Raw genomic sequence first — 115,343 nt, 5'->3', positions numbered from 1 at the left:
TGTTATATTGCGCCTAAATTAGTCGGTGGTAAACAAGCGAAAACCCCAATCGGCGGTGAGGGAATTCAACAAATCGACCAAGCGGTTAAATTAAAATTGAAATCGACCGAACTCATCGGCGAAGATATTTTGTTGGATTATGAAGTTTTATGATGCTCTCTCTGGCTAAGAGCGAGTAGATATAAACAGCGGAGGAAAAAATGTTCACGGGTATTATTGAAGAAGTCGGTAAAATTGCCCAGATTCATAAACAGGGCGAATTTGCGGTAGTGACGATTAATGCGACAAAGGTATTACAAGATGTTCATTTAGGCGACAGTATTGCTGTAAACGGCGTATGTTTAACCGTAACGTCTTTTTCAAGCAATCAATTTACCGCCGATGTGATGTCTGAAACGTTAAAACGTACTTCATTAGGCGAATTAAAACCGAATAGTCCGGTTAATTTGGAACGAGCGATGGCGGCAAACGGACGTTTTGGCGGACATATTGTTTCGGGTCATATTGACGGCACAGGCGAAATTGCGGAAATCACACCGGCACATAATTCGACATGGTATCGGGTTAAAACTTCTCCAAAGTTAATGCGTTATATTATCGAGAAAGGTTCGATTACCATTGATGGTATTAGTCTGACCGTAGTGGATACCGACGATGAAAGTTTCCGCGTGTCGATCATTCCGCATACGATTAAAGAAACCAATTTAGGTTCGAAAAAAATCGGCAGTATTGTCAATTTAGAAAACGACATTGTCGGCAAATATATCGAACAGTTTTTGCTAAAAAAGCCGGCGGATGAACCGAAAAGTAATCTTAGTTTAGACTTTTTAAAGCAGGCAGGATTTTAAAATTTGTAGGGATACACACAGAGTGTCTTTACTGACAAAAATATATATTTTAGGAAAAGAAGATGACAGATTTCCAATTTTCAAAAGTAGAAGATGCGATTGAAGCGATTCGTCAAGGTAAGATCATTTTAGTGACTGACGATGAAGATCGTGAAAACGAAGGCGATTTTATTTGTGCGGCGGAATTCGCGACACCGGAAAATATCAACTTTATGGCAACTTACGGTAAAGGTTTAATTTGCACACCGGTTTCAACGGAAATTGCTAAAAAGTTAAATTTCCATCCGATGGTGGCAGTTAATGAAGATAACCATGAAACGGCGTTTACGGTATCGGTGGATCATATTGACACAGGAACGGGCATTTCTGCTTTTGAACGTTCAATTACCGCAATGAAAATTGTAGATGATAATGCGAAAGCAAGTGATTTCCGCCGCCCGGGGCATATGTTCCCATTGGTGGCAAAAGACGGTGGTGTTTTAGTACGTAACGGTCATACCGAAGCAACAGTTGATTTAGCTCGTTTAGCTGGTTTAAAACACGCCGGTTTATGTTGTGAAATTATGGCAGATGACGGCACCATGATGACCATGCCGGATCTACAAAAATTTGCCGTAGAACACAATATGCCGTTTATCACGATTCAACAATTACAAGAATATCGCCGTAAACATGATAGCTTAGTGAAACAAATTTCTGTGGTAAAAATGCCGACAAAATACGGCGAATTTATGGCGCATAGTTTTGTTGAAGTGATTTCAGGTAAAGAACACGTTGCGTTAGTCAAAGGCGATTTAACGGACGGTGAGCAGGTATTGGCACGTATTCATTCGGAATGTTTAACCGGTGATGCTTTCGGTTCTCAACGTTGTGACTGTGGTCAGCAATTTGCCGCAGCAATGACACAAATTGAAAAAGAAGGCAGAGGCGTTGTACTGTATCTACGTCAAGAAGGTCGTGGTATCGGTTTAATTAACAAGTTACGTGCTTACGAATTACAAGATAAAGGGATGGATACGGTTGAAGCGAACGTTGCTTTAGGTTTTAAAGAGGACGAACGTGAGTATTATATCGGTGCGCAAATGTTCCAGCAGTTAGGCGTGAAATCGATCCGTTTATTAACCAATAATCCGGCAAAAATTGAAGGCTTAAAAGAGCAAGGGTTAAATATTGTTGCGCGTGAGCCGATTATTGTAGAACCGAACAAAAATGACATTGATTACCTAAAAGTAAAACAGGTAAAAATGGGGCATATGTTTAACTTCTAACTTTAACAACCGTATGTAGTGTTAGGGATGCAAGCGTTGCGTCCCTACTATAAAATGATACAAGCGGTCACTTTTTTATAAAATTTTGCATATTTCAAGAGGACAAAAAAATGGCAAAGATTACAGGTAACTTAGTTGCGACAGGTTTAAAATTCGGTATCGTAACCGCACGTTTCAACGATTTTATCAACGATAAATTATTAAGCGGTGCAATTGATACGTTAGTGCGTCACGGTGCCGATGAAAATGATATTGATACGGCATGGGTTCCGGGTGCATTTGAGATTCCGTTAGTCGCAAAAAAAATGGCAACCAGCGGTAAATATGATGCGGTAATCTGCTTAGGTACAGTAATTCGTGGTTCAACAACTCACTATGATTACGTATGTAATGAAGCGGCAAAAGGTATCGGTGCAGTTGCATTAGAAACCGGTGTACCGGTAATTTTCGGTGTATTAACCACCGAAAATATTGAACAAGCGATTGAGCGTGCAGGTACTAAAGCGGGTAACAAAGGTTCAGAGTGTGCATTAGGCGCAATTGAAATGGTAAACGTATTAAAAGCGATCTAATTTTCGTTTGACGTGTAAAAACAAGCGGTCGTTTTTGACTGGAATTTTGCAAATTTCCCGTTAAAAACGACCGCTTATATTTTATGTCTAGTAAAGACCTTCTTTCTCGTACCAGATTTTGTTGATATATAGCAAGCTTTTGCCAAGTGGCGTATCCACCTTAATTTCATCATCCACTTCTTTACCGATTAACGCTCGGGCTACCGGCGAATCAATCGAGATCCAATTCTTAGCTGGATCAAATTCATCACAACCGACAATCCGATATTGCTTAGTTTCACCTTGCTCATTTTCAAGCTCAACCCAAGCGCCAAAAAACACTTTTCCTTCTTGTTTCGGATGATAATCCACGATTTGTAACACTTCTAAACGTTTGGATAAAAAACGAACTCGGCGGTCAATTTCACGTAAACGACGTTTACCATAAATATATTCGGCATTCTCGCTGCGATCACCTAAAGCCGCCGCTTCTGAAACCGCTTGTGTTACTTTCGGACGCTCATCTTTCCATAAAAATTTAAGCTCTTGATCTAAGGTTTGCCAACCGCTACGCGTAATATAATTTGATTTCGCCACAAAATATCCTTAACTTGAGAATTCTATAATACCGGATACTTTACCCGCAGTATCCAGTGCAATGAGCGAGTGGATATGAAGCTCTTTCATCATTTCTTCCGCTTTAGCCAAATAAGTCGTATCTGAAATGGTTTTCGGATTTTTAGACATAATTTGTTCAGCCTTCTTCGTGAGGCTTTCCGCACCGAATTGGGCGAGTGTACGGCGAATGTCACCATCAGTAATAATGCCATGTAAGTCTTCATTTTGCATAATCAGTGCAACCCCCATTCTGCCTTCATTTATCACACTTAAAATCGTACTGAAATCCGCATTTGGTTGTGCGATCGGCAACTTAGTTTGCATCACATCTTTCACTCGATTGAGCAATTTACGCCCTAAACTGCCACCCGGGTGGAAGCGAGCAAAATCTTCCGCTTTAAAACCACGCGCATTGATTAATGCAATCGCCAGCGCATCGCCTAACGCCATAGTTACCAGTGTTGATGTGGTTGGGGCAAGATTATTCGGGCAGGCTTCTCGTTCAACACCAATATTGAGAATTAAATTGGCGTGTTGAGCAAGAGTCGAATGCGGATTACCGGTCATCGCAATAATTTTATTACCAAAGCTTTTTAGGCTTGGTAATAATTTAATCACATCATCCGTTTCACCACTGTTAGAGATAAGAATCACCACATCAATCGGTTTTAACATCCCTAAATCGCCATGGAACGCTTCAGTCGGATGTAAATAAAAACTTGGTGTACCTGTTGAGGCAAAAGTTGCCACCATTTTTTGTCCGACTAAACCGGATTTACCGATACCGGCAACCACTACACGCCCTTCACAGTTTAAAATCATATCAACCGCTTGATTAAATGAACTGTCTAAACGCTGATTAAGCTGGCTAATCGCTTGAGTATAAAGACTGAGGGTCTCGTTTGCGCTCGCTAAGTAATTCATGTGAGTTCCTACATGGCAAAATGGAAGTGAGTTTGCAATATTATACACAAAGCAAAATAAAACCGCTTGTTTTACGCGAACTTTAGTGAAACAAGCGGTTAAATTTTCCGGAAATTTTACAAAACGTTTATCGAGATAAAAGTAGATTCGCTAGGGTTTTCATCCCTAAACCGGTTGCACCGGCTGCCCATGAATCACTTGCCGTTTTACGGAAAGTTGCAGAAGCATCAATATGTAACCAATTTTGAGCGTAATCTTTAACAAAGTACGACAAAAATGCAGTTGCGGTACTTGCACCGGCACCAACCGGTACAGAACCAATATTGGCAATATCGGCAAACGAAGATGAAATTTGTGAACGATGAAATTCTTCAAATGGTAAACGCCAGAACGGTTCGTTTTCCGCTTTTGCTGCATTAAATAAGCGAGCGGTTAATTCATCATCCATAGAAAGTACCGAATGGTAGTCATTGCCGACCGCAACTTTTGCCGCACCGGTTAAGGTTGCCGCATCAATGATAAATTTCGCATTTTGCTCACTTGCTTCAATTAGACCATCTGCTAATACTAAGCGGCCTTCCGCATCAGTATTAAGTACTTCTGCACTAACGCCGTTGCGATATTCGATAATATCGCCTAATTTAAATGCAGTACTGCTTATCATATTTTCCGCACAGCATAAGTAGAGTTTTACACGTTGTGTTAAGCCTCGACTAATCGCAAAACCTAATGCACCGGTTAATAAGGCTGCACCGCCCATATCGGTACGCATGGTACCCATTGAATCACTTGGTTTAATGCTATAACCACCGGTGTCAAAGGTAATGCCTTTACCGACTAAACAAGCAAGCACCGGTGTATTAATATCACCGCTTGGATTGAAATCCAATTTGAGCAATGCCGGTTTATTTGCCGAGCCTTTGCCTACCGTCCAAATACCGTGATAGCCTTGTTGTTTTAATGCTTCACCGCTAATAATTTCTGCGGATACCGCATTTTTACCAAGGTATCGTTCAGACTGTTTGGTAATAAACTCCGCCGCTTTTTGAGCTAAATTCTCAGGTGTAAGTGTTTCGGAAGATTCGTTAATCAAAGAACGTGTAAAGCTAGAACAGTGTACACGTGCGTCAAATTCTGCTTGTTGTTCGGCTAAGTCGGGGTAACTTACAGTTCCGGTATTGCGGACACTGATAAAACCTTGATGGAATGCCCAACACTCTTCTAAGCCCCAATCAAGACCGGTAAGCACAGCATTCAAAATGCCTTGATTTTTAATTTTACGGGCAGCACGTTGAATAGTCGTTAACGGATCTTTTTGCAGGTGAATTGTCATACCTTGTTCATTGGCAGACAGAATTGCATTTTTGCCCCACTGCTCCGGAGCGGCTTGTTGTGATAATGTGATTTGCATTGCCATAAATAAGATTCCTATTGAATGAAAGTTTTTATATCGTAGCTAAATTTAAATTAACGAGATTATAAATTACCAAGTGCATCTAGCGCATCACTTAATTTTTTAACCCCAATCACTTCCATATCTTTTATCGGTTTTTTCGGCATATTGCTAAACGGCACGATTGCACGTTTAAAACCGTGTTTTGCCGCTTCGCTAATACGTTCTTGACCACTCGGCACCGGACGAATTTCGCCGGCAAGCCCTACTTCACCAAAAATTACTAAGTCCTGTGGTAATGGACGATTTCTAAAACTTGATATCAGTGCCAAAATTAAAGCGAGATCAGCACTGGTTTCCGTTACTTTTACGCCCCCGACAACGTTAACAAAAACATCTTGGTCAGACATTTGTAGCCCACCATGGCGGTGGAGTACAGCAAGTAAGAGCGATAAGCGATTATGATCTAAACCGACAGCCACACGACGTGGATTTGCAAGCATTGAATGATCAACAAGCGCTTGAATTTCAACTAATAACGGACGAGTCCCTTCCCAAAGAACCATAACAGAACTGCCTGAAACCAATTCATCACTACGGCTTAAAAAAATAGCGGATGGATTTTTAACTTCTCGCAAACCTTGTTCAGTCATAGCAAACACACCAAGTTCATTTACCGCGCCGAATCGGTTTTTTTGGCTTCGTAATGTTCTGAAACGTGAATCAGATTCACCTTCTAGCAATAATGAGGCATCAATAGCATGTTCCAACACTTTTGGGCCGGCAAGCGTACCGTCTTTGGTGACGTGACCGACCATAATAATTGCCACTTGGCGTGTTTTGGCATAGCGGGTAAGAAATGATGCGCATTCTCGTACTTGAGCAACAGAACCCGGCGAGGATTGAATATCGGATAAATGCATCACTTGAATAGAGTCAATTACCATTAATTTAGGTTTTTCTTGGTCGGCAATATTGCAAATATGTTCGACAGATGTTTCCGAAAGCATTTTCAGATTATCAGTTGGTAGCCCTAAACGATTAGCACGCATTGCAACCTGTTGTAATGATTCTTCACCGGTGACATAGAGTGTCGGTAGCATTTTTGATAAGCCGCACATCACTTGCAGTAATAGTGTCGATTTTCCTGCACCAGGATGTCCCCCGATGAGAATAGCCGAACCGGGAACCACGCCACCGCCGAGTACACGATCAAGCTCATTAAACCCACTGCTAAAACGAGGCACTTCTTGTAAGCTGATTTCGGACAGTGTTTGTACCTTGCCTGATGTCTCTCCGGCATAACCGCTGAAGCGGTCGTTTTTATTTGATTCTTTACTAGAGATTAAGCGAACTTCACTAATCGTATTCCATGCTTTGCACTCTTTGCATTGTCCCATCCAACGAGAATATTCTGCGCCGCAATCGTTACATACGTAAGCCGTTTTAGGTGCTTTTGCCATTTTGACCTCTATCTGATTTAAACCGATAAAATCATAGCAAAAAATACTGAGTAAATAAACAGGTAAGAATTTGTTTTTGCGATCCGGATCGAGAAATTGAAGTTCGGTTATCGCATTGATTTAAAACAGCTTGCAAACTAATAGAGCGCAATAAGCGTGAATAAATAAGGAGCACATAAAATGAAATTCGTATTCAAGCCTATACAGCAGGCATTTACCCTGATTGAATTAATGATTGTAATTGCAATCATTGCTATTTTGGCAACGGTAGCCATTCCTTCTTATAACAATTACACCAAAAAGGCGGCATTATCCGAACTGTTAGCGGCATCTTCCGCTTATAAAACAGATGTGGAAATTTGTATTTATAACACTGGAGATACCAAAGGCTGTTCTAATGGAACAAATGGTATTAAGAATGGTGATGATCTTAAAAATTCTAAGTATTTGGGGACTGTCTCTGTAGTTGCTGGCGCTATAACTGTGAATGGCAAGGGCAGTGTAGCGGGATATGGCTATACGCTTACACCTGATTATGCAAATAAAACACTGACATGGAAAACGACCTGTTCAGGTGAGGATAAAAGTTTGTTCCCCGCAGCATTTTGCTCGGAATAATAGTATAAGGAGGAAATCAAATGCAGTATTCAGTTTGTGATATGAATAGTCAGCAAGTATTTGATATCTCTGAATCCTTGTGGCAGAAAAATTGTGACGAAAAACATATTTTGTTGCGTTATTTAGCCATTCCGATTCAAGAAAATGACGATACGCTATGGCTTGCAATTGATGATATGAATAATTTAAGTGCTTGTGAAATTTTTGCATTTATTGCGCATAAAACAATTGAACCTGTTTTGATTTCCTCCGATGAATTGAAGTACTTACTTAATCAACTTTCGCCGGAACAACAATCTTTATATGAAGAAACCGAGTTAAATTATCAATCGCCAGATAATTTAGAACTACTCAATCAAAATGATCCTATTATTCAGATTTTAGATAATTTATTTAAATTTTGCTTAAAGCAAAATGCTTCGGATATTCATTTTGAGCCACAAAAAGAGAAGTTACTGATTAGATTACGTATTGATGGGGTATTGCATATCTATAAAAGCTTATCGTTTAGTTTAGCCAATCGTATTATCACAAGGCTTAAACTCTTAGCTAAATTGGATATTAGTGAGACACGCTTACCACAAGACGGGCAGTTTAATTTTAAGACGGTAACAGCTGAGACATTAGATTTTCGAGTGTCCAGTTTACCGACTAGCTTCGGTGAGAAAATAGTCTTGCGCTTGCAAAAGAATAAGCCTACCCATTTTGATTTTTTGGAATTAGGTTTTTCGCCGGAACAAAAACAATTACTACTGGCAGCACTACATCAGCCACAAGGGCTAATTCTGGTGACAGGACCTACGGGTAGTGGCAAAAGTATTACTTTATATAGTGCGTTAAATTATTTAAATAATAGCGAACGGCATATTCTGACGGCAAGACCCGATTGAAATTGAGATAGAAGGGATTATCCAAACTCAAGTTAATCGTGCTATTCAATTGGATTTTAGTCAATTACTCAGAACATTTTTACGTCAGGATCCGGACATTATTATGTTAGGTGAAATCCGTGATCAGGAAAGTGCTGAAATCGCATTAAGAGCAGCGCAAACAGGACATCTTGTACTTTCTACTTTACATACGAATGATGCGCCGTCTGCGATTGAGCGTTTACTACAATTAGGGATTAAAGAGTATGAGATTAAGAATTCACTGCAACTGATTATCGCACAGCGTTTATTACGTAAACGTTGTCCGCAATGTGGCGGAAAAGGATGTGATAACTGTTATCACGGTTATAAAGGACGAACGGGAATTTATCAGTTATTGACGAAGCAAGGTAAATTTTTTGAAAAATCAACCGCTTATTTGGATTATGACAGCTTACGAGCCAGTGCCGAACAAAAGTTAGCGGCTAACATAACAACAGTAGACGAAGTAAAGCGGGTGTTAGGTGATGGTTAGTATTTTTGAATTTCACTGGAAAGCGAAGAATCGGTTCCAACAAAAACAAAGCGGTATTTTATTAGCCCAAAATCATGCTGAGGCAGAGCAAAAGCTCTTGGCAAAAGGCTATCAAGATATTCGTATTCAACGCAATTTTGCTTTTGCTCGACAGCCTAAAGCAGATGAAATTACTCAATTTATTGCGCAATTAGCATTATTGATTAACGCTTCCATTCCTTTTAAACAAGCGTTAATGATGCAGCAGGAAAATTGTACGAATATTAAATTATATCAGTGGCTACTTGCTTTGAATGCTGCTGTGACATCCGGATATAGTTTTTCTGCAAGTTTAGCGAAATTAGGGTGTTATTTTTCTAAGCAAGAAATCCAATTAATTCGTATTGGTGAACAAAGTGGTAAATTAGGTACTGTTTTGGATAATCTTGCTAAAACACGTAGCCAGTCCGAAAAATTAACGAAAAAAGTTAGAAAAATTATGTTTTATCCGCTGATTGTGTTAGTCATTTCATGTGTATTGACTCTAGGGCTGTTAGTATTCATTGTGCCTCAATTTGCCGACTTATATATGGATAAAGCACAAAGTTTACCATGGCTAACGTCATTATTGTTTTCTCTCTCTGCGTTTCTACGACAAAATGGGATATTCCTATGCTGTAGCGGTATAGTAGCGATGGGGATGTTGTTCTGTTTTGCAAAAAAATTCGGAAATTTGACCGCTTGTCAGATGCGTCTTTTGTCTTATATTCCCTTCTTTAATCAAGTTATTCGCTATATACGAATTATATTCTTTACTCAGAATTTGGCGTTAATGTTAAGTGCCCATCTGCATTTAGAGGCTGCCCTAAACGCTTTTTTATCTGAGAAAATGCACGATCGACTTTTACAGCAACAAATACGGCTTACATTATCTTTATTAAAACAGGGGTATAAATTTTCGGAAGGATTAAACCCGACTGTATTCACTTCTCAAGTAGTACAAATGATAGCAATAGGGGAGAAAAGTGCTAATTTAGCGGTGATGTGTACGCAGATTAGTGATATTTATCAGCTGAAATTAGATTATCAAATAGATTTGCTTTCACAATTACTTGAGCCGGTTTTAATGCTACTTATGGGTATCATTATTGGTACGGTTTTAATTGGGCTTTATTTGCCGATTTTTGACTTAGGGGGTCTCGTATAATGGAAGCGGTTGAATTTAATCGATTTTTTGCGACGCTGGTAGCATTTTTATTTGCATTTTGGTGTAAACGAGCCATCAAGTTATTTGCTAATCATATTAATCAACAAGTATATCAAGAATACAGTAGCTTATTGTCTCCTATACACAGTTATGATTATTTTAGTCAGCATTCAAAATTACAGCCCAAACAAAGTTATTTGGCTAATTTTTTCTTCTGGGCTTTTCCATTACTGATATTTCATATTCCTTCAACGACACTCGCATTTTTATTGATGATTTTGTTATTTTTGAGTGTGTTGGATTATTGTTACTATTTAACGGATATTCGTTATGTTATTGCGATATTCGTTTTGGCTCTGGTCTATGAACCAATGGCGGCACATATAGAAACCTTATTGGGTTGTATATTATTTTTTACCTGCCTTCATTACGGAATTTTGTGGTTCTGGAAGAAAGAAGCATTTGGTATAGGTGATAGCTTAGTGATTAGCTCAATTTCGCCTTTATTTAACATTGACGATATGTTGAAATTAATCTTACTGGCTTCTGTTTCCGGTTGTATTTATTATTTCGGCTATCAAGCCATAATGAAGCGTACTTTAGTAAAATTGCCTTTTATTCCTTTTATTAGCTTTTCGACTTTCGTACTAATTATTGATAAAATTTATGCCTAATTGTTAGTATGGGAATTAAAAATGACCTATGTAGTTGGTTTAACCGGCGGAATCGGAAGTGGTAAAACGACAGTTGCAAACTTATTTGCCGAACTCGGCGTACCATTAATTGATGCGGATATTGTTGCTCGCCAAGTGGTTGAAAAAGGTTCACCGTTATTGAGAAAAATTGCCGAGCATTTTGGCGATGAGATTTTAACTTCTCAGGGGGAATTGGATCGTGCTAAGTTACGCCAAATTATCTTTCATCAAGAACAAGAAAAAATATGGTTAAATAACTTATTACATCCTGCTATTCGTCAAGAAATGTTACGCCAAATTCAAGCGTGTTCAGCTCCTTATCTATTATTTGTGGTGCCGTTACTGATTGAAAATAACCTTACTGAATTTTGTGACCGAGTAATAGTGATTGATGTAGAGCCTACGGTTCAATTGGAACGAGCGACTAAGCGAGATCAAAGTAAGGTTGAAACGATTAAAAGCATTATGGCATCACAAGTAAGCCGAGAAGAGCGTTTACGATATGCGGACGATGTGATTGAAAATAATTTACCGCTGGAACAAGGTCTCGAAGTGATAAAAGCACGAGTCGCAATATTACACCAATCCTATTTAGATTTAGCTCAACAGAAGGAAAGCAAATGTCAGAAACTATCGTAAATTGTCCGACTTGTCATCAAGAAGTGATTTGGAAGCCGGAAAGTAAATATCGCCCGTTTTGTAGCGAACGTTGTCAATTGATCGATTTGGGTGAATGGGCAAATGAAGAAAAGCGTATTGCGGCAGTTGAAAATGATGTGATGACTTCTGATTTAGAAGGGCATTATTAACCAATAACTATGACGGAAGCTATGGCAAATTTATCATAAAATTTAACCGCTTGTAGTAGCTTCCGTTTTTATTTCTCTATTCAAAATAGGCGGAAAAGCGTTCTAATTCCAACCAAATTTCATCACTGAATTCTTGTTTTACTTTCTTTTCCAACTCAGCTAAACGCTGAATAAGTTGATACAATCTTTTATACGTTAAGCGTTGAGCTGCTGCTTGATAAAAAGGGCGACGATTTTGCCAGACCTTCAAGCGGTCAAATTCTGCACGTAAATTACCCATATATAACAGCTGATTGCTATTTTGTACTGGTTGCGGAGAGCGGGTAATTTCCAGTAGCACTAGTAGTTCTTTTTGAATAATACGTAACAAGACAACCGGCTGAACTTCCTCATTTTGTAAATGTTTTAAAATGCGTTCCGCACGGGCAATTTTTCCATCTAATAACGCATCAATCCATTGAAATGGTGAAAATTGTGCGGATTGTTCTACCACTTCTTTAGCGCGAACCAGTGAAATTTTTCCGTCGTTAAAGCGGAGTTGCAGCATTTGTAACGCTTGTTTTAGCGCTAATAAATTTCCTTCATAGCTATAACAAAGCAACTGAACTGCTTCCGGCTCAATCTGTAGTTCCATTGTTTTGGCTCGTTGTAAAAGCCAGTTTGGTAATTTTGCGATTTCTGGTGTTTGGCAATTGACTTGCACAGTTTGTGCTTCAATTTGGCTGAACCATGCTTGTTTTTCCATTGTCTTACTGAATTTTGGTAAGCAAAGGATAAGCAATAAATCCGCATGGCTAAAACGGCATAACTCCGCAACATTTTTCATTTGTGCTGCGGTTGGCGCTTCCGCCAGGTTGAGAATAATAATTTGGCGGTTAAAGAACAAACCGTTTGATTGGGCCGCCTCAAAAAGATCTTCCCATTTAGTGTCATTTGCAATGCTGACTTCTTGTTTCTCATCGAAATCGGCTAAACGAGCAGCTTGTACGATATGATCTTTACTTTCGTTCAGTAATAACAGATCGTTCCCGGTCAAGAGATAAAAAGGGGAGAGACTTTTGGATAAAACGGTAGGAAGTGCTTCAGGGAAAACTTTTTGCATATTGAAAACCACGGATTACACGGATAAACACGGATTACCTGCTTGTAAAAAAGTGCAAGATTTAACCGCTTGTTTGCGTGAAATCCGTGTTATCTGTGGTTAATGAATTACTTAGCTTGATTTAATTCTTTATGTAAACCAGCCATTTTGATAATTAATTGGCGAGAAGCTTGCTCATACATATCTTTCATAATCATTTCTTGTTCTGCCGATTTTGCCAATGCGGCACGAGAGTCATCAAAGAAAGTACGGTGAACGGAAACTTCTAACGGATATGCGCCTTTTTTCGGTACATCCACGATTGCTTGTACATTTAACGTGAGTAATTTTTCCGCTTCACGCGCTTGTTTAAACACTGAAACGACTTTACTGCCGCTTGAAGCACCAACAAGACGTAATTTAGCGACGCCTTCCGTTGCGGAAACTAATTCTACATCGTTAAGTTGTAGTTGATGACGTAAAGTACGTGACATATCGCTATGCTGATCGGCACTTTCAAATGTCAGTGTACGCAGATCTTGCGGTAGCACTTCATTGTTTTTGAAGTGCCAACCGCAAGCGGTTAAACCGAGAACGGCTAAAAGAGAGAGTTTTTTTAACATTGGGAACTCCAATCAAAATAGGGGTGTAGAGAAGTGCTACATATACCCATTTCCGTAATATTCACAATAAAGGGCGAACATAGTTCGCCCTCATTGCTATTAGGCTTTTACCGCAAAACTTAACATTTTATACGGTACATAGATTTCTTTCACGATTTCTACGCCTTCTAAGAATTTCGCTACGTTTGCATCTGCTTTCGCAATTGCTTTAACTTCATCTTCGGTTGCTGTTGCTGAAACGGTAACTTTACCACGTACTTTACCGTTTACTTGTACTACAACCAATTTTTCGTCTTCAACCATTGCTGATTCATCTGCAACCACCCATGGTGCGAAGTCAATTGTATCGTTGTTACCTAATGCTTGCCATAACTCGAAGCAGATATGTGGCGTAATTGGGTAAAGCATACGTACTACAGCACTAAGTGCTTCCGCCATTACCGCTTTATCTTGATCATTGTCGAGTGAAGCTTTTGTCAGCTTGTTCATCAATTCCATAATCGCCGCAATTGCGGTGTTGAATGTTTGACGGCGACCGATATCATCAGATACTTTCGCAATGGTTTTGTGTACGTCACGGCGAAGTTCTTTTTGTGCTTTGCTTAATGCTGCTACATCTAATGCTGCTGTCGCAGGATTTTGGCTGTATTCATACACTAAATTCCACACACGACCTAAGAAGCGTTTTGCACCTTCCACACCGGATTCTTGCCATTCAAGCGTCATTTCTGCCGGTGAAGCGAACATCATAAATAAACGTACTGTATCCGCACCGTATTTTTCCACCATTTCTTGCGGGTCGATACCGTTGTTTTTCGATTTCGACATTTTGGTCATACCGCTATGTACTAATTCACGACCTTCCGGATCAGTCGCTTTGATGATACGACCTTTCTCATCACGCTCAAGTGTTACCTGTGTTGGGCTAACCCAAATACGCTCGTTAGTCGGGCTGGTATAGTAGAACGCATCCGCAAGTACCATACCTTGGCATAAAAGTTTGGTTGCCGGTTCGTCAGAATTTAAAATGCCCGCATCACGTAATAATTTGTGGAAGAAACGGAAGTAGAGCAAGTGCATCGTTGCGTGTTCGATACCGCCGATATATTGATCGACTGGTAACCAGTAATTCGCTTCATCCGAATCTAACATACCTTCGTGATATTGTGGGCAAGTATAACGTGCATAATACCAAGACGATTCCATAAAGGTATCGAATGTATCGGTTTCTTTTAACGCAGGTTTGCCGTTGTAAGTGGTTTTCGCCCACTCAGGATCAGCTTTGATCGGGCTTTGTACGCCGTTCATTACCACATCTTCAGGCAGAATTACCGGTAAATCTTGCATCGGCACTGTTACTACTTCGCCGTCTTCGGTAGTCATCATTGGAATTGGCGCACCCCAGTAACGCTGACGAGACACACCCCAGTCACGCAGACGGAAGTTTACTTGGCGTTTACCTACTTTCATCGATTCTAATTTATCGGCAATCGCATTGAATGCACCATTGAAGTCCAAGCCGTCAAATTCCATTGAATTGATGAGCTTGCCGTGTTCGGTGTAAGCTGCTTTTGAGAAATCCCATTCAGAACCATCAAGCGGTTGAATTACTTGATTAATTTGCAAACCGTATTTTTGCGCAAATTCAAAGTCACGCTCATCGTGTGCAGGTACAGCCATTACCGCACCAGTACCGTAGTGCATTAACACAAAGTTCGCAACCCAAACCGGTACTTCTTTACCTGTTAACGGATGGATAGCAAATAAGCCTGTCGCCATCCCTTTTTTCTCCATTGTTGCTAGTTCTGCTTCAGCAACTTTGGTGTTTTTCGCTTCACGAATAAATTCTGCAAGTGCAGGGTTGTTTTCCGCTGCTAATTCCGCTAATGGATGAGCTGCGGCAATCGCAACATAGCTCACACCGAAGAATGTATCCGGACGAGTGGTGTAAACAGGTAATTCTGCGTTTGAACCGGCGATTTTGAAGGTAATTTCAACCCCTTCAGAACGACCGATCCAGTTACGTTGCATAGTTTTTACTTGATCAGGCCATTGCGGAAGATTATCTAAATGATTTAATAATTCTTCCGCGTAGTCTGTAATTTTGATAAACCATTGTGGGATTTCACGCTGTTCCACAGGCGTATCGCAACGCCAGCAACAACCTTCGTGAACTTGCTCGTTTGCAAGCACAGTTTCATCATTCGGGCACCAGTTTACAGTAGAGGTTTTTTTATACACTAAACCTTTTTTATAAAGCTCAGTGAAGAACCATTGTTCCCATTTATAGTATTCCGGTCGGCAAGTGGTTACTTCACGATCCCAGTCGTAAGAAAAGCCCAACATTTTGAGTTGACCTTTCATATATTCAATATTTTCGTATGTCCATTTTGCCGGAGCGGTATTATTTTTTACTGCCGCACCTTCCGCCGGTAAACCGAATGCGTCCCAACCCATCGGTTGTAATACGTTTTTACCGATCATTCGTTGATAACGAGAAACCACATCACCGATAGTATAGTTACGCACGTGACCCATATGTAATTTACCTGATGGATACGGCAACATTGAAAGGCAATAGTATTTCTCTTTTGTAACATCTTTAACTGCTTTAAAAACTTTATTTTCTGCCCAGAATTGCTGAACTTTAGGCTCAATTGCACTTGGGTTATATTGTTGTTGCATAAATTTTGACCTTTAAAACTTATCGAAAAAAATTGTATCTAGCATACCGTAAAAATGCCTTTTTTTGAATGGAAAGCGGTAGGTTTTTAGGGATTTTTTGCAAGTTTGTATAAAAAACAATGCCCTTTGGGAAAACCTAAAGGACATTATCTTATCGATTTTTGATTTTATTATTTTATAGCTCTGATATCACAATTCAAAATATCGAAAAGCGCAAATCTTTAGTTTGTGATCGCTAAATAAATACAATAGCCAAAGGTACTCAAAAAGAACAAATCCAAAATAATCATATTTCCTCCACTATGGTATAGCAAAAATACATTAACATTTTCTTGAGTCAGGCATAACCTAACTTTATAGAGATAAGTGCTTCTACCAGTAAATGTTAGTAGATATAACCACGCGATTAATAGCCCCTAAAAAAGGTCATTTTGTTTGACATTTGTTCGGTGTTACCCGCAATAATTTTCACAAAGGGGTTTATGCACAGATTTAGTGTTACTTACCGTACAATGAGGGGGAAGTTGTTTAGCGTGGTTACAGTGATGTGATTGATTACCGCTATGTTTATCACAGCGATGATGGTGACGTTTACTCGCAGAATCCGAGTGATTACTTCCATTTTGAGTAAATTTGGGTAGGTTTTGGTCCTGTGCTTTATTCTGTAATTTAGAATGTTGTTTATTTTCTTGGTGATGAACAGATAAATGAGAAACAGCCTGAGTATTATTAATTTTATCAAGTTGTTTAGGAGAAAAAGACGAGCGAACAGAAATATGGTGTTCAACAGCTTCCATATCTGCTTGTGGTAATGGTGTCGCTAAATTATTGCTTAAATACGCTTGCGTGGGCTTTTCTTTAATTAACGACAAGATAGAAGTTTGGGCATAAATTGTCGCCTTATGGATCGCATTTTCAGAATTTTGCTCTAATTTAACGGTACTTTGCGGCTCATTAGAAAAAAAAGTGATATATGCAATTACTAAACTAAATAATGCGCCACAAGAGTGACGAAAGAATTTATTAATTCCGCTAGCTTGTAAGGTTTTGGATACGTAATGCCAAACGAACCAAGTTGTTCCAATATACAAAATAAGCGAAAACATAATTAATTCCCTATATAAGACCAAAAAACAAACGCTAAAGACCACGAACGATTTCTATTTATATAAGGTATGTCGGGTTTTTCAGATTATAGCGTTATAGATACTAGTCATTAAAATCCTTATGGTAAGACCTCCACATTGGAAGAACTTTAAGTCTATACTGTTTTTATATTATAAATGTTGATTTAAATCAATGAAATTATGTTGTTTTACGGAACTTTTTTAATTTTGATGTTTTTGTTAAAAATGACTTATGAATGACCGCCCGCTAAATTTTCAGAAACTTTAGTAAAGTTGACAATTTATTACCGCAATAGAAATTTTGTGATACTCATCAAAAAACGATAGTTTTGTTGTAGCTTTTTCGCTATGTGGTTAGATAATACATATAAGGAAGTACCACTAATGAAGGAGAATCATATATGAAAAATATGTTATTGATGAGCGGTTCAAAATATAAAGATACAGCTTATTTAGTGCATACTTTGCCTTGGTTAGCACAATTTTTAGCTGACTATAAAGGCAAGAAAGTGGCTTTTGTGCCTTATGCAGGCGTACGCCGTTCTTTTGATGAATATGAAACGACCGTAAAAAACGCATTACAAGCTTTAGAGGTTGAAATCGTATCGGTGCATCGAGCCAAACAACATCGCAATATTATCGAACAAGCGGATGTGATTGCGATTGGTGGCGGTAATACTTTCTGCTTATTGAAGCAAATGTATGAACATAATTTACTGGATGCTATCCGAGCCAAAGTAAATAGCGGAGCGCCTTATTTCGGCTGGAGTGCCGGTGCAAATGTTGCTGGTAGTTCTATTATGACCACTAATGATATGCCGATTACTTACCCACCGTCTTTTAATGCGTTAAATCTCTTTCCACATCAAATTAATCCACATTTTATTTCCGGCAAAATGCAAGGACATAATGGCGAGAGTCGAGAAGAGCGCTTGGAAGAATTTTTGATCGTTAACCCCCAAGCTCAGGTTTATGCGCTGCCGGAAGGGACCGCATTACATATTCAAGGTGAACAAGCTACTGTAATCGGTGCGCAAGATATTCTCTGTTTTAGTGAAAAAATGCAGCTTGATACTAAAGCGGTAAATTCAACATTTAACTACTAAGGAATTTTTATGGATGAGTTAAAACCTTTTGTTGCTGTGATAGGTATCTTAGCAACGATTTATCTGCTAATTAAAAAATATGAAACCCGAACGGTATTAATTGGTATCGGTTTATTGATGTCGGTTGTGACGCTTAATCCGATGGGGGCACTAGATGCCTTTGCTAAATCAATGACTTCAAGCGGTCTTATTATGGCGATTTGTTCCAGTATGGGTTTTGCTTATGTAATGAAATACACCCAATGTGATACGCATTTAGTCCATTTACTTACTAAACCGTTAAGCGGTTTGAAATTCTTTTTGATTCCGATTGCAACGATTCTGACTTTCTTTATCAATATTGCAATTCCTTCTGCGGCAGGTTGTGCGGCCGCAGTGGGCGCAACCTTAATTCCGGTATTAAAAAGTGCGGGAGTTCGCCCGGCAACAGCTGGAGCGGCAATTTTAGCCGGAACATTCGGGTCGATGATGAGCCCGGGTTCTTCCCATTCGGCAATGATTAGTGAAATGTCAAATTTAACCATTACCGAAGTGAATTTAGCCCACGCGCCTTACACAACGATTGCCGGTGCTATTGGTGCGGTTGTTTTAACCGTGATGGCAGTTATTTTGAAAGATTACGGTGAGGAACACCGTAAAGCCTATTTAGCTGAACATCAAAATGCAGAAACTAAATTTAGCGGTGTAAATCCGCTATATGCGCTCGCACCGTTATTACCGTTAATTATTCTTGTTATCGGCGGGACGGAATTACAAAAGACACCGGGCTTAGAATGGACCCAAATGGGCGTGCCGCAAGCGATGTTAATCGGTGCGATTTATGCGATTATCGTGACACGTATTTCGCCGGTTAAAATTACCGAAGAATTTTTCAACGGTATGGGGAATTCGTATGCCAATGTATTAGGTATTATTATTGCAGCAAGTGTGTTTGTTTCAGGCTTAAAAGCAACCGGTGCGGTGGACTCTGCAATTGAATTCCTTAAACACTCAAATGAATTTGTGCGTTGGGGAGCGACTATCGGGCCATTCTTAATGGGAATTGTGACCGGCTCGGGTGATGCGGCGGCAATTGCGTTTAATACTGCAGTAACACCACACGCAGTGGAATTAGGTTATACCCATGTGAATTTAGGGATGGCGGCAGCGATTGCCGGTGCTATCGGCCGTACGATGTCACCGATTGCCGGGGTAACGATTGTTTGCGCAGGATTGGCAATGGTTAGTCCGGTCGAAATGGTAAAACGTACCGCACCGGGTATGATTTTAGCAACGTTATTTTTAGCGTTGTTTATGCTGTAATGTAACAATAAAAAAATAAGCGGTCTGAATTTGCAAAAAATTAACAAATTCAGACCGCTTGTGTTTATTTCAGTAGAGTAATTAAGCGGTAATCACTTCCACACCGCCCATATATGGACGTAATACTTCTGGAACAGTGATCGAACCGTCAGCATTTTGATAGTTTTCAAGTACTGCAACTAAAGTACGACCCACCGCTAAACCTGAACCGTTTAAGGTGTGGACTAAGCGAGTTTTCTTGTCGCCTTTCGCTTTGCAACGTGCAGACATACGGCGAGCTTGGAAATCCCACATATTTGAGCAAGAAGAAATCTCACGGTAAGTGTTTTGTGCTGGTAACCAAACTTCTAAATCGTAAGTTTTCGCCGAACCGAAGCCCATATCGCCGGTACATAGTAAAACTTTACGGTATGGTAAGCCTAAAAGTTGTAATACTTTTTCAGCGTGACCAGTTAATTCTTCTAATGCTTCCATTGATTTTTCCGGAGCAACGATTTGTACCATTTCTACTTTTTCAAATTGGTGCATACGGATTAAACCGCGTGTATCACGCCCATAAGAACCTGCTTCAGAACGGAAACACGGCGTGTGTGCCGTATAACGTAACGGTAAGCTGTCTTCATCAATAATTTCGTCACGTACTAAGTTAGTTACCGGTACTTCTGCCGTTGGAATTAAGCTGAACGGACGTTGCGTTTCATTCGGGTCTTGACCGGTTAATGGTTGAGTATGGAATAAATCTTCGCCGAATTTTGGTAATTGACCAGTACCGAACAGCGTATCGTGGTTGACTAAGAACGGTACGTTTGTTTCCACATAGCCGTGTTGTTCAGTGTGAAGATCTAACATAAATTGCGATAAGGCACGGTGTAAACGAGCAAGTTTGCCTTTCATCACTACAAAACGGCTAGCAGTTAATTTTACGCCGGCAGCAAAATCTAAACCGTTTAACGCTTCGCCTAATGCCACGTGATCTTTTACTTCAAAGTCAAATTGACGAGGTTCGCCCCAACGTGACACTTCTAAGTTTTCCGTGTCGTCTTTACCTAACGGCACTTCGTCAGCAGGTAAGTTTGGCACAGATAAGAGTAACTCACGAATTTCCGCTTGTACTTGGTCTAAAGCGGCTTTCGCTTCGTTTAATTCGTTACCCATATTATCTACTTCCGCTAATAACGCAGAAATATCTTCGCCGCGAGCTTTTGCCGCACCGATGTTTTTCGAACGGGCATTACGTTCCGCTTGTAAGGTTTCTGTTTTTACTTGAAGTGTTTTGCGTTGTTCTTCCAATGCTTTTACACGCTCTACATCAAGGGTAAAACCACGTTTAACTTTAAGTGCATTTGCAACATCGTCTAAATTAGTACGAAGAAGATTTTGGTCGATCATTTTTTATTCCTTAATTTTTAATTGTGACTACGGACGGCACAGGCAACACGGAGATGCAAAAAACGTGTCAAATTTGACCGCTTGTTCCGTGCTTGCTGTTATCCGTAGTTTTGAAATTAGCCACGATTTGCGTTTTTCATAATACGCTGTTTCGCTACTTGCCATTCACGGTCTTTAATGTCTTCACGTTTATCGTGGAGTTTTTTACCTTTTGCCACGCCGACTTTCACTTTCGCCCACGCATTTTTCCAGTAGAGCGATAATGCCACAACCGTCATGCCGTCTCGATTTACTTTACCGAATAGCGAATCTAGTTCACGTTTATTCAATAGCAATTTACGGGTGCGAGTCGGATCACAAACAATGTGAGTGGAAGCCATATTTAATGGCGTGATAGTTGCACCGAATAGAAATGCTTCGCCGTTACGAAATGTCACGTAACTGTCACCGATATTCGCCTTACCGGCACGCAGCGATTTTACTTCCCAGCCTTGTAATTCTAAGCCGGCTTCAATTTCTTCTTCGATAAAATATTCATGACGAGCACGTTTATTTAGTGCAATCGTATTCGAAGCTACTTTTGGTTTTTTTGCCATAATTTAAAAAGATTGAGAAAAATTTATAAGATTCTACCGCAAAGCCGCCTAACAGTGAACAGCAACCGTTTAAAATCAAGTAACAAGCGGTTAAATTTGCGAAAAATTTTGCAAAAATAACCGCTTGTGATTGCTATTCCAACATATCTGCCAATAAGAATTGTAATACTGCATCCATACGCAAATGCGGAATTGGTTCGCCATAGGCGAGCGGTTTAGGTTCGAATTGGTCGAACTCAAAGCGGTTAAACTGCCAATAGTTTGTATCAGGCAAACGGCTTGGTACCGTGCCGGGGTAAAGCGTCACTTGTTTTTTATCGGTTGAACGAATGCCTCGAATCGCTTTAATTTGCGTACCGTTTTGGGTAACCACCACCGGATCGGTCGCTCGAATTGCCGAAATAGCGTGATAGTCGGTTTCAATACCGTCAAAAGCGGCGTGTCGTCCGCCTTCCTGCACTAATTGACGCATCAGACTTTCCAAATTCGGCAGTTGATCGCTGGTGATATGATCCGCTTTGGTTGCGACAAATAATAGCTTATCGATATTGGACGAAAACAGGCGGTGAAATAACGAACGATTGCCATAATGAAAATGTTTAAACAATTGCTGCAAGCCGATTTTCATTTCTAAAAATGCCTCTAAGCCGTGGTTTAACGGCGTTAAACAATCGGCAAGAATCACTTGGCGGTCGAATTGTGAAAAATAGTCTTCATAAAACGGTTTAACAATCTTTTGCTGATACTGATTATAACGTTTTTTAAGCATTTGGAAGGTACTGTTTGCTGGGGCGTTCTCAAGTTTTTCCCAATCAGCTTCAGTTACATCCAGCAACGGGAAAAACTGAAAAACAGGTGCACCTTTTGAATTTTCGCTTGGCAATACAAATCGCCCCGGCTGAATATATTGCATACCGGCTTGTTTACATTCCAACAAATAAGCGGTGTAAATTTCACTTAATTCGGCAAGTTGGTTTTCGTCTGCTTTAGCAAAAAGATCTAATTTTTTGACCGCTTGTAACCAAGGCTGCGCCAGTTCTGCACGTTTTCCTTTATGCACTAATTGCTGAGCTTGCGACCATTGCTTGAAAGATTGCGAGAGTAGCGGTAAGTCTAACAGCCACTCGCCCGGATAATCGAAAATATCCAAGTAGAGCGTACCGGTTTCTTTTAAATGTTTGATTAAACCGTCTTGGCGTTGGTAACGGATCGCTAAACGAATTTCACTGATACCGGTGGTGGAAGGCGCCCATACCGGCGGATCATTTTCCAAACATTGGCGGTTTTTATCGTATTCAAAACGGGGAATAGTCAAGTCGCCCTGTTCAACTCGCTTTACCGAAAGGATTTGCCCGTTGCGAGCCGCTCCAAATAAATTGACGTGCGCATGGCTATCTTTATTGATATGCAATAGCTGATCGACAAAACTGGTAATAAAGGCGGTTTTGCCGCTGCGACTTAAACCGGTCACGGCAAGGCGAAGATGATTATCTAAACCACGTTGCACAAATTTATGCAGTTTGCTTTGGATTTTGTTAAACATTTCTCGAATACGCTGTAAATTGCTAAAATAAAACAAATTATACAACTAAATAAATGGGATACCTTAATGGAAAATGAAATCGAGCTAAAAATCATGCTAAAAGCGGAGAATGTAGAAGCATTGGCGGATTGGTTTACGCAACAAAATGTTTTATCGCAAGCGACCGATATATTAGGGAACACTTATTTTGATACGCCGGAACAGTTTTTTGCCCAGCAAAAAATGGGGTTGCGAGTGCGTAACCATAATCAAAAGTACGAGATGACTTTAAAAACGAAGGGTGAAATTGTCGATGGCTTGCATATTCGCCCTGAATATAACTTACCGTTGGAAAGTTATCAGCCGGATTTCAAGCGGTTAAATTCGCACTTTAATTTGCAAATTCAGCAAGCGGAACAGATTGCGCAGCAGCTTTCGCCAACTTTTAGTACCGATTTTACTCGCCGTAAATGGCTAATTGGGCTTAATCAATCGCAAATTGAAGTGGCTTTGGATCAAGGTATTATAAAAAATAGTTTTGGTGAGGAAGCGATTTGCGAATTAGAGCTGGAACTTAAAAGCGGCAGCTTAACTGATATATTGGCTTTACTAAAACAAATTCCACGCCAAGACGGTATGTGGTTTAGCAATTTAAGTAAAGCGCAACGAGGCTATTTAGTTGGACAAACGGTTAAATTTAAGCAACAAATTAGCAAAGCGATCGAGAATAGTTCCGGTGAGGCATTACTGCAACAATTAGCGGATTATATTCGTACCGTTAAACAAGATTTAGAAGTATTAGATTACTTTAAGCAATTAGCGGGTTTGCCACTGAACAGTTGGGCACAAGCACAGCAATATTTAACAAGCAAAACCTATTTTGAAGAAAATCTAGCAAAAATCGAACAACGTTTAGCAAAAAACTAAAAAAAACGCCACGGTATAAGTGGCGTTTTGCTTATTTATTTTACAACTTCAAATGGTTGTGGAGGGAATACTACATCGTTCACTTGAATCGTGAGACTATATTTCCCAGTTGGGTCAGTCTTTTCAAAGCCCCAACATTTGTCTAAACGTTCGTTATTTGAACTTTTTAATAATGTGGTAATGCGGTGAGTTTGTTGATCAGATGTTGAAACCACATTACCGTCTTCAGACGTTACTTTTAAGGTTGAAGGGGCTTGTAAAACTTCAATCACTTGGTTAGACGCTTTAAACGGCATATTAAATGCAACCCAACAGAGTTGGTGTTTTTTGCTGAGTGAAAGCTGATTGTTTGCTACCGGGCTTGGCACGTTACTGCTCATATCTAAAACTTGCATTCTCAGCATTGGCTGAGTGTTAACCGCCGGTTTAGTTTCTGCATAGCTTGAAATGCTTACCGCAGTAAGTGCAAGTGCAAGTGCAAATAATTTTTTCATGAATTGTTCTCCGAAGTATTTTTTTGATGTGCTTCTCTTAGACGATTAGCAATAATTTGAATTGCTTCACCACTGCTCACGCCTTGTGCCATCAGTTCTTGAATTTGTTCTACCGCAGCTTGTTGCTGTTCGTGTGTTAAAGAAAGTAATGCGTTATCCATATTTGCTCTTATCAGATTGAAAAAAAATTGGGAAGTTCCAGTTAAACGTAATAAATAAATTTTGCCATTGTTCATCAAGCGGTGCAAAAATTTCGATTTTTTGCGCTGTTTTCGGATGCGTAAATTTCAAAAAATGTGAATGTAGCATTAATCGGTCGCAACCGGTTTTCTCGGTTAGGGTACGATTTTGGTGCAAGTCACCATATTTAGTATCGCCCATAATCGGATGAAATAGATGTTTCATATGGCGGCGCAATTGGTGTTTGCGTCCGGTTTTCGGTAATAATTCAACCAAACTGTAACGTGCGGTTTGATGTTTGCCTGCCGGATAGGGCATTTCGACACTTGCAAGATTTTGGTAAAAAGTGACCGCTTGTTGGGCTTCTTTCGGTTGCGAAAACTTATCGGCAATTTTGTCTAAAATCACTTTTAGCGGATAATCGATCTCGCCTTTATCAAGCAGATAGCCTCGTACCACTGCTAAATAGCCTTTCTCCATTTGATGTTGTTCAAATTGTTCACTCATCAGGCGAGCCATTTCACTATTTAATGCAAACAATAACACGCCGGAAGTAGGTCGATCTAAGCGATGAATGGGGAAGACGTGCTGACCGATTTGATCACGTAAGGTTTGCATCGCAAATTGCGTTTCATGTTTATCCAGCCATGAGCGGTGGACTAACATTCCAGCCGGTTTGTTGATTGCAATCAGTTCATCATCACGGTATAAAATTTCAAGTTCCATTTAGTCCTTTAATAATAATTCAATCAATAACACCGGCTGATGAATCGCTTTTAAATAGCTTTCGTCTTTTAGAGCTTCTTCCAAGTAAGGCGTAATCGAAAAGTTGCGTGGTAAATCCGCACCGGCGTCTAAAAGTGCGTGCATACGGGGAATAAAAATCCATTGTAACCATTGAGTCGGGCTAAGCGTTCCAATACAAAACGGCTGATCGTTCGCTAAATCTTCCAAGCTCGGTGCAACTGCATCCCATTGTTTGTGAGTGCGCAACGCAATTTCTAAATCGGTTAAGTGTTGTCTAACTTTGGTTTTCATCATAATTGGCAATTGATAAATAAAAATAAGTACCGTATTCTACCATTATCTGTGTTATCCACCAATTCATAATAAAAAGAGAAAATATGCAAAATCAGCCAACTATTCTGCAAAAAATCGTACAAGATAAAGCCGTTTGGATAGAACAAAAACAAAAAGAATTTCCACTTTCACAATTCCAACATCAAATTGTTCATACTGACCGAGATTTTTATGCGGCATTAGCGACAGCTTCGCACCAAGTGCCTGCGTATATTTTAGAGTGTAAAAAGGCTTCACCTTCCAAAGGACTGATTCGTGCCGAGTTTGATTTGGATGCGATTGCGCAGGTCTATAAACATTACGCTTCCGTGATTTCTGTGCTGACCGACGAGCAATATTTTCAGGGCGATTTTCGTTATATTGATCAAGTTAAGCGTCAAACAACGCAACCTATTTTATGCAAAGATTTTATGATTTCGCCGTATCAGGTGTATTTGGCTCGTTATTCGAATGCGGATGCAATTTTGCTGATGCTATCGGTAGTTGATGACGAAACTTATCGCAGATTGGCGGACTTAGCACATTCTTTAGGTATGGGTGTTTTAACCGAAACCAGTACTGAGCAAGAATTTGAGCGAGCGTTAGCGTTAGGCGCAAAAGTGATTGGCGTGAATAACCGTGATTTACATACGCTGACGGTTGATATGAATCGCATTGTGCGTTTGGTAGAAAAATATCAGGATCAAATTTCGGCAGATGTCCGTTTGATTTCAGAATCAGGTATTTATGATCATTCACAGGTAAAAGCAATTAAGCCGTTTGCACACGCATTTTTGATCGGTAGCAGTTTGATGGGTAGTACGGATTTAAATAATACGGTACGTTCAGTAATTTTCGGTGAAAATAAAGTCTGCGGATTAACTCGTCCACAAGATGTAAAAGCGGTGTATGAAAACGGCTTTTTATATGGTGGATTAATTTTTGCTGAAAATTCGCCTCGCCAGTTATCGTTACGTCAAGCGCAAGAATTAGTGGTGAATGCACCATTGCGTTATGTCGGCGTATTCCAAAATCAAGCGGTCGAATTTATCGAAAAAATAGCAAAACAGCTTGAGTTATATGCGGTGCAATTACACGGTTCGGAAGATGAGGCCTATATTGCCGAACTTTCAGCAAAATTAGCCGGGAAAACGCAAATCTGGCAGGCAATTTCGGTGGATGTTCAAGCGGAAACGGTTATTTATCAAGATAATCCGTTAGTGGCACGTTATATCCTTGATAGCAAAAACGGTACGCAGCAGGGAGGCACAGGTAAAACATTTAACTGGCAGCTCATTCCGAACGAATTAAAACAAAAAGCAATGCTTGCCGGTGGGATTTCGGCTGAAAATATCGAACAGGCACTCGCGCAAGGCTGTTTAGGTGTCGATCTCAATTCCGGTGTAGAGCAGCGTAAAGGCGTAAAAGATTTAGCAAAAGTCACTGCTTGTGCGGAGAAAATTCTCAAAGCCTAAGAAGTGTGATAGACTTTGATCAATAACATTTAACAAAGAGAGGACAAAATGGGTACTTTAGGTTATTCAATGATGACTGTTGTAGCGGCATTAGGTATGATCGTAGTTTTCGCTTACAATATCTTCTAATCTGTTACTGCGGAAAAGCACGGAAAACACAGAATGTTATCAGTAACTTCCGTGCTTTCCGTGTATTCTGTGGTAAATGTTATGAACAAACTCAGTTTTGCATCTCTTTCTTTCAATTCAAATAATACCCCCGTTTCCGAACAATTCGATGATATTTACTTTTCCACCCAAGACGGTCTTGAAGAAAGCTATTATGTTTTCCAAGATGGCAATCAACTTTGGCAAAAATGGCAAGCTCATACGAGTGAATCTTTTGTGATTGCCGAAACCGGCTTTGGTACAGGACTGAATTTTTTAGCAGTTGCCGATAAATTTCAGCAGTTTTTAAGTGAGCTCCCCAATAGTAAACTCAAACGTTTATATTTTATTTCGTTTGAAAAATTCCCCCTCACTTCTGAGCAATTAACGACCGTTCATAAAAATTACCCGCAATTTGCAAAACTTTCGCAGAAAATGACCGCTTGTTGGCAACCGCGCCAAACCGGTTGTCAGCGTTATCATTTCGAGCAAATCTATCTTGATGTGTGGTTTGGCGATATGTTGGGTAACTTACCGCAATTAGGCGATTTATATAGCAATCGAATTGATGCGTGGTTTTTAGATGGTTTTTCACCGGATAAAAATCCGGAAATGTGGAATGAAACACTTTATCGCCAGATGTTCCGTTTAACGAAAAATGGCGGCAGTTTTGCGACCTTTACTGCTGCAAGTGCGGTGAGAAAAGGCTTACAAGCGGTCGGATTTGAGGTGAAAAAACGCAAAGGCTTTGGCAAAAAACGAGAAATGCTGTGGGGCGAAAAACCGCAACAAAGCGAAACGGCATCAGTAAATTATCCGTATTTTTATAGCGAGCCACAAACAGAAGCAAACGATATTGCGATTGTCGGTGGTGGTGTCGCCAGTTTGTTTGTCGCATTATCACTGCTCGAAAAAGGCAAAAAAGTCACGCTTTATTGCAAAGATAATGTGCTGGCACAAAATGCTTCCGGTAATTTGCAAGGCGCGATTTATCCGCAACTCAGCGACGATGACGAGCGTAATATCCGTTTTTATGTGCATTGCTTCGATTATGCGTTGCAACGTTTGGCACAAATTGAACCGCTTGTTGATTTCGAGCATGCTTTAACCGGTGTAGCGTTATATGCCTATAACGATAAAACGGCGAAGAAATTGGAAAAAATGGCTCAGCAAACCAATGATGATAGTTTGTTTAAGCTATGTAATGCGGCTGAGTTAAGTGAAAAAATCGGGCTTAAAGTGCCGAACGGCGGTGCGTTTATGCCGCAAAGCGGTTGGTTATCACCGATACAATTTGTACAAGGTACGTTTGCTTGTTTACAAACGAAAGGATTGCAGATTGTGTTAAATCACGAGGTGAAAGATCCGCAATTTAGTGCAGGAAAGTGGCATTGGCAACACAATGGCGAAACGTTTAGTCATCAGATTTTAGTGTTGGCAAACGGGCATACACTTACGCAATTTCAGCACGCTCAGGGGATTCCACTGTATCCGGTGCGTGGGCAAGTGAGCCAGATTCCAACCACACCGGCTTTGCAGCAACTAAAATGTGTGGTGTGTTATGACGGTTATTTGACACCGGTTTCCAAAGCGAATACCCATTGTATTGGTGCGAGCCATGTGCGTGATAATGCCGAAACAGATTTCTCTTTGGAAGAACATCACGAGAATGTAGCAAAACTTCAGCAAAATTTGACCGCTTGTGATTGGACGGGCAATATCGATCTTTCGCAAAATTTAGCTAAACAAGGGGTGAGAGCCGCACTGCGAGATCGTGTGCCGATGGTTGGACAAATGCCGAATTTTAGCGCTCAAAAAGTACAATATCAGAATTTGTATAATCAGCTACGCCGTAAACAAGCGGTCGAAAATGCGGAAAATTTTACAAATTTATATATGGTAAACGGTTTAGCTTCTCGAGGCTTAACCACCGCACCGCTATTAGGCGAACTGTTGGCGAGCCTGATTTGTCATGAGCCGTTACCAATCAGCGAAGATATTTGGCACGTACTTAGCCCAAATCGCACGTGGATGCGAAAATTGTTGAAAGGCTCAAAAGTAGAATAGCTAAAAAAACAAAACCTCGAATAGTGATATTCGAGGTTTTTTTGATTCATTATCCTAGTTATTTTCTTGTTAGCCTTGAGCCTGCCTGCCAGCTTACTAATAAGAAATAACTCAACAGAGCGGTTGAACCGCTCAGTTCTTCAAATCATAAGTTGTTAAGCACTTGTTGTCAAATACAATGCTTAGTCACAAGGTAAAATTTTAATCGCTAAACCGCCGGTTGAAGTTTCACGGTATTTAGCGTTCATATCTTTACCGGTTTCGTACATCGTTTCGATCACTTTGTCTAAAGTCACTCGAGGTTGCGAGGTGAGACGTAAAGCCATACGACTTGCATTGATCGCCTTAACCGAAGCAATCGCATTACGTTCGATACAAGGTACTTGCACTTGTCCGCCCACAGGGTCACAGGTTAAGCCGAGGTTGTGTTCCATTGCGATTTCAGCCGCGATACAAACTTGATCCGGACTGCCGCCCATAATTTCGGTTAAACCGGCTGCCGCCATCGAACAAGCTACGCCAACTTCACCCTGACAGCCTACTTCCGCACCGGAAATAGACGCATTCATTTTGTACAGTGTACCGACAACGCTACATGCTAATAAATAACGCTCAATCGTTTCTTGATTAAGCGGTGCGATAAATTGCTGATAGTAAGCTAATACTGCCGGCACAATACCGCAAGCACCGTTAGTCGGTGCAGTGACAACACGTCCGCCTGCCGCATTTTCTTCATTCACCGCAAGCGCAAACATATTTACCCAGTCAATAATTTGCATTGGGTCAGTATTAAATTTGCCGGTTGCTTCTAATGTTCTGCGTAAAGACGGTGCACGGCGTACCACTTTTAATGGGCCGGGTAATAAACCTTCCGTATGTAAACCGTGTTGGATACAGTCTTCCATCGTTTTCCAAATTTTTGCAAGATAATCCGAGATTTCTTGTTTTGGACGCAGAGCCACTTCGTTTTTCCACACTAAACTTGAAAGCGGTAAGCCTTGTTCTTTACAGTGCTTGAGTAAGTCTTCCGCATTTTTATAAGGGAACGGTACAGATACGGTATCGTCAGCTTGACTGTCAAAATTTTCATCATCAACAATAAAACCGCCACCGATAGAATAGAACGTTTTTTCGAATAATAACGAGTCACCTTCGAAGGCTTTTAAAATCATCCCGTTTTCATGACGAGGTAAGAAATCGTAATGAAAAGGCATATCTTTATAGAAATCGAATGTGATGGTTTTTGCCATTTCAGGTACAGCTTCAGCAACAACTAATTTGCTTTCTTGCTTCACTTGCTCGATAACCGTTTCAATTCGTTCAATATCCACATTATCGGGTAAATAACCCATTAAGCCCATTACCACCGCAATATCGGTGCTATGGCCTCGACCGGTTAGGGCTAGAGAACCATAAATATCGGCTTGTAAGCGGTCGGTTTTAGCCAAAAGTTTGCGAGCCAACAATTCATCAATAAATTGTTTAGCCGCTTTCATTGGCCCTACGGTGTGAGAACTTGAAGGACCAATTCCCACTTTAAAAATATCAAATACACTAATCATAAAATCACAACACAATGTTAAAAAGAGGGAGGCAACAAACGCATAGAGAAACTCCGGTTTGTTGCCTTAAAATTCGAAAGGGCGAATTATACAGAGATTATAGTAATCCGTACACTATTGCTGAAATAGCGATTGTACCCATTACCGCAATAAAAATATTGCTGATGCTGCCTTTATATTTCGCTAATGCCGGTACGGTATAAATTGCATACACTGGCATAATAAACAGAATCATTGCAATAATCGGACCGCCTAAGCTCTCAATGAAACCAAGAATACTTGGGTTGATAGTTGCTACAATCCATAATGTGATAAAGAAAACAACCGCAGTGATTTTTTTGAATTTTGCCGATTCAATCGGTTTATCACGTAACTGATTCACTAAGCCCTCTAAACCTTCACGCGCACCTAAATAGTGACCGAAGAATGAGCTGCCGATAGCTAAGAATGCTACGAAAGGTCCAAAGTAAGAAATAATCGGGTTATCGAATTTATTTGCTAAGTAAGACAAAATTGAAATATTTTGTGCTTTCGCTTGTGCTAATTCTTCAGGTGTTAGCGTTAATACACAACTGAAAACGAAGAACATAACAAATAACACTAAGATTATTGCGGTTGAACGTAATACTTTGCTTGATTCAACTTCAGTTTTTTGCGGATCTTGATAATGTTTTTGCTGTGAAAGCGCAAATGATGAAATTGCCGGTGAATGGTTAAAAGCAAACACTAATACCGGAATTGTTAACCATAAAGTAGTTAAGAAATCACCTGTGCTTGGCATTTGTTGTAATGCCGCACCGTTCCATTCTGGAATCAGGTAAATAGATAAACCGAATAGGATTAATACTAATGGGTAAACTAAGTAAGTGGTGATTTTTAACATCGCTTGTTCGCTAAGCAACATCACGCTAATCATTACCGCAATTAATACACCGGATAGTAATGCACGAGGCGGTACAGCCATATGCAATTGGTTTTCAATAAATGAACCGACCGTATTGGTGATACCTACGCCATAAATTAATAGAATCGGGAAGATTGCGAAGAAGTAGAGTAAAGTAATAAATTTACCGGCATTTTCACCGAAATGTTCACGTACTACGTTGGTAATATCGCTACCCGGTTTACTTGAAGAAAGTACAAAACGAGCAAGTCCTCGGTGTGCGAGGTAAGTCATCGGTCCAACTAATAAAGTCATGATAATTAATGGGTAAAAACCACTCATACCGGCGTTGATCGGTAAAAATAAAACACCCGCACCAACAGCCGTACCAAAGAGGTTTAGTACCCAAGTAAGGGAAAAACGATTAGATGGCGTAGCCATAAAACTCTCCTATTTAATTTGCAGAATTATAAAAATTTTGTCTGATCATAATCTTCTGGTTATAAGAAACAAGTAAAAAATGTCAATTTTGTGATCTAGCTAAAACTTTATTTTCACTTAGAGAGTTATGTGATTATTTTTTAATTATTTAGTGAATAATTCTAAATCATATCGGTTATATAGGGTTTGATACGTTTTTTATTTTTTATCCCCAAAATGGTGAAAAATACTAAATTTACAAACCTGTGAAAGATATAGTGATTTGGTTATAAGAATGTGGATTTTGTTATTTCAAATTCATCTAAAAATATTCTATGTTCGCGAAATGAGTTTGAATGAGGACTTTTTTATGCGTTTTTCTAAGATTTTTTTAGCCCTACCTTTGATTAGCTTTTCATCGTTGCTTACAGCCGCGCCGGCAAATACGTTAGTGAATTGTGTTGCAACCGCACCCCAAAAATTAAGCCCTGCAATTACTAATGATGCCAATGACTTTAATGCCAGTTCTCAGCAAATTTATGACCGTTTATTAGCATTTAAAGCCGGTAAAATTGAGGTTGAGCCGAGTTTGGCGGAAAAATGGGAAGTAAGTGAAGACGGCTTAACCTATACTTTCCATCTACGTAAAGACATACAGTTTCACAGTAACAAGTTATTTACCCCAAGTCGCAATTTAAATGCTGATGACGTGGTATTTTCGTTTCAGCGTCAGGCGGATAAAAGTCACCCCTACTACAATGTTTCCGGCGGTACTTATTTCTATTATCAATGGATGAATTTGCCGAAAATTTTAAAGTCGGTTGAGAAAGTGGATGAACATACGGTGAAAATGACGCTAAATCAGCCGAATAGTCCGTTTCTTACCACAGTTGCAATGGATTTCTTATCGATTTATTCAAAAGAATATGCGGATAAATTATTAGCGGAAGGTAAGTCGGAATTATTGGACCAACAGCCGATTGGTACGGGGCCGTTTGAGTTTCAGGTTTATCAAACTGACCAGGCGGTACGTTATAAAGCTAATCCGAATTATTGGCAGGGTAAAGCAAAGTTTGAGCGACTAATTTTTGCGATTACACCCGATGCCGGTACACGCTATGCTAAATTGAAAGCCGGTGAATGTGATGTAATTGATTTCCCGAATATCGCCGATATTGCACAAATGAAACAAGATCCGAAAGTGACGTTATTTGAGCGTGAAGGTTTAAATCTGGCATATATCGGACTCAATACCAAAAAAGTGGCATTAGATAATGTGAAGGTGCGCCAAGCACTACAACACGCTACCGATAAAAAAGCGATTGTTGATGCGGTGTTCCAAGGTGGCGGTACGGTAGCGATTAATCCGTTCCCAAGTTCGGTGCTTGGTTATAATAAAAATTTGGTTCAGTATGAATTTGATTTGGTAAAAGCCAAAAAATTATTAGCTGAGGCAGGATATCCAAACGGTTTTGAAACCGAAATTTGGGTACAGCCGGTGGTGCGTCCGTCAAATCCGAATCCAAGACGCACTGCAGAAATTATTCAAGCGGATTGGGCGAAAATCGGGGTAAAAGCGAAATTAGTGAGCTACGAATGGGCGGATTTTAATAAGCGAACTCGTGAAGGCGAATTTTCAGCCGGCACTTACGGCTGGACAAGTCGTAACGGCGATCCGGACAATTTCCTGTTTCCACTATTAAGCAAAGAAAATATTCCGGGTACCAATTATTCACGTTGGACGGATAACGAATTTGAAGGCTTATTACAAAAAGCGGTACAAACACAAAATACCTCTGAACGTCAGCAGTTATATCAACAAGCGGTCGAAATTTTCCAAAAAAATACACCGATAATTCCGATTGCGCATGCGATTAACTATGTGCCGGTCAGTAAGCGTGTGCAAGGTTTTGTGCAAAGCCCGTTTGGTTACACTTCGTTTTATTCCGTCACATTAGCGGAATAATCGAGGGACGATTTGCAAATTTTTATGCAAATTTAACCGCTTGTTAGGTCACGATACATTAAACTCAATATGAATATTATTCATAATTATCTCAAAATTTTTTCAGATGATTAAAAAATAAAATTTGTTAGAATTCAGTGAAATTTATATTTTAATGATTACAAGGAAACACAATGTCTCAATTATTCCCTACGGCAACGCAACGTACTTCTGCACCTTACCGTTTTGATATTGTCGGTAGCTTTTTACGTACGGATCCGATTAAACAAGCTCGTCAGCAATGTTCATGCGGCGATATTTCATGTGCGGATTTAACCCAAGTAGAAGATGCGGAAATTGCAAAATTAGTTGAACATCAAAAAGCAGTAGGTTTACACGCGGTAACTGACGGCGAATTTCGCCGTACGTTCTGGCATATGGATTTTTTAGCCGCATTAGACGGTATTCAGGAAGTGGACGCAGAGAAGTTCTCGGTACAATTTAAACACCACAGCGTACGTCCGAAAACAATTAAGATTGTTGATAAAGTGGATTTTTCGGAATCGCACCCGTTTGTAGAACATTTCCGTTCGTTACAAAAAATTGCCGGTGAAACGGAAGTGAAATTTACTATCCCATCACCTTCAATGTTACATTTGATTACCAATGTACGTACGGAAGATTACCAGCCGATTGCACGTTATGAAAATAACAACCAATTATTGTTAGACGATATTGCCGATGCGTATATTAAAGCGATGAACGTGTTCTATAAATTAGGTTGCCGCAATTTACAATTAGATGATACCAGCTGGGGTGAATTTTGTGCCGAGGACAAACGTGCAGCCTATAAAGCACGTGGTTTAGATTTAGACCAAATTGCCAAAGATTACGTATATATGGTTAATAAAATCATTGATGCAAAACCAGCGGATGATATTGCAATTACTATGCATATTTGTCGTGGTAACTTCCGTTCAACGTGGTTCTCGGCAGGCGGTTATGAGCCGGTGGCGGAAACTTTATTCGGCACCTGTCGCATTGACGGTTTCTTCTTAGAGTACGATTCTGATCGTTCGGGTGATTTCAAACCGTTACGTTTTATCAAAGATCAACAAGTAGTTTTAGGCTTAATCACCTCAAAAGACGGTGAATTAGAAAATCGTGATGAAGTAATTGCTCGTATTCAAGAAGCGGCACAATATGTGGACATTAATCAGCTTTGTTTAAGTCCGCAATGTGGCTTTGCGTCAACCGAAGAAGGTAATATTCTGACGGAAGAGCAACAATGGGCAAAACTGAACTTTATTCGTGAAATCAGCGAAGAAGTTTGGGGCAAATAATCATTAAATGGATGATCAAAAGGGCAAGATAAAATCTTGCCCTTTATTTTTGTATTTTGTTTTACTGCTCATCAGCATAAGTAATGCGCGCCTAAACTATTCGGTTCGTTTAGCATCTGAGAAACGACAAGTTGTGCAGTTTTCAGTGCATAAAAGATTTCGATGCCTTGTTGCTGATGATGAGCAAGCGGATTAAAACGTTTTTCGAGCTGTTGCAGTTCGTTCAACAGTAAGGTTAAGTTGGCTTTGGTGCGATACACATTAGCAAAACGAGCCATTTGTTCACGAATTTGTTTGAGTAGCTCACTGGCAAGCAGGGAATTATCGCCGTTTGGATTGTTTAACCGGTTAAGCACTTTTTCAGCCTGTAAACGATAAGTGTCAGTGTTTGCAAGCGGTTGAATTTTGGTAATTTTTTGCAAATTTTTGACCGCTTGTACTACCGCCCGTTTGGCGAATACTAATCCTCCTCCAACCGAATTTCCACCTAAGCGGTTTGCCCCTTCAATACAATGGGCGATTTCACCAATCGCAAACAATCCGGCGACACAAGATTCACCGTATTCATCAATTTCAATTCCGCCGTTGCAGCTATGTGCAAATGGCGCAATCGCAATCTTATCTTTAACTAAATCTATCCCTACTTCTTGACGTAACCAGTTGAGATAAACCGTATAAAACTCTTGCTTATCTTGATAAAGCTCTGGGCTATAGTGCAGGTAAATGCCTTTTTGCTGTGGGTTAGCCAATAAATGTTTCATCATCACCAAATCGAATTCGACACAAGGGAAATCCACACTAAACGGCGCATAATGGCTGCGGGCTAACATCATTTGTTGAAATTGTGTTTGAGTGAGATGCGAGAACAGATCTTGCCCGTTTTCATCGGTAATTTTAGTGACGTATTTCAGCGTATGTTCGCCAAATAACACTTTGTATTTCGGTTCGACAAACGAGGGGATAAATTGAATAAAAGCGAGATTAGTCAATTTTGCACCGGCTTGTTGAGCGATGGAATGCGTTGAGCCGATAATATCCGCCGGATAAAGATTGTCTTTATACAAGCCGGCAATGCCACCGCTTGCTAAAATGATTTGGCTGGTTTTGCAAAAAATATAGCAAATTTGACCGCTTATATTTAGGCTAAACACCGCTCCTTGCACTTGATTTTGTTCGGTAACGATATGCAGTAGTGTCGCTTGTTCATAAACATTAGTGGATTGGCTATCAAGAATTTGTTTCGCCCGTTGAGCGGCTTCCCGCCAATTATTGATCAGATAAATAGGGCGGGGATACTCGGCGAAACAGGCTGGGCGATTGTCGTTGCGTAGCCAAGGCTTAAAGCCGATTTTTTCGAGTAATCCAATCGCTTGGGGCGAGTCTTCAATATAGGCTTTCACTACTTTTGGATTGGTTCTGCCTTTACCGACACGTTCAATATCTTGTTGGAATTTTTCCGAATCATTTTCACCGGTCACTTGAATGCCCAGTGTGGCTTTTAACGGAAAGAAACTTGCGCCTGAACCAATAGGCGTTTTGCTGATTAACGTCGTTTTCAGCCCAAGTCGTTCCGCTTCAACTGCCGCCGCAAGCCCGGCAATACCTGAACCGACAATAAGTAAATCCGTATAAATCGTTTGGGTAATTTGAATTGATTGCATAATGGATATAGATAAAAGGGCAGGATAAACCTGCCCTGAATGTAGCATAAATTACAATAATGACGGTGCGGCATTAATCAGTGTGCGAGTGTATTCTTCTTTTGGCGAATTGAATACTTCGCTTGAACTACCGGTTTCCACCACTTTTCCGCCGTTCATCACCACAATGCGATCCGAAACTTGATGCACGGTTTGTAAATCGTGGGAGATAAACACCATCGCCAGATTCAGCTCTTTTTTAAGATCAGCAAGTAAATTTAACACTTGTGCTCGTACCGATACGTCAAGTGCGGAAGTCGGTTCATCGGCAACAATCAGTTTAGGGTTGAGCGCTAAGGCTCTGGCAATGGCGACACGTTGTTTTTGACCGCCGGATAAACGGGTCGGCTCAACTAAAGCGGCGGAACGAGGTAAACCGACTCGAGAGAGTAATTCGTACACTCGTTTTTCTCGTTCGTGCGGTTGCAATACGTTATGAATATCCATCGGATCTTTTAAAATATCCAATACACGCATACGAGGATTGAGCGCGGTTGCCGGATCCTGGAAAATCACTGAAACTTGACGACCGAACTGTTTACGGGCTTCGGTGCTACCATATTTCATTTGTAAGCCGTTAAATTTAACCGTGCCGGAAGTCGGTTTTTGCAAACCGATCATAATACTGGCTAAGGTCGATTTACCGCAGCCGGATTGACCGACTAACCCGACCGTTTCCCCTGCATAGATTGATAAACTGACATTATCTACCGCTGTGAATTTTTTCGGATTAAACAAAGTACCGTCTCGAGATGCAAATTGCATCACAATATCGGATAACTCAAGAATCGGTTGTTCTTTTAACACTTTCATACTCATGATTTATCCCTCCACGCGTTTTTCTTGTGTTGCTAAATGTGATGCCCAAAAATGTTGTGGATGATCATCAGTAGCAACCAGTTGTAAATGTTGCTCCGGATCCGCTTCCGGACGTAATGAACGGCTGGCGAAGCGGTCACCTTTCGCAAAGTCGAACGGTGACGGTACGCTGCCCGGAATTTGATATAAGCGTTCGGCACGTAATTCGGTTGAGAGAACCGAACCGAGTAAACCACGCGTATATTCGTGGGTCGGATTTGCTAAGAGCGGTGTAGTCGGTGCCGCTTCAACCACCTGACCTGCATACATGACCGTGATGTGGTGTGCCATTTGTGCAACGAGTGCGAGATCGTGGCTGACGAACACCATCGCAAAACCTAGTTTTTCACGTAATTCATTTAAGAGTTTGATCACTTCGGCTTGTACTACAACATCGAGCGCAGTGGTCGGTTCATCGGCGATTAATAATTTAGGCTCACGAGCGAGTGCCATTGCAATCAATACACGTTGGCGCTGTCCGCCTGAAAGCTCGTGCGGATAACGGTTAAGTGTTTTTTCCGGATCGAGTTTTACCCATTGTAATAAGGTTTCTGCGCTTTGTTTTCCACCTCGGCTAATCAGCTGTGCCATTTGGTCTTTGATTCGCATAGACGGGTTAAGCGCACTTAACGCATCTTGGTAAATCATTGAAATTTCATGACCTCTAAGCTCATTTAATTGATCAGATTTAAGTAAATTGTGCTGTTTACCGCTACGATCGGTAAATAAGATTTCACCGGTGATTTGAGCGGTTTTCGGTAATAAGCCCATGATAGAGAAGGCGGTAATTGATTTACCGCAACCGGATTCACCGACTAAGCCCATTGTTTCGCCTTCATGTACGGTAAAGCTGATGTTATCAACCAGCGGAATTTCACCGTAACGATTCGGGAAGCGAATCGATAAATTTTTCACTTGTAAAATCGGTTTCGCATTTGTATTTAATTGCATGCGATCTGTGCGAGTCGTTTCTTTCTCATGTAATTTCAGCAAATAACGTTTTAAAGCGAGTGTTTCCGCCATCGCTTCTTGCACATCGGTTGAAAGCGGTTTTGCGACATCTTCTTTGGTTTTTGGTGAGCTTTTTAGTTTTGGATTAACTAACGCATCGGTTAAACCTTCCGCCAAGATATTTAATGCTAATACGGTAAGCAGAATCATAATTCCAGCAAAAGTTGTCGCCCACCAGAAGCCACTTAAAACAAGGTTGCGTCCTTCCGATAAAATATTACCCCAAGACGGGAACGGTGGTTGTACGCCGGCACCTAAGAATGAAAGTGAAGCTTCAAATACGATTGCATCCGCCACCATTACCGTGGCAAACACTAATACCGGTGCGGCAGTATTACGTACAACGTGTTTAACTAAAATATAAGTACGGCTACCGCCTAACACGCGTTCGGCACGCACATAATCTTCTTCCCATTGGGATACGACATTCGCACGTACCACCCTTGCAAGTTGCGGCGTATAAACGACCGCTATGGTAATGATAATCACCGGAACGGAGTTACCAAAGGTCGCAAGTAATACTGCGGCAAGAGCAATGCCCGGGAATGCCATCAAAATATCCATTAAACGCATGATCACTTCGTTACCGAATTTGTCTGCGGTTGCGGCGGTTGCACCTAGAATGCCACCAAACAAGATGGCGACACCTACCGCGCCTAAACCGATAAAGAGTGAAGTTCTCGCCCCCCAAACCATACGGGAGAAAATATCACGCCCTAAACGATCGGTACCGAATAGATAGTCACCGCTTGGTGCTTGTACCGGTCGAAGGGTTTGTAATGGATCATACGGGGCAACAATCGGGGCTAAAATTGCAATGCAAGCCACAAATAAGATGAAAATCAATGCAATTTTTGAACTGGTTGATAATGCTCTAAATCTAGCGCCACCGTTAGCTAGTCGAGCGGCTAATCCTTGACGAAACATTATAGACTCCGAATTTTTGGATTGATGAGCAAATAGAGAATATCAACAATGATATTAACTAATACGAAGGTAAAGGCGATAGTAAGCACCACACCTTGCACTAAGTGTAAGTCGTGGTTCACGATACCGTTAAAGATAAGTTTACCCATACCCGGAAGATCGAAGATTTGTTCAATCACTACCGCACCACCGAGTAAATAGCCGACCCGTAAACCAAGTACGGTCACCGGTGTGATTAATGCGTTTCGTAAGACATTATGACGAATCACGGTTGAGTAAGGCACACCATTACCAATTGCGGTACGCACGTAATCTTTATCCATTTCTTCCACCATTGTGGTACGCACGACACGAATTAATGAGGCACAAACCGGTACGGCAAGCGCAAGTGACGGTAAAATCATCGAACGGAAATATTCGTTCGGATCCTCACTGAACGATACAAAACCGCCGGACGGTAACCAATCCAGTTTTAAAGAAAAGTATTGAATCAGTAAGATACCAAGCCAGAAAGACGGTGTGGCAACCGCAGCTACCGAAACTAGGCGAATTACTTGGTCTATCCAACGATCACGATAAAGTGCGGCAAGAATACCTAAAGAAAAAGAGACGATTGCTGCTAAAAATACCCCGATAAAAGTGAGCTGTAGCGTGAGCGGAAATGCTTTGGCAATCATATCAATAATCGGCTGTTCCGGTGGCGTAGTCATACCGAAATCCAGTACTAACAAATTTCCGAGAAAACGGAAATATTGAACAATCACCGGATCATTTAAACCGTGTTGTTCGCGATAGATCTCTTTGGCAGCTTCGGTTGCACTTTCACCTAAGGCAACTGTGGCGGGATCACCGGGTGTGAATTGTAAGACTAAAAAAACTAAGGCGGTAACACCTAAAATCATGATAGGCAATGCCATTAAACGGCGCAGTAAAAGGCGAAGTACAATTTCCATTTTATTCTCCGTTTTTATTAGAAAGGGTACAAGCGGTTAAATTTAAGCATTTTTTTACCAATCGCTTAAATCTAAGAGGAAGGCGGCAACATCCGTTGCCGCAATAAGTCAGTGTTATTTACGTTCTACGCCAAGGAATGATAAGCCCGTGGTCGGTAACGGTTGGAAACCGGTGAGAGATTTATCGCTCCATGCGGTCGGTAATTTACGGTGTACAATCGGGTAAAGCGGCACTTGTTGTGCAATAATATTGATCGCTTTTTCCCATGCGGCTTTTGCATCAAGTGGCGTTTTAGCGCGGACAGCCTCATCAAGTAATTTTTGCACTTCGGCATACTCCGGTGTATTCGCCCAACGGAAACGGCGTTTCGGCCAAACATCACCACGGTACCACCAGCTGAGTAATAAATCTAAGTCGTTACCAAACACAGACGGATCGCCCGGTGCAATAACCACTTCGAATGCACCTTTATCCACATGAGCACCATAAAGCGCACCGGATTGTAGGTGTTTCAAACTAACTTTTACGCCTTTTAATGCGTTCCAAGACTCAAGAATAAGTGGCGCGCATTCTTTCACCCAAGCGTGGTCGGTTGCCAGTAATTCGAAGGTTAATGAGGTTATACCGGCTTCTGCTAGAAGCGCTTCGGCTTTCGCTTTATCAAAATCATATTGGCTGGCAGCTTTTACATAATCAGGATGGGTGTCTTGGACATAAGAACTTGCCGCTTTCGCATTGCCTAAGAACACAATATCGATTAATTTTTGTGTATCTAAGCCATAATGTAACGCTTGGCGTACTTTCGGATTATCAAACGGTGCTTTTTCACAGTTAAACATTAAGAACAGTAATCCGAATGATTGCACCGATTCCACTTTTCCTTTACGTTTTAGGCGTTCCGCATCGAGATACGGTACGGATTCAATCGCTTGTACGCGTCCGGATTCTTGTGCGGTCACACGAGCTGCATCGTCTGATAATAAGAACCAGGTCATTTTATCTACTTTAGCCGGATAAATACCGTTATAAGCGGTATTGGCTTCAAAGACAATGCGATCGTCTTTGGTCGCAGACACAAATTTATAAGGACCGGAACCGATAGGTTTAGCATCAAACGCAGATTGACCGGCTTCTACGATATGTTTCGGTACGATTTTGACAATGGTTAAACGTTCTTTAAATAAGGCAAACGGATATTTTAATTTAAATTCAACCACTTTATCGTCAAGCGCTTTTACCGAAGCGATAAACGGAATAAATTGGGCGAATAGTGAGGCTTTAGCTGGATCTAATACACGTTCAAATGAGTAAACCACATCTTCGGTAGTAACGGGTTTACCATCGTGGAAAGTCGCGCCTTCACGTAAAGTAATGTGGTAAGTTACCTCATCTTTTTGTTCAGGTTCTTTTGCCGCTAAAGCTAAATAAGGCTGGCGAGTTGCCGGATGTAAATCCACTAAGCCTTCGAAAATATGTAAGTTAGCCGCTAATGATGATGCACCACTTGATGTGAGAGGATCGAATCCGGTAGAAATCGGATAAGCGATTCCCGCTTCAATACTTTTACCTGTAGCAGCAAAAGCGCTATTTGAAAAAGTGCCTAATGTACCGGAAAACGCAAAACCGGCTCCAACTCCAGCCATGAGTTTCATAAAATGGCGGCGAGATTCACTATAATCAAAATGAGAAGCCATAAAACACCTCGTTAGTAATAGGATAATTAAATTGTTCGGTAAAACTTTTCGCCGAACGATCACGGAAATTCTTTTTTACAAATTTTTGTGAAGTGAATTTATCAAATTTACTTGTAAAAATGGATTGAATTAATCATAACAGTTTGGTTCCGACGGTAAAGGTAAGAATATTAGATTTGTGATCTCTCTCACAGAAAACTTTGCTTTTCAGCGTGAAGAGTTTTCGTTATCATCATTTTTATTTAATGATAGTAGTTAGAACGTGAATTTAGCCCTTCCTCCATTAAGTCTTTATATCCATATTCCGTGGTGCGTACAAAAATGTCCGTACTGCGATTTCAATTCACATGCGCAAAAAGGTGTGATTCCGGAAGCGGAATATATTCAACATTTACTTGCAGATTTATCGCAAGATTTGACCGCTTATCAGGCGGCAATCGGTGATCGCAAAATTCATTCGATTTTTATTGGCGGCGGCACACCAAGTCTGTTTTCGGCAGAGGGGATTGCTTATCTGTTGGCAGAAGTCGAAAAGCGTATTCCGTTTGAAGAGAATATTGAGATTACCCTAGAGGCGAATCCCGGTACGGCGGAAGCGGAACGCTTTCTGGGCTATGCACAGGGTGGAGTAACACGTATTTCGATGGGGATCCAAAGTTTCGAGCCGGAAAAACTGCTCAAACTCGGGCGAATCCATGATTCAAATGAAGCGAAACAAGCGGTCATTTTTGCACAAAATTCTGCAAAATCCGGTTTGCAAAGTTTTAATATCGACTTAATGCACGGCTTACCGAATCAATCGGTGGCACAAGCACTGGACGATTTACGACAGGGGATTGCGCTCGCACCACCACATTTATCGTGGTATCAATTAACCATTGAGCCGAACACAATGTTTTATTATCGCCAGCCGACTTTACCGGACGATGACGAATTATGGGATATTTTCGAGCAAGGTCATCAGTTACTCACCGCCGCCGGCTATGAGCAGTATGAAACTTCGGCGTATGCGAAAAAAGGTTATCAATGCCGTCATAACCTCAATTATTGGCGTTTTGGCGACTATTTGGCGATTGGTTGCGGAGCGCACGGTAAGATTAGTTATCCGACCGGCGAAATTTACCGCTTCAGCAAAACCAAACATCCGAAAGGCTATATGCGAGGCGAATATCGCTACAGCCAAGATTTGATTGAGCTTGCTGATCGTCCGTTTGAATTTTTTATGAATCGTTTCCGCTTATTGGAAGCGACCCCAAAACAAGAATTTGAGTTCTACACCGGTCTTGATCGTGAAATCGTTAGACCAACGATGGATTGGGCATTAAGCAAAAATTACATCACGGAAACCGAAAAATATTGGCAGATCACCCAGCACGGTAAGCTATTTTTAAATGAATTATTGGAAGGTTTTTTAGAATAGCTTTTGCAAAAAAATTCAAAGATTTGACCGCTTGTAGTAGAATACAAGCGGTCTTTTTTTAGGAATTTTTTGCAATGAATACACTTAAAGCAGGCGAGCAAGCGCCTCAATTTACTTTGTTAGATCAGCACGAACAACCGGTTTCACTTAGCCAATTTGCCGGTAAAAAAGTGCTGGTTTATTTTTATCCGAAAGCCTTAACCCCAGGCTGCACTACACAAGCTTGCGGCTTACGTGACAGTAAGTCGGAATTAGAGGAATTAAATGTGGTGGTGTTAGGCATTAGCCCAGATTTACCGAAAAAATTAGCGCAATTTGTCGAGAAAAAAGCACTGAATTTCACGCTATTGTCTGATGCGGATCACCAAGTTGCCGAAGCATTCGGTGTATGGGGCGAGAAAAAATTTATGGGCAGAACCTATGACGGCATTCACCGTATCAGTTTTTTAGTGAATGAACAGGGCATAATTGAGCAAGTATTCGATAAATTCAAAACCGGTGAGCATCATCAAATGGTGGTTGATTTTGTAAAAGGAACGAAATAATGGCGAATAAAGCGATATTTTTAGATCGTGACGGTACGATCAATATTGATCACGGTTATGTACATCAAATTGACGATTTTCAATTTATTGAGGGTGTCGGCAAGGCGTTAAAGCAGCTACAAGATAAAGGTTATCTATTGGTATTGGTCACCAATCAATCCGGTATTGCGCGCGGCTATTTCAGTGAAGAGCAATTTAATCAATTAACGGAATGGATGGATTGGTCGCTGGATGAAGATTACAGGGTTGTGTTAGACGGTATCTACTATTGTCCGCATCACCCGGAAGGCAAAGGCGAATATAAAGAAGATTGCGATTGTCGTAAACCGAAAGCTGGAATGTTTACTCAAGCGATTGCCGATTTGGATATTGATCCGGCTCAGTCGTATATGGTCGGCGATAAATTAGAAGATCTGTTAGCGGCTGAAGCTGCTGGCGTGAAAACAAAAGTGTTAGTACGTACCGGTAAAGCGGTTACCGCAGAAGGCGAAGCGAAAGCCGATCTGGTATTAGACAGCTTAGTGGATTTAGTCCGTTATATTAAGTAATCACTTCAATGTATTAATTATTTTATAGAATCAAAAGTTTAAAAAGATGAACTACAACGATAAATCATTATCTGCCCTGAAATTAGGGCAAAAAACCGAGTATAAAAGCGAATATGATCCTACGCTTTTGCAACCTGTTCCCCGTAAATTAAACCGTGACGGTTTGGGGATTACCGAACAACAACCGTTTGATCGAGGTGCAGATGTTTGGACCTGTTATGAATTGTCTTGGTTAAACGAAAACGGTTTACCACAGGTAGCGATTGCCGATGTGGCAATTGATTTTCGCAGCGAGAATTTAATTGAATCAAAAAGCTTTAAGCTCTATTTAAACAGCTTTAACCAAACCAAATTTGCCTCATTGGAACAAGTGGAACAAACATTGGCTAAAGATCTCAGCCAATGTGCAAGCGGTCAAGTTTCGGTAAAAGTTTACAAATTATCTGCTTACACCCAGCAACCGATTGTTGATTTTGCCGGTGAGTGTATTGATGAACAAGATATTCAAATTGACAGTTACGAATTTTCTAACGAGTATTTAGCAGGCGTGGCAGAAGGGGAAGTGGTTGAAGAAACCTTGGTCAGTCATTTGTTGAAATCAAACTGCTTGATTACCTCGCAACCGGACTGGGGCAGTGTGCAAATTCACTATGTCGGTAAAAAATTGAATCGAGAAAAATTATTACGCTATTTAGTGTCATTCCGTGAACATAATGAGTTCCACGAACAATGCGTAGAGCGTATTTTTACCGATCTTATGCAATTTGCACAGCCGGAAAAATTAACGGTGTATGCACGTTATACCCGCCGAGGCGGTTTGGATATTAATCCGTTCCGTTCAAATTTTGAGTCTGTTCCGCAAAATTTGAGAATGGCAAGACAGTAAGAAAAAGCCCCAGAAAATCGATAACGATATTTTGGGGATTTTTTTATTTTTCTATCTGCTTCTCAACGGAAGTCAACATTCCTCTTAATAAATTCAACTCATTGGTTTCAAGTTCGGCACGTTGGTATAAGCGGCGGAGCTTGAGCATTACCGCATCATTGCGGATAAAGCCTAATTGTTTATACAGTCGCTCGGTGTGATTAAAGAAATATTCCAAAGCTTCAGTATTCGGATAATCTTTTTTCTCAACAAGCGGTCGAATTTGCGGATTTTTTTGCAATTCCAACCACGCCATTCGTATTTCGTAACTTGCCAGCTGTACTGCCATCGCTAAATTTAACGAACCATAGTCAGGATTGGTCGGAAAATTTAAATGATAATGGCATTTTAGTAATTCTTCGTTAGTTAATCCGACTCGTTCCCGACCAAATACAATCGCCACTTTACCTCTTTCGGCACGTTCAACCGCTAATTTACCGCAATCTCTCGGCTCAATAAGAGTATTTTGTAGATGACGTAATCGAGCACTGGTGCCGATTACTAATTGGCAATCTGCAACCGCTTGTTCAAACGAGTGGAAAATTTGGGCGTTATCCAACACATCTTTTGCACCGGCAGCGAGAGCTTGAGCTTGTTCGTCAATCGGGTTAAGCGGAGCAACTAAACGTAAATTTGTTAGCCCCATGGTTTTCATCGCACGAGCGGCAGAGCCAATATTGGCGGGGAGGGAAGTTTCGATCAGGATAATTTGAATTTGGTCTAAGCTATTCATTCTGGTTCTATTTATTACATTTTTGTTATGCTAGATTTTAGCAGATTTGTCGCAAACTGAGAATTTGCAATTAATTGATTTATGAGGCGTAATTTTTTTACAAATTCTACTTATTTAATGGTACATTACGCCTAGTCTTATTTTTTCGAAATAGGCTATTTTTAGCACAATATATAAACATCAACCATACAGGAGTCTTTATGCTTATTGGTGTACCAAGAGAGCTGTTAGACGGTGAAACACGTGTGGCGGCAACGCCAAAAACCGTTGAACAGATCAAAAAGCTCGGCTTTGATGTGCTCGTTGAACACGATGCAGGTTTTAAAGCGAGTTTTGAGGACAACGCATTTGTAAACGCAGGTGCGGCTGTTGGCACGCAACAAGAGGTTTGGAATTCAGATATTATTTTTAAAGTGAATGCGCCAACCGATGCTGAAATTGCCCTTATTAAAGAAGGCGCAACGCTAGTGAGTTTCATTTGGCCTGCGCAAAATCCACAATTAATGGAAAAATTGCAAGCTAAGAAAATCAATGTATTAGCAATGGACGCAGTGCCTCGTATTTCGCGTGCGCAAGCGCTTGATGCATTGAGTTCAATGGCAAATATTTCTGGGTATCGTGCAGTTATTGAAGCGGCAAATGCATTCGGTAGCTTCTTTACCGGTCAAATTACTGCGGCTGGTAAAGTTCCACCGGCAAAAGTGCTGGTTATCGGTGCGGGTGTTGCCGGTTTAGCGGCAATCGGTGCGGCAAATAGCTTAGGTGCGATTGTTCGTGCGTTTGACTCTCGTCCGGAAGTAAAAGAACAAGTGAAATCTATGGGCGCAGACTTCTTAGAAATCGATTTTGAAGAAGAAGGCGGCTCAGGCGATGGCTATGCGAAAGTGATGTCAGAAGAGTTTAACCGTCGTGCGATGGAACTTTATGCTGAACAAGCAAAAGAAGTCGATATTATTATCACCACAGCAGCGATTCCGGGTAAAGCAGCACCTCGTTTAATCACTAAAGAAATGGTTGATTCAATGAAACCGGGCTCAGTGATTGTCGATTTAGCGGCGGCAACCGGCGGTAACTGCGATTACACTAAAGCGGGCGAAGTTATTGTCACCGAGAATCAAGTAAAAGTGATTGGTTATACGGATTTCCCAGCACGTTTACCAACCCAATCTTCACAACTTTACGGTACAAACTTAGTTAACTTACTCAAGTTACTTGCCCCAAATAAAGACGGTCAAATCGATATCAATTTTGAAGATGTGGTGTTACGTGGTGTAACGGTAGTACGTGACGGTGAATTAACTTGGCCGGCACCACCGATTCAAGTTTCGGCTCAACCGCAAAAACAAGCGGCTGCGGCACCGGTTGAGAAAAAAGAAGAAAAACCGACTGATCCACGTATTAAATACGGTGTAATGGCTGGTGTCGGTGCATTATTCTTATGGTTAGCCTCTGTAGCACCGGCGGCATTTTTATCACACTTCACTGTATTCGTCTTAGCCTGTGTGGTGGGTTATTATGTGGTTTGGAACGTTAGCCATGCATTACATACGCCGTTAATGGCGGTAACCAATGCGGTTTCGGGAATTATCATTGTCGGTGCGGTATTACAAATTGCGCAGCCGACCGGTAATTTCTTCGTGGATATTCTTGCGTTTATTGCGATTTTAGTGGCAAGCATTAATATCTTCGGTGGTTTCAAAGTCACGCAACGTATGCTTGCAATGTTTAGAAAAGGTTAAGGAGAAACTCATGTCTTTTGGATTTGTAACAGCTGCATATATTATTGCTGCGATTCTCTTTATTATGAGTTTAGCAGGACTTTCTAAACACGAAACGGCAAAAGCAGGTTGTTGGTACGGTATTGTCGGTATGGCGATTGCGTTAGTCGCAACTATCTTCGGCCCACAATCACAGGGTACGCTTTGGATCTTAATCGCTATGGCAATCGGTGGCTTTATCGGTGTGAAAAAAGCCTTAAAAGTTGAAATGACGGAAATGCCGGAATTAGTGGCGATTCTGCACAGCTTTGTAGGTTTAGCAGCGGTATTAGTTGGTTTTAACAGCTACGGTTTACACGTAGATGCGATTCCGCCGGCAAATTTAGATGAAGTGGCGTTAGCGGCATTCCACGCAGAACAAGCAACGCTGGCTAACATTCATAACGTTGAAGTGTTCCTTGGTATCTTTATCGGTGCGGTGACTTTCTCTGGGTCATTAGTAGCATTCGGTAAATTAAGCGGTAAATTATTCGGTCGTAAAGTGTCTTCGGCTGCATTAAATATCCCGCATAAACACAAATGGAACTTAGCGGCATTAATCGTTTCTGCATTATTAATGGTCGTATTCTTAAATCACCCTGAGAATATTTTCCCAGTGCTGATTATGACGGTAATCGCATTAGTCTTCGGATGGCACTTAGTATCATCTATCGGTGGTGCGGATATGCCGGTAGTGGTTTCAATGCTGAACTCGTATTCAGGTTGGGCGGCAGCGGCAGCCGGTTTTATGCTAAGCAATGACTTGTTAATTGTAACCGGTGCGTTAGTAGGTTCATCAGGTGCGATTCTGTCTTACATTATGTGTAAAGCGATGAACCGTTCATTTATCAGCGTGATTGCAGGTGGCTTCGGTACAGAAGTTAAAGCAAGCTCAGGTGATGAAGAACAAGGTGAACACCGTGAAACTACGGCAGAAGAAGTCGCGGAAATGCTGAAAAATGCAAGTTCTGTGATTATCACTCCGGGATACGGTATGGCGGTTGCGCAAGCACAATATCCGGTAGCGGAAATCACTGCGAAATTACGTGAGAAAGGTGTCAATGTGCGTTTTGGTATTCACCCTGTTGCGGGGCGTTTACCGGGTCATATGAACGTATTACTTGCAGAAGCGAAAGTGCCTTACGATGTTGTGCTTGAAATGGATGAAATCAATGATGATTTCGAAGAAACCGATGTAGTATTGGTTATCGGTGCAAATGACACGGTAAACCCAGCGGCATTAGATGATCCGTCAAGCCCAATCGCAGGTATGCCGGTATTAGAAGTGTGGAAAGCACAAAACGTTATCGTATTCAAACGTTCAATGGCGGTTGGTTACGCAGGCGTTCAAAACCCACTATTCTTTAAAGAAAATACCCAAATGTTATTCGGTGACGCGAAAGAGCGTGTGGATGACATTTTAAGAGCATTAAATAGCTAATCTAGCGACAATAAAAAAGAGATCTTCGGATCTCTTTTTTTGTACTTATAAGATAACAGCGGTCAAATTTCATTAACCTTTTGCAAAAAAGTTGGAAAATTTGACCGCTTATCGCATTAATCGTCTTGATTGATACGGCTGGAAACCGCACTTTGCTGATTTTTATATTTTGCGTCTTTACGGGCATTATAAGGTTTTGCCGCATGACCACTTAACACTTCAAAACTTAATGCGCCGATTGCCATATTAGGACGTAAAGCAAGCGGTAATTTACCGGCATTGAAAAATTCTAATACGATTTTACCGTGCCAACCCGGATCGATTCGATGTGCGGTAACATGTACCATCAAGCCTAAGCGAGCTAAAGAAGAGCGCCCGTCTAACCAACCGACAATATTATCCGGCAATGTCACCGACTCTAATGTCGTTGCAAGCGCTAATTCGCCCGGGTGAAGGAAAAACGCATCACTGTCAGCGATAATAATTTCATCACTCATCACTTTATTAAGCTGGGCAGTGACTTGTTCACGAGGGCCGCTTAAATCAATATAAGGCGTGGCGTGTTCACGAAATACACGGAACGAATTACCTAAGCGAACATCAACGGTCGCCCCTGAGATTTTTTCGTTTGACGGACGAGGCTCAATCGCAATTTTGCCTTCATCTAAATAACGTTCTATATCTGTGTCACATAAACGCATAATTGTTTATCCTATTTTTTTACCGCCAATAATTGTTTAATTTGCGCTTTTAAGATATTGATCGCAATACGGTTTTTACCACCTTTCGGTACAATAATATCGGCATATTGTTTTGACGGTTCAATAAATTGTAAGAACATTGGACGCACGGTTTTACGGTATTGGGTAATTACCGATTCCATTGAACGACCGCGTTCCACCAAGTCACGCTGTAAACGGCGAATGAAACAAATATCTAACGGCGCATCCACGAAAATAGAGACATTGATTTCGTTACGAATTTCTTCGTCCGTTAGTAATAAAATACCTTCTAAGATAATGATCTTCTTCGGTGCAAAATGTTTAGTGGTGGTTTTACGGTTATGCTCTGCGTAGTCGTATTCCGGAATTTCAATCGCTTGACCTTGTTTCAGTTGGCGTAAATGTTCTACCAGTAAATGATGATCCATTGAGTTAGGATGGTCATAGTTGGTTTTAATACGCTCATCCATGGTTAAATGCGTTTGATCTTTATAATACGCATCTTCAGAAATAATACCGATGTCATCCGAACCTAATTCTTCTTTTAATTCTTTATAGATAGTTGATGCAATAAGGCTTTTTCCGGAAGCGGAAGCGCCGGCAATTGCAATGACAATGCAAGCTTGGTTTTCAATTGTTTCAGACATAATCGGTTCCTAAATACTTAGTCGTTAAGAAAGGGGACAAAAAATTCGGGAGATTATACCGCATTTTTATAAATGTTTGCGTATAATTGGTTACATATTGGCTTAATTTGAGGGAAAAATGGAAATTTTTATTCAAGGATTTATTGTTTGTTTTGGATTGATTGTATCAATTGGTGCACAAAATGCTTTTTTACTCAAACAAGGAATCCTAAAGCAACATGTTTTTTGGGTTGCATCACTTTGTTTTTTAGGTGATGTATTTTTAATGACATTAGGTGTGTTAGGGCTAGGTTCTATCGTGGCGAATTTGCCTACTTTAAGCTTAGTCATTGCATTACTTGGGGCATTTTTTCTATTTACCTATGGTAGTCGTTCGTTTATTAGTATGTTTAAAAGCAGCGAGGCATTAAAAGCAAGTAATGAAAATGCGACAAGTTTGAAAAAAGCTTTAATGATTACTTTTGCGATTACTTTTTTAAATCCGCACGTTTATATTGATACGGTAGTGATTTTAGGTGGAATCGGTGGAAATTTGGACTTTACAGGTAAAATGGAGTTTCTTGCCGGAGCGTTAAGCTGTTCTTTGTTATGGTTTTTCGGCGTGGGATATGGTGCGGGTTTTCTATCACCTTATTTTGAAAAGCGTAGAACATGGCAAATCTTGGACTTTCTTACTGGGGTGATTATGTATGCAATTGCAATCAGTTTGGCAATATATGCCTTCCAGCTGGCTAAGCAGATTTTTGCTTGGTAAGCGGTTAAATTTACGGAATTTTTTGCAAAAAGAAACGCTCGAAGTTTTAGCTTCGAGCGTTTTTTGTTTAAGCAACAAACTAAATATTATAAGTAGAATTTTTCTACGAAGTTTAATTTGTCATCTAATTTTAATACTAACGGTTGACCGGTAGGGATTTCGAAATCCATGATTTCTTCATCAGAAATACCGATGATGTGTTTTGCTAATGCACGAAGAGAGTTACCGTGTGCAGTTACAAGTACACGTTTACCAGATAATAATGCCGGCGCAATTTGATCTTCCCAGAATGGTAAAACACGTTCTAAAGTGATTTTGAGGTTTTCAGCATTTGGAATCACATCTTTTGGTAAGTGAGCATAACGACGATCGTTATGTGCAGAATTTGGATCTGCAGCATCTAAATCCGGTGGAGAAATGTCGTAAGAACGACGCCAAATGTGAACTTGTTCGTCACCGTATTGTTCAGCCGTTGCTTTTTTGTCTAAACCTTGTAACGCACCGTAATGACGTTCGTTTAAACGCCAGTTTTTAACTTGTGGAATCCATAATTGATTAGACTCTTCTAATACGATGTTACAAGTTTTGATTGCACGAGTTAAAACAGAAGTGAAAGCGATATCGAATTCATAACCAGCTGCTTTTAATTTTTGACCTGCTGCTTTCGCTTCTTCAATACCACGCTCTGTTAAGTTAACATCACGCCAACCTGTAAATAAGTTTTTAGCATTCCACTCACTGAAACCGTGGCGAATAAATACTAATTCCATAAAGACTCCTATGTTTTTAAGTTGATTTGAAAACGCCGTATTTATAGCAAAAATCTCTCTACTTTGAAATAGTTAGTCAGTTTCTTTTTATAAAAGCAAGAGAAAAGCTGATTTTACTCAAATATTTTATTAGAATAAGTCATTTTGTAATCTAATCTTGTTTCTTGATATAGGTATATTTTTGTGAAAGCGCTTCGACCTCTTTATTTAACACTCGCCCTTTTAGGGATAGCCTCTTTTTCTTTTCCGTCTGCGATGGCAACGGAATTGTCAAATATTCAGCAAAAAATTAAGCAGCAACAAAGTAAAATCAATGAACAGCGCCAAAAGCGTAATGTACTGCAATCTACCTTAAAAACCCAAGAAGTTGAGATGGGTAAAGTGCTTGATAAGTTAAAAGAAACGGAAATGTCGCTAACGGAAACTCGTCAAGCGATTAAGCGTACCGAACAAGAAATTCAAAGATTAGAAAAGCAAGAGAAAGAGCAAAAAGAGAAACTCAAAGAACAACTTGATTCGGCGTACCGTTCGGGAATCCATCCGTCCGTATTAGAGCGTTTGATGTCTGAACAGGCAAAAAATGCCGACAGAATGGGGGCTTATTACGAACATATTAATCAAGTGCGTATCGATACGATTAATGAATTACGTCGTACTCAAGAAGAACTTAAAGCACGCCGTGATGAATTGAAAGGCCAGCAAAAAGGTCAGCAAACGCAGTTAACCGAACAGAAGAAGCAAGAAAAGGATTTAAAAAAGGTTCAAAACGAACGTGAAACGACACTACGTTCAATTGATAAAACATTAGAGCAAGATGAAAGTCGTTTGGAATCATTAAAGAATAATGAATCTGCATTACGTAATCAATTGGTGAAAGCGGCGGCAGAGTCGGCGCAACAAGAAAAACAAGAGATTGCCAAGCTGGAACAGAAAAAAAATAGTGAAGAGAAGCGTAAAGCGACAGAGCAAGAAAAACAACAAGTGAGAGCCGGTAGCGGTTTAGGTGCGCCGAATAAACAATTTAATATGCCGGTGGCGGGTAAAGTAGTGAATAGCTTTGGTTCTCGTCAAATGGGCGAAGTGACTTGGCACGGTGTAGTTATTGCGGCAAGTGCAGGTTCGCCGGTGCGAGCCATTGCCGGTGGACGTGTAATTTTAGCCGACTGGCTACAAGGTTATGGTCAAGTTGTGGTAGTTGACCATGGTAACGGCGATATGTCGTTATACGGCTATAACCAGTCTGTTTCGGTGCGTAAAGGCAGCCGTGTTTCAGCCGGACAGCAAATTGCCAGTGTGGGTAATTCGGGGGGGCAAAATCGTTCCGCACTGTATTTTGAAATTCGTCGAAAAGGAAATCCGAAAAATCCAATGGGTTGGGTGAAATAATGTGGAATTTATTTGGAAACAAGCGGTCTACTTTAGCGATTTTTTTGCAAGGCTTATTGTTCATTACATTACCCGCCCAAGCGGGGAAACTCGCAATTGTAATTGATGATATCGGCTATCGAATGAAAGAAGATAATGCGATTTATGCACTTCCGAAAGAAGTGAGTGTCGCTATTATTCCCGTTGCGCCCTATGCAACGGCAAGAGCAAAGAAAGCTTATGAGCAAAAACGAGATGTATTGATTCATTTACCGATGCAGCCTCAAAATAAGCAGCAACCGATAGAGTCGGGCGCATTGATGATTGGTACCAGTGAAGCGAAAGTCTCTCAATTGATTCAAGCGGCACGTAATCAAGTGCCTTATGCAATCGGGCTAAATAACCATATGGGCAGTGGCGCGACGGCAGATAGAACCACGATGAGCCATTTGATGAAAGTGATGGCGCAACAACAGTTATTCTTTTTAGATAGTAAAACCGGGCCAAGCGTGGCGGCTAAAGTGGCAAAGGAATTTGGTGTAAAAGCGTTAGAACGAAATTTATTTTTAGATGACAGTGATCTACTTAGTGATGTTCAGCGGCAATTTGATACAGCGATAGAATATGCTCGCAAGCATGGTAGTGCGATCTTAATTGGGCATCCGAGAAAGAATAGCGTTGCTGTTCTTGAGCAAGGAATTGCTAATTTACCTCAAGATATTCAACTTGTGAGTATGGGAAGCTTGTGGCGAAATGAAGCGGTAGTACCGGCAAGCACATTGATTATGGTATTTGATAATCCTCCGGCACCAACTTCGATCGCACCATTTAATGCTGTTCCGCTGCTAAGAGGCATTCCGAAAGATTAAATGTTTTGAGTATTTATTAGGATAACGATGTGAATTTTAAATTAGGTCTATTAACGGCAAGTTGTTTACTTGCCTTTACTCAATTGGCTTTAGCGGAAGCTGTAGAACCGCAATCTTCTGAGGCTGATTTGCCCGAAGAACAATCTGTTGAACATACGAAGGTTTCTGCTAAACAGGAACAGGCGGAGACTTCGGCAAAAGCGGAAGCGTTGGTTGATCTTGAAGTAAAAGGCATAAAGAAAAAAGATAAAGATGCTTGGGCAAATGTGAAGATATACCTTGGGCAAATTGCAAAGGAGTATGCGGATGGTTCCGAACGACATCAATATCTTGTGCAAACCGCAGTAGATAAAGCATTGAGAGCCAAAGGTTATTACAATACTCAATACCAATTTATTCAAACCCCTCGTGCGGGTAAGAAACCTTTACTCACCTTAAATGTCGAGCTTGACCGTCAAAAAGTGAAAATTGATGAAACGGATGTTCACATCATGGGTGAAGCGGGTAAAGACGAAGAGTTTACGAAATTAATTGATTCTGTGCCCAAAAAAGGTACGAATTTAGACCATGAGCAATATGATGGTTTTAAAAGCAATCTTGAAAGTTTAGCCTTTAAAAAAGGTTATTTTGACGGACATTGGCTATATCACCGTTTAGAAATTTATCCGAAAGAACATTCGGCGGATTGGCGTTTAGGCTATGATAGCGGTGTTCGTTATCGTTATGGCGAAATTACGTTTACTGATAATCAAATTAAAGAAGAGTATTTACAAAATATCTTAAAAGTGAAATCCGGTGAGCCTTATTATGCCAATGATCTATCGCAAATGACCTCGGATTATTCTTCGAGTGATTGGTTCTCTTCGGTATTGGTTGAGCCTCATTTAAATGAAAAAGAGAAAGTAGTTGATTTAAATGTGTTATTTCAGCCTAAAAAGAAAAATGACGTGGAAGTCGGTATTGGTTTCGCAACCGATGTGGGACCTCGTTTTCAGTTAAACTGGAAGAAACCGTGGATTAATAGCCGTGGACACAGTATTGAATCTCGTACCTATATTTCCGCGCCTGAGCAACGTTTTGAATTCGGTTATAATATTCCGTTAAGAGAAGATCCGCTCCATTATTATTATCAGTTCTCAGGCGCATTAGAAAACGAAGATCAAAATGATACAAAGTCAACCGCTGCGACAGTAGGATTTCAGCGCTTTTGGACACATGAAACCGGCTGGTCTTTTTCTGCTGGTGTGAAAGCGCGTTACGATTCGTTTACGCAAGCGAATGAATCTCATCGTACGTTGTTAGTTTATCCGACCGCTTCATTAAACCGTACTCGTTCGGATGGCAATCGTTTTCCGCTTTGGGGCGATAGTCAAAAATTAACGGTGAACTGGGGCGCAAAAGCATTGGCTTCAGATGTGAACTTCTATAGCTGGAAAGCATCGAGCGCCTGGGTAAGAACTTATTTTGATCATCACCGTTTCTTCTTGCGCGGTGAGGTCGGCCATATTCATTCGAATGACTTCTATCGTATTCCTCCTGCATTACGCTATTTTGCCGGTGGTGATATGAGTGTACGTGGATTTGGCTATAAAGATATTTCGCCGCGAGATCCGCAAAATGGTAAGTTACTTGGTGCCTCTCACCTCGCTACTGCAACGGTTGAATATCAATATCAAGTTTATCCGGATTGGTGGGTGGCGCTATTTTATGATACGGGTTTAGCTTCAAATAAATTTAAAGCGAAAGATCTGCATTCCGGTGCAGGGCTTGGTGTACGTTGGGCTTCACCAATTGGTGCGATTAAATTTGATTTAGCAACGCCGGTAAGATCACCGAATAATGAAAAAGGTGTGCAATTTTATATCGGTTTAGGTTCAGAATTATAATAATTCAAGCGGGTAAATTTATCCGCTTTCTTTATATTAGATAAATGGGACTGCCATGAGTGAACAGCATAAGCAACAAGTAGAAAGTGTTCAATCGGAACAACAAACACAAACAACAACTAAAAAAAGCAAATGGCGCTGGCTACGTTATGTAGGCTGTGGTTTGGTATGCCTAATTTTGATTCCTTTTATATTTTTAATGACAGGAAAAGGGCAACGAACCGCTTTTGAATTGGCGGATAAATTTCTCGAACCATTAACTATCGGTAGTGTAAGCGGTAGCCTGCAAGATGGGTTGACATTATCAGATACTAAATTTGTGATGGACGGCGTGGATGTCTCTGTCGGACAAGCGGATTTACATATTGGCTTTGGTTGTTTATTGAATCGAGAAACGTGCATCGAGAATCTCGCATTAAAGGATACAGCTGTGGTGGTTGATACTGCCAAATTACCTCCTTCTCAATCGGATAAGCAAAGCGAACCTTTTACCGAATTGAATTTACCGTTAGGTATATCGGCTAAAAGAATTACTTTAGACAATATCCAAGTCAAAGTTGATGAGATGGATATGGCCTTAACGCATTTCCATTCAGGCATTTCAGGTAAAGGCAGAGCGGTGAATTTAGCGCCGACAGAATTGGATGGTTTAACTCTTTCATTTGCGCCGGCAAGCGCGGAACAAGCGGTCGAAAAAACGCAAGAAATTGCAAAAAAAGCGGCAAAACAGACCGTTTCTACCATTGACTGGGCGGAAATCAAAGCGAAATTAGCTCAGCCGCTATTGACCAAACAAGCACCGATTAATTTGCCTTTAGATGCGGCAATTCCACAATTGGAAGCCAAAAATATTCGCATTGAACAGAAAGTAAAAGATAAAGACGGAAAGTTCGTTATACCTCAATCTATTGTGAAGGTGGAATCGTTGTTATTGCAAGCGAAGGCGGATCAACAATCGGTCGAATTATCGCAATTATTGCTTAAAAGTGATCGAGGCAATGTAAGCGGTAACGGTTTACTGACTCTCGCAGAAAATTATCCGCTGAAGTGGTCATTAAATACGGATTCACCGTTATTGGCGGATCTAAAAATTCCTGCTAGCCAAGTAAAAGCGGAGCTAAAAGGTGAATTGTTCGGTAAAACTTCTCTGGATATTCAAACAAGCGGTGCAGTGAAAGCAAATTTAAAGGGTGAAGTTCAGCTTGCCGAGCCGAAAACACCATTGACTCTGCATTTAACCAGTGATGCGGTTTCTTATCCATTTATACCGGAAAAGGGTCAAGAACCGCTGAAATTAGAGAAAATTGATCTATCGCTTCGCGGCGATTTACTCAATTATCAGTTAGATACGCAAGTGAGTGCGACAGGAATGGGCATTCCGGCGAGCCGTGCGCATTTAAAAGGACAGGGCGAAATTACCCAATTTCATATTGAGCAACTTGTGCTGAATGCTTTAGAGGGGAAAGCAAATTTAAGCGGAAATGTGAATTGGGAAAACGGTGTTGCATGGGATGCGAAAACGGATCTGGATACGATCAATACAAAATCGCTTGCGCCGGAATGGGCGGCAGTGCTTTCCGGCGGTTTACAGTCGAAAGGCTATGCGGGGCGGGGTGAAAACGGTTCGGATTGGCATGTTGAAGTTTCGAATTTAGATCTGAACGGTTCGCTGTTGCAAAAAAATTTACAGCTCAAAGGTGAGATTAAATCAAATAATAAAACCTTATTAGATGTACCTTCCGCAACGCTGATTTATGGCGAAAATAATATTGCGCTTAAAGGGATCTTAAGTGATAAGTCGGATTTTTCTGCGCAAATTAATGCGCCGAATTTAACCGGTTTATTGCCTAAATTGGCGGCAAATATTCAAGGGAATGTGAAGTTGACCGGCAAAGTTGCCGAGCCTAACTTAGACCTGGATTTAACCGCTAAAAGTCTAAGTTATGATCAGCTCAATCTGCAAAATTTAATCGCAAAAGGTAAGGTAACCACGGAAAAAACAATTCAAGGTAATGTGGATATCAGCCTAGCACAGTTGGCGTATGGTGATGTAAAAGTTGAAAATGCAAGCTTAGTTGCAAGTGGTAACGAGACGAACCATAGCTTAAAGTTGAATGCGAAAGGAAATCCTATCGGCGCTGATTTGCAACTTTCTGGAAAATTTGACCGCTTGCAACAGGTTTGGCGAGGTCAATTAAGCCAAGTTGCGATTGATAGCAAAGAGTTCGGATCGTTTAAAACCAACCAAGCAGTGAATGTCAGTTACGATAACAAGCAAATTAATGCGAATGTTTCCGCTCATTGTTGGCAGAATCCAAAAATTAATTTGTGTTTCCCACAAGCATTTAATGCCGGACAAGAAGGGAACATCCCGTTTGAAATTCAGCAATTTGATTTAGCGGCAGTCCAACAGTTTTTAGATAAAAATACCCAATTATCGGGCATAGTAAATGCGAAAGGCGATGCGGCTTGGTTTAAAAACAAACAGCCGCAAGTGAACGTTGAGCTTGACTCAAAAGCATTAAAATTAGTGCAAAAATTAGAGGGCAGCAACAGCTTCCCATTAACGTTAGCACCAGTTAGCGTGAATGCGACTTTAGCTGATAATAATTTAAAGCTGAAAACCGATATTAAGGTAGAAAATAATGGTCGACTTACGACAGATCTTCTAATGAATGATGTGACGAATACCCGTAAATTATCCGGTAATATTCAGATTGATCAGCTGACGCTTAAATTGATCAAGCCGTTATTAAGTGGTGGTGAGTCGGTTGACGGTAATATCAATGCGAACCTAACAGTAGGAGGAGCGGTAACCGCACCATTATTGAATGGTACGCTAAATCTCACAGAGTTGCGTGCCAAAGCGAATGCAATGCCGTTTGATGTCACCGGTGGGCATTTAGCGCTGAATTTCCACGGCGCAACCTCAACGCTTGCTGGCCGAGTACAAACTACGGAAAGTGAATTGAGTTTGGACGGTGATGCCGATTGGCGCCGTTTAGATGCGTGGAAAACCAGAATGCATGCGCAAGCGAACCGCTTCCGAGTGAATGTACCGAATATGGCAAAAGTGGAATTTAGCCCGAATATTGAAGTTACAGCAACGCCGAGAGAACTCATTTTAGGCGGTAATATTGATATTCCTTGGGCTAGAATTGCGGTTGAGTCATTGCCGGAAAGTGCGGTCAGTGTGAGCAGCGACGAAGTGATTATGGACGGTTCTGTTAAACAAAAAGTGCCGTTAGCTCAACGTCAAATTCCGCAAAAAACCGCAAGCGGTATGGCGATTAAAGCAAATATTAATATCAACATCGGTAATGACGTTAGTATTAATGCTTATGGTTTGAAAAGCCATATCAATGGCACAATTGCAGTACGTCAGGGCAAACAGGGATTAGGCTTATACGGGCAAGTAAACCTGAAAAACGGTCGCTATGCTTCGTTTGGACAGGATCTACTGATTCGTAAAGGTGTGATCAGTTTTGCAGGACTGCCATCACAGCCTACGCTAAACATTGAAGCGATTCGTAACCCTGAAGCGATGGAAGACCCGAGTGTCACCGCAGGGGTAAAAGTGATTGGTTTAGCCGATAGTCCTGAAGTCAAAGTGTTTTCCGAGCCGTCTATGTCACAGAATGAAGCGCTTTCATACGTGTTAACCGGACGATCGCTTGACAATAGCGGCGATACCGGCTCAAGTAACTCTATGGCGGCGGCGTTAATCGGTATGAGTTTATCGAAAAGCAGTAAAACGGTTGGCGCAGTCGGTAGTACTTTTGGTCTAAATGATTTAAATGTGACAACTGCTGGTATTGGCGATAATACGAAAGTAGAAGTGAGTGCGAGTTTAACCCCTAAATTTAAAGTGAAATACGGGGTAGGTATTTTTGCGGCATTGACCGAATTAACCCTACGCTATAATTTAGCGCCAAGACTTTATTTGCAATGGGTATCAAGTGTAAATCAAGCGGTGGATCTGATGTATCGTTTTGAATTTGATGAAATGTTTGAATAATTTTTCTCAAGACTTGTAAACAAGCGGTCTATTTTGTGAATTTTTTTGCAAAATAGACCGCTTATTTTTTCTATAAATTCTGCCCAATAATGGTGAATAACGTGCTAAAATTCAATTTAATTCAAAGTGTTATCTAAATTAAACAGAAATTGATCAAACATGGAAAAACAACGACAAAAGCAGTTGCAAAAATGGCTTCGAGGGCAGCAAAAGATTATTAAAAAGTGGATGTATTTGAATGTCCTGTTAGGCAGTTTGAGTGCGGTATTGATGATCGGACAAATGGCATTATTAGCAACGATGTTGCATAAAATGATTATTGAACATCAAAGCCCACAAACTTTCTTATTTGAACTTGGCTTATTATTTGCCTGTTTTAGCGGGCGTGCATTGCTGATTTGGTTGCGTGAGCGTACCGGGTTTAAGGCAGGACAAACATTGCGTTTACATTTACGTGAACAGATTATGGCGAAACTCGCTGAAATCGGGCCAATGAGTATGCAACAAAAGCCAGCGGGAAGTTGGGCGACATTAATGTTAGAGCAAGTGGAGAATTTACATAATTTCTACGCGCGTTATCTGCCGCAACAATTTTTATCGTTGTTAGTGCCGATGATTATTCTTTGTTTTGTGTTCCCGATTAACTGGGCAGCAGGGGCTATTTTATTTGCAACCTTACCGTTGTTACCGGTCTTTATGGCGTTAGCCGGCATTAAAGCGGTGGAAGCGAACCAACGCAATATTGGTGTGCTTTCTCGTATCAGCGGTCAGTTTTTAGATAAGCTAAGAGGCCTAGAAACGATTCGTTTATTTGGTCAAGCGGAAAAGCAAACCGAACAAATTTATCAAAGTACCGAAGAGTTTCGTTTAAGTACGATGGACGTACTGAAAATGGCATTTCTGTCTTCAGCGGTATTAGAGTTTTTTACTGCAATTTCTATTGCGGTTATGGCGGTTTATTTCGGTTTTATCTATTTAGGTGAATTGGATTTCGGCTATTACGGAACGGGTGTAAGTCTGTTTATTGGTTTCTTCTGTTTAATGTTAGCACCGGAATTTTATCAACCGCTGCGTGAGTTAGGCGTGTTTTATCATGATAAGGCAGCGGCAATCGGTGCGGCAGATGGGATAGAAGCCTTTTTAAATCAACAAGTAACGCAAGCGCAAGCCGATTTGCAAAAAGATTTACCAAATCGACCGCTTGCAATCATTGCAAAAGATTGTGTCATTCTTTCACCACAAGGTAAAGCGTTAACCAAACCGTTAAACTTTACCCTTGCTGCTCGCCAACATATCGCTTTAGTCGGACAAAGCGGTGCAGGTAAGACTTCGTTGATGAATATGTTATTAGGTTTCTTACCTTATCAAGGTTCGGTCACAGTAAACGGTGTGGAATTGCGTGAGCTCAATTTGGCGCAATATCGCCAAAAACTCGCATGGGTAGGGCAGAATCCGCAGTTGATTAAAGGATCGCTGAAAGAAAATATTTTATTGGGTAATCCGAATGCAACGGAAGCACAACTCGAACAAGCGTTAGCTTTATCAAAAGCAGATGAATTTGTTTACCATTTAGGCTTAGATAGCCAAGTACAAGATGCGAATGCCGGAATTTCCGGCGGACAGGCACAACGTATTGCAATTGCGCGTGCATTATTGCGGGATTATGAATTGCTTCTGTTAGATGAGCCGACTGCGAGTTTAGATATGCAATCGGAGCAACAAGTATTGAACGCATTACAGCATTTGAGCCAAACACAAACCACCTTGATGATCACGCACCGTATTGAAGATCTCAAACAATGTGATGAAATTTGGGTGATGAAACAAGGTGAAATCGTGCAAAAAGGTTGCTTTGAAGCGGTCGAAAAAGAAGGTTATTTTGCAGAGTTACAACAACACTAATGGGTGATACATGAAATCAATTTTTCCTTTTCTTTCTCTTTATCGTACCCATTGGGGGCATTTGCTACTAGGTATTGTGTTAGCCATTACCAGCTTAACCGCTAGCATTGGTTTATTAAGTTTATCCGGTTGGTTTTTATCGGCATCTTTTTTAGCCGGTTCGGCAATCGTGTTTAATTTCTTCTATCCGTCATCAGGGGTAAGAGGCTTGGCGATTGGGCGTACCGTTTCTCGTTATTTTGAACGTTTAGTCACCCATGATGCTACATTTCGTGTATTAGCAAATTTACGTGTTACCGTATTCCGTAAATTGATTCCGCTTAGCCCAAGCGGTTTAAATCGTTTTAGAAACAGCGAGTTACTCAATCGCTTGGTAGCGGATGTCGATACTTTGGATACGTTGTATTTAAATCTGATTTCCCCATTTATCAGTGCCATTATGCTCATTGCATTTATGGGTATCGGTTTATCTTTTGTCTCACCGTTGCTTGCGCTCATTATTTGTGGGGTGTTAACCGCTTTATTGGTGATTTTCCCAACATTGTTTTACCGTTTAGGGCGAAAATCAGGGGCAAAAGTAATTCAAGCTCGAGCAAACTATCGCAGTCAATTTATTGAATGGATTCAAATGCACGCTGAATTTTTATTATTCGGTGTAGTAGCTCAAGCAAGTAATAAACTGAATCAAACGGAAAAAGAGTGGCTAAATGCACAGAGTAAGGAAAGCCAGTTAACCGGTTTATCCAATGCTTTATTGACCTTTGCGAATGGCATTTTGGTTTGTGTGGTGATTTACTTAGCTTCCACCGCAATTAATGTTCCTTCTGCCGATTATCCCGAAGCGTTAATTGCGCTTGTGGTATTTTGTGTGATGGCATCGGCAGAGATTTTAATGCCGATTGGCTTGGCATTTTTACATTTAGGGCAAGTGATTACCGCAGCGGAACGCTTAAATGAAATTACTGAACAGCAACCGTTGGTGAATTTCGGCAGCAAAAATGATTGGCAAAAAATCGAGCAAAATCGACCGCTTGTTCAATTTGATATGGTAACTTTTGCTTATCCGAATCGTGTTGAACCCGTGCTACAGGATATCTCATTTGAGATCTTTGCTGGACAAAAAGTGGCGATTTTAGGTAAAACCGGCAGTGGTAAGAGTACGATTTTCCAACTGATGAATCGCAATTATGACCCGACAAGCGGTCAAATTTGGCTAAATTCTTGCAACATTGCGGATTATGCGGAATCAAGCTTGCGTCAGCATATTGTGACATTAAGTCAACGTGTGCATATATTTAATAGCAGCTTACGGGATAACCTATTACTTGGTAATGATCAAGCAACAGATCTACAGTTAGTTAATGTGTTGGGTCAGGTTGGGTTAAGCTATTTATTAGATGAACAAGGTTTGGATTTATGGTTAGGTGAGGGCGGCCGTCCGCTTTCCGGTGGTGAACAACGTCGTTTAGGCTTAGCACGTTTATTAGTAAGCCAAGCGGAAATTGTGTTATTAGACGAACCGACCGAAGGCTTGGATCGAGAAACCGAACAACAAATTTTGGCGCTTATTTTAACCCATTGTCAAAATCGCACCCTCGTAATGATTACGCATCGTCTACACGGTTTAGATAAATTCGATAAGCTCTATCACATTGATAACGGGCGATTTATTTAAGGCAAATAATATGAATATTGTACTTGCGACGGATAGCAATTATTTAGTACATGCAGAGGTCACTATAAAGTCGCTGGTTGCACATCACCAAAATATTAATATTTTTGTGTTGCATGCGGATCAAGTCTCGCATACTTGGGTAGAGCAATTAAATCAAATTGTGGGAGCGAGAGGTATTAAAGTAATGCTGGCAAATGTTTCGGCGGAGATGTTGCAGGCATTTAAAGGCAATGGCTATATTTCAAACAGTACCTATTTACGTTACTACATAGAACGCCTCTTTCCTTATGGAAACGGAAATAAGTGGTTATATTTGGATTCGGATATAATTGTTAACGGCTATCTAGGGGAGCCGTTTGAAACGGAAGCATTTTCGCAAAATATGTTGCTAGCCATCCAAGATCCTTATGTGATGCATTTACCAAATTATCCGTTTATGCAAGATGCCTATTTTAATGCAGGTGTCTTGTATATTAATGCGCAACATTGGAAGGGAATGGAAGCTAAATTAATTGAGTTTACTCTTCAGAATCAAGCGCAGCTACGTTTTGGCGATCAGGACGTACTAAATGCGGTAGTCGGTAAGCAGTGGCAAGCGATACCTATGGTATATAACTATCAGTGTATGCATATGTATAATCCGCAAATTGCGAAAGGCGAACCGCTGGTTTTTCATTTTACCGGTGAAATAAAGCCATGGCACGATGTACCGCAACTGTATTATCGTTCAATGTATTGGCATTATTTCCAGCTTGATTGGTATGAGGTGGTAGCTCAACCGATTGGACACTTTAAAGCGGAATTTGTGAAAATTACCTAAGTTATTGATACAAAGGAAATCTTACGTAGATTTCCTTTTTTATTTTCAGCAAGATAATTGCGCTTTGCCATTCAAAACAGATGTAAAAAATGTTATATTGAGAACTAATTTTGTTTGGTTTAAATAATTGTCTATTATGTCTACAAATTATCACGATATCACGCTTGCTTTCGCCGGTGTTTGCCAAGCGGTTAGTTTAGTTCAACAATTTGCTCATCGAGGCAGTGCGGATCGAGATGTTTTTAGCCATTCTATTAAAAGCCTATTAGTTACTCAGCCAGAATCTACATTGGCGGTATTTGGCGATCAACTGAGCCACTTAAAAACAGGTCTGGAAACGGTTCAAGCACAAATGGGTAGTCCAAACGGTAAATTAGATACCGAAATTGGCCGTTATTGGATTAATGTACTCGCCTTGAGTCAAAAGTTAAATAAAAATCCTGAAGCCAAAGCCAAATTGGCGGAGCGTTTACAGCAAATTGAACGTCAATTACCGCTCTATGAAAATGATATTATGGCGGATCAAATGATTGCGAATTTAGCTGCGATTTACAGCGATGTGATTAGCCCACTCGGTTCAAAAATTCACGTATTAGGTTTACAAGATTATCTGGTGCGTCCGGATATTCAGCAAAAAATCAGAGCAAGTCTATTAGCCGGTATTCGTGCCGGTATCTTATGGCAACAAGTAGGCGGAACTCGCTGGCAATTCTTATTTTCCCGTAGAAAGATTCTTAATCAAGCACAACAGTTTTACAAAAGTATTTAAACAAGTTCTCCGTAATGGAGAACCTGTTCCGAACATTTATTTATTTGGAGAAAACAATGGAACTTACCGCTTTAACAGCATTATCCCCAATCGATGGTCGTTACCAAGACAAAGCTGCCGCATTACGTCCGATTTTTAGTGAATTCGGTTTACTAAAATTCCGTGTGACGGTAGAGGTTCGTTGGTTACAAAAATTGGCTTCTCAGGCACAAATCAAAGAAGTTCCAGCTTTTTCTGAAAAAGCAAACGATTACTTAAATCAGATCGTAGCAAATTTCTCAATTGAAGATGCAAACCGCATCAAAACGATTGAACGTACTACGAACCACGACGTAAAAGCGGTGGAATATTTTTTAAAAGAAAAATGTGAAGCGTTACCTGAATTACAAGCAGTAAATGAATTTATCCACTTCGCTTGTACCTCGGAAGATATTAACAATACTTCACACGCATTAATGCTAAAAACAGCACGTGAAGAAGTATTATTGCCGGAATGGAAAAAAGTGATTGATGCGGTGGTAGAACTAGCAAAACGTTATCAACATATTCCGTTACTTTCTCGTACGCACGGTCAGCCGGCAAGCCCGACAACCATCGGTAAAGAGATGGCAAACGTGGCATATCGTCTAAAACGCCAATACAAACAACTCGAAAATTTAGAAATTCTTGCGAAAATCAATGGTGCGGTAGGTAACTATAATGCGCATTTATCAGCTTATCCTGATGTGGATTGGCATACGTTCAGCCAAGAGTTTGTAGAATCGCTAGGCGTAACTTGGAACCCGTACACCACGCAAATTGAACCGCATGATTATATTGCGGAATTCTTTGATTGTGTGGCACGTTTTAATACGATCGTGATTGATTTTGACCGTGATATGTGGGGCTATATTGCGTTAAATCACTTCAAACAACGCACAATAGCCGGTGAAATCGGTTCATCAACTATGCCGCACAAAGTGAACCCGATTGACTTTGAAAATTCGGAAGGTAACCTTGGCTTAGCGAATGCGGTAATGAACCATTTAGGTCAAAAACTACCGATTTCTCGTTGGCAGCGTGACTTAACCGACTCAACCGTATTACGTAACTTAGGCGTGGGTTTAGGTTATTGCTTAATTGCTTATGCGGCAACCTTAAAAGGCGTAAGTAAATTAGAAGTTAACGAGCAGCATTTACGTGATGAGTTAAATCAAAACTGGGAAGTATTAGCAGAGCCGATTCAAACCGTAATGCGCCGTTATGGTATCGAAAAACCATACGAGAAACTCAAAGAGTTAACTCGTGGTAAGCGTGTAGATGAAGCCGCAATGCGTGAATTTATCGAAAAACTTGAGATTCCGGCGGAAGAAAAAGCCCGCTTAAAAGAAATGACGCCGGCAAGCTACATCGGTTATGCGGTAGAACTTGTCGAAAAATTGTAAGATTTGAGTTGAAAATGACCGCTTGTAAGCGGTCATTTTTTTAAAAAACTTTGCGGAGGAATAAGCAAATGAAACAATCTATTCGCCACAATAAAATTATTGAACTGGTTAATCAGTTGGGTTATGTCAGCACAGAAGAGTTAGTTGCTCAATTAAATGTAAGTTCTCAAACGATTCGCCGTGACTTAAATGAATTAGCCGAAAAGAATTTAATTCGTCGCCACCATGGTGGTGCCGGAATGCCGTCTAACAGTGAAAATAGCGATTATACCGAACGTAAACAATTTTTCTCTGAGCAAAAAAATGAGATTGCACGCCATGTGGCGGCAATGATTCCGAACGGTGCTTCATTATTCTTGGATATCGGTACTACCTCTGAAGCGGTGGCTTATGCGTTGTTGTCTCACCAAAATTTACGTATTGTGACTAATAACCTTAATGCTGCGCATATTTTAATGCAGAAAGAAGATTTCCATATCACGGTAGCCGGAGGTAATTTAAGGACTGATGGTGGCTTAATTGGCGAAGCAACCGTGAATTTTATTAGCCAATTCCGTTTAGATTTCGGCATTTTAGGCATTAGTGCGATTGATAGTGACGGTTCAATGCTCGATTATGACTATCACGAAGTGCAAGTGAAACGAGCATTAATGCAAAGTTCGCGCCAAGTGATTTTGGTAACCGATCATTCAAAATTCAGTCGTAGTGCAATTGTTCGCCTAGGCGATATTACCGAAGTAAATTATTTGTTTACAGATTTGCCATTACCGTTAGAATTGCAGCAACGATTAGTAGCAACCAAAGTGGCAGTACAAATCTGCGGTAATTAATGACGACATTTTTTCAACAACATTTTTCTCGGCATAAATGGTTGGCGTATGTGCAGCTTATGCGTTTTGATAAGCCAATCGGTACATTGCTTTTACTTCACCCGACACTATGGGCATTATTTGCCGCAGCCGACGGTATTCCGCCTCTGTCCGTGTTAGTGATTTTTGTATTAGGCGTAATCGTTATGCGAGCGGCAGGCTGTGTGATTAATGATTATGCCGATCGTCATATTGACGGTGAAGTGAAGCGTACTTCGCAACGTCCGCTTGCTACCGGACGAGTGACGACCACGGAAGCAAAAATACTGTTCGTATTATTGTTGTGTATTGCTTTTGTTTTGGATTTATTACTTAACCGATATGCTTTTTTACTGTCGTTTGTTGCGGTAGCGTTAGCAATTATTTATCCGTTTATGAAACGCTTTACTCATTTACCGCAAGTAGTGTTGGGTATGGCGTTCGGTTGGGCGATTCCGATGGCGTATGGCGCGGTAAGTGAATCGCTGCCGTTGGAGTGTTGGCTGTTATTTTTCGCCAATATCTTTTGGACGGTCGCTTACGATACGCAATATGCGATGGTTGATCGTGATGATGATTTGCGTATCGGGGTAAAATCTACAGCCATTTTGTTTGCGCAATATGACAATAAAATCATTGCCTTATTGCAATTTATTGCGTTAGTACTGTTAGTTATTTTTGGCTGGATAAGTGAATATCACTGGGGCTATTTTGTTGTGTTAGCGTTAAGTGCTTGTTTATTTAGCTATCAGTGCTGGTTAACGAAGCATCGAGTAAGAGAGCAGTGCTTCAAAGCGTTCTTAAATAATCATTACTTCGGTTTAGGCGTATTTTTAGCGATTTTAGTCGGGATTTATGCCTAATGTAATAGCTTATACAAGCGGTTAAATTTTCGGATCTTTTTACCAGAAAATTCCGCCGCTTTTATATTCATCAAGCGAACTTTTTCTTTTGCTAGGTTTACAAATTTTTCCCGCTTTTTAACCGCTTGTTTTCAATACTTTTCCGCATTTTTCTGCTATAATCTTCACAATTTTTTGGCTTTAAATTTTTTGATAAGAAATAGAGCCTTTTCCCATTTCATAAAGTATAGGAATAACGAATGTCTGAACAAAATCAAACAAATAGTTATGATTCTTCGAGCATTAAAGTCTTACGAGGCTTAGATGCGGTACGTAAACGTCCGGGTATGTATATCGGTGATACCGATGATGGTACAGGTTTACACCATATGGTGTTTGAGGTTGTAGATAATGCGATCGATGAAGCGTTAGCAGGACACTGTAAAGATATTATTGTAACCATTCATTCAGATAATTCGGTTTCTGTACAAGATGACGGCCGTGGTATTCCAGTCGGTATTCACCCGGAAGAAGGTGTCTCTGCAGCGGAAGTAATTATGACGGTATTGCACGCCGGCGGTAAATTTGACGATAACTCATATAAAGTATCGGGCGGTTTACACGGTGTGGGCGTATCGGTGGTAAATGCGCTTTCATCAAAATTGCAGCTAACCATTCGCCGTGAAGGCCATGTTCACGAGCAATTTTATAGCTTAGGTGAGCCGGATGCGCCATTAACGATCATTGGCGATACCGACAAAACCGGTACTATGGTGCGTTTTTGGCCAAGCTTAGATATCTTCAAAAATAAAACCGAATTCGAATATAAAATTCTGTCAAAACGTTTGCGTGAGCTTTCTTTCTTAAACTCAGGCGTGTCAATCCGTTTAGTGGATGAGCGTGACGGTAAAGAAGAACACTTCAAATATGAAGGCGGTATTAAAGCGTACGTTGAGTATTTAAACGAAGGTAAAACCCATATTCATAACACGCCGTTTTATCTTTCAACCGAGAAAGACGGCATCGGTGTTGAAGTGTCATTACAGTGGAACGACAGTTATAACGAAAATGTTTACTGCTTTACTAATAATATTCCGCAACGTGATGGCGGTACGCACTTAGCCGGTTTCCGTGGTGCATTAACCCGTGCGTTAAAAAACTATATGGATAACAGCGGTGTGGTGAAGAAAGCGGATGCGAACATTGATGCGTCAGGTGACGATGCTCGTGAAGGCTTGGTTGCGGTAATTTCGGTAAAAGTACCGGATCCGAAATTCTCATCACAAACTAAAGATAAATTAGTTTCATCGGAAGTGCGTGGTGCAGTGGAAAGCTCAATGAATGAAGCTTTAGCGGAGTACTTAGCGGAAAATCCGGACGATGCGAAAAATATCGTAACCAAAATTATTGATGCGGCGCGTGCGCGTGAAGCAGCGCGTAAAGCGCGTGAAATGACACGTCGTAAAGGTGCGTTAGATTTAGGCGGTTTGCCAGGTAAATTAGCGGACTGCCAAGAAAAAGACCCAGCCTTATCAGAACTTTACTTAGTGGAGGGGGACTCTGCGGGTGGTTCGGCAAAACAAGGTCGTGATCGTAAAAACCAAGCGATTCTGCCGTTAAAAGGTAAAATCTTGAACGTTGAAAAAGCACGTTTTGACAAAATGCTTTCTTCACAAGAAGTCGCAACCTTGATTACGGCGTTAGGTACAGGTATTGGTCGTGATGATTACAATATTGAGAAATTACGTTATCACAAAATCATTATCATGACCGATGCGGACGTGGATGGTGCGCATATTCGTACATTATTATTAACCTTCTTCTACCGCCAAATGCCGGAATTAATTGAGAATGGCTATATCTATATCGCTCAGCCGCCACTTTATAAAGTGAAAAAAGGTAAGCAAGAGCGTTATATTCAAGATAACGATGAAATGTCGCAATATGAAATCGATATTGCGTTAGAAGGTGCAGGCTTATTTGTGAGCGAAGGTGCGCCGGCGTTAAGCGGTGTGGCACTTGAAAGCCTCATTTCACAATATAACGGCGTACAAAAATTATTTGAGCGTTTAAGTCGTCGTTATCCGGTTGCGTTATTAAATGAACTGATTTATAGCCCAGCACTTTCGGCTGAATTTGCAAAAGATCAGGCAAAAGTGACCGCTTGGAATGAGCAATTTGTGGCGAAATTAATGGAAAAAGAAACCGGCGGTAGCTTCTACCGTAGCGAAGTGTTCTTCAATACCGAGCGCCAAGTGTACGAGCCGGAAATTGTAGTAACCACTCATGGTATGGATACTACTTATCGTCTTGATTTTAACTTTATCAGCAGTAATGAATATGCCAAAATTACCGCATTAGGTAATGAGTTAAACGATTTATTATCACCAAGTGCTTATGTAATGCGTGGCGAACGCCGTCAAGAGATCAGCAGTTTTGCCGAAGCGTTAGATTGGTTAGTACGTGAATCACGTAAAGGTTTAACCATTCAACGCTATAAAGGATTAGGTGAGATGAATCCGGAACAATTATGGGAAACCACAATGGATCCGGTTGCACGTAAGATGTTACAAGTAAATATCACCGATGCAATTGCAGCAGACAAATTGTTTAGTACCCTAATGGGCGATGAAGTTGAACCTCGTCGTGACTTTATCGAAAGCAATGCATTATATGCTCAGTTAGATATTTAATTTGTAAATAAACTAAATCAAACCCCAAAGTTTTGCTTTGGGGTTTCTTTTTGCAAATTCTAAGCAAAAAAAGACCGCTTGTAAGCGGTCTTTTCTAAATCAAATTAAGCTTGTTTCTTTTTACGGCCTTTATGCCACTTCCAACCTACATAGATTGCAATCACGCCTAAGCCTGCAAAAATAATATGTTGACCATTTTTAATCTGTTCGTGTAGCCAATCAAGATTTTGTGCGCCGTAATCGCCTAAGTAAACCCAAATCGGCACTGAAATAATTGCCGCACAGAAGTCAACCAGCACAAAACGAGTAAAACTTACTCGACGAGTAATACCTGATACCAGATAAACTACGGCACGTAACCCTGGTAAGAAACGAGCGAGAAACAACAGGCGATTGCCTTGTTTTTCAAAACGTTCCTGTACCATTTGGTAACGTTCTTCGGTCACGATATTACGAATTAATGGAAATTGACGAATTTTTTCACCGTAAATGCGTCCTAACCAATACATCGTACTATCACCAACCAGTACGCCTAGCATACTGACAACCAGCATCCAATGTACATTGGTATAACCTAAGCCTGAAATAACACCGCCGGAGACTAAAGTAATATCTTCCGGAATCGGTACGCCAAATCCGCACGCAAGGAGAACTAAAAATACAGCCCAGTAACCGTAGCTACTGAAAAAGCTAATTAAAAATTCCATGCATACAACTCCTTTTTTTAATTGATTTTATTTATTTAAATTACGAACGGAACGACGTAAAACTAATTCCGGGTGGAATTCGATAGTTTGTGGTTGATATTGTGATTTATCTGCCTTAATTCGTTCCAACAATAAGTTTAATGCTTTTACGCCTAAACGAGATTTTGATTGGTGAATCGTTGTTAACGGTGGCGAATAGAAACGTGACGAATGAATATTATCATAGCCAATAATAGACATATCCCGTGGCACGGTTAAACCTTTTTCGCTTAACGCAGAGATTGCACCAAGTGCAATTGTATCACTAAAACAGAAGACTGCGGTTGGCAATTTATCTAAACGAAGCAAGTTATTCATTTGCTCAAAGCCACCTTCAGGTTCGAAATCACCTTCAAGCACCCATTCTTGGCGAATTGGTAAGTTTGCTTCTTGCATTGCTTTTACGAAACCGTCATAACGCTCTTTAGCGGTAGTTTTTGTGAGTTGGCCTGCAATCACACCAATCTCGGTATGACCGTTTTCAATTAAATGACGAGTCGCAAGATAACCGCCTTCAAAGCTGTTATCTAAAATAACATCGCTTTTCTCATCAGTTTTACCCCAGTCCATGACTACCATAGGGATATTGGTGCCGTTAAATAGCTCAAGCGAGTCACGGGTATATTCCGAACACATAACCAATACGCCATCCACACGTTTTTTGATTAACATATCCAAATGGTTTTGGATTTTTTCCGGCTCATTTTGTGTATTACATAAGAACAGCGAATAACCTTGTTGATAGCAGTAATCTTCTACCGCTAGCACAATTTCAGCAAAATAAGGCGCTTCACTGGTGGTGATAATCATACCGATAGATTTAGTGGTATTCACTTTTAAGCTGCGGGCAACCGCACTTGGAGAATAATTTAACTGTTGAACAGCATCCCAAACTGCTTTACTGGTATCTTCCGCTACAAAACGGGTTTTATTAATTACGTGAGAGACAGTCGTTGTCGATACACCCGCTAATTTAGCAACATCTTTAATGGTAGCCATAATCGTTTCTCTTAGAATAAAAATAGTGGATATTATAGCTAAAATTATCAAGGAATAGCGAAAAATCGGCAACTAAATATGTAAAAAATAAGCATATTTAGTTAAAGCAATGTAGGGGAAGAGACTGAAGGGGTTGTATGAAATTAAAGAGGGATAAAGAAATCCCTCTATGCAATGGTGCAATGAAAGGTTGGTTAATGGCTGCTTTAGCCGGCTAATCCTTTTCTTAACATCGGTTCAAAGAAAGCATAATCCACTAAAAAGGCATCGTGTCCAAAATTTGAGTGGAATTCGTGATAATCCACTTGTACACCGGCATTCTCAAGACGTTGCTTACTTTTATGCAGGTCGATCTGCTTAAAGAGCTGATCGCTGGTGACACCGACTAACGTATATTTCGCTTTAATGCGCTGTAGCGCTTCTTGCTCATTCGTATAACCGAGGGCAGGATCATACAAATCAAGCGCTCGTAATAAACGTAAATAACTATTGGCATCAAAGCGGTCTAAAAATTTTACCCCTTGATAACTCAAATAAGATTCGACTTGAAAGTAGTCGCCCCAAATTTCGCTTTGTTGTTTAGTTTCTCGTCCGAATGCTCGGGCAAGTTGCACATCGGTACGATAGGTGAGCATCCCAAGCATTCGTGCGATTTTCAAGCCGTTATCCGGTGGTAAACCTTCATAATAATCCCCGTTGTTAAAGTTAGGATCATTAATAATTGCTTGGCGCATTACATGATTAAAGCCAATCGCTTCCGCACTGAAAGTAAGTGAAGAACAAAGGTTAATAATATTATCGACCGAGTCCGGATATGTAATGCCCCATTGTGTTGCTTGCATTCCGCCGAATGAGCCGCCGACAACCGCATGCAAATGGGGAATACCTAACGCATCTAACAAAGCTTTTTGTACTTGAACGATATCTTGTACCGTAATTACCGGGAATAGGCTACCGTAAGGTTTATTGGTTTGTGGGTTGATAGAAGAAGGCCCTGTCGTCCCTTTACAGCCGCCTAATACGTTTGAACAGATAAAGAAATAACGATCCGTATCAAAGGCTAAACCGGCACCGATAAAATCTTGCCACCAGCCTTGTTCCGGTACATTTTTATAAGGCTCCGCATCACCGGTTAAAGCGTGACAAAGCAATACGGCATTGCTTTTGTCTGTATTCAGCTTTCCATAAGTTTGATAAGCGACCTCGATAGGCGATAATTCACCGCCAAGTGCGAGAGTTAAGGGCGAATCTTGAAAGAGAGTAATGCTATGAGCCATTGATATTCCTAAGGTTTGCAAATTACGGTAGAAATCCGACCGCTTGTCATTATTGTATTTAGACGTCTAAACGTCTCTAATATGTGTAAGGTAGCGATAGGCAATGGATTTGTCAAGAAATTTTAGCCGTCTAAACGTCTAGAGTTCTGAGCGAGGTTATACTTGCAATTTTAACTCGCTAGGTTATGCTAGTGACTTGAACATTTGTTTGAAATATCGGTCTGCTTTCAAACAAGTATGAATTAGTCTCATTATTGAATGTATAAAAAATGGAATTAACGGAACAACATAAAACAAAAGAAACTGTAAAGTTGCCTTTTTATAGAAGGTGTGGGCGCATTTGCGCAAAGAGTGTTGTTTATGTGGCTTGGTTAAGTGTGGTTTTAACATTATTTATCTTAGTAATTGATGGGGCGACAGGATTTTATGTAAAAGATCGTATTTATACCGATATTGATAAATTACCTGAATACAATGATGCGGTGGTGTTAGGTACATCGAAATACTATTCTAAAGGCTCTCCTAATTTATATTATAAATATCGCTTAGACGCGGCGATGTCGTTACTAAAACATGGCAAAGTAAAGAATTTGTTGGTAAGCGGCGATAATAAAACACCTTATTATAATGAACCGAAAGTGATGCAAAATGATTTGCGCCGAATGGGCGTTCAGAAAGAAAATATTAAGCAGGACTTTGCCGGTTATCGAACGTTAGATTCTATTGTAAGAGCGCGAGAGGTTTATAAGCTAGAGCCATTTGTTATCGTGACTCAACAATTCCATTGTGAAAGGGCGTTATTCATTGCGAAATATCACCATATTGATGCGGTGTGTTTTGCGGCAAAATATCCAGAAGGACATATAAAAGTACGCATTAGAGAGTTTTTTGCTCGCTTGGGAATGCTGTGGGACTTTCTAGTGGGGACTAAGCCTGAAACACTTGAACGAGTCGCCTCACGAGAGATTAAGTCCTAGCTATTTGTACAAATTGATAAGAAAAATAAGCGGTCTAATTTTGCAAAAAAATTGCAGAAATAGACCGCTTGTTATTTATGCTAAGTCATCAATGACCACATAGATTTTTGATACCGGACCGTGTACGCCGACCACTTTAATTAACTCAATATCAGCGGTTGCACTTGGACCCGAAATAATATTTACACAAGAAGGCATACGTTCACCGGCTTGCGCTTTTTGGTGTAGAAGCTGTGCAAGTTGTGCTACACGTGGTAACACGGCACTTTTACGTACCACCACGATAGAAGTTGTAGGTAAAAGGCTGGTTGAACGGCCATTATCTTTGCTGGCAAATAACACGATGCCACCGGATTCCGCTAAACCGTATTCACCGTGTACGATACCGATATTCGCTTTTTCTGCATGAGAAATATTGGCTTCACGGTTAGTGAAATCCCATACATAGCTATCAAATTTCGCTTTCACTGCTTCAGTAACACCTAACGCTTCTAAGCGTGTATCATTATTTAATACGATACTTCCGCCTCCGTATTTTTCACAAACGTCTAATACTGCTTGTGCTACGTCCGCTTCTTTCGTTTCAACCACATCCACTAATAACACTTTAGCGAAATTCATGAATTCATCACAAAGTGCTTGCTGAGAAAGATGGGTTAAACGTGTGGTTGGGTGATCGTTAACCGGTGCGTCCATTTGATCCGGCACGAGTTTACGTTCTCTGCCCATACGTTGCGCCAATTTATTTAAAAAGTTTTCACGATTTTGTAAGTCCATTGCTTTGTCCTGTGTTGACCACGTTAGCTATTACCGGTAGAACAAGCGGTTGAATTTCCCATATTTTTTACAAATTTTTGGCTAAAAATGACCGCTTGTATACCTAGTTGCTCTCTCTATTAAGTGGTTTAAGTTAAATTATTTACGATTTGCAAACCATTCACGGAAGCTTTCGCCTTCAGCACTTGGTAAATCACGTGCTTTGGTCCATTCCGCTAAGGCGCCAACATTAATCGGTGCTTTACCGTTTCGAATAAATTTAGCAGCAACTTTAGCACCTACTTTCACACCCATGTTCCAAATACCCGGATTGGAGTTGGCAAAAGTGAAACCTTTAATTGAAAGGCGCTCAGTAAGTGGTGTTAAGCCTGCATCGGCAATTTTTTCACGGTGTTTGAGAATTAATTGTGCTAAAGGAATTTTCACCGGACAAACACTATTACACGCAGTACATAATGAACAAGCGTATGGTAACTCTTTGAATTCGTCATATCCGCCTAATAATGGTGAAATTACTGCACCGATTGGGCCCGGATAGATAGAACCGTAGCCGTGACCACCGATTTGACGGTAAGCCGGACAAGTATTTAAACACGCACCACAACGGATACAGCGTAAAACTTCTTGGAATTCGCTTTCTAAGATTTTTGAACGACCGTTATCTACGATAACAAGGTGGAAATCTTCCGGTCCATCCGTTTCGCCTTCAAGACGAGGACCGGTTAGCCACGTGTTATATGCGGTCAGTTTTGCACCTACTGCACTACGGCAAAGCATCGTCATCAGCACGTCTACTTCTTTGAATGTCGGTGCTAAACGCTCCATCCCCATTACTGCAATATGCGTTTTTGGTAAGGTTGTCGCTAAACGTAAGTTACCTTCATTGGTGACTAAACACACAGAGCCGGTTTCCGGTACGGCAAAGTTACAACCTGATATACCGATATCTGCTTCTAAGAAGTCTTTACGTAACGTTTTACGTACGAAAGCATTCATTTCTTCTGGTTGCTCGGTACCTTCGTAACCTAATACTTCATGTAATTCTTTACGGATACGGTGACGATCTTTGTGGATCGCCGGTACCACGATATGCGAAGGTTTGTCACCTACGATTTGTAATAAATATTCACCTAAGTCGGTTTCAACCACTTTCATGCCTTCCGCTTCTAACACGTGGTTTAAGCCGATTTCTTCGGTTACCATTGATTTTGATTTAACGATAGTCTTCGCTTTTTTCTCAAGCGCAACTTTACGGATATACTCACTTGCTTCTTCCGCTGTTTCTGCGAAGAATACTTTACCGCCGTTTTGCGTTACTTTCTCACTTAATTGATATAAATAAGCATCTAGGTTCGCAAGTACGTGATTACGGAATTGTTTTGATAGATCACGCCATTCTTCCCAATGACCTAACTCATCCACCATTTTTTGGCGGTTTGCACCGATCGTTTCTTGTGCTTTCACGACCGCTTTACGCATTACTTCATTATGTACTTGTTGTTCAACACGTTGTTTAAACGGGAGTGTACTTGTTTGTAAATGTGACATTGGCAATTCCCCTTTTTATTCTTGCATTAAGACTTCTGCAATATGCATAACTTTTACGTTTTTACCTTCACGGCTTAAACGACCGGCAATATTCATTAAACAGCTAACGTCTGCGCCAACTAAATATTCAGGTTCTACTTCGGTAATATTTACAACTTTTTCAGTAACCATTTCGCCTGAGATTTCAGCCATTTTTACTGAGAATGTGCCACCGAAACCGCAGCAAGTTTGTTGGTTATGGATAGGTAAAAGTTCTAAACCTTTAACATTTTGTAGAAGCGTGAGAGGTTCATTCACAACACCGAGTTTGCGAGTTAAGCTGCAAGAAGGGTGGTAAACCGCTTTACCGGTAAGGCGAGCGCCAACGTTTTCTACTTTTAAAACGTTCACGATAAAATCAGTCAAGTCGTAAAAACGTGCGGCGACTTTTTCCGCGCGTTTCGCCCATTCAGCTTCGCCGAAGCGATTGAAGTATTCAGGATAATTCTTAATGGCATAAACACAAGAACCGGCTGGTGCAACGATAGGGTAGTCATTGACTTCAAAGGTTTCTACCAGTGTTTTCATACCGCTAATCGCTTCTTTTGCATAACCGCTGTTAATTGCCGGTTGTCCGCAGCAGCCTTGTTTTTCTAAGAAAATGACATTACAGCCAAGTTTTTCAAGTAATAATACACTGTTTTTTGCCACACCTGCTTTGACGATATCTGCAATACAGGTGACATAGAAATTTACGTTCATAAAGAACTCCCACTTAAATAAAAATAAGAAATAATCGTATTTAGAAAGCTATAAATGACAAAAGGAAGTCGTTGGACTTCCTTTTGATTAATAATTTGTAAAAAAGAGGTTAAATTTAACCGCTTAAACAAGGCGTAGTGTAGCACGCCTTGCTATCTTTTTGCTCTACTACTTTAATGTTAAACGTTAAAGAAGAGAGGAATAACTGTTAATGCAACAACGGCAGCGATAACACCGTAGATAAACATTGGTACTACAGTTTTCTTAATAATCGCACCTTCTTGGTTTTGGATATTCAATACAGAGTTTACCGCAACGATATTGTTAATACATACCATGTTACCCATTGCACCGCCTACGGATTGTAATGCAAGTACTAATGAGGTGGATAAACCGGTAATTTCTGCGGTTGATAACTGTACGCTACCGAAGGTTAAGTTAGAAACCGTGTTAGAACCGGAGAAGAACGCACCTACCGCACCTAAGTATGAAGCGAAGATTGTCCAATATTCACCGGTTGCCGCAGCAAAGCTCTTACCGATGATTTTTACCATTGAGCCGTCGTTACCGACTAACATTAAGTTCACCATGATTAACGCACCGACTAATGCGATAAACGGGTTTTTCGTTTGTTTGAAGCTACCTGAAAATACTTCTTTCACTTTAGCACCGCTTAAAGCAAATAACGGAATACAAATTAATACGGTAATGACGAACGGAATTAATGCAGGTACATAAAGTAATTTATAATTTGCACTTACGGTCGTACCAAAGATATTTTTTAAGCTAAAGATTAAACCTTCACTGATTTCAAATTGACCTAATGAACCTAATTGAGTGCTGATCCAAGTTGTAGTGTCGTTCATCATTGCTTTAAACGGTAACTGTTGGATACGAGTTACGATTAAGAAACCAATTAATAAGCCGGTTGGAAGTAGAGCTTTTGCCACTTCTTTTAGTGGTACAGAACCTTCTAAAGTATTTTCAACTTTTGCTAAGCCTACGCCTTTATTGGCAAGGAAAATTGAAATAAACATACCGATTGCACCACCGACTAATGATGGGAACTCATAGTTTACTTGTGCAAGGAAGAAATAAGGAATTACACAAGCAAATACGCTTAAGTAAATGAATACGATATTTTGACGAATTTCTTTCCAGCTTACGATAAAGCTTAGTGCAATTACTGGAATCACTAATGCTGCAAAGGCATGGATAAGCGCTGTCATTGAACCGATTTCAAGAATTTGTGCTTCGGCTAAATTTAATGAACCGAAACCGAACCAAGTTGGCGTACCTACCGCCCCGAATGATACCGGGACAGAGTTCATTACTAATGCCAGAATAGCTACTTTAATCGGATTAAAGCCTAAACCTACGAGAATTGGGGCTGCAATTGCTGCCGGCGTACCGAAACCACTCGCACCTTCGATCATAAATGCAAATGCCCAACCGATAATCATAAGCTGTGCAACCGGATTAGGGTTAATCGTACCTAGCCATTTACGTAATGTGTTAGTCACACCTGATGCTTCAGAGAAACGGTTAAATAGAATCGCACCAAAAATAACGGTAATTGGGGTTAATACCGACATTATCGCTGAAGCGATATTTGCACTGATAACAGTAATATCCGTGGCAAAGAATAAAAGGTGAATAATTAAAACCACTACGGCAACCCAAGGAAGAGCGACATAGGATGGTAATGCGTTACGTTTTACCATTAAGTAAATGAGTAAAACAATTGGAAATATACTAAGGAAGAGAGCCATAAAAACCTCGCAAAGCGATAATGATGTTATAAGTTAAAAAAATGTTAACTTTTGGGGTATGAGCATTGTATGTGAGTTTTTGTAAAAGAATAGTGTGTTTGTTTCAAATTATGAGCATGATCACACTTTTATTGTTTAATTGCTTAAAAATAAAACAACAAAAAAATGCAGATTTTAACATAAATTTAAAATTAACCCTAAATGGTTAGCACTAGTAAGTGGTAGAAGGTATGTATAGGAAGACAGGGTATTTATAATGCTTAAATTTAGTAAATATTATTGGATAAGCTATAAATAATATAAGAGAGGAATTTAATAAGTGAAATATATATTTAATTTATTAAATAAAATAATATTTAACTTAATAAATGAAATAATAATATCTTTTGAATATTTCGAGTTATATTTCAAAACGAAAGTTTTATTTAAATAAATACTTAGTTTGAGGTAAAAAATAGGGGGCTAAATCGCCCCCTTATAATGAGATGTTGATTAAATAGCAAAATCTTCTAATGATTTGCCTGCATTTAATGCTTTTTGGATTGGACTCGGTGTACGACCTTGACCCGTCCAAGTTTTTTCATTACCGTTTTCATCAATAAATTTATATTTCGCAGGGCGAGGTGGACGTGGTTCACGTTTTTTACGCTCAGACACACTACCGAGTAAAACAGCCAATTCTTCAGCAGAAATACCGTCTTTTTCAAGTAATTCTTTATACTTGTTAAGACCTTCCATAAATTTAGCTTGTTCGAGTTCTTGCGCGCGTACTGCTTGACGTTTTTCTTCAACAACAATAGAAACTTTTTCTAATAAAGATTCTAATTGTTCTAATGAAGTTTCTCTTGCGATTACACGTAAGCTGCGAATATTTGATAACGTTTTTAAGATATCAGACATTTTCATCTCCAAATAAAGACCATATTTAAAATATAATAATTTAGTTATTGTATGAATTCTAGAAAGAAGAAATACTCCAGAATTGCACATATATTAGCGGAATATATTTTTAAGGTAAACAAATAATTTATTGAATATAATCTAATTGCTTGAGATAAGACCTCTATTTGAATGATTTAACTATTAATCCTGCTTAAATAGTTGAATTTAGCTATTGGCAAGCATTCGATATTAAGGTAATCTTACAGAGTCCTACAAATTGTAGAGGTGCAAATCCGATAAGTATTTTTTCTGAGTGGAAAACGATGAGGAAGAAGGAAAGGCGTATTTGCCGAAATCAGTTAAGCGTCATCTTAATTGGTTGGGGTCGTTACCGAAAGGGACGACACTGTCGTAACATCAATTGTTACGGAGTGCTACTGTTAGGGTTGGTTCATATTTTTCTTATTCATATTGCCCACCTTTTATATTATGCAATTCGCATAACTCGTTTCAGTAGATCCTCTTCTTTGTTTGACTTGCAATTTCATTACAAAGTTATATTTTTAGAGGTTTTATGAATTTAGTTGATTATTCAAGTTCTATATGGTCAATTGCACCTGCAGCACTTGCGCTAATTTTAGCTATCGCTACTCGTAAAGTTTTATTTTCTTTAGGGGTGGGGATTTTAGTCGGCGCATTTATGCTCGCACCGGAATTTATTGATGGTTTCTTTTATTTAAAGAATATTGCAGTCGGTTTAGTTTATTCGGATGGTGAATGGTCATTAGGTAAATTACAAATTATTATTTTCTTACTTTTATTAGGTATATTTACTTCATTACTCACTTATTCGGGCAGTAATCAAGCTTTCGCAAATTGGGCGAGAAAACATATTAAAGATAGACGTGGCGCAAAATTACTGACGGCTTGTTTAGTATTCGTTACTTTTATTGATGATTATTTCCATAGTTTAGCGGTTGGTGCAATCGCTCGTCCTGTAACGGATAAATTTAAAGTGTCTCGCGCGAAACTTGCTTATATTTTAGATTCTACCGCCGCGCCAATGTGTGTATTAATGCCGGTATCAAGCTGGGGGGCATCTATTATTGCGACTATTGGAGGCTTATTAGTTACTTACAATATCACTGAATATACGGCAATGAGTGCGTTTATCTCAATGAGCGCTATGAACTTTTATGCGATTTTTGCATTATTATTAGTCTTTTTTGTTTCCTATAGTTCATTTGATATAGGCTCAATGGCACGTTTTGAGCGTTCAGCTCAAGCTTCGGAACATCATGCGCAAGATGAAACGACTGAAACTAACGGTAGAGTCTATGCATTAATTATTCCGATTTTGGTATTGCTGGTGACAACCGTTTCATCAATGATTTATACCGGTGCACAAGCATTAGAAACGTTTAGTTTATTGGGTGCATTTGAAAACACGAATGTAAATCTTTCGTTAGTGATCGGTGGCTTTGCAGGTGTTCTAGCGGTAATGTTATGTACATTAGGTTTGATTAATGCTGCAGATTATCCAAAAGCGATTTGGAGCGGTTGTAAATCAATGTTCGGTGCGATTGCAATTTTAATGCTTGCATGGTTGATTAGTAGCGTTGTAAAAGACATGCACACCGGTGATTACCTTTCTACATTAGTAGCGGGTAATATTGATCCGGCATTTTTACCGGCGATTTTATTTGTATTAGCCACTGTAATGGCATTCGCGACAGGAACCAGCTGGGGAACATTCGGTATTATGTTACCGATTGCGGCAGGTATGGCAATCAATGTGGATACCGGCTTATTAATTCCATGTATGTCAGCGGTGATGGCTGGTGCGGTTTGTGGTGATCACTGTTCGCCAATTTCGGATACGACAATCTTATCTTCAACCGGTGCGCAATGTAATCATATTGACCATGTTACCTCGCAGTTACCTTATGCATTATTAGTTGCGGTGGCAGCTATTGTTGGTTACTTAGTGGTTGGTTTCACTGAATCGGCATTATTTGGTTTTACGGCAACAGGTGCAATGATGTTCGTATTAATTTTATTGTCGAGAAAGTCAGTAAAATAATTTAAATAATCAAAATCAAGCGGTGTAATTTACAAAATTTTTTGCAAATTACACCGCTTTTTTGTTGCTATTTTCTGGCGTTTTTGTACAACGCAAACGATTAAATTGCATGTTTTGTGAACTAGCTCACATTATTTCTATACTAATCGGTGTAGTATCAAATCAAGTTTTAAGCAGCATAAAATGCTGTAAATTTAAAATACGGGGAGCATATTATGAAAAATGTAATGGTTTATTCTTTAATTGCAAGTTTAGGCATCAGTGTGGCAAATACAGGTATGGCTCAAGATAAAATCGGTGTAACGCTTTATCGCTATGACGATAATTTTATTCATTTGATGCGCGGCGAGTTAGAAAAAAATGCGAATAAACATCAGCTTTCCATATTAATGAACGATGCGCAAAATTCACAATTTGTGCAAAACAACCAAGTTGAAACATTGCTTGAACAGAAAGTTAAAGTATTAGCGGTAAATTTAGTGGATCAGAATGCTTGGCGTACGGTTATTGGGAAGGCAATAGATCGTAACGTACCGATTATTTTATTCAATAAAGATCCGGGACGTCAGGCGTTAGATAGCTATGATAATGTTTATTATATCGGTTCAGATCCGAGTGAAATAGCAAAATTACAAGCGGAAATGATAGCCAAACAATGGAAAGCCAACCCTCAATATGATTTGAATAAAGACGGTAAAATCCAATATGCGGTGTTAAAAGGGGAAAATGGACATCCCGATGCAGAATTACGAACCAGAGTGGTATCGCAACAATTAGAGCAACTCATTCCCGGTTCGCAAATGCTAGCGTTAGAGTCGGCACAATGGCAAACCGGTATGGCAAAAGAAAAAGTGAGTGCATGGTTTGCGACACCGCATAAAGAAAAAATTGAGGTAATTGTTGCGAATAATGATGCAATGGCTATCGGTGCATTGGAAGCCGCCGCAACACAGGGAAAACTTGTACCTATCTATGGTGTTGACGGAATCCCTGCCGCATTAAATTTAATTAAAATGGGAGCGTTAGCCGGTACAATTCAAAATGACTGGGTGAGTCAGAGCAAAGCGATTCTTGCTTTTAGTGAGAATTTAGCGAAAGGGAAAAAAGCAGATGAAGGAACAGCATGGCAGCTAAAAGATCGTGTGTTAAGAGTACCTTATAAAATGATTGAGAAAGCTGATCTTAATTAAGGGCAGACATGAGGGTTTAGTTGTTTGCAAAAAGATAGCGAAATTTAACCGCTTGTCACAAGATAAAAGGCGTTCATTTGAACGCCTTTTTAAGTATTGAAATTAAGCTTCTTTTGCCATTTCGAATTCAATTAACATCATTAAAATATGAATAACTTTAATATGGATTTCTTGAGTGCGGTCCGCATAACGGAAGTGTGGTACACGAATTTCTACATCCGCTAAACCAGCCATTTGACCACCGTCTTTGCCCGTCATCGCAATCACTTTCATACCTTTTTCTTTCGCGACTTTGATCGCATTAAGCACGTTTTTAGAATTGCCGGAAGTTGATAAGCCAAATAATACATCGCCTTTTTGGCCTACCGCTTCTAAATAACGAGAAAATACATATTCATAACCGAAATCGTTACTTACACAGCTTAAGTGACTTACATCCGAAATTGCGATAGCCGGATAACCCGGGCGATTTTCACGGTAGCGACCGGTTAGCTCTTCTGCAAAATGCATTGCATCACAGTGTGAACCGCCATTACCGCAAGACAACACTTTACCACCTTGCTTAAAGCTATTTGAGATTAAAAGTGCAGCTTCTTGAATGAGCTTAATATTATTTTCATCATTCATAAATTTATCGAGTACGTCAGCCGCTTCTTGTAGCTCTGCTTTAATTTGTTCTAAGTACATAAAAGGTCCCTTATTAAAAATTTGTAAACTAAATCACTCATTTTTGGCGTTTGCCATGGAGTGAAGTTCATAAAAGTGTAGGGGATTGTTGATATAAAGTAAATAAAAATGAACTGAATTTTTCTGAAACGATTTGTAAACAAAAGTTTCCAAAAAAGCTTTTTCAGAGTATGATTATGCGTAATTATTTGTTAATCCTAGTGGATACAAGGTGAGTTTCTTATGCAATTATTGATTGAATGTACAGAAAAACTAACGGTTACCGAAGCTTTGATGCATTTCTCGGCTAAACAGAATCAATCGATTCAAAATATCACATTCACTGAATCGGGAATACAAGCTAAGTTTGATTTGTTATCGGATTTACAACAGGTGCAAATTTTGACTGAAATTAGACCGCTTGCAGGGGTGACTAAGGCTGAATTTACCGAAAATACGGCAGGTTTTTCTCATTTGATTGCGGAAAGTGAAAATATGAAAGCCGTGATTGCTCAGGCGAAGAAATTCGCATTGTTAGATGCGCCTTTATTGATTCAGGGTGAAACCGGTACCGGTAAAGATGTGTTTGCCAAAGCTTGTCATGAGCTGAGTGGCCGCAGAGCGCATAAGTTTATTGCGGTCAATTGTGCGGGACTGCCGGCGGATGAAGCGGAAACCGAAATGTTCGGTCATCGAGGAAACGGCAAAGAAAACATCGGCTTTTTTGAGTATGCTAATGGCGGGACGGTGTTATTAGACTCGATTGCAGAGCTATCACTCGAAATGCAAGCAAAATTGCTACGTTTCTTGAATGACGGATCGTTTCGCCGTGTAGGTGAAGATAAAGAAGTTCATGTCGATGTTCGTGTGATTTGTACTTCACAAAAAGCACTTTCGCTATTAGTGGCGGAAGGGAAAGTTCGAGAGGACTTATATCATCGTTTGAATGTTCTGACATTAGATTTACCGCCGTTACGTGAGCGTCATGCGGATATTCCGCGTTTGGCGGATCGTTTTATTACGCAAGTCAGTGAGCAATTAGGGATTAGTAAATTAGAGTACGATAACGATTTTTTACAAGCGCTCAAAGACTACCATTGGCCGGGCAATTTACGTGAGTTATACAACGCAATTTATCGAGCTTGTACTCTTGCGCATAGCTATCGTTTAGCGGTGAAAGATCTCAATTTACCGCATCATCAGCCGAAATCGGATGATATTCAAATTGCGGATAACGGTGAAACATTAGAAGAATTGGTCAACCGCTTTGAAGCAACATTATTACGCAAGTTTTATGCGCAATATCCAAGTACGCGAAAGCTTGCACAACGTTTGGGGATTTCGCATACGGCGGTGGCGAATAAATTGCGAGCCTACGGTATCAGTAAGTAACAAGGTGTAAATATTATGAAAGCTTTTATCGGTAAAGCGGTAAAATTAGGGATGATTTTTGCAATTTTCGGATTAAATTCGACCGCTTTTGCAGCACCGAGAATTCCTAAAGAACTGCGTAATGAAAGCCTTGTTTATTGTACCGGTGTACTAGGGTTTTCTTTTAATCCGCAAAAGGCGGATGTCGGTACCAATATGAATGTCGTTACCGAACAAATTTACGACAAGTTATTTGAATTTGATGCGAAATCGAATTCCCTCAAACCGGCATTGGTGGAGCGTTTTAGTGTTAGTGATGATGGGAAGGTGATTACATTACATTTACGCCGTAAAGTGGCGTTTCATACCACGTCATGGTTTACGCCGACACGTAATTTTAATGCGGAAGATGTGGTTTTCTCTCTTAACCGTATTATTGGCTATGTCGAAGAATTACCCGCATTAGATTTTACTGAAGGGGGAAGAGCAGCTTTCCAGCAAAATCAACATTATGCCTATCAATTTAAAGCGAATTTAGCGCATTACCCTTATTTTGAAAGCGTTGCGTTAAAAAATAAGATTAAAAAAATTACTGCACCGAACGATTACACGGTTAAGATTCATTTAGTGGAAGCAGACAATTCGGTGTTAGCCCATTTAGCCAGTCAATATGCGGTGATTTTGTCTAAAGAATACGCATTGCAATTAAATGCTGACGAGAATTTAGCGCAACTTGATTTATTGCCGGTTGGGACAGGAGTCTATCAGTTGAACGATTATGTCGCCAATGAATATGTTCGCTTAAAACCGCATAACAAATATTGGGGTAAAAAAGCGCATATACCGAATATGGTGATCGATGTTTCGACCAATAGTGCAGGACGAATTGCAAAATATCTTAATCGTGAATGTGATGTAGTGGCATTGCCCGAACCTAGCCAACTTTCTGTTGTGACTAAAGAAGAAGTTGTTGAAACTTCAGGGGCTAATTTAGCTTTTTTAGCATTTAATACGCAGAAGCCTGGAATGCAGGATGTGCAATTTCGCCGTAAGATCGCACGAGCGATTAATCGAGAGCGGATTGCCGATGTGCTGTTTTATGGCGCGGCTCAGGTTGCACAAAATACTTTACCGCCGCTTTTATTCCCAGCAAAAAATCATGATGGTTACTCTTACCAACAACCTGAAATAGCGGGTGAAAATAGCGAGAAATTTGACCGCTTGCAGCTTTGGGTGCTGGACGAAAGCCGAGTTTATAATTTACATCCGCAAAAAATGGCGGAATTGATCCGTGCGGATTTAGCCAAGATTGGCATTGAGGTGGAGATAAAACCGGTTAGTCGAGCCTATGTTGCGCAATTTGCTGAAGTAGGAAAGGCGGACTACGATATGATTTTAACCGGTTGGTTAGCGAATAATCTTGACCCGAATGCTTTTCTTACGCCAATCTTGGCGTGTCGTTCGCAAAATGAACTGACAAACTTAGCAAATTGGTGTAATCCGGAATTTGACCGTTGGCTAGAAATGGCAAAGGGAAGTGAGCAGCCTTATGTACGTCATTTGTTGTATCGCTTAGTACAAAATATTCTGGAACAGCAATTACCGATCTTACCGTTAGTAAACGGTAACCGTGTTTTATTGGTGAATTCTCGTGTTGAGAATGCACAAGTTACACCGTTTGGTCAGGTTCGTTTGGCAGATTTAAAATTAAAACATGAAGAGAAATAGCCGTGTTATTAGCGTTAATTCGTCGTTTATTCTTAACCCTGATTACCTTGTTTATCTTAACATTAATCAGTTATAACATTTTGTTAAGAGATCCGCTTAATCATTTTATGGATTTACAAGGTGTAGAAGCTTATTTGAGCTATGTAAAAGGACTTACACAAGGAGATCTTGGCATTAGTTATAGTAATGGTGAAGCGATTGCCAACCAAATCTTGAACGTATTTCCTGCGACAATATCTCTATGTATTGCTGCATCATTGGTTTCTTTAATTATCGGATTGCCGTTAGGGTTATTTTCTGCCGCTTTTCGAGATCGTTTATCCGGTAAAGTGCTTGCGACACTTGGCTCATTAAGTTTAGCGCTGCCAATGTATTGGTTAGCGATAGTTGTACTTTATTACGCTTCAAGTAACCAATGGGCGATTTCGGCAGTGGGAGAATTGCATCCTATTTATGAAATTTCACCGGTTACCGGCTTTCGTTTATTGGATATCTTTTTAGCGGACTCACCATATAAATTAAAAATGATGCAAAGCGTATTACATCATTTGGCATTACCGGCTTTAATTTTATCTATTCCGGCAACTTTGGAGGTGATTCGTTTTACTCGACAGCGTGCTGAATATGTGATGAAGCAAAATTATATTAAAGTGGCGCAAACGCGAGGATGGTCGCCATTCAAAATTTGGCGTGCGCATATTTTGCATAATACGCTGCCGGCGCTTATTCCGATGAGTGCAAGAAATTTCACCTTAATTTTTGCGTTTTCTATGTTAATTGAAAATATTTTCAGCTGGGGGGGCATTGGGCTATGGCTGATTAATGCGCTTTCGGCTCAAGATTATAATGCAATTTCGGCAGGTGTAATGGCGATAGGATTGTTTGTTCTTGTTATGGATCTTCTGGTTGGCGTGATTACCACCGTATTAGACCCTTCACAGAAAAAGGATTGGTATGTTAAATAGAGAAGAACCGGAACAGTTCAGAGAATCGGATTACTTTAAACAATTTCTCTTTCAGCTGCGTAAAGATAAATTAACCTTAACCAGTGTATATCTATTTATTGCGTTACTATTGTTAATTTTTTTTGGTCATGCAATAGCGCCCTATCAAGCGGATACACAATTTGTCGGTTTGGAATTAATGCCGCCGTCATGGGATGACAGGGGGCAAATTAGCCATTTCTTCGGTACGGATGATTTAGGGCGTGATATTTTCAGCCGTATGCTATATGGTTTTTACTATACGGTCGGTTCCGCACTGATTATTAGTATTGCGATAGGCCTTATTGGCGGCATTATCGGCGTACTTGCCGGTACGAGTCGCAAGTCATTTTCCTTTGTTGGACACCTGTTTGATACTTTCTTATTTATCCCAATTTTGATTATTGCGATTATTATCGCAACGTTAATGGAAGCGAGTTTAATCAATGCGATGTTAGCGATTTCGTTAGCAATGCTTCCGCATTTTATCCATAAAATTTATCAAGCGACAGAACAAGAGCTGAAACGAGAGTATGTGATTACGCTACGTTTAGACGGCGCTTCGCGTTGGGATCTGATTAAAGAGGTTGTTCTGCCCAATTTAACCTCAGTGGCAGTGAAGGAATCCGCTCATATTTTTATGATTGCGGTATTAGATATTAGTGCACTGAGTTTTATTGGACTAGGGGCGCAAAGCTCGACCCCGGAATGGGGGGCGATGATCAGAGATTCTCTGGAATTAATTTATTTAGCGCCTTGGACCGTTATTTTGCCGGGGATGGCAACAATATTGGTGATTTTAATTATTAGTATGTTGGGTAACGGTATCAGCCGTGTGCTAGAGAAATACCGTTATTAGTGAATTGGAATAAATTATGGCTTTATTAGATATTCGTCATTTAAGTATCGAAATTGATACGCCGAATGGGCGAGTAAAAATGGTAGATAATGTAAATCTTACCCTTGATGAAGGCGAAATTTGCGGTTTAGTAGGGGAGTCCGGCTCAGGTAAAAGCTTGATTGCCAAAGTAATTTGTGGCGTAATGAAGGATGAGTGGATTGTCACGGCAGACCGCTTTCGTTTTAATGATGTGGAATTGTTGAAGCTTTCTCCGACACAGCGCCGAAAAGTAGTGGGTGAACAAATTTCAATGATTTTCCAAGACCCGCTGTCTAGTCTAGATCCAAGTCGAAGAGTGGGAGAACAGCTCATTCAAACGATTAACTTTAAAGGAAAATGGTGGCAGTGGTTCGGTTGGAAAAAGAAAAAAGCCATTGAATTGCTGCATAGAGTGGGGATCCGAGATCATAAAACGATTATGCAGAGCTACCCGTTTGATATTACGGAAGGTGAAGCGCAGAAGGTTATTATTGCCATGGCGGTGGCAAATCAGCCACGCTTATTGGTTGCAGATGAACCGACACACACGCTTGAGCCGACCACGCAATTACAAATCTATCGTTTACTCTCCAGTATGAATAAAAACCTTGGTACTTCAATTTTACTGGTAGCGAATGATATTCGTAGTATTCATAAGTGGGTGGATTCGTTTAATGTATTGTACTGTGGTCAAACGGTGGAAATAGGTAATAAAGAGACGATTATGGAATCGCCTTATCATCCTTATACATCGGTATTATTGAATAGTATTCCGGATTTTTCACAGCCGCTCGCCTTTAAAAGCCACTTAAATACTTTAAAAGGCACCGTGCCGATGTTGCAGAATATGCCGATAGGCTGTCGATTAGGACCTCGTTGTCCGTTTGCACAGAAGAAATGTATTCAAAAGCCCCCATTGCGTAAATTTAAACAACATGAATTTGCCTGTCATTTTCCGATTAATTTTAGAGAGCAAAACTTTCTTAAAAAAGCGGAATTTGAGCCGGTGATTGTGCATGAAAAGAATGAGTAACTAAACAAGCGGTAAGATTTTGAGATTTTTTTGCAAATGCAAAAAGTTGATAAAATCTTACCGCTTGTCTTTTTGAATAAGAAGGGAAACGTATGCAAAGTAAAAGACAAAATCTTCGTGACGAGATATTGCTATATGTATTACAACAATATGGTACGGAACCGGAATTTTTATGGAAGACACATCCCACTTATGCGGTATTACGCCATCCGGATAACCGGAAATGGTATGCGATTTTGATGGATGTAGCATCTTCAGTTTTTGGTTTATCGGGAGAGAAAAATGTTCCGGTGATGAATATTAAATGCTCACCCGATCTCTTAAATTCATTTTTGTCTCAATCGGGCTTTTTTCCGGCTTATCATATGAATAAAGCTAATTGGCTGAGTATATTGTTAGACGGTTCGGTAGATAAAGAAACAATCGTATTCTTATTAAATAGTAGTTTTGACCTTACCGCTACTCGACAACGTAAGCAAAAATTAGGTATTGCAAGCCATACGGAATGGATTGTTCCGGCAAATCCGAAATACTATGATGTAGAACAAGCGCTTGAAGTCGGTGCGGAATTGTTATGGAAACAGAGCAATAATATTGCGGTAGGCGATATGGTATATATTTATGTTACCGCCCCAACCGCCGCCATTAGGTGTAAATGTGAGGCATTAGAAGTCAATTTGCCATATAAATCGGAGAGAACGGATTTACGTATTGAAAGAGTTATGCGATTAAAATGTTTAAATGTTTACGACAAAGCACTATTACCTAAAACATTACTTCAAAGTTTTGGTGTCACTGCTGTACGAGGCCCTCGCAAAATGCCATTTGCACTTAATGAGGAAATTAGCCGGATAGCAACAGTTTCAGAACAATAAAATATAAGAATGTTTTTATTTAATTAAAAGCCTATTAAAGTCTTGTTAACTTTAATAGGCTTTTTACTAATCAGTGTTTTTATATTTAGTTAGTGTAATTGTAATGTTGTTAATGATAATGCTTTATGTTCTCATTGGTGGTTGTGAATCGAAATAAACTCTGTTTCTTTTTGAAATCAAGGTGTTTTTGAATTTTATGGTTTTCATTTTGTTACAAATTAATTAAAAAATTTTTACTAAAAATAAGAAATTTTTTGAACTTTAAAATGATTGGTTAGTCTTTTCTGGGTCACCAAATGGATTGGAAATAATTTAGTTTATTCCACATTTTATTACAGAATGCTTACATAGAAGTGTATGTGTGTAAAAAAATATATATTAGCCTCTAGTCAGAGGACTAACGTATATTTAGTAGGCTAGAATAAGGAGATTTTGGTCTGGAAACCCAAAATGTATGTAATTAGTGCGTTGTTTATTAGTTGTCTTCGCACTTCTATCTTGAATTAGTTCTTATTCAATTTAGAACCCAAAAGGAAAGAAAATGAATAAAATTTTTAAAGTCATCTGGAATCACACGACACAGACGTTTGTGGTTACTTCAGAGCTGTCTAAAGCAAAAGGTAAATCGTCATCATCTACGGATGAGAGAAGTTTACCTACACGTAATTTATTAAATTTAGGTACTGCAGCATTAGTTCTGGGTACAACGCTAGGCTCATTAGATGCAAATGCAGCGTATTCGGCAGGTGGTGGTAGTGTTTCTACAAGAGTTGATGCAATTTCTATTGGAACAAATTCATTTGCATCAGGAGCGTCATCAACAGCAATAGGTGCCTTGACAAGGGCTACAGCATTAAACTCAACGGCAATTGGATATGAGTCTTTGGCTCAAGAAGAGGACGCTATTGCAGTCGGCTCTAAGGCTGTTTCAGCAGGTAATGATGCTATCGCTATTGGTACCAATTCAAAGGCATTACAGACATCATCAACAGCTGTTGGTGTTGATTCTGTTGCTTCAGAAAGACTTTCTGCTGCTTATGGTCAAGGAGCTTCAGCTGAAGCCGTATTTGCTAGTGCCTTGGGGAGTGGTGCTTTTGCTACTGCTTCAAATGCTTCTGCTTTAGGTTCTCTAGCACTTGCTAAAGGCAATGATTCTACAGCAGTTGGTGCAATGACTTCAGCTGTGGGCGTCAAATCGGCAGCATTAGGTTACGGCGCAGAAGCTTTAGCGGGTAACACGATTGCTATCGGTAATGTTGCAAATGCAGCAGGTGCATCGTCTATTGCATTAGGTTCAGAAGCGGCTACAGCAAATGACAATTCTATCGCTGTAGGTAAGCAAAGTAAGTCTCTAAATGCGGATGCTATCGCAGTAGGTCGCCAATCCTCAGCGACAGGATTATCTGCAATCGCTTTAGGTTTACAAACAGATGCAAAAGGTGGTTCAAGTATTGCAATTGGTGAAAGTGCCAATGTTGCAACTACGGGCGTAAGTGCAATTGCATTAGGTACCCGTGCAAATGCAGATAAACAAGGTGCGGTATCAATCGGTTTAAAATCAAATGCAACTGCAGAGCAGGCAATTGCGATTGGTGAACTTTCAAAAGCAACAGCAAATGATGCAGTGGCTATCGGTAGTACGACTAATGCATCACAACGCGATACAATCGCTATTGGTACAAATAATGATGTAAGTGCATGTTACTCAGTTGCGATTGGTAGCTACAATAAGGTCGCTCAAGCAGAAACTTATGTACTTGGTAATAATATTATTTCTACTCAAGCAAATAGTGTTATTTTAGGTTCACTATCAAAAGATCGAGCTGCAACAACAGAAACAAGTGCTACGATCAATGATGTAACTTACGGTAATTTTGCTGGGCAAGGTCGTTCTGGTAACGGTGTAGTGAGTATTGGTGCGGAAGGATCAGAACGTCAATTAATTAATGTTGCAGCAGGTAAAGTCTCTGATACGTCAACGGATGCAATCAATGGTTCGCAACTTTATGCAGTGGCAAATAAATTAAGCGAAGGTTGGGCAATTGGTAACGGTGCAAAAGTCGGCGATGTTAAGACTAATAACCAAGTAAACTTTTTAGCAGGTAATGCCAATACAAATGTTGAAGTAAAAGCAAATGGTACAAATGCATTTGATGTAGTTATCTCAGCATTAAATACAGCCGCAGGTATTGAATATTATTCGGTAAATTCAACAGTCACTGAAAATAAGGATAATAAAGGTGCAACTGCTCCAAATGCGATGGCGGCTGGTCCGAAAGCTTCTGCTACGGCAAGAGAAGCTATTGCGGTTGGTTATAACTCTACCGCTTCATCTGCACTTGCCACGGCAATTGGTACATCTTCGCAAGCCTCTGGTCAGGAAGCAACAGCATTAGGCTATAACTCTACGGCATCGGCTCAAAATACGGTTGCATTAGGTTCGGGGGCAACAGCCAATGCAACGAGTGCATTAGCGGTCGGTGTGGGGTCTACCGCAACAGCAGATAGTGCGGTTGCAATTGGTAATGATTCAAATGCGACTGGTCAAAGTTCAGTTGCAATCGGCGAAAGCTCAAATGCTACAGGCGCTTATGCGACAGCTGTGGGTGATACTTCGACTGCAACCGGTAATCGTTCAGTTGCATTTGGTATTGATTCGAAAGCAGGAAATACTTCAACGGTAGCAATTGGTGATAAGGCAAATGCAACTGGTGTTGCTTCAGTCGCAATGGGTTTATCAGCTAAAGCGAATGGTACAAGTTCAATTGCAATTGGTAGTTCTGCAGAGAGTAAACAACAAAATGGCGTTGCGATTGGTAACGATGCATTGACTGACGGTCACCAAACGACAGCTGTAGGTGCACTTGCAAAAGCATCTGGTACTGAAGCGTCAGCATTTGGTTTCGGTGCAAATGCTTCACAAGCGTCTGCTGTTGCGTTAGGGGTATTAACAAAGGCAAGTTCATTTAATTCTGTTGCGGTAGGGCGATTAGCGAATGCTTCTGCTGATAGCGCTATTTCAGTTGGTTTGGATTCAAAAGCAAGTGGAACTCGCTCAGTATCTTTAGGTGCGGATGCAAATTCAACACTAGCGAATTCGGTTGCATTAGGTTCTGGAACAACTACTACAGCTCCAACGAATACGAATTCAGCAACGGTCAACGGGATTACTTACTCAGGATTTGCAGGAGCTAATGCTTATTCTGTTGTGTCGGTAGGTAATGATAACCAAAAACGCCAAATTCAAAATGTGGCCGCTGGTAGAATTACTGCAACCTCAACGGATGCAATCAATGGTTCTCAGCTCTATTTTAGCTTGGAGAAAGCACAGCATCATTACTATAGTGTTAATGATGCGAATGTTCACCGTAATAACTATGATAATACCGGAGCAACAGGTGAAGATGCTCTGGCAGCCGGTGTTAATGCTGCTGCAACAGCAAAAGGTGCAACTGCTGCTGGTAATAATGTGACGGCATCCGGTGCTTTTTCTATGGCTCTTGGCAATAATGCACGTAGTGAAACCACTTCGTCTATCGCTTTAGGTAATGGGGCAAAAAATATTTATAAGCCAAACGATCCTGACGCAGAAAAAAATCAGTTAGGTTCTAATTCAATTGCGATTGGTTTAAACGCAGCTACAAGCGAGTTTAGAACGATTGCTATTGGTGAGGAGGCGGAAGCTTCAGGAAATGTTGCAACAGCTCTAGGCTATAAAGCGAAAGCAAAAGGCATAGGTAGTTTGGCGTTAGGTGACCAAGTTAGCGCTGAAAATAGCTATACAACAGCACTTGGTGTGTTTACGAAAGCAAGTTCTGTCTATGATACTGCGATTGGTGCAAATGCGATAGCTAATGGCTCAAATGGTGGTCATGCAATCGCTATAGGTTACCAATCTAATGCAACCAATTTCGCTACAATTAGCCAAGGTAGTTTTTCAAAAGCAAGTGGTCGTCAATCTGTCAGTTTAGGTTATGGTTCGAGTTCAACCGAACATAATTCAATGGCCTTGGGTCAGAATGCAACATCAACTCATGCAAATTCTGTTGCATTAGGTTCTTTCTCAGAAACATCAAGCGCTAAGACTGATAGTTCTGCAGGACTAACTCAGGTTGATTCTGCGACTGTCAATGGTATCACTTACAATGGCTTTGCTGGTGCTAATCCATCTTCCGTAGTTTCAGTGGGTAAAGTCGGACAAGAGCGTCGAATTCAAAATGTCGCGGCAGGTTTAATTTCTGCAACATCGACAGATGCGATTAACGGTTCGCAACTTTATGTAGTAGCGAATAATTTAACTGATGCAATTAATGTTGCAAATAACACAGCAAATACAGCTAATGCTACGGTAAACAGAGGATGGAACATTACCACTTCTAAATCTGCCGGCGAAGCGAAAGATATCAGTGTATCAAACGTGAAAATGGGTGATACGGTAACGATTGACGCAGGTAAAAATATTAATATTACGCAAAAAGGTGCAACAATTTCGATTGCAACCAGCGATAAACCGACATTTACTACGGCAACTGTTGGTAATACGAGCTTAAACGGCGATGATATTAAGTTAGGTAATACGACAATTGATGGTAATGGCTTAACCATTAATAACGGCCCAAGCATTACTAACAAAGGTATTGATGCGGCAAATAAACCGATCACTAACGTAGCAAACGGTACAAATGGTACGGATGCGGTAAATCTTAACCAGTTAAATGAGGTTAAAGCCGCGAGTACAACGACTGTGAAATCAGACGATAAATCAGTCACGGTTAAAGAAGATTTAACGAATGGTCGAGTTTACGATCTTTCTATTGCACAAGCAGATGTGGTAACTAACCCGAATGGTACGACTACAAATAATAAAGCGGGTAATACTTTTGTAACAGGTGATAACCTAGTAAAAGTACTAAATAACACAAGCTTTAATGTCACCTCTGGTAAGGTTGGTAGCGGCACAGTAAGCGGTACAACGGCAGAGCAAGTAAAAGCGGGTGAAACGGTGACGTTTAAAGCCGGTAATAATCTTGTTTTAGCACAAGACGGTCAAAACTTTACTTACTCGTTATCGAATACTTTAGATTTAACTGATAAAGGTTCGATTAAGTTAGGTAATACCACAATCACAGATAATAACGTAACTGTAGGTAATGTATCTGTTACAGATAAAGGCATTAATGCAGCGAATAACACGATTAGCAACGTGAAAGACGGTGAAGTATCGGCAACTAGCAAAGATGCAGTAAACGGTAGTCAGTTGTATACGACAAACCAAAACGTAACGAATGTGACGAATACTGTAAATAAAGGCTGGAATATTACGACTTCAGCATCAAACGGTTCGGTAGACGGTACCAGCTTAACGAATGTGAAGATGGGCGATACGGTAACGATTGACGCAGGTAAGAACATCAATATTACTCAAACAGACGGTAAGATTTCGATTGCGACTAGCGATAAACCAACGTTCAGTAATGTAACGGTAGGTGATACGAAGATCAATAATGATGGTGTAACCATTAATAATGGTCCAAGTATGACTAATAAAGGTATTGATGCAGCAAATACAACAATCAGCAATGTAAAAGACGGCAAAGTTGAGGCAGGTAGTAAAGAAGCGGTAAATGGCGGTCAGTTATTTAACGCAACAACCAACTTAACCAATGCAGGTTTAAATTTTGTGGGTAACAATGCAAGCGGTGTAATTCATAAAAACTTAAGCCAAACATTAGCGATTGTGGGTGAGTTAGCGAATACTGCTACAGCAAGTGCGAAGAACGTTCGTGTCGATACAGAAAACGGCAAATTAGTGATTAAGCTCAGTGAAAACCCAACGTTTACTACGGTAACGACGGGCAACACGACTTTAAATGATAAAGGTTTAACCATTAAAAACGGCCCAAGTATTACCGATAACGGCATTGATGCAGGTAACAAAGTTATCTCTAATGTTGCAGCAGGTACAAAACCGACAGATGCGGTGAATGTAGAGCAGCTAACAGACAACATCACAAATGTTACAAATAACATTAACAATGTAAGTAATGAAGTTGCAAAAGGCTGGAATATTACAACTAGCGCATCGGACGGTTCGGTAACGGGTAATACCACCGAACAAATCAATATGGGTGAGCTTGTTACGATTGACGCAGGCAAAAACATCAATATCACGCAAGCAAACGGTAAGATTTCGATTGCAACTAGTGATAAACCAACCTTTAGCAATGTAACGGTAGGTGATACGAAGATCAATAATGATGGCGTAACCATTAATAATGGTCCAAGTATGACGAAAAACGGTATTGATGCAGCGAATACAACAATCAGCAATGTAAAAGATGGCAAAGTTGAGGCAGGTAGTAAAGAAGCGGTAAATGGCGGTCAGTTATTTAACGCAACAACCAACTTAACCAATGCAGGCTTAAATTTTGTGGGTAACAACGCAAACGATGTAATTCATAAAAATTTAAGTGATACATTAGCAATTGTAGGTGAGTTAGCCGCGGACGCAGTAGCAAGTGCGAAGAATATTCGTGTGGATACAGAGGATGGTAAATTAGTAATTAAGATTAGTGAAAATCCAACGTTTAGCTCGGTAACTACGGGTAACACGACCTTAAATGACCAAGGTTTAACCATTAAAGACGGTCCAAGTATCACGAATAAAGGTATTGATGCAGGTAACAAAGTTATCTCTAATGTTGCAGCAGGTACAAAACCAACAGATGCAGTAAACGTATCGCAATTAGATGCGAAAACAGCCGCAGCGAAAACCGAGTTAGCAAACGGTAATACAACGACCGTAACACCGAAAAAAGGTGATAATGGACAAACCATTTACACCGTTGAAGTAAACAAAGCACCAGTGACTATCAATAGTACAACCGGTGTAGCGGAAACGCCAGCAACAGGTGATAAAGCGAATAATAGCTTTGCAACTGTAGGTGATGTGGTAAATGCATTAAACAACGTATCTTGGGCAATCCAAGGCAACGGTGTTGAAAAAGATAAGGTAACTGCTGGCAATCAAGTTAACTTTGTGAATGGTAGTGGCACAACCGCAGATGTTACATCTAACGGTACGAAAACGGATGTTACATTCAACGTAAACAAATCAGGTTTAACGGTGAATAAAGACGGTAATGGTAATGTTACTGTTACGGCAGATACTACTGGCGATACGTTTGCGACTGCGGATGATGTAGCGAAAGCGATTACTGACTCTGAGTTAACTTCAACAGTAGTAGCGGGTAACAAAAACTTAAATGTAACATCGAGCACGAAAGGTAATAACACCGAGTTTAACGTAACACTATCAAACAACCTTGATTTAACCGATAAAGGTAGTTTAACGATTGGTAATGTGACGGTTAAAGCGGATGGCATTAATGCCGGCGATAACAAAGTAACTGGTGTAGCAGACGGCGATATTTCACCAGCTAGCACACAAGCGGTTAATGGTTCTCAGCTTTATGCAGCGAACCAAAATATTGCTAATTACCTAGGCGGTCACTCAACAGTTGATGACAAAGGCAATGTTACGGCGCCGACATATACAGTTACGAAGACAGATGGTTCTACTGCGACTGCAAATAATGTAGGAGAAGCAATTAACAATCTCAATAATGAAGTTGTTAAACCGCTAACATTTGCAGGTGATACCGGAGCTGCTTCAGAACGTAAATTAGGTTCTACCGTAATGGTTAAAGGCGGTGTTACCGATGAAGCTAAACTTGCAGATAATAATATCGGCGTGGTTTCTGATGGTAACGGTACTTTAACGGTGAAATTGGCGAAAGATCTAAATGTTGATTCAGTAACAGCAAATACGGTAAAAGCAGGTGATACGACAATTGATTCTGATGGCGTGAAGATTACAAATGGTCCGAGCGTAACTAAATCAGGTATTGATGCAGCAGGCAATAAAATCACAAATGTGAAAGCCGGTGAAGCTGATACTGATGCCGTTAATGTGAGCCAATTGAAAGCGGCCACAGGCAATGTTCATAACCGTATTAATAAGGTGAATAAAGAGTTACGTGCAGGTATTGCAGGAGCGAATGCAGCAGCAGGTTTACCACAAGTTTATATCCCGGGTAAATCGATGGTTGCTGCCGCAGCGGGTACTTTCAAAGGTGAAAGTGCATTAGCGGTGGGTTACTCTCGTTCAAGCGATAACGGTAAAGTGATTCTTAAATTACAAGGTAATGCAAATACTCGCGGAGACTTAGGTGGTTCTGTAGGTGTTGGTTATCAGTGGTAATTAAAGCTTAAATAAGCACATAGTAAAAATGCAGCCTTAGGGCTGCATTTTTTATATCCAGCTATTATCAAATAGAAAATAATAAGCGGTTTAATTTGCAAAAAATTCAGCAAATTAAACCGCTTGTTGTACGTGGCAAATTATAAAAATGAATAATAAGAAAAGCTTACTTTAATGAGTAAAAAGGAAATTTATAAGGAAGATAAAAAGATTTGGTGCCTAGGGTCGGACTCGAACCGACACGTTTATTCAACGGCGGATTTTGAATCAAGTGCGTAGGAATATATTCTAGTCAAAACCGCTAAAATACTTCCTATTATCTGGGTGTACCTAGCCAATACATCCCAAAATGGGTATTGTTGATCACTTAATCAACATTATTGATCCTACACAGCTTTTTTATGTTTGTAAAGCCTGAATGTAGATAACTTACAGTTCTTGTGAGAAAACACTTGACTTTTATCTATAGAATCCCCAATATACTAATACAAAGGTTAGCGTAGCCTTAAATGCGCAATGTGGGTTAGCACATAGTCAATCTGAAACAAATCTAGGATAATTAAAGCCTAGCAGATGGCAAGCATCAGAAAAACTTGAAACAAATCTAGGATAATTAAGGCCTAGCAGATGGCAGACATCAGAAAAACTAACATTCAAATTTTTTAAGCCCACTTTCGTGGGCTTAATTCATTGTACAATGAATTAAGATAACTATGATATGAAAGAACAAGCAAAATTAGGACGATATATTAATCTTATCGAAGAAGCAGCAAAATTCTTCAATGATCATTTCATAAATAAAAAAGTTATCTATCGTACAGAAAATCAAGAAATTACTGTCATATTTAAACGTACAAATTTCATGCATCTATGTGGTATACGATATACTGATGGAGCTGCTAAATTTTTTCGTGCCGCAATATCTAAGAAACTAGATCTTTCTAAAATGGGCGTAAAAGATGATGGTACCACATTTCTAAAACTTTCATTATTGCAATCAGTGAAATTTCTGCTTAGTGCTGAAATTAGTTTAGCTGATCGTGCTATCTACTTACACTTGCATTTTGATAAAGCACTTAGAACAAAAAAACAAATTTTTGCACTGACTCTAATCAATGATGAACATATTTTTGTTCCTCAATCACTATTAAATTTAAAAAGTATGAATGAATTCCCTCATGGGGATAAAGTAATTAGCATTAAGTCAATCCACTTACAAGATAATACAGAAAAAGTATATTTTGACTATCAGTATGACAAATGCTCTGAGTGACAGAGCAATGTTCCCCCAGTCTTAAAACAAAGCAGGGACCCGTAGGAGCCGGTATCAAGGCCAGCTTATAATGAGCAATATTGATGCGTTAGGCAGTGGCTAACATTAATGGGGAACTTAGTTCCCCATCATTTTTCTAACTCCTTTCTTTAGTAGCTATAATAAGTTTACTGAATCTCTTAACATTTCCACGTCATGTTCTATATATCCTAATGTAACGCTAATATCTTTGTGCCCTAGTAATTTCTGAACAACATAAACATTTTCCGGATTCTTCATTAATGATGTTGCAACTGTATGTCTAAAGCGATGAGGAGATGAGGTAAATCCAACAACTTCAGATATACGTCTAAATATATGAGTAACCTGATCTACACTCATAGGCTTTCCTTTTCTACGGGTTACTTTAGAAAAGAGATTGAAGTTAAATAATTGACTATCTAAAGGCTGCTTCTGTTTTCTTAGTTCTTCAACTAATAGCTCTATGTGGGGATATAAATTATCGGAAATTGGCACAATATGATAGTCGTGATTTTTATTAATCTCTGGCGAAATATAAATAATTCTACGGTTGAGGTCTACATCTTGTATTTGTAGTTGTACTAATTGAGAACGTCTTATGCCGGTGCAACGTAACGTCATTACCAAGCAATTAATAAACCAACTTGGCTTTAGCATTTCTGGTAATACGATATTCCCATTTAATGCATAACTTAATTTATCCAACTGTTCTTTCGACAAAGTCTTCTTCTTGCGCTTAGATTCTTTAATAAAAAGCCCATAAAACGGATTATTTGAAATCTGGAGGATATTGTATTTAATACCAACATTGTATATAGCTTTTAGATGTCTCACATAATTATTCCATGTAACTGGTTTAATTTTGACATCTAGAATTTCATTTCTCCAGGTAATTAAATCAATATTATTAATACTGTCTGCAGATCTATCTGGAAATCTTTGCTGGATAATATTTATTATGTTTTTGTAACTACGTTTAGTATCTGGACGTAAATAACTGCGGTAGAAAAAAAAATTGTTCTAATAGCTTATTAAAAGATACTAACTTTTCCATGTACTTACTCCTTTTCTTGTAAAGTTAGGCATAAATTATTTAACAAGATTTTATCTCCAAAAAAGAGACGAGTATCTTTTATCAAATATCCTGTTAAATATGAAGTTTTTCTTGGTCCTGCGACAGCACAACGCCAGAAATTTATACTATCAGGCTTACCTTTTCTCATTACATTTTTAGGAGTATGCAATCCTAGGTCTTGAAATCGATACTGTAAATTTGTAATGGCATCTTTATCGTAAGGTAATCCTGCTTCTTGTAGAAATTGTTCAAATATTGTTGGAGATACGATAAATAGTGCCCCATCAACAATATGTAGCTTTGCTGTATTTTTGCTAATTGCAAATTTATTCTGATCAATTCCTTGTTTTAACCAATCAACAAACTGTTTACCCAAGTGAGAATCTTCAATAGGGGCTGTCGTTGTATGGTTACATTTCTGGGGATGTACTTGCTCTACTTTATTTACTGGTTCAATATAAGGTTCATTTGGCTCTACATTATCAATTACTGGTGCAGCAGATATATTATTTTGTGCTGATTCAGAATTAATGTTTGCATCAAACATATTCAGCAACTGTTCTGTCAAATCATTTTCTATTTCAGCTGTAGATACAGTTTCTTCAATTTTATGGGCTGTTTCAGTTTCTTGTTGTATATTGCTTATCTCAGGTGCTGGAGGGATATTTTCCGGCACCACAATTTCTTGCTTCGACATAGATAAATTTTCGCCTACATGTGAATTAGTATCTATTTTGACTTTACCCGCAAAATATTGTGGTCTAACACTGACATTTTCCCAAGCAACTTCAGGCTTTATTTTTAATAAGGTAAATGATGACGGCGGAGTCCAACCCGAATCAGCCTGAATTCGACAATGCCATATTGCAGTTCCCTCAGTCGTTGCCTCTACAATCCCTAGGGATTGCATTTCATCAAATAATTTTCCATTATCTTTAGGTACTGAAATCCCTTGTCCCAATAAATAAGCCCGAATACTATCAGCAGTAGTTTTGCTCATTAACCATAATCCGTCTTCTGTAAACCAACCATCAGCCGGTCCTTTAGGAGTATTAAGTTTAATCTTGTGTTCCAATAAATAGCGTAATGCCATGACTAGTTGTTTTGCTAGTGAATTGACAGGGCGTTGTACCAATTTATTTACATCACCTCCCAAGGCAACTGTAACACTGTGTTGATCAGCTTTTTGAACAATTTCAGATAATAATCCTGCTTTATCATAATGTCCGGACATTGCGTACATTAATGATGATAAGACTTCTGGGAATTGTGCAATCCAATCAAATGCTGATTTCGGGATTAATTGATTTGCAAGAAAGCTACCTATAACAGGGTGAAGCTCATAATCTCTACCTTTAATATATTTGAATTTATAAGGTTGAGATGGTATTCCATTCCATGCAAACCATCGTGTACCATCTTTTAGAATAATTTCAATGTCTGTAATAACTTTCCCAATATCATGAACTAGGGCAATATAAATAGCTGCCGCAGTCCAAGCATCACGTTGTTTAGATTGATCTTCTGGAGCTGCATTCGGTGGTAAAACGTAGCTTTGGCGCAATTTAGCAGAGAAGGCAATAACTTCTAAACCGTGATCAAGCATACCACCTATATGTGAGTGATGATGGGCTTCTGAAGCGGGTAATAACTGTACAATCTCAGCGTAATTTTCTATTGGCTTCTGATAAAGTGTATTAAACATTTTTCTATCCATAGAAACTTGCTGCCAAAGTAATCCAAGGTATTTTTTTCGTAAATCAGTACTAAGTAATTCATTGGCATTTCTAGGATAAATCCAACCATCTTTGTCTTGGATTAGATGAGTATTATCTGGCTCTGATGTAGGTAATGGTGAAGGCTCTTTTTTTAAAAGTTTAGTGAACATTTTTAGCATAACATAATCTCTATGATGTAGTGGAAGAATAGGCCCTTTGGCCTTTTCGCCTTTTTGGGTAAGACCTTTCCCCTTGGAAAGGTTACCCTTAAAAGCCCTTAGGGGCTTTCCTTTATCCTTTTGCCGTTTAAGTCTTTTTCCTGTTTCAGGTAGTTATAAAATGTTCCTTTAGAAATGTTGAGCGTTTTACATATGCTATTTACGGTATGCTTTTTACTGTAATACAAGTCAAAGGCTTGTTGTTTTTGGTTTTCATTAAGAGACTTTGGTCTTCCACCTAATCGTCCGCGCGCACGAGCAGCGGCTAAGCCTGCCCGAGTTCTTTCTCTAAGGATATCAACTTCAAACTCTGCTAATGCAGAACTGAAATGAAAAAATAATTTACCAATTGCTGAACCTGTATCAATTGAATCTTTAATGCTTTTTAAATTGATATTTCTTTGTTGCAGAGAATCAAAAAGTTCAAGTAAATTCTTAGTTTTACCACCTAAGCGGTCTAGCTTCCATATAACTAATGTATCGCCTTCTCTTAAATATTCGAGGGCCTCTAATAATCCTGGGCGATTAAATGAAGTACGAGAGTCTTTATCATTAAAAATCTTTTCACACCCTACTTTAGTGAGGGCATCAATTTGAAGCTCTAAATTTTGATCTTCTGTTGAAACTCGAGCATAGCCAATTAACATAAAATAACATCCATATAGTATAAAAACCCAATTTACAGATAAATTCTTGAACATTGATTTTTGAACTGAGTTATTGAACTTAAAATAGAGGGGAAAATGAAGACTTTTTTGTTTTTCGAAAAAAGTCAAAAAAACGTTCGTTTTTTGGACTTTCGAAACAGCTTGAAAACTCTGCATAAAAAGAACATAGTTATTGGTAGAATATATGTGCGTAGCAGGTATGATTTATGCGATTATTTATAAGTTTTGAATAGGAGTACAATATGGAAAATTTAACTATCAACTTTTGCACATCAGATGAAGAAGTAAAGTTCGCTAATATAGACAAATTAAAACTATTACTTTGTTTATGTGAAGCTAAATTAGAGAAGGATATTACTCTTCCTTTCCAACACGTTACCGTTCTAGGTACTGATTATATTACTGATGACTATGCGGATTTGATTAAATCACTAAGAAAATTTACAGGACTAAGTAGAAAAATAGGTTTGTCGTTCATAATTTGGGAGAATGAAGCTCAAAAATCAAGTGATTTTAATTTTTAACATATAAAGGAGAGCAATTATGAGTAAAAAAATTCTCATAGGAGATGAGAAACAACTATTAGATTTAATTTACTCTAAACTTGCAGAAAAGTATATTAAGATATTATTAACATCTTTTTTAATTTTATTATTTGTTTTTACTTTTTCATTATATAAAGATATAAAATCTTTAGTGTTAATATTGTTGTTGTCAATATTTTTTTCAGTTGTAATCGTTAAAGTATTTATAAATGATGACAGTGGCAGAATGCTTTTTGTATTTGAACTGCAAAAAATTTTAGGATTAAAAAAAGATGAGAAAATAAGTAATGCTTTTGAACCCTATTTTTATGACAGCGTTGTAAAACATTTTATAAGATATTCTAACAAGTATAATTCTTATATATTTCTGTATGGTAAATTAGAAAAAACATTATCAAAATCACTAAAACGAAAACAGGAACATTTAGTTAAATAAGCAGCCGAACCTCATTCTTATATAAGGATTACAAAATGAAACCACCCGATATTATTCGCTTTTTTATAGCTCAATTACTAGTATATGGTTTTTTAACATGTTTTGCTCTCGCTTGTTTAGGACTTATATGACTAAAAGTATTAAAAAAATGCCCTAGATTAATATCTAAGGCATTTCGTTTTTTATTATGCTGCTTCAGCAAAGAATTTTTCGTATTGCTGCTGAACATTGAGCGCATCCATCATGTATTCACACGCATTACGCGCAAATCCAGAGGCTTTAAATATTGCTCGTTTGTCTTCCTTCAATACTTTAATCCAGCTTTCAATATAGGCTGCATTTTGCGGCACTTCATTGAAACCTAAATGAGCACAAACAAACGCACTACCCATTTCTGCGATTAGTTCTTCGAAAGCATAAATTTTATTACCAAATTTTGCTTTGCCGGAAGTAATACCTTCACGATGTAAGCGTTTTGAATGGCCTGTTGCGTGGGTCATTTCATGAAGTAATGTTCCATAAAAGCCCGCTTCTGAATGAAATTGTTTCATTTCCGGCATGACTACCTTATCCTCTGTAGGATGATAGAATGCACGCGAACTTGGCTTGACTTTAACTTCCAAATCCATTCCTTTGATCATTTGCCGGATTTCAGCAAATAAGGTGTATTGTGCTGAGCCAGCATTATCATTTTGAACTGACACAGAATCATACATTACGGTCGGAAGTCCATCACATTGTTCAATATTAAAAAGAGGATGTCTTTTTAAAACAGCAAAATGTTCCATTTCTGGATTTCCATCTTCATCCAAGATTGGATTACCTTCATCATCACATTTTTCACGATCAATCGGATTGTAATTTACAACAATTGTTGCTTTTTCTCCTTTGCGCACGTGGCCACCAAGTTTATTGGCAGCTTTTGCTGTGATCCATTTGCTTTGTTTATAACCTTTTTCAGCACTTGCTATCCATAGCAATAAAATATTAATTCCTGAATAGTGACGGCTAGATACCGCATTTTGAGGTAGTGCAAGGTTATGATCAGGATTATTCCAAGGTTTTAGCCATGGAATCGTTCCTTCTTCAAGGCACTTAATAATGCGATTAGTAATTTCTTGGTATAAGTCAGGTTTATGTTGAGTTTGAGTGTTCATAATGTGTTCTCCTAAAATAAAAATGGAGAACACTCCCATTGAGGAAAGTATTCCCCAGTGGGTAAGAAACTGTGTTTAATTTCAGTTTGTGTTTAAGTGTAAGTGTGGTAGAGATTTTTGCATTAATTGTGCTTGACGACTAATCAATCCATCTTTTGAACGAGCTGCTTTAATAGCTTCACGAATCAAAATATAGCGGTAGCCTCCAAAGGTTTTATCTTCTTTGTTATAAGCTAAATAACCAAAGTAATCTTCCCCTAAAGCGATTCCTGTTGCTTTATCCAATACTTGAACATAGACATTAGCAATTTTGATACCGTTTAATGCTGCTTTGCAAAGGCTTTCAACATCTTCAAAATCGCAATCATACATATAGGTTTCAAAATGATTTGCATAAAATTCATGAGGCTCAGTTACAAATTCAATTCGATAATGTTGTGTTTCGAATTGATAAGCGACTTCTTTCTGATACGGCGTTGCTTCAATAATTCGATAACCTTCTTGTGCTAATTGCTTCGACAAGTCCCGAATATATTCCGCTAAATCCGCAACAAATTCATCCCATAGTGCTTGATATTCTCCGACTTTATAGGTTGGGAAATACCAATCTTTTTTTGCATCTTCATCAAAGAAACGAAAATCTGCGGCACTTGGTGCATGCAAATCCATCGTGTTAAAGTGAGAATAACGATAACCAAAGTGATTTCGTCTTATGCTTATCAAGTTATCCCCGTAGTTTTGCCACTCAATCAATGATCTTGTTAGTCTTTCAAATTTCCGGTATTTGCGTTTTTGATTTGGGTAAATGCGTTGAAACAATCCTAACCAATAGGTATGCTCAATGTCTCCATAAAAAGCCATACCATCGCCCTGGCTATAACCTAAGGACCAATTGATTTCAAAATCATCTGGAAAACCAGCATTTACTAATTGAGTATTAAAATAAGCGGTTAAAACGTTCATAGTGTTTCTCCAAAATAAAAGGGAAACACTATATCCATAAGGGAATTAGGTGTTTCCCTTATGAGGTAAAAGTTTAATCAATAGTAACTAATAATGTCTTTTCATCTTTTTGCTGCACATTCATAAAGCGGAAGTGTGCTCCATGAGTTGCTGGCATAGCTTGAAGAAAACGTACTTTCTGTTCGCCTTCTTTACGCTTTTGCCAAGATTGAATTGCATTACGAGTAATATCTTTATGTAATTGAGATAGCATCACGTGATTATTCCTAGTCCAATGTTTAGGGATAAAACCTGATACAGTGTTGAGGTTAATTTGAACTTCCATTGCATTTCTCCAAAAAAAGGGAATGCTAATCCCATAGAGATATAGTATTCCCTATGGGGTAAGTTAATAGAAATTACATGAGATTAAAGGTTATCAACATGCCAATTAAAAAGCCAACTAGAGTGGTAATAATAGAAATACCAATCCAATGTTTGCGCTGTGCTTTGAGTTCACATTCAAATGCTTCGGTTTGAGCAAAGAGATCTGCTTCAAATTCAGCTCTTAAATGTTCATATTCTTCATCTAGTTTTTGGTTGATACCGCTTGTAACCTCGCGATATTTTGAGGTAACTCGTCTTCTTGCAGATACAAAAAGATTACCAAGTTTATTCCCTATTTTCCAAAATACAGATGATGTTTGTGCTGCGGCAGGTTGAGAGTCAAATGGGATAATATCCCATTCAGGGTGAGATTTGAGAGTCATAGTTATTCTCCTAAGTTAATAAAAAAATCCTCAGGAGAACACTTCCAGGGAAGCGTTTTCCCTTGGAAGGTGATAGGTTTAGGTGGCATTCCTGCAAAATTACAGTGTTTCCTTTCAGAATGCTGGAAGACATTTTGGCATTGAACTCCTTTACCTCAAGGGTAACCGTCGCTTCTCAAGAGTTCTTGCGACTTTTTTAAGAGCTGTTCCCAGCGACTTAATAATGCCAATATACGATTTTTTTTATAAAAAGGGAAATATTTTTTGCTTAAGAAATTAAGATTTTTTGCAAAAAAATCTCCTATTTTTGAACAGAGTTTTTTCTGTATCGTTGGTTAAAATATCGCTAACTTTCACATTTATATTGGCTATCTAAGAGAGGTCTATAGTGTGAACAAAAGATATAACTTTTATTCCTATTTGGCATTATTGATTGGGAGTGGAATATCCCCACTAAGTATGGCAAATATTGAACCTATTATTTCTGTCTACACCACATCATCATATCATCTCACCCATCAAGAACTGGCTACTCAGGTCTATTATCTTGATAAAGTAACGAATATAGAAAATGTCATTAGTCAAGGGCTTAGTCATGATCCTGTTATGGCTGAACAGCAAGCTAAAGCATTATTTAATTCGCCACAATGGGCTGAAAAGGAAGCCCTTATCAAAGATGCTTATACTGATGTAATTAGTGCTTGGCAAAACGGTATTAAAAAAGTACCTGCTGTTCTATTTCAGAATTCTACTGGAGAAACCTCTGTTATTTATGGGGAAACGAATATAGCGAAAGCAAAAAAGTTGTGGGAACAATGGTTCCAAAATAGAAAGGAGGGACAATGAAATTTAACCGTACTTTATTAGTTAAATTACTTTCGGCAGCAATTATTACCTCGTTTATTCCTGCTCAAGCCTCTATTAATACCGCATCAATTATGGCTTCGAGTGCTTCAAAAAGTTGTTTGGATTATAAAGTGGTAGGTACATGTTTTTGGCTATTTTGCACAAAGTTTGGTTGTACGATTCGTACATCTACTAAAGTAAAACACTACATTCCAGAAATGGTTGTCTCTAGCTACAACCATGATGGTCAGAATCCCTGGTCAGAGGTTTCTTCGTTCAATAAAACGGCTGTTAAAGGTGGGGAATATCGTTCTCCACATAAACAATACACTCAGTTTACTTTTAAGAATGCCGATGCAATTGGTCATCCGCAAGGAGCAATATCTCAGGTGCTAAATAGCACAGGATATTATTGCAAAAGTCAAACTACACCTTTTGTTCCTTACTTCTTAAGTGGATTAGATTTCTTTGCTTGGAAAGAGAATTTACCAGAAATGTTTTATCCGGAGGCGATGGTTCCTGGTATGAGAGAAGTTAATCAAGCAGGAGATCATTGGGGAAATATCTACCCTCGTTCCGGTGCGATTAATCAAGTTCATGACTACAAAGCCTCAGCAGTTATTGCTCAACGTGTTGCAGATATTGTTAGTCGAATGGCACAACCCCACATTTATTTACCTGCAGCTAAAAAAGGAGGTGCCGGCGAATGGCCTCCGGGAGCAGTAGAAGAAAGTAATTCCCGTACACATAAATGGCAGATGCTCCATCCTAAGATGGAAAGATCTTGTTCTGTATTTCCTCATGGAAGTTCTGTAGAGACACACTCTAGAAAAATGTCAGTGAAAGGTGATTATTCTTGGGCACTTTGGCGACCTTATAGTTGCTGTAAGCGAAGAGGTCAGAAATTTTTATATAGTATTGACTGGCAACGATAATTAGGAAGGAGAAACAAATATGACAAAAAGATTTTCACTCAATCATATTACTCTTTTAGTATTAGGCTGTTTATGCCTTAATACTTCAAATGCGAATTCCATTACAGATAAGTTAGAATTTAGCAAATCAGATGCTATTTTGTCGGATAAAGTATTTTATCAAATCGGTGGTGGTGCAGGTTATATGGCTCCACCTAGTCGTGGAAAAACTAATGCAGTCGAATTAGGTGTTGGTTGGAAATCTAATTTAATGTGTGGCAATTTTGATATTAAAACCACAATTAAAAATGATTTAAATGGACTTAAAGATGGCTTTAAAGATTTATTAGGAAATGTTATTGATTCTGCGAAAGGTGCTGTTGCAAGTATGCCGGCAATGGTGCTTCAACGCGCCAATCCACAACTTTATGATTTAATTACTAATGGTGTATATCAAGGGAAATTAGACTTCAATCGTCTTAAAACTAGCTGTGAAGATATGTCGCAAAAGTTAGCTGACTATACGTTAGGCGGGAAATGGGGGCAAGCTGCAGATTTAGAAAGTTTTAAAGATATTACCTCAACCCAGCCTGATGCTAAGCAAGCTAAAAAAGATCTTGAAGACAAACAGGGTAAAGAAGGGCGTGCTTGGATTGGAGGGCAGAAAAAAGGAGGACAAAACCAAGAGCCAATCAATTTAGTGGGCGACGTGGTAAAAGCTGGTTATAACTTGCTAAATAAACGCAATGTCTTAGATACAGGAAAAATTTCAGAATCTTCATGTGACGGTAATTTATGTAAGACGTGGGATAACCCACAGACTGCTGCTGACTTTTTAACAAAAGTGATCGGTGAACAATCAATTTCGACTTGTAAAACAGATTGTGGAACGAAAACGAGCGCGAAAGCAGGTGTAGGATTAAGTCCGGAAATTGAAGAGGAACATGTACTTACTATCGGTAAATTGGAAAAAGTACTTAATATGAGTACACCCACATCGGAATTTCTTGCTGAACTTAGCTCAAATACTGTACCTGTTACACGCGGGTTAATAGAGGCATTACGTGAAGATCCTGATGTGGAAGTATTAAGCCAACGACTCTCTGGGGAGATTGCAACCTCGAAAGTCATGGAAAAAATGATGCTATCTCGACGTGCAATTTTAGCTGGTATGCGTGAACCCAATGTGGCCAATAATGCAGATGCACAGGTAGAGTTAGAGCGCATTTTAAACATTATCGACCGAGAAATCTCCCAAGTAAAACTTGAAATGGATATGCAAAAGGCGATTACTAGTAATACTGCTGCAACTATATTACAAAATAAAGCTGAAAGAGAAGCACATGCTGGTTCGTATAGTTTACCGAAAGATAGCTTGGATAAACGTGTTAAAGAATTAGAGTATGGAACTCCATCACCAGCTGACGGAGAACAAGAAAATAATATTTCTTTGCCACGAAAAATGATTACTTTAGGTATTCCAAGTACAAGCAACGTGGCTCCATTTATACCATCACTCAATACTAACTCCAGTAGTGCGAATTTAGGAAGTTCGTACTCTAAAATTAATTCAATTTCAGGAACTGCGCTACAACAAGCAACAGAGTTACTTAAACATTTTGAAGGTTTTAGTTCAAAAGCATATTGGGACGTGAACGCTTATCGTTCTGGGTATGGTTCAGATACTATTACACGAGCAGATGGAACAGTTGTAAAAGTGACAAAAGATACTATTATTACAAAAGAGGATGCTGAACGTGATTTAGTACGCCGTACACAAGTATTTGCAGACACGGCAAGAAAGCAAGTATCGTCATCCACTTGGGACTCTCTTTCTCCACGTGTTCAAGCAGCTCTAACTTCTTATGCTTATAATTACGGTTCTTTGACTAGTGATGTTATTAAGGCTGCAAGAGTTTCTGCAAGCTCGGGAGATATGTCAGTTTTAGCTAATACTGTCAGGAAACGTCAAACTAACAATAACGGCATTAATGCAAAGCGTAGAAATCAAGAAGCGGATTATATCTTAAGTGGTTCATAATTATGGTAGAAGGAATACATTATGCGTAAATTAACAACATTAGCAGTATGCTCGTTTATATCTTTACCGGTTTTAGCAGAAAATATCTCAATTTTTTCTTGTACTGCAGAAGACGGTAATCAAATTCTGATCCAAAAAACTGGCGCAGACTATCAATTTTCATATGGGAAAATCTTATTTAAGAATCCAGCTAAACAAGTACTGAAAAACGAAGGTTCTTATGTGGCGACAGGCTCTGGTTTTACAACAAGTGCCTTAGAAATGAAAAGTAAGAGTCATTCTTATACTATTGAGTTCGTACAACCTAGAGGAACCAATGTAATTGACTCACCAATGTTGTATATTACAAAAGGTAATAATACAACTGAAATAAAATGTGATACCAATAAAAAAGTTGGACAACATTTTGAATACAGTAAAATGAACATTCTATAATTATAGGTAATAATGGGCTAAGTTTCTTACTTAGCCTTTTTACGTTTGAGTAAATTTTGTTGATTTTATCTTTAATTTAGGCTTATATTTAATCAACATTGTTAGTCATATATAGCGAATAAGGAGGTCTATATGACATTCCAAGATTTAGGTGCTAACTTTGCTAAAGTAGCTAAATTTATTGATAATAAACTTGATTTCTTACCGGTATTGCCGAGAAAAATACTTCTTTCTGCCGTGTGTATTATCGGGATTCCATTTCTTGTTATTGCAGTTTTACTATTAAGAGATTGGTCATCTACTTCAGATATAAATTCCCATGCTCATGAATTAGATGAGTTTGATGGATGTAGAGATGAGTCCCTAAAATTGGAACTAGGCAATAACTTTGTAAATCATGACGATGAAGAATCTTATCAGTTTATTAAGGATGGTTTTTATTCGGCTGGTCCTGAAGGAGAAGGGTTCTACGCTAACGGATTTAAAATGCCTGAAAATACAGATAAGGATTGGTTATAAAATGAGATAGAGAAATATCTCTATCTCATTAGCGTTTATTTAACTTTATTTACCAAGTTACCACCTTGGGCTCCTGCCGTTTGAGATGTTCTGGTTCCATTAGCAATTTGCTGAGCCATATCTCCTATATGTATTCCCGCCCATGAAATAGCCCCAAACCAAATCGCCGGTAGAACTAAGAATAGAGAACCCATTACAAAATTCACAATAAAGTCATCTTCTGTATTTTCTAAGAAGTATGGATTAAGACTATTATGGGTTGCTGAATTATACAGAACATCTAATAACCAAGAATCTAGCCATCGAGCTAACTCCCACCAAAATGTTAAAGCCACTAATGCAAAATGTACAAAGGTTAATGTGATAACGGTTTTTAATGAATATCCACTCATTACAATGACAAGTGGTAGTAGAATAACCACTGACATTAATGCAAACGCATGAACCATTGGTAGAGCTTGCCGCATCGAATCTAATGCTGGGAAAATACCAATACTTCCTACTGCTGACCCAGCTGATGCAACTAAACGATTAACTGCACCAGTAAATGTAGGATCTAAATTACCTCCATATCCAGGATAGATTTTCCCTGAAGATACATTCAAATTTTCAGGCCTTACTAGAGTACGTAGTAATGATTCTTCTGCACCATTTTTCTTACTAAAGAATTCTTGGACATTAACTGAGAAATTTTGTCTCATATCAGCAAGCAATCGATATTTTAGTCCAATGGTATTTTCAGCCCAC

The 115,343-nt window shown here is 39.6% G+C and carries 96 protein-coding genes, 1 pseudogene and 1 riboswitch (2 of these 98 running past the window's edge); of the genes and pseudogenes, 54 read left to right on the top strand and 43 right to left on the bottom strand.

What is annotated here, in order from left to right; translation table 11 throughout:
• The 4 genes from ribD to ribH all read left to right on the top strand — a co-directional run.
• Positions 1-153: the end of a bifunctional diaminohydroxyphosphoribosylaminopyrimidine deaminase/5-amino-6-(5-phosphoribosylamino)uracil reductase RibD gene (gene ribD, locus EL121_RS01565; RefSeq protein WP_039197150.1), read on the top strand. 933 nt of this gene lie to the left of the window's left edge; 153 of the gene's 1,086 nt are visible here — the last part of the coding sequence; its start codon lies beyond the left edge, outside the window; it ends in the stop codon at positions 151-153.
• A gap of 47 nt (positions 154-200) precedes the next feature.
• Entirely contained in the window at positions 201-848 is a 648-nt protein-coding gene (gene ribE, locus EL121_RS01560; protein WP_039197149.1) for a riboflavin synthase, read from the top strand.
• A gap of 62 nt (positions 849-910) precedes the next feature.
• Entirely contained in the window at positions 911-2,116 is a 1,206-nt protein-coding gene (locus EL121_RS01555; RefSeq protein WP_039197148.1) for a bifunctional 3,4-dihydroxy-2-butanone-4-phosphate synthase/GTP cyclohydrolase II, read from the top strand.
• A 110-nt stretch (positions 2,117-2,226) separates the two neighbouring features.
• A complete protein-coding gene (gene ribH / locus EL121_RS01550; RefSeq protein ID WP_005600491.1) occupies positions 2,227-2,688 on the top strand; it encodes a 6,7-dimethyl-8-ribityllumazine synthase in 462 nt (153 codons plus the stop codon).
• 87 nt (positions 2,689-2,775) lie between these two features.
• Here ribH and greB read toward each other — a convergent pair whose 3' ends face one another.
• The 4 genes from greB to radA form a co-directional block, all read right to left on the bottom strand.
• Complete coding sequence (gene greB / locus EL121_RS01545; RefSeq protein ID WP_005611555.1) at positions 2,776-3,264, bottom strand: transcription elongation factor GreB; 489 nt, start codon at positions 3,262-3,264, stop codon at positions 2,776-2,778.
• A gap of 9 nt (positions 3,265-3,273) precedes the next feature.
• Positions 3,274-4,209: a KpsF/GutQ family sugar-phosphate isomerase gene (locus tag EL121_RS01540; protein ID WP_039197147.1), complete on the bottom strand. Its 936-nt coding sequence runs from the start codon at positions 4,207-4,209 to the stop codon at positions 3,274-3,276.
• Between the two features lie 127 nt (positions 4,210-4,336).
• Positions 4,337-5,620, bottom strand: coding sequence for an aminopeptidase PepB (pepB, locus tag EL121_RS01535; protein WP_039199020.1), 1,284 nt, complete (start codon positions 5,618-5,620; stop codon positions 4,337-4,339).
• Positions 5,621-5,685: 65 nt separating this feature from the next.
• The gene (radA, locus tag EL121_RS01530; RefSeq protein ID WP_039197146.1) at positions 5,686-7,065 is read right to left on the bottom strand and encodes a DNA repair protein RadA; all 1,380 of its coding nucleotides are present in this window, start codon (positions 7,063-7,065) and stop codon (positions 5,686-5,688) included.
• 180 nt (positions 7,066-7,245) lie between these two features.
• On the opposite strand from radA, the gene EL121_RS01525 reads away from it, so the two are divergent.
• The 6 genes and pseudogenes from EL121_RS01525 (at position 7,246) to yacG (ending at position 11,777) form a co-directional block, all read left to right on the top strand.
• Positions 7,246-7,683 carry a prepilin-type N-terminal cleavage/methylation domain-containing protein gene (locus tag EL121_RS01525; RefSeq protein ID WP_039197145.1) on the top strand — a complete coding sequence of 146 codons (438 nt, stop codon included), beginning with the start codon at positions 7,246-7,248 and terminating at the stop codon, positions 7,681-7,683.
• A gap of 20 nt (positions 7,684-7,703) precedes the next feature.
• A pseudogene (locus EL121_RS01520) lies at positions 7,704-9,087 on the top strand (GspE/PulE family protein).
• Positions 9,080-10,273 (top strand): type II secretion system F family protein, encoded by a 1,194-nt coding sequence (locus tag EL121_RS01515; RefSeq protein ID WP_039197143.1) that lies wholly within the window; start codon positions 9,080-9,082, stop codon positions 10,271-10,273. Before EL121_RS01520 ends, EL121_RS01515 begins: the two are co-directional and overlap by 8 nt.
• Complete coding sequence (locus tag EL121_RS01510; RefSeq protein WP_039197142.1) at positions 10,273-10,947, top strand: A24 family peptidase; 675 nt, start codon at positions 10,273-10,275, stop codon at positions 10,945-10,947. Before EL121_RS01515 ends, EL121_RS01510 begins: the two co-directional genes overlap by 1 nt.
• A gap of 21 nt (positions 10,948-10,968) precedes the next feature.
• Positions 10,969-11,607 carry a dephospho-CoA kinase gene (gene coaE / locus EL121_RS01505; RefSeq protein WP_039197141.1) on the top strand — a complete coding sequence of 213 codons (639 nt, stop codon included), beginning with the start codon at positions 10,969-10,971 and terminating at the stop codon, positions 11,605-11,607.
• Entirely contained in the window at positions 11,589-11,777 is a 189-nt protein-coding gene (gene yacG, locus EL121_RS01500; RefSeq protein WP_005623139.1) for a DNA gyrase inhibitor YacG, read from the top strand. Before coaE ends, yacG begins: the two co-directional genes overlap by 19 nt.
• 76 nt (positions 11,778-11,853) lie before the next feature.
• On the opposite strand, the gene holA is transcribed toward yacG, so the two are convergent.
• The 4 genes from holA to EL121_RS01480 all read right to left on the bottom strand — a co-directional run bounded on the left by holA (position 11,854) and on the right by EL121_RS01480 (position 17,272).
• Entirely contained in the window at positions 11,854-12,879 is a 1,026-nt protein-coding gene (gene holA, locus EL121_RS01495) for a DNA polymerase III subunit delta (protein WP_039197140.1), read from the bottom strand.
• Positions 12,880-12,986: 107 nt separating this feature from the next.
• The gene (locus EL121_RS01490; RefSeq protein WP_005597385.1) at positions 12,987-13,481 is read right to left on the bottom strand and encodes an LPS-assembly lipoprotein LptE; all 495 of its coding nucleotides are present in this window, start codon (positions 13,479-13,481) and stop codon (positions 12,987-12,989) included.
• Between the two features lie 99 nt (positions 13,482-13,580).
• The gene (gene leuS / locus EL121_RS01485; protein WP_039197139.1) at positions 13,581-16,166 is read right to left on the bottom strand and encodes a leucine--tRNA ligase; all 2,586 of its coding nucleotides are present in this window, start codon (positions 16,164-16,166) and stop codon (positions 13,581-13,583) included.
• Between the two features lie 452 nt (positions 16,167-16,618).
• The gene (locus EL121_RS01480) at positions 16,619-17,272 is read right to left on the bottom strand and encodes a hypothetical protein (RefSeq protein WP_052190390.1); all 654 of its coding nucleotides are present in this window, start codon (positions 17,270-17,272) and stop codon (positions 16,619-16,621) included.
• 422 nt (positions 17,273-17,694) lie between these two features.
• On the opposite strand from EL121_RS01480, the gene pepE reads away from it, so the two are divergent.
• Both pepE and dcuC read left to right on the top strand, forming a co-directional pair.
• Positions 17,695-18,399 carry a dipeptidase PepE gene (pepE, locus tag EL121_RS01475; RefSeq protein ID WP_039197138.1) on the top strand — a complete coding sequence of 235 codons (705 nt, stop codon included), beginning with the start codon at positions 17,695-17,697 and terminating at the stop codon, positions 18,397-18,399.
• A gap of 9 nt (positions 18,400-18,408) precedes the next feature.
• On the top strand, positions 18,409-19,701 hold the full coding sequence (gene dcuC / locus EL121_RS01470; protein ID WP_039197137.1) for a C4-dicarboxylate transporter DcuC: 1,293 nt from the start codon (positions 18,409-18,411) through the stop codon (positions 19,699-19,701).
• Positions 19,702-19,782: 81 nt separating this feature from the next.
• Here the strand turns inward: dcuC and serS are convergent, their stop codons facing one another.
• From serS to EL121_RS01455, 3 genes are all read right to left on the bottom strand, one after another.
• Positions 19,783-21,090: a serine--tRNA ligase gene (serS, locus tag EL121_RS01465; protein WP_039197136.1), complete on the bottom strand. Its 1,308-nt coding sequence runs from the start codon at positions 21,088-21,090 to the stop codon at positions 19,783-19,785.
• 116 nt (positions 21,091-21,206) lie between these two features.
• Positions 21,207-21,686 (bottom strand): SsrA-binding protein SmpB, encoded by a 480-nt coding sequence (gene smpB / locus EL121_RS01460; protein WP_005601189.1) that lies wholly within the window; start codon positions 21,684-21,686, stop codon positions 21,207-21,209.
• A 133-nt stretch (positions 21,687-21,819) separates the two neighbouring features.
• Complete coding sequence (locus EL121_RS01455; RefSeq protein WP_039199016.1) at positions 21,820-23,229, bottom strand: YcjX family GTP-binding protein; 1,410 nt, start codon at positions 23,227-23,229, stop codon at positions 21,820-21,822.
• Between the two features lie 66 nt (positions 23,230-23,295).
• Here EL121_RS01455 and EL121_RS01450 point away from each other — a divergent pair, with 66 nt between their 5' ends.
• Positions 23,296-24,135 (top strand): CYTH domain-containing protein, encoded by an 840-nt coding sequence (locus EL121_RS01450; protein ID WP_039197135.1) that lies wholly within the window; start codon positions 23,296-23,298, stop codon positions 24,133-24,135.
• A 35-nt stretch (positions 24,136-24,170) separates the two neighbouring features.
• Here the strand turns inward: EL121_RS01450 and EL121_RS01445 are convergent, their stop codons facing one another.
• The 4 genes from EL121_RS01445 to EL121_RS01430 are packed head-to-tail and all read right to left on the bottom strand — an operon-like array spanning position 24,171 to position 25,847.
• Entirely contained in the window at positions 24,171-24,629 is a 459-nt protein-coding gene (locus EL121_RS01445) for a hypothetical protein (protein WP_039197134.1), read from the bottom strand.
• Positions 24,626-24,790: a YoaH family protein gene (locus tag EL121_RS01440; protein WP_081978360.1), complete on the bottom strand. Its 165-nt coding sequence runs from the start codon at positions 24,788-24,790 to the stop codon at positions 24,626-24,628. The genes EL121_RS01445 and EL121_RS01440 overlap by 4 nt, the downstream gene beginning before the upstream one ends.
• Positions 24,783-25,535: a tRNA pseudouridine(65) synthase TruC gene (gene truC, locus EL121_RS01435; RefSeq protein ID WP_039197133.1), complete on the bottom strand. Its 753-nt coding sequence runs from the start codon at positions 25,533-25,535 to the stop codon at positions 24,783-24,785. Before truC ends, EL121_RS01440 begins: the two co-directional genes overlap by 8 nt.
• Positions 25,536-25,847 carry a YqcC family protein gene (locus EL121_RS01430; protein ID WP_005623108.1) on the bottom strand — a complete coding sequence of 104 codons (312 nt, stop codon included), beginning with the start codon at positions 25,845-25,847 and terminating at the stop codon, positions 25,536-25,538.
• A gap of 86 nt (positions 25,848-25,933) precedes the next feature.
• On the opposite strand from EL121_RS01430, the gene trpCF reads away from it, so the two are divergent.
• On the top strand, positions 25,934-27,343 hold the full coding sequence (gene trpCF / locus EL121_RS01425) for a bifunctional indole-3-glycerol-phosphate synthase TrpC/phosphoribosylanthranilate isomerase TrpF (RefSeq protein ID WP_039197132.1): 1,410 nt from the start codon (positions 25,934-25,936) through the stop codon (positions 27,341-27,343).
• A gap of 210 nt (positions 27,344-27,553) precedes the next feature.
• Entirely contained in the window at positions 27,554-29,557 is a 2,004-nt protein-coding gene (gene mnmC, locus EL121_RS01420; RefSeq protein WP_039199012.1) for a bifunctional tRNA (5-methylaminomethyl-2-thiouridine)(34)-methyltransferase MnmD/FAD-dependent 5-carboxymethylaminomethyl-2-thiouridine(34) oxidoreductase MnmC, read from the top strand.
• A gap of 182 nt (positions 29,558-29,739) precedes the next feature.
• Here the strand turns inward: mnmC and EL121_RS01415 are convergent, their stop codons facing one another.
• Positions 29,740-31,119, bottom strand: coding sequence for an L-serine ammonia-lyase (locus EL121_RS01415; RefSeq protein ID WP_039197131.1), 1,380 nt, complete (start codon positions 31,117-31,119; stop codon positions 29,740-29,742).
• A gap of 97 nt (positions 31,120-31,216) precedes the next feature.
• Complete coding sequence (locus EL121_RS01410) at positions 31,217-32,443, bottom strand: serine/threonine transporter (protein ID WP_039197129.1); 1,227 nt, start codon at positions 32,441-32,443, stop codon at positions 31,217-31,219.
• A 349-nt stretch (positions 32,444-32,792) separates the two neighbouring features.
• On the opposite strand from EL121_RS01410, the gene EL121_RS01405 reads away from it, so the two are divergent.
• A complete protein-coding gene (locus EL121_RS01405) occupies positions 32,793-34,388 on the top strand; it encodes an ABC transporter substrate-binding protein (protein WP_039197128.1) in 1,596 nt (531 codons plus the stop codon).
• A 173-nt stretch (positions 34,389-34,561) separates the two neighbouring features.
• On the top strand, positions 34,562-35,710 hold the full coding sequence (locus EL121_RS01400) for a 5-methyltetrahydropteroyltriglutamate--homocysteine S-methyltransferase (protein ID WP_039197127.1): 1,149 nt from the start codon (positions 34,562-34,564) through the stop codon (positions 35,708-35,710).
• A 71-nt stretch (positions 35,711-35,781) separates the two neighbouring features.
• Here the strand turns inward: EL121_RS01400 and EL121_RS01395 are convergent, their stop codons facing one another.
• From EL121_RS01395 to EL121_RS01375, 5 genes are all read right to left on the bottom strand, one after another.
• Complete coding sequence (locus EL121_RS01395) at positions 35,782-37,371, bottom strand: FAD-dependent oxidoreductase (protein WP_039197126.1); 1,590 nt, start codon at positions 37,369-37,371, stop codon at positions 35,782-35,784.
• A gap of 51 nt (positions 37,372-37,422) precedes the next feature.
• Positions 37,423-38,229, bottom strand: a complete 807-nt coding sequence (locus tag EL121_RS01390; RefSeq protein ID WP_039197125.1) for an ABC transporter ATP-binding protein — start codon at positions 38,227-38,229, stop codon at positions 37,423-37,425.
• Between the two features lie 3 nt (positions 38,230-38,232).
• The gene (locus EL121_RS01385; protein WP_039197124.1) at positions 38,233-40,206 is read right to left on the bottom strand and encodes a dipeptide/oligopeptide/nickel ABC transporter permease/ATP-binding protein; all 1,974 of its coding nucleotides are present in this window, start codon (positions 40,204-40,206) and stop codon (positions 38,233-38,235) included.
• The gene (locus tag EL121_RS01380; RefSeq protein ID WP_018651869.1) at positions 40,206-41,159 is read right to left on the bottom strand and encodes an ABC transporter permease; all 954 of its coding nucleotides are present in this window, start codon (positions 41,157-41,159) and stop codon (positions 40,206-40,208) included. Before EL121_RS01380 ends, EL121_RS01385 begins: the two co-directional genes overlap by 1 nt.
• A gap of 114 nt (positions 41,160-41,273) precedes the next feature.
• Positions 41,274-42,854: an ABC transporter substrate-binding protein gene (locus EL121_RS01375; RefSeq protein WP_039197123.1), complete on the bottom strand. Its 1,581-nt coding sequence runs from the start codon at positions 42,852-42,854 to the stop codon at positions 41,274-41,276.
• A 262-nt stretch (positions 42,855-43,116) separates the two neighbouring features.
• On the opposite strand from EL121_RS01375, the gene hemW reads away from it, so the two are divergent.
• The 4 genes from hemW to queF all read left to right on the top strand — a co-directional run bounded on the left by hemW (position 43,117) and on the right by queF (position 46,253).
• The gene (gene hemW, locus EL121_RS01370) at positions 43,117-44,274 is read left to right on the top strand and encodes a radical SAM family heme chaperone HemW (RefSeq protein ID WP_039197122.1); all 1,158 of its coding nucleotides are present in this window, start codon (positions 43,117-43,119) and stop codon (positions 44,272-44,274) included.
• 74 nt (positions 44,275-44,348) lie between these two features.
• Positions 44,349-44,819 (top strand): thioredoxin-dependent thiol peroxidase, encoded by a 471-nt coding sequence (bcp, locus tag EL121_RS01365; protein ID WP_039197121.1) that lies wholly within the window; start codon positions 44,349-44,351, stop codon positions 44,817-44,819.
• Positions 44,819-45,367, top strand: a complete 549-nt coding sequence (gene gmhB / locus EL121_RS01360; protein ID WP_039197120.1) for a D-glycero-beta-D-manno-heptose 1,7-bisphosphate 7-phosphatase — start codon at positions 44,819-44,821, stop codon at positions 45,365-45,367. Before bcp ends, gmhB begins: the two co-directional genes overlap by 1 nt.
• A gap of 46 nt (positions 45,368-45,413) precedes the next feature.
• The gene (gene queF / locus EL121_RS01355; RefSeq protein ID WP_039197119.1) at positions 45,414-46,253 is read left to right on the top strand and encodes an NADPH-dependent 7-cyano-7-deazaguanine reductase QueF; all 840 of its coding nucleotides are present in this window, start codon (positions 45,414-45,416) and stop codon (positions 46,251-46,253) included.
• Positions 46,254-46,296: 43 nt separating this feature from the next.
• Here the strand turns inward: queF and trmJ are convergent, their stop codons facing one another.
• A complete protein-coding gene (gene trmJ / locus EL121_RS01350; protein ID WP_039197118.1) occupies positions 46,297-47,025 on the bottom strand; it encodes a tRNA (cytosine(32)/uridine(32)-2'-O)-methyltransferase TrmJ in 729 nt (242 codons plus the stop codon).
• A 200-nt stretch (positions 47,026-47,225) separates the two neighbouring features.
• Between trmJ and pntA the strand changes: the two genes are divergently transcribed.
• A complete protein-coding gene (gene pntA, locus EL121_RS01345; protein ID WP_039197117.1) occupies positions 47,226-48,764 on the top strand; it encodes a Re/Si-specific NAD(P)(+) transhydrogenase subunit alpha in 1,539 nt (512 codons plus the stop codon).
• 10 nt (positions 48,765-48,774) lie between these two features.
• A complete protein-coding gene (gene pntB / locus EL121_RS01340; RefSeq protein ID WP_039197116.1) occupies positions 48,775-50,223 on the top strand; it encodes a Re/Si-specific NAD(P)(+) transhydrogenase subunit beta in 1,449 nt (482 codons plus the stop codon).
• Positions 50,224-50,339: 116 nt separating this feature from the next.
• Here the strand turns inward: pntB and dcd are convergent, their stop codons facing one another.
• Positions 50,340-50,924: a dCTP deaminase gene (dcd, locus tag EL121_RS01335; RefSeq protein ID WP_039197114.1), complete on the bottom strand. Its 585-nt coding sequence runs from the start codon at positions 50,922-50,924 to the stop codon at positions 50,340-50,342.
• A gap of 11 nt (positions 50,925-50,935) precedes the next feature.
• Entirely contained in the window at positions 50,936-51,592 is a 657-nt protein-coding gene (gene udk, locus EL121_RS01330) for a uridine kinase (protein WP_039195164.1), read from the bottom strand.
• Positions 51,593-51,710: 118 nt separating this feature from the next.
• Here udk and EL121_RS01325 point away from each other — a divergent pair, with 118 nt between their 5' ends.
• On the top strand, positions 51,711-52,346 hold the full coding sequence (locus EL121_RS01325) for a LysE/ArgO family amino acid transporter (RefSeq protein ID WP_039197113.1): 636 nt from the start codon (positions 51,711-51,713) through the stop codon (positions 52,344-52,346).
• An 86-nt stretch (positions 52,347-52,432) separates the two neighbouring features.
• On the opposite strand, the gene EL121_RS01320 is transcribed toward EL121_RS01325, so the two are convergent.
• Positions 52,433-53,116, bottom strand: coding sequence for a 2,3-diphosphoglycerate-dependent phosphoglycerate mutase (locus EL121_RS01320; protein WP_005623059.1), 684 nt, complete (start codon positions 53,114-53,116; stop codon positions 52,433-52,435).
• A 183-nt stretch (positions 53,117-53,299) separates the two neighbouring features.
• Here EL121_RS01320 and envC point away from each other — a divergent pair, with 183 nt between their 5' ends.
• The 12 genes from envC (at position 53,300) to gyrB (ending at position 72,227) form a co-directional block, all read left to right on the top strand.
• Positions 53,300-54,502 (top strand): murein hydrolase activator EnvC, encoded by a 1,203-nt coding sequence (gene envC, locus EL121_RS01315; RefSeq protein ID WP_039197112.1) that lies wholly within the window; start codon positions 53,300-53,302, stop codon positions 54,500-54,502.
• Positions 54,502-55,350 carry a divergent polysaccharide deacetylase family protein gene (locus EL121_RS01310; RefSeq protein WP_039197111.1) on the top strand — a complete coding sequence of 283 codons (849 nt, stop codon included), beginning with the start codon at positions 54,502-54,504 and terminating at the stop codon, positions 55,348-55,350. Before envC ends, EL121_RS01310 begins: the two co-directional genes overlap by 1 nt.
• Before the next feature lie 29 nt (positions 55,351-55,379).
• Positions 55,380-57,236 (top strand): autotransporter assembly complex protein TamA, encoded by a 1,857-nt coding sequence (tamA, locus tag EL121_RS01305; RefSeq protein WP_039197110.1) that lies wholly within the window; start codon positions 55,380-55,382, stop codon positions 57,234-57,236.
• A gap of 55 nt (positions 57,237-57,291) precedes the next feature.
• Positions 57,292-61,254: an autotransporter assembly complex protein TamB gene (tamB, locus tag EL121_RS01300; RefSeq protein ID WP_039197109.1), complete on the top strand. Its 3,963-nt coding sequence runs from the start codon at positions 57,292-57,294 to the stop codon at positions 61,252-61,254.
• Between the two features lie 159 nt (positions 61,255-61,413).
• On the top strand, positions 61,414-63,156 hold the full coding sequence (gene cydD, locus EL121_RS01295; RefSeq protein WP_039197108.1) for a heme ABC transporter permease/ATP-binding protein CydD: 1,743 nt from the start codon (positions 61,414-61,416) through the stop codon (positions 63,154-63,156).
• 10 nt (positions 63,157-63,166) lie between these two features.
• Complete coding sequence (gene cydC / locus EL121_RS01290) at positions 63,167-64,831, top strand: heme ABC transporter ATP-binding protein/permease CydC (RefSeq protein ID WP_039197107.1); 1,665 nt, start codon at positions 63,167-63,169, stop codon at positions 64,829-64,831.
• Positions 64,832-64,841: 10 nt separating this feature from the next.
• Entirely contained in the window at positions 64,842-65,651 is an 810-nt protein-coding gene (locus EL121_RS01285) for a glycosyltransferase family 8 protein (protein ID WP_039197106.1), read from the top strand.
• Positions 65,652-65,787: 136 nt separating this feature from the next.
• Positions 65,788-66,420, top strand: a complete 633-nt coding sequence (gene hflD, locus EL121_RS01280) for a high frequency lysogenization protein HflD (RefSeq protein WP_039197105.1) — start codon at positions 65,788-65,790, stop codon at positions 66,418-66,420.
• 56 nt (positions 66,421-66,476) lie between these two features.
• Complete coding sequence (gene purB / locus EL121_RS01275; RefSeq protein WP_039195157.1) at positions 66,477-67,844, top strand: adenylosuccinate lyase; 1,368 nt, start codon at positions 66,477-66,479, stop codon at positions 67,842-67,844.
• Positions 67,845-67,912: 68 nt separating this feature from the next.
• The gene (locus EL121_RS01270; protein ID WP_039197103.1) at positions 67,913-68,674 is read left to right on the top strand and encodes a DeoR/GlpR family transcriptional regulator; all 762 of its coding nucleotides are present in this window, start codon (positions 67,913-67,915) and stop codon (positions 68,672-68,674) included.
• Positions 68,674-69,555, top strand: coding sequence for a 4-hydroxybenzoate octaprenyltransferase (gene ubiA / locus EL121_RS01265; protein WP_039197100.1), 882 nt, complete (start codon positions 68,674-68,676; stop codon positions 69,553-69,555). The genes EL121_RS01270 and ubiA overlap by 1 nt, the downstream gene beginning before the upstream one ends.
• 239 nt (positions 69,556-69,794) lie before the next feature.
• Positions 69,795-72,227: a DNA topoisomerase (ATP-hydrolyzing) subunit B gene (gene gyrB / locus EL121_RS01260; protein ID WP_039197099.1), complete on the top strand. Its 2,433-nt coding sequence runs from the start codon at positions 69,795-69,797 to the stop codon at positions 72,225-72,227.
• 104 nt (positions 72,228-72,331) lie between these two features.
• On the opposite strand, the gene EL121_RS01255 is transcribed toward gyrB, so the two are convergent.
• The 3 genes from EL121_RS01255 to metX form a co-directional block, all read right to left on the bottom strand.
• Positions 72,332-72,934: a DedA family protein gene (locus EL121_RS01255; protein ID WP_014991683.1), complete on the bottom strand. Its 603-nt coding sequence runs from the start codon at positions 72,932-72,934 to the stop codon at positions 72,332-72,334.
• A gap of 27 nt (positions 72,935-72,961) precedes the next feature.
• Complete coding sequence (purR, locus tag EL121_RS01250) at positions 72,962-73,972, bottom strand: HTH-type transcriptional repressor PurR (protein ID WP_039197097.1); 1,011 nt, start codon at positions 73,970-73,972, stop codon at positions 72,962-72,964.
• Positions 73,973-74,178: 206 nt separating this feature from the next.
• Positions 74,179-75,249, bottom strand: coding sequence for a homoserine O-acetyltransferase MetX (gene metX / locus EL121_RS01245; RefSeq protein ID WP_039197096.1), 1,071 nt, complete (start codon positions 75,247-75,249; stop codon positions 74,179-74,181).
• 269 nt (positions 75,250-75,518) lie between these two features.
• Here metX and EL121_RS01240 point away from each other — a divergent pair, with 269 nt between their 5' ends.
• Positions 75,519-76,226 carry a SanA/YdcF family protein gene (locus tag EL121_RS01240; protein WP_039197095.1) on the top strand — a complete coding sequence of 236 codons (708 nt, stop codon included), beginning with the start codon at positions 75,519-75,521 and terminating at the stop codon, positions 76,224-76,226.
• Positions 76,227-76,301: 75 nt separating this feature from the next.
• On the opposite strand, the gene EL121_RS01235 is transcribed toward EL121_RS01240, so the two are convergent.
• The 5 genes from EL121_RS01235 to EL121_RS01215 all read right to left on the bottom strand — a co-directional run bounded on the left by EL121_RS01235 (position 76,302) and on the right by EL121_RS01215 (position 81,964).
• A complete protein-coding gene (locus EL121_RS01235; RefSeq protein WP_039197094.1) occupies positions 76,302-77,003 on the bottom strand; it encodes a LutC/YkgG family protein in 702 nt (233 codons plus the stop codon).
• Between the two features lie 138 nt (positions 77,004-77,141).
• Complete coding sequence (locus EL121_RS01230) at positions 77,142-78,551, bottom strand: LutB/LldF family L-lactate oxidation iron-sulfur protein (protein WP_039197093.1); 1,410 nt, start codon at positions 78,549-78,551, stop codon at positions 77,142-77,144.
• A gap of 15 nt (positions 78,552-78,566) precedes the next feature.
• Positions 78,567-79,292 (bottom strand): (Fe-S)-binding protein, encoded by a 726-nt coding sequence (locus EL121_RS01225; RefSeq protein ID WP_039197091.1) that lies wholly within the window; start codon positions 79,290-79,292, stop codon positions 78,567-78,569.
• 179 nt (positions 79,293-79,471) lie between these two features.
• The gene (locus EL121_RS01220; protein WP_039197090.1) at positions 79,472-81,064 is read right to left on the bottom strand and encodes an L-lactate permease; all 1,593 of its coding nucleotides are present in this window, start codon (positions 81,062-81,064) and stop codon (positions 79,472-79,474) included.
• A gap of 492 nt (positions 81,065-81,556) precedes the next feature.
• Positions 81,557-81,964 (bottom strand): H-NS family histone-like protein, encoded by a 408-nt coding sequence (locus EL121_RS01215; protein ID WP_039197089.1) that lies wholly within the window; start codon positions 81,962-81,964, stop codon positions 81,557-81,559.
• A gap of 254 nt (positions 81,965-82,218) precedes the next feature.
• Positions 82,219-82,391, top strand: a riboswitch (Lysine riboswitch).
• Between the two features lie 129 nt (positions 82,392-82,520).
• Here EL121_RS01215 and EL121_RS01210 point away from each other — a divergent pair.
• Positions 82,521-84,029 (top strand): Na+/H+ antiporter NhaC family protein, encoded by a 1,509-nt coding sequence (locus EL121_RS01210; protein ID WP_039197088.1) that lies wholly within the window; start codon positions 82,521-82,523, stop codon positions 84,027-84,029.
• 215 nt (positions 84,030-84,244) lie between these two features.
• Positions 84,245-85,219, top strand: coding sequence for a substrate-binding domain-containing protein (locus EL121_RS01205; RefSeq protein ID WP_039197087.1), 975 nt, complete (start codon positions 84,245-84,247; stop codon positions 85,217-85,219).
• Positions 85,220-85,321: 102 nt separating this feature from the next.
• On the opposite strand, the gene lpcA is transcribed toward EL121_RS01205, so the two are convergent.
• Entirely contained in the window at positions 85,322-85,906 is a 585-nt protein-coding gene (gene lpcA / locus EL121_RS01200; protein ID WP_039197085.1) for a D-sedoheptulose 7-phosphate isomerase, read from the bottom strand.
• 222 nt (positions 85,907-86,128) lie between these two features.
• Here lpcA and EL121_RS01195 point away from each other — a divergent pair, with 222 nt between their 5' ends.
• The 8 genes from EL121_RS01195 to EL121_RS11550 all read left to right on the top strand — a co-directional run bounded on the left by EL121_RS01195 (position 86,129) and on the right by EL121_RS11550 (position 102,291).
• Entirely contained in the window at positions 86,129-87,277 is a 1,149-nt protein-coding gene (locus EL121_RS01195; protein WP_039197084.1) for a sigma 54-interacting transcriptional regulator, read from the top strand.
• A gap of 15 nt (positions 87,278-87,292) precedes the next feature.
• On the top strand, positions 87,293-88,984 hold the full coding sequence (locus tag EL121_RS01190; protein WP_039197083.1) for an ABC transporter substrate-binding protein: 1,692 nt from the start codon (positions 87,293-87,295) through the stop codon (positions 88,982-88,984).
• Between the two features lie 2 nt (positions 88,985-88,986).
• A complete protein-coding gene (locus EL121_RS01185; protein ID WP_039197082.1) occupies positions 88,987-89,949 on the top strand; it encodes an ABC transporter permease in 963 nt (320 codons plus the stop codon).
• On the top strand, positions 89,939-90,826 hold the full coding sequence (locus EL121_RS01180) for an ABC transporter permease subunit (RefSeq protein WP_039197080.1): 888 nt from the start codon (positions 89,939-89,941) through the stop codon (positions 90,824-90,826). The genes EL121_RS01185 and EL121_RS01180 overlap by 11 nt, the downstream gene beginning before the upstream one ends.
• 16 nt (positions 90,827-90,842) lie before the next feature.
• Positions 90,843-91,880: a peptide ABC transporter ATP-binding protein gene (locus tag EL121_RS01175; RefSeq protein WP_039197079.1), complete on the top strand. Its 1,038-nt coding sequence runs from the start codon at positions 90,843-90,845 to the stop codon at positions 91,878-91,880.
• A gap of 92 nt (positions 91,881-91,972) precedes the next feature.
• Positions 91,973-92,755, top strand: a complete 783-nt coding sequence (locus tag EL121_RS01170; protein ID WP_039197078.1) for an MmcQ/YjbR family DNA-binding protein — start codon at positions 91,973-91,975, stop codon at positions 92,753-92,755.
• A gap of 541 nt (positions 92,756-93,296) precedes the next feature.
• The gene (locus EL121_RS01165; protein WP_039197077.1) at positions 93,297-101,018 is read left to right on the top strand and encodes a YadA-like family protein; all 7,722 of its coding nucleotides are present in this window, start codon (positions 93,297-93,299) and stop codon (positions 101,016-101,018) included.
• A gap of 718 nt (positions 101,019-101,736) precedes the next feature.
• Positions 101,737-102,291, top strand: a complete 555-nt coding sequence (locus EL121_RS11550; RefSeq protein ID WP_039197076.1) for a PBECR4 domain-containing protein — start codon at positions 101,737-101,739, stop codon at positions 102,289-102,291.
• Between the two features lie 156 nt (positions 102,292-102,447).
• On the opposite strand, the gene EL121_RS01155 is transcribed toward EL121_RS11550, so the two are convergent.
• The 3 genes from EL121_RS01155 to EL121_RS01145 all read right to left on the bottom strand — a co-directional run bounded on the left by EL121_RS01155 (position 102,448) and on the right by EL121_RS01145 (position 105,970).
• Positions 102,448-103,269, bottom strand: a complete 822-nt coding sequence (locus EL121_RS01155) for a tyrosine-type recombinase/integrase (RefSeq protein WP_408608511.1) — start codon at positions 103,267-103,269, stop codon at positions 102,448-102,450.
• Between the two features lie 101 nt (positions 103,270-103,370).
• The gene (gene mobH, locus EL121_RS01150; protein WP_005607899.1) at positions 103,371-105,284 is read right to left on the bottom strand and encodes a MobH family relaxase; all 1,914 of its coding nucleotides are present in this window, start codon (positions 105,282-105,284) and stop codon (positions 103,371-103,373) included.
• A 98-nt stretch (positions 105,285-105,382) separates the two neighbouring features.
• A complete protein-coding gene (locus EL121_RS01145; RefSeq protein ID WP_005620738.1) occupies positions 105,383-105,970 on the bottom strand; it encodes a recombinase family protein in 588 nt (195 codons plus the stop codon).
• 263 nt (positions 105,971-106,233) lie between these two features.
• Here EL121_RS01145 and EL121_RS01140 point away from each other — a divergent pair, with 263 nt between their 5' ends.
• Complete coding sequence (locus EL121_RS01140; protein ID WP_005620740.1) at positions 106,234-106,515, top strand: hypothetical protein; 282 nt, start codon at positions 106,234-106,236, stop codon at positions 106,513-106,515.
• 19 nt (positions 106,516-106,534) lie between these two features.
• Positions 106,535-106,972 (top strand): hypothetical protein, encoded by a 438-nt coding sequence (locus EL121_RS01135; protein ID WP_005620741.1) that lies wholly within the window; start codon positions 106,535-106,537, stop codon positions 106,970-106,972.
• Between the two features lie 185 nt (positions 106,973-107,157).
• On the opposite strand, the gene EL121_RS01130 is transcribed toward EL121_RS01135, so the two are convergent.
• The 4 genes from EL121_RS01130 to EL121_RS01115 all read right to left on the bottom strand — a co-directional run bounded on the left by EL121_RS01130 (position 107,158) and on the right by EL121_RS01115 (position 109,841).
• Complete coding sequence (locus tag EL121_RS01130) at positions 107,158-108,129, bottom strand: ArdC family protein (protein ID WP_039197075.1); 972 nt, start codon at positions 108,127-108,129, stop codon at positions 107,158-107,160.
• A gap of 81 nt (positions 108,130-108,210) precedes the next feature.
• On the bottom strand, positions 108,211-109,092 hold the full coding sequence (locus EL121_RS01125) for a hypothetical protein (protein WP_052190389.1): 882 nt from the start codon (positions 109,090-109,092) through the stop codon (positions 108,211-108,213).
• A gap of 73 nt (positions 109,093-109,165) precedes the next feature.
• Complete coding sequence (locus EL121_RS01120) at positions 109,166-109,345, bottom strand: hypothetical protein (RefSeq protein ID WP_100068060.1); 180 nt, start codon at positions 109,343-109,345, stop codon at positions 109,166-109,168.
• Positions 109,346-109,490: 145 nt separating this feature from the next.
• Positions 109,491-109,841, bottom strand: coding sequence for a hypothetical protein (locus EL121_RS01115; RefSeq protein WP_005607882.1), 351 nt, complete (start codon positions 109,839-109,841; stop codon positions 109,491-109,493).
• A gap of 459 nt (positions 109,842-110,300) precedes the next feature.
• Here EL121_RS01115 and EL121_RS01110 point away from each other — a divergent pair, with 459 nt between their 5' ends.
• The 5 genes from EL121_RS01110 (at position 110,301) to EL121_RS01090 (ending at position 114,596) form a co-directional block, all read left to right on the top strand.
• Positions 110,301-110,687, top strand: coding sequence for a TIGR03757 family integrating conjugative element protein (locus EL121_RS01110; RefSeq protein ID WP_051889504.1), 387 nt, complete (start codon positions 110,301-110,303; stop codon positions 110,685-110,687).
• Positions 110,684-111,622 (top strand): TIGR03756 family integrating conjugative element protein, encoded by a 939-nt coding sequence (locus EL121_RS01105; RefSeq protein ID WP_005607875.1) that lies wholly within the window; start codon positions 110,684-110,686, stop codon positions 111,620-111,622. The genes EL121_RS01110 and EL121_RS01105 overlap by 4 nt, the downstream gene beginning before the upstream one ends.
• A gap of 19 nt (positions 111,623-111,641) precedes the next feature.
• Complete coding sequence (locus tag EL121_RS01100; protein ID WP_005607871.1) at positions 111,642-113,642, top strand: integrating conjugative element protein; 2,001 nt, start codon at positions 111,642-111,644, stop codon at positions 113,640-113,642.
• 21 nt (positions 113,643-113,663) lie between these two features.
• Positions 113,664-114,077: a hypothetical protein gene (locus tag EL121_RS01095; RefSeq protein WP_005607867.1), complete on the top strand. Its 414-nt coding sequence runs from the start codon at positions 113,664-113,666 to the stop codon at positions 114,075-114,077.
• A 132-nt stretch (positions 114,078-114,209) separates the two neighbouring features.
• Entirely contained in the window at positions 114,210-114,596 is a 387-nt protein-coding gene (locus EL121_RS01090) for a hypothetical protein (protein ID WP_005607864.1), read from the top strand.
• Between the two features lie 35 nt (positions 114,597-114,631).
• Here the strand turns inward: EL121_RS01090 and EL121_RS01085 are convergent, their stop codons facing one another.
• Positions 114,632-115,343: the 3' portion of a conjugal transfer protein TraG N-terminal domain-containing protein gene (locus tag EL121_RS01085; protein ID WP_039197074.1), read on the bottom strand. The gene runs 779 nt beyond the window's last position; only the last 712 of its 1,491 coding nucleotides appear in the window; its start codon lies beyond the right edge, outside the window — the gene reads right to left on this strand; it ends in the stop codon at positions 114,632-114,634.

The organism is Actinobacillus equuli, assembly GCF_900636745.1.
GTDB lineage: Bacteria > Pseudomonadota > Gammaproteobacteria > Enterobacterales > Pasteurellaceae > Actinobacillus > Actinobacillus equuli.
This window is presented reverse-complemented; position numbering and strand designations above follow the sequence as displayed.

Coding starts and splice junctions, on each gene's coding strand:
- serS (WP_039197136.1), bottom strand. CDS start 21,090: ATGATCGACCAAAATCTTCTTCGTACTAATTTAGACGATGTTGCAAAT.
- mnmC (WP_039199012.1), top strand. CDS start 27,554: ATGAACAAACTCAGTTTTGCATCTCTTTCTTTCAATTCAAATAATACC.
- pntB (WP_039197116.1), top strand. CDS start 48,775: ATGTCTTTTGGATTTGTAACAGCTGCATATATTATTGCTGCGATTCTC.
- tamB (WP_039197109.1), top strand. CDS start 57,292: ATGAGTGAACAGCATAAGCAACAAGTAGAAAGTGTTCAATCGGAACAA.
- EL121_RS01130 (WP_039197075.1), bottom strand. CDS start 108,129: ATGAACACTCAAACTCAACATAAACCTGACTTATACCAAGAAATTACT.
- EL121_RS01490 (WP_005597385.1), bottom strand. CDS start 13,481: ATGTTAAAAAAACTCTCTCTTTTAGCCGTTCTCGGTTTAACCGCTTGC.
- mobH (WP_005607899.1), bottom strand. CDS start 105,284: ATGCTAAAAATGTTCACTAAACTTTTAAAAAAAGAGCCTTCACCATTA.
- pepE (WP_039197138.1), top strand. CDS start 17,695: ATGAAAAATATGTTATTGATGAGCGGTTCAAAATATAAAGATACAGCT.
- EL121_RS01090 (WP_005607864.1), top strand. CDS start 114,210: ATGACATTCCAAGATTTAGGTGCTAACTTTGCTAAAGTAGCTAAATTT.
- EL121_RS01440 (WP_081978360.1), bottom strand. CDS start 24,790: ATGGATAACGCATTACTTTCTTTAACACACGAACAGCAACAAGCTGCG.
- coaE (WP_039197141.1), top strand. CDS start 10,969: ATGACCTATGTAGTTGGTTTAACCGGCGGAATCGGAAGTGGTAAAACG.
- cydD (WP_039197108.1), top strand. CDS start 61,414: ATGGAAAAACAACGACAAAAGCAGTTGCAAAAATGGCTTCGAGGGCAG.
- udk (WP_039195164.1), bottom strand. CDS start 51,592: ATGTCTGAAACAATTGAAAACCAAGCTTGCATTGTCATTGCAATTGCC.
- EL121_RS01320 (WP_005623059.1), bottom strand. CDS start 53,116: ATGGAATTAGTATTTATTCGCCACGGTTTCAGTGAGTGGAATGCTAAA.
- EL121_RS01430 (WP_005623108.1), bottom strand. CDS start 25,847: ATGAAAACCAAAGTTAGACAACACTTAACCGATTTAGAAATTGCGTTG.
- cydC (WP_039197107.1), top strand. CDS start 63,167: ATGAAATCAATTTTTCCTTTTCTTTCTCTTTATCGTACCCATTGGGGG.
- pntA (WP_039197117.1), top strand. CDS start 47,226: ATGCTTATTGGTGTACCAAGAGAGCTGTTAGACGGTGAAACACGTGTG.
- queF (WP_039197119.1), top strand. CDS start 45,414: ATGAACTACAACGATAAATCATTATCTGCCCTGAAATTAGGGCAAAAA.
- EL121_RS01375 (WP_039197123.1), bottom strand. CDS start 42,854: ATGGCTTCTCATTTTGATTATAGTGAATCTCGCCGCCATTTTATGAAA.
- dcd (WP_039197114.1), bottom strand. CDS start 50,924: ATGCGTTTATGTGACACAGATATAGAACGTTATTTAGATGAAGGCAAA.
- EL121_RS01135 (WP_005620741.1), top strand. CDS start 106,535: ATGAGTAAAAAAATTCTCATAGGAGATGAGAAACAACTATTAGATTTA.
- EL121_RS01145 (WP_005620738.1), bottom strand. CDS start 105,970: ATGTTAATTGGCTATGCTCGAGTTTCAACAGAAGATCAAAATTTAGAG.
- EL121_RS01395 (WP_039197126.1), bottom strand. CDS start 37,371: ATGCAATCAATTCAAATTACCCAAACGATTTATACGGATTTACTTATT.
- hflD (WP_039197105.1), top strand. CDS start 65,788: ATGTCTACAAATTATCACGATATCACGCTTGCTTTCGCCGGTGTTTGC.
- EL121_RS01455 (WP_039199016.1), bottom strand. CDS start 23,229: ATGTTTAACAAAATCCAAAGCAAACTGCATAAATTTGTGCAACGTGGT.
- EL121_RS01180 (WP_039197080.1), top strand. CDS start 89,939: ATGTTAAATAGAGAAGAACCGGAACAGTTCAGAGAATCGGATTACTTT.
- radA (WP_039197146.1), bottom strand. CDS start 7,065: ATGGCAAAAGCACCTAAAACGGCTTACGTATGTAACGATTGCGGCGCA.
- EL121_RS01405 (WP_039197128.1), top strand. CDS start 32,793: ATGCGTTTTTCTAAGATTTTTTTAGCCCTACCTTTGATTAGCTTTTCA.
- EL121_RS01215 (WP_039197089.1), bottom strand. CDS start 81,964: ATGTCTGATATCTTAAAAACGTTATCAAATATTCGCAGCTTACGTGTA.
- ribE (WP_039197149.1), top strand. CDS start 201: ATGTTCACGGGTATTATTGAAGAAGTCGGTAAAATTGCCCAGATTCAT.
- EL121_RS01190 (WP_039197083.1), top strand. CDS start 87,293: ATGAAAGCTTTTATCGGTAAAGCGGTAAAATTAGGGATGATTTTTGCA.
- yacG (WP_005623139.1), top strand. CDS start 11,589: ATGTCAGAAACTATCGTAAATTGTCCGACTTGTCATCAAGAAGTGATT.
- EL121_RS01175 (WP_039197079.1), top strand. CDS start 90,843: ATGGCTTTATTAGATATTCGTCATTTAAGTATCGAAATTGATACGCCG.
- EL121_RS01380 (WP_018651869.1), bottom strand. CDS start 41,159: ATGGAAATTGTACTTCGCCTTTTACTGCGCCGTTTAATGGCATTGCCT.
- EL121_RS01220 (WP_039197090.1), bottom strand. CDS start 81,064: ATGGCTCTCTTCCTTAGTATATTTCCAATTGTTTTACTCATTTACTTA.
- EL121_RS01400 (WP_039197127.1), top strand. CDS start 34,562: ATGTCTCAATTATTCCCTACGGCAACGCAACGTACTTCTGCACCTTAC.
- EL121_RS01450 (WP_039197135.1), top strand. CDS start 23,296: ATGGAAAATGAAATCGAGCTAAAAATCATGCTAAAAGCGGAGAATGTA.
- EL121_RS01105 (WP_005607875.1), top strand. CDS start 110,684: ATGAAATTTAACCGTACTTTATTAGTTAAATTACTTTCGGCAGCAATT.
- holA (WP_039197140.1), bottom strand. CDS start 12,879: ATGCAAAAAGTTTTCCCTGAAGCACTTCCTACCGTTTTATCCAAAAGT.
- EL121_RS01480 (WP_052190390.1), bottom strand. CDS start 17,272: ATGTTTTCGCTTATTTTGTATATTGGAACAACTTGGTTCGTTTGGCAT.
- EL121_RS01445 (WP_039197134.1), bottom strand. CDS start 24,629: ATGAAAAAATTATTTGCACTTGCACTTGCACTTACTGCGGTAAGCATT.
- EL121_RS01205 (WP_039197087.1), top strand. CDS start 84,245: ATGAAAAATGTAATGGTTTATTCTTTAATTGCAAGTTTAGGCATCAGT.
- purB (WP_039195157.1), top strand. CDS start 66,477: ATGGAACTTACCGCTTTAACAGCATTATCCCCAATCGATGGTCGTTAC.
- EL121_RS01170 (WP_039197078.1), top strand. CDS start 91,973: ATGCAAAGTAAAAGACAAAATCTTCGTGACGAGATATTGCTATATGTA.
- EL121_RS01525 (WP_039197145.1), top strand. CDS start 7,246: ATGAAATTCGTATTCAAGCCTATACAGCAGGCATTTACCCTGATTGAA.
- purR (WP_039197097.1), bottom strand. CDS start 73,972: ATGGCTACCATTAAAGATGTTGCTAAATTAGCGGGTGTATCGACAACG.
- EL121_RS01195 (WP_039197084.1), top strand. CDS start 86,129: ATGCAATTATTGATTGAATGTACAGAAAAACTAACGGTTACCGAAGCT.
- pepB (WP_039199020.1), bottom strand. CDS start 5,620: ATGCAAATCACATTATCACAACAAGCCGCTCCGGAGCAGTGGGGCAAA.
- EL121_RS01285 (WP_039197106.1), top strand. CDS start 64,842: ATGAATATTGTACTTGCGACGGATAGCAATTATTTAGTACATGCAGAG.
- EL121_RS01415 (WP_039197131.1), bottom strand. CDS start 31,119: ATGATTAGTGTATTTGATATTTTTAAAGTGGGAATTGGTCCTTCAAGT.
- EL121_RS01100 (WP_005607871.1), top strand. CDS start 111,642: ATGACAAAAAGATTTTCACTCAATCATATTACTCTTTTAGTATTAGGC.
- EL121_RS01390 (WP_039197125.1), bottom strand. CDS start 38,229: ATGAGTATGAAAGTGTTAAAAGAACAACCGATTCTTGAGTTATCCGAT.
- EL121_RS01240 (WP_039197095.1), top strand. CDS start 75,519: ATGGAATTAACGGAACAACATAAAACAAAAGAAACTGTAAAGTTGCCT.
- EL121_RS01095 (WP_005607867.1), top strand. CDS start 113,664: ATGCGTAAATTAACAACATTAGCAGTATGCTCGTTTATATCTTTACCG.
- EL121_RS01115 (WP_005607882.1), bottom strand. CDS start 109,841: ATGACTCTCAAATCTCACCCTGAATGGGATATTATCCCATTTGACTCT.
- EL121_RS01270 (WP_039197103.1), top strand. CDS start 67,913: ATGAAACAATCTATTCGCCACAATAAAATTATTGAACTGGTTAATCAG.
- bcp (WP_039197121.1), top strand. CDS start 44,349: ATGAATACACTTAAAGCAGGCGAGCAAGCGCCTCAATTTACTTTGTTA.
- EL121_RS01410 (WP_039197129.1), bottom strand. CDS start 32,443: ATGGCTACGCCATCTAATCGTTTTTCCCTTACTTGGGTACTAAACCTC.
- EL121_RS01325 (WP_039197113.1), top strand. CDS start 51,711: ATGGAAATTTTTATTCAAGGATTTATTGTTTGTTTTGGATTGATTGTA.
- leuS (WP_039197139.1), bottom strand. CDS start 16,166: ATGCAACAACAATATAACCCAAGTGCAATTGAGCCTAAAGTTCAGCAA.
- ribH (WP_005600491.1), top strand. CDS start 2,227: ATGGCAAAGATTACAGGTAACTTAGTTGCGACAGGTTTAAAATTCGGT.
- EL121_RS01120 (WP_100068060.1), bottom strand. CDS start 109,345: ATGCTATCTCAATTACATAAAGATATTACTCGTAATGCAATTCAATCT.
- trpCF (WP_039197132.1), top strand. CDS start 25,934: ATGCAAAATCAGCCAACTATTCTGCAAAAAATCGTACAAGATAAAGCC.
- dcuC (WP_039197137.1), top strand. CDS start 18,409: ATGGATGAGTTAAAACCTTTTGTTGCTGTGATAGGTATCTTAGCAACG.
- ubiA (WP_039197100.1), top strand. CDS start 68,674: ATGACGACATTTTTTCAACAACATTTTTCTCGGCATAAATGGTTGGCG.
- gmhB (WP_039197120.1), top strand. CDS start 44,819: ATGGCGAATAAAGCGATATTTTTAGATCGTGACGGTACGATCAATATT.
- EL121_RS01165 (WP_039197077.1), top strand. CDS start 93,297: ATGAATAAAATTTTTAAAGTCATCTGGAATCACACGACACAGACGTTT.
- trmJ (WP_039197118.1), bottom strand. CDS start 47,025: ATGAATAGCTTAGACCAAATTCAAATTATCCTGATCGAAACTTCCCTC.
- smpB (WP_005601189.1), bottom strand. CDS start 21,686: ATGGCAAAAAAACCAAAAGTAGCTTCGAATACGATTGCACTAAATAAA.
- EL121_RS01140 (WP_005620740.1), top strand. CDS start 106,234: ATGGAAAATTTAACTATCAACTTTTGCACATCAGATGAAGAAGTAAAG.
- EL121_RS01510 (WP_039197142.1), top strand. CDS start 10,273: ATGGAAGCGGTTGAATTTAATCGATTTTTTGCGACGCTGGTAGCATTT.
- lpcA (WP_039197085.1), bottom strand. CDS start 85,906: ATGTACTTAGAACAAATTAAAGCAGAGCTACAAGAAGCGGCTGACGTA.
- EL121_RS01515 (WP_039197143.1), top strand. CDS start 9,080: ATGGTTAGTATTTTTGAATTTCACTGGAAAGCGAAGAATCGGTTCCAA.
- EL121_RS01385 (WP_039197124.1), bottom strand. CDS start 40,206: ATGTTTCGTCAAGGATTAGCCGCTCGACTAGCTAACGGTGGCGCTAGA.
- EL121_RS01125 (WP_052190389.1), bottom strand. CDS start 109,092: ATGAACGTTTTAACCGCTTATTTTAATACTCAATTAGTAAATGCTGGT.
- EL121_RS11550 (WP_039197076.1), top strand. CDS start 101,737: ATGAAAGAACAAGCAAAATTAGGACGATATATTAATCTTATCGAAGAA.
- EL121_RS01230 (WP_039197093.1), bottom strand. CDS start 78,551: ATGTCACATTTACAAACAAGTACACTCCCGTTTAAACAACGTGTTGAA.
- EL121_RS01110 (WP_051889504.1), top strand. CDS start 110,301: ATGGCAAATATTGAACCTATTATTTCTGTCTACACCACATCATCATAT.
- EL121_RS01255 (WP_014991683.1), bottom strand. CDS start 72,934: ATGGAATTTTTAATTAGCTTTTTCAGTAGCTACGGTTACTGGGCTGTA.
- EL121_RS01235 (WP_039197094.1), bottom strand. CDS start 77,003: ATGGACTTACAAAATCGTGAAAACTTTTTAAATAAATTGGCGCAACGT.
- EL121_RS01540 (WP_039197147.1), bottom strand. CDS start 4,209: ATGAATTACTTAGCGAGCGCAAACGAGACCCTCAGTCTTTATACTCAA.
- EL121_RS01210 (WP_039197088.1), top strand. CDS start 82,521: ATGAATTTAGTTGATTATTCAAGTTCTATATGGTCAATTGCACCTGCA.
- metX (WP_039197096.1), bottom strand. CDS start 75,249: ATGGCTCATAGCATTACTCTCTTTCAAGATTCGCCCTTAACTCTCGCA.
- truC (WP_039197133.1), bottom strand. CDS start 25,535: ATGGAACTTGAAATTTTATACCGTGATGATGAACTGATTGCAATCAAC.
- EL121_RS01225 (WP_039197091.1), bottom strand. CDS start 79,292: ATGAACGTAAATTTCTATGTCACCTGTATTGCAGATATCGTCAAAGCA.
- EL121_RS01555 (WP_039197148.1), top strand. CDS start 911: ATGACAGATTTCCAATTTTCAAAAGTAGAAGATGCGATTGAAGCGATT.
- EL121_RS01310 (WP_039197111.1), top strand. CDS start 54,502: ATGTGGAATTTATTTGGAAACAAGCGGTCTACTTTAGCGATTTTTTTG.
- gyrB (WP_039197099.1), top strand. CDS start 69,795: ATGTCTGAACAAAATCAAACAAATAGTTATGATTCTTCGAGCATTAAA.